Source organism: Ruegeria arenilitoris (genome assembly GCF_013035315.1).
In the GTDB taxonomy this organism is placed as follows: Bacteria; Pseudomonadota; Alphaproteobacteria; order Rhodobacterales; family Rhodobacteraceae; genus Ruegeria; species Ruegeria arenilitoris_D.
On record NZ_WQHP01000006.1, the window covers coordinates 169,463 to 280,697 of the forward strand.

General features: G+C 58.8%; 118 protein-coding genes and 1 pseudogene (2 of these 119 cut by a window edge). 74 read left to right on the plus strand and 45 right to left on the minus strand.

Annotated elements, in window-relative coordinates:
- Both GOV53_RS14640 and GOV53_RS14645 read right to left on the minus strand, forming a co-directional pair.
- Positions 1 to 433, minus strand: the 5' end (the start) of a protein-coding gene (locus tag GOV53_RS14640) for an aldo/keto reductase (RefSeq protein ID WP_170467793.1). 458 nt of this gene lie to the left of the window's left edge; only the first 433 of its 891 coding nucleotides appear in the window; it begins with the start codon at positions 431 to 433; its stop codon lies beyond the left edge, outside the window.
- Positions 433 to 1,587 (minus strand): LLM class flavin-dependent oxidoreductase, encoded by a 1,155-nt coding sequence (locus GOV53_RS14645; RefSeq protein ID WP_170467795.1) that lies wholly within the window; start codon positions 1,585 to 1,587, stop codon positions 433 to 435. The genes GOV53_RS14640 and GOV53_RS14645 overlap by 1 nt, the downstream gene beginning before the upstream one ends.
- A 106-nt stretch (positions 1,588 to 1,693) precedes the next feature.
- Here GOV53_RS14645 and GOV53_RS14650 point away from each other — a divergent pair, with 106 nt between their 5' ends.
- The 5 genes from GOV53_RS14650 (at position 1,694) to GOV53_RS14670 (ending at position 7,335) form a co-directional block, all read left to right on the plus strand.
- Positions 1,694 to 2,404 (plus strand): GntR family transcriptional regulator, encoded by a 711-nt coding sequence (locus GOV53_RS14650; RefSeq protein WP_170468108.1) that lies wholly within the window; start codon positions 1,694 to 1,696, stop codon positions 2,402 to 2,404.
- Positions 2,405 to 2,416: 12 nt separating this feature from the next.
- Positions 2,417 to 3,514, plus strand: a complete 1,098-nt coding sequence (locus GOV53_RS14655; RefSeq protein WP_170467797.1) for a Gfo/Idh/MocA family protein — start codon at positions 2,417 to 2,419, stop codon at positions 3,512 to 3,514.
- 159 nt (positions 3,515 to 3,673) lie between these two features.
- Positions 3,674 to 4,828, plus strand: a complete 1,155-nt coding sequence (locus tag GOV53_RS14660; RefSeq protein WP_170467799.1) for a phosphoserine transaminase — start codon at positions 3,674 to 3,676, stop codon at positions 4,826 to 4,828.
- A gap of 56 nt (positions 4,829 to 4,884) precedes the next feature.
- Positions 4,885 to 6,480, plus strand: a complete 1,596-nt coding sequence (serA, locus tag GOV53_RS14665) for a phosphoglycerate dehydrogenase (protein WP_170467801.1) — start codon at positions 4,885 to 4,887, stop codon at positions 6,478 to 6,480.
- Positions 6,481 to 6,597: 117 nt separating this feature from the next.
- Entirely contained in the window at positions 6,598 to 7,335 is a 738-nt protein-coding gene (locus GOV53_RS14670) for a metallophosphoesterase family protein (RefSeq protein WP_170467802.1), read from the plus strand.
- Here the strand turns inward: GOV53_RS14670 and GOV53_RS14675 are convergent.
- The 3 genes from GOV53_RS14675 to GOV53_RS14685 form a co-directional block, all read right to left on the minus strand.
- Entirely contained in the window at positions 7,322 to 8,839 is a 1,518-nt protein-coding gene (locus GOV53_RS14675) for a malonate--CoA ligase (protein WP_170467804.1), read from the minus strand. The genes GOV53_RS14670 and GOV53_RS14675 overlap by 14 nt on opposite strands.
- A gap of 79 nt (positions 8,840 to 8,918) precedes the next feature.
- Complete coding sequence (locus GOV53_RS14680) at positions 8,919 to 9,623, minus strand: GntR family transcriptional regulator (RefSeq protein WP_170467806.1); 705 nt, start codon at positions 9,621 to 9,623, stop codon at positions 8,919 to 8,921.
- A gap of 27 nt (positions 9,624 to 9,650) precedes the next feature.
- Entirely contained in the window at positions 9,651 to 11,006 is a 1,356-nt protein-coding gene (locus GOV53_RS14685; RefSeq protein WP_170467808.1) for a formimidoylglutamate deiminase, read from the minus strand.
- 81 nt (positions 11,007 to 11,087) lie between these two features.
- On the opposite strand from GOV53_RS14685, the gene hutI reads away from it, so the two are divergent.
- From hutI to GOV53_RS14725, 8 genes are all read left to right on the plus strand, one after another.
- Complete coding sequence (gene hutI, locus GOV53_RS14690) at positions 11,088 to 12,293, plus strand: imidazolonepropionase (protein ID WP_170467810.1); 1,206 nt, start codon at positions 11,088 to 11,090, stop codon at positions 12,291 to 12,293.
- Complete coding sequence (hutH, locus tag GOV53_RS14695; RefSeq protein WP_170467811.1) at positions 12,293 to 13,828, plus strand: histidine ammonia-lyase; 1,536 nt, start codon at positions 12,293 to 12,295, stop codon at positions 13,826 to 13,828. The genes hutI and hutH overlap by 1 nt, the downstream gene beginning before the upstream one ends.
- The gene (hutG, locus tag GOV53_RS14700) at positions 13,828 to 14,646 is read left to right on the plus strand and encodes an N-formylglutamate deformylase (RefSeq protein WP_170467813.1); all 819 of its coding nucleotides are present in this window, start codon (positions 13,828 to 13,830) and stop codon (positions 14,644 to 14,646) included. The genes hutH and hutG overlap by 1 nt, the downstream gene beginning before the upstream one ends.
- Positions 14,643 to 16,325 carry a urocanate hydratase gene (gene hutU, locus GOV53_RS14705; protein ID WP_170467815.1) on the plus strand — a complete coding sequence of 561 codons (1,683 nt, stop codon included), beginning with the start codon at positions 14,643 to 14,645 and terminating at the stop codon, positions 16,323 to 16,325. Before hutG ends, hutU begins: the two co-directional genes overlap by 4 nt.
- 68 nt (positions 16,326 to 16,393) lie before the next feature.
- A complete protein-coding gene (gene serB, locus GOV53_RS14710) occupies positions 16,394 to 17,272 on the plus strand; it encodes a phosphoserine phosphatase SerB (protein ID WP_170467817.1) in 879 nt (292 codons plus the stop codon).
- Positions 17,273 to 17,313: 41 nt separating this feature from the next.
- Entirely contained in the window at positions 17,314 to 17,643 is a 330-nt protein-coding gene (locus tag GOV53_RS14715) for an ArsR/SmtB family transcription factor (protein WP_170467819.1), read from the plus strand.
- The gene (locus tag GOV53_RS14720; protein WP_170467821.1) at positions 17,631 to 18,059 is read left to right on the plus strand and encodes an SRPBCC family protein; all 429 of its coding nucleotides are present in this window, start codon (positions 17,631 to 17,633) and stop codon (positions 18,057 to 18,059) included. The genes GOV53_RS14715 and GOV53_RS14720 overlap by 13 nt, the downstream gene beginning before the upstream one ends.
- Before the next feature lie 22 nt (positions 18,060 to 18,081).
- Positions 18,082 to 18,402: a YciI family protein gene (locus tag GOV53_RS14725; protein WP_170467822.1), complete on the plus strand. Its 321-nt coding sequence runs from the start codon at positions 18,082 to 18,084 to the stop codon at positions 18,400 to 18,402.
- Between the two features lie 3 nt (positions 18,403 to 18,405).
- On the opposite strand, the gene GOV53_RS14730 is transcribed toward GOV53_RS14725, so the two are convergent.
- Complete coding sequence (locus GOV53_RS14730) at positions 18,406 to 19,404, minus strand: asparaginase (RefSeq protein ID WP_170467824.1); 999 nt, start codon at positions 19,402 to 19,404, stop codon at positions 18,406 to 18,408.
- Between the two features lie 178 nt (positions 19,405 to 19,582).
- Here GOV53_RS14730 and GOV53_RS14735 point away from each other — a divergent pair, with 178 nt between their 5' ends.
- The 5 genes from GOV53_RS14735 to GOV53_RS14755 all read left to right on the plus strand — a co-directional run bounded on the left by GOV53_RS14735 (position 19,583) and on the right by GOV53_RS14755 (position 23,067).
- Positions 19,583 to 20,116 carry an invasion associated locus B family protein gene (locus GOV53_RS14735; protein WP_170467826.1) on the plus strand — a complete coding sequence of 178 codons (534 nt, stop codon included), beginning with the start codon at positions 19,583 to 19,585 and terminating at the stop codon, positions 20,114 to 20,116.
- A 13-nt stretch (positions 20,117 to 20,129) separates the two neighbouring features.
- Positions 20,130 to 20,441, plus strand: a complete 312-nt coding sequence (locus tag GOV53_RS14740) for a hypothetical protein (protein WP_170467564.1) — start codon at positions 20,130 to 20,132, stop codon at positions 20,439 to 20,441.
- Positions 20,442 to 20,562: 121 nt separating this feature from the next.
- The gene (locus GOV53_RS14745) at positions 20,563 to 20,940 is read left to right on the plus strand and encodes a lysozyme inhibitor LprI family protein (RefSeq protein WP_170467828.1); all 378 of its coding nucleotides are present in this window, start codon (positions 20,563 to 20,565) and stop codon (positions 20,938 to 20,940) included.
- Between the two features lie 79 nt (positions 20,941 to 21,019).
- Positions 21,020 to 22,207: a 23S rRNA (adenine(2503)-C(2))-methyltransferase RlmN gene (gene rlmN, locus GOV53_RS14750; protein WP_170467830.1), complete on the plus strand. Its 1,188-nt coding sequence runs from the start codon at positions 21,020 to 21,022 to the stop codon at positions 22,205 to 22,207.
- Positions 22,208 to 22,440: 233 nt separating this feature from the next.
- Complete coding sequence (locus tag GOV53_RS14755) at positions 22,441 to 23,067, plus strand: cytochrome P460 family protein (RefSeq protein ID WP_170467833.1); 627 nt, start codon at positions 22,441 to 22,443, stop codon at positions 23,065 to 23,067.
- 7 nt (positions 23,068 to 23,074) lie between these two features.
- Here GOV53_RS14755 and GOV53_RS14760 read toward each other — a convergent pair whose 3' ends face one another.
- Both GOV53_RS14760 and GOV53_RS14765 read right to left on the minus strand, forming a co-directional pair.
- Positions 23,075 to 23,419 carry a hypothetical protein gene (locus tag GOV53_RS14760; protein ID WP_170467835.1) on the minus strand — a complete coding sequence of 115 codons (345 nt, stop codon included), beginning with the start codon at positions 23,417 to 23,419 and terminating at the stop codon, positions 23,075 to 23,077.
- A complete protein-coding gene (locus GOV53_RS14765; RefSeq protein ID WP_170467837.1) occupies positions 23,416 to 24,333 on the minus strand; it encodes a DnaJ C-terminal domain-containing protein in 918 nt (305 codons plus the stop codon). Before GOV53_RS14765 ends, GOV53_RS14760 begins: the two co-directional genes overlap by 4 nt.
- Positions 24,334 to 24,480: 147 nt before the next feature.
- Between GOV53_RS14765 and GOV53_RS14770 the strand changes: the two genes are divergently transcribed.
- Complete coding sequence (locus GOV53_RS14770) at positions 24,481 to 24,864, plus strand: hypothetical protein (protein WP_170427620.1); 384 nt, start codon at positions 24,481 to 24,483, stop codon at positions 24,862 to 24,864.
- On the opposite strand, the gene GOV53_RS14775 is transcribed toward GOV53_RS14770, so the two are convergent.
- Positions 24,865 to 25,965, minus strand: a complete 1,101-nt coding sequence (locus GOV53_RS14775; protein WP_170467839.1) for a cystathionine gamma-lyase — start codon at positions 25,963 to 25,965, stop codon at positions 24,865 to 24,867.
- A 3-nt stretch (positions 25,966 to 25,968) separates the two neighbouring features.
- On the minus strand, positions 25,969 to 26,811 hold the full coding sequence (locus GOV53_RS14780) for a TIGR00730 family Rossman fold protein (RefSeq protein WP_170467841.1): 843 nt from the start codon (positions 26,809 to 26,811) through the stop codon (positions 25,969 to 25,971).
- A gap of 79 nt (positions 26,812 to 26,890) precedes the next feature.
- On the opposite strand from GOV53_RS14780, the gene GOV53_RS14785 reads away from it, so the two are divergent.
- From GOV53_RS14785 to dapD, 3 genes are all read left to right on the plus strand, one after another.
- The gene (locus tag GOV53_RS14785) at positions 26,891 to 27,808 is read left to right on the plus strand and encodes a threonine/serine dehydratase (protein ID WP_170467843.1); all 918 of its coding nucleotides are present in this window, start codon (positions 26,891 to 26,893) and stop codon (positions 27,806 to 27,808) included.
- A gap of 44 nt (positions 27,809 to 27,852) precedes the next feature.
- Positions 27,853 to 28,452, plus strand: a complete 600-nt coding sequence (locus GOV53_RS14790) for a GntR family transcriptional regulator (RefSeq protein WP_170467844.1) — start codon at positions 27,853 to 27,855, stop codon at positions 28,450 to 28,452.
- A 109-nt stretch (positions 28,453 to 28,561) separates the two neighbouring features.
- Positions 28,562 to 29,389 carry a 2,3,4,5-tetrahydropyridine-2,6-dicarboxylate N-succinyltransferase gene (gene dapD / locus GOV53_RS14795; RefSeq protein WP_170467846.1) on the plus strand — a complete coding sequence of 276 codons (828 nt, stop codon included), beginning with the start codon at positions 28,562 to 28,564 and terminating at the stop codon, positions 29,387 to 29,389.
- Positions 29,390 to 29,437: 48 nt separating this feature from the next.
- On the opposite strand, the gene GOV53_RS14800 is transcribed toward dapD, so the two are convergent.
- Positions 29,438 to 29,776, minus strand: a complete 339-nt coding sequence (locus GOV53_RS14800) for a cupin domain-containing protein (protein ID WP_170467848.1) — start codon at positions 29,774 to 29,776, stop codon at positions 29,438 to 29,440.
- A gap of 113 nt (positions 29,777 to 29,889) precedes the next feature.
- Here GOV53_RS14800 and GOV53_RS14805 point away from each other — a divergent pair, with 113 nt between their 5' ends.
- Positions 29,890 to 30,234 (plus strand): hypothetical protein, encoded by a 345-nt coding sequence (locus tag GOV53_RS14805; protein ID WP_170467850.1) that lies wholly within the window; start codon positions 29,890 to 29,892, stop codon positions 30,232 to 30,234.
- On the opposite strand, the gene GOV53_RS14810 is transcribed toward GOV53_RS14805, so the two are convergent.
- Positions 30,231 to 31,289 (minus strand): transporter substrate-binding domain-containing protein, encoded by a 1,059-nt coding sequence (locus GOV53_RS14810; RefSeq protein WP_170467852.1) that lies wholly within the window; start codon positions 31,287 to 31,289, stop codon positions 30,231 to 30,233. The genes GOV53_RS14805 and GOV53_RS14810 overlap by 4 nt on opposite strands.
- 203 nt (positions 31,290 to 31,492) lie before the next feature.
- Here GOV53_RS14810 and dapE point away from each other — a divergent pair, with 203 nt between their 5' ends.
- Genes dapE through rnr form a run of 3 tightly spaced genes read left to right on the plus strand, consistent with a single transcriptional unit; the run spans position 31,493 to position 35,522 of the window.
- Positions 31,493 to 32,638 carry a succinyl-diaminopimelate desuccinylase gene (gene dapE, locus GOV53_RS14815; protein ID WP_170467854.1) on the plus strand — a complete coding sequence of 382 codons (1,146 nt, stop codon included), beginning with the start codon at positions 31,493 to 31,495 and terminating at the stop codon, positions 32,636 to 32,638.
- 3 nt (positions 32,639 to 32,641) lie between these two features.
- Entirely contained in the window at positions 32,642 to 33,217 is a 576-nt protein-coding gene (locus GOV53_RS14820) for a TIGR04282 family arsenosugar biosynthesis glycosyltransferase (protein WP_170467856.1), read from the plus strand.
- A 46-nt stretch (positions 33,218 to 33,263) separates the two neighbouring features.
- Entirely contained in the window at positions 33,264 to 35,522 is a 2,259-nt protein-coding gene (gene rnr, locus GOV53_RS14825) for a ribonuclease R (protein ID WP_170467858.1), read from the plus strand.
- Here rnr and GOV53_RS14830 read toward each other — a convergent pair.
- Together GOV53_RS14830 and GOV53_RS14835 are read right to left on the minus strand one after the other, a co-directional pair.
- Positions 35,513 to 35,899 carry a DUF1801 domain-containing protein gene (locus GOV53_RS14830; protein ID WP_170467860.1) on the minus strand — a complete coding sequence of 129 codons (387 nt, stop codon included), beginning with the start codon at positions 35,897 to 35,899 and terminating at the stop codon, positions 35,513 to 35,515. The two genes, rnr and GOV53_RS14830, sit on opposite strands and share 10 nt — an antisense overlap.
- A complete protein-coding gene (locus GOV53_RS14835) occupies positions 35,896 to 36,594 on the minus strand; it encodes a glutathione S-transferase family protein (RefSeq protein WP_170467862.1) in 699 nt (232 codons plus the stop codon). Before GOV53_RS14835 ends, GOV53_RS14830 begins: the two co-directional genes overlap by 4 nt.
- An 83-nt stretch (positions 36,595 to 36,677) precedes the next feature.
- Between GOV53_RS14835 and GOV53_RS14840 the strand changes: the two genes are divergently transcribed.
- A complete protein-coding gene (locus GOV53_RS14840) occupies positions 36,678 to 37,391 on the plus strand; it encodes a helix-turn-helix transcriptional regulator (RefSeq protein ID WP_170467864.1) in 714 nt (237 codons plus the stop codon).
- A 63-nt stretch (positions 37,392 to 37,454) separates the two neighbouring features.
- Entirely contained in the window at positions 37,455 to 38,753 is a 1,299-nt protein-coding gene (locus tag GOV53_RS14845; RefSeq protein ID WP_254439296.1) for a lytic murein transglycosylase, read from the plus strand.
- A 377-nt stretch (positions 38,754 to 39,130) separates the two neighbouring features.
- Here GOV53_RS14845 and GOV53_RS14850 read toward each other — a convergent pair whose 3' ends face one another.
- Together GOV53_RS14850 and GOV53_RS14855 are read right to left on the minus strand one after the other, a co-directional pair.
- Positions 39,131 to 40,528 carry an aspartate aminotransferase family protein gene (locus GOV53_RS14850; protein WP_170467866.1) on the minus strand — a complete coding sequence of 466 codons (1,398 nt, stop codon included), beginning with the start codon at positions 40,526 to 40,528 and terminating at the stop codon, positions 39,131 to 39,133.
- Positions 40,529 to 40,603: 75 nt separating this feature from the next.
- Complete coding sequence (locus tag GOV53_RS14855; RefSeq protein ID WP_170467868.1) at positions 40,604 to 41,287, minus strand: GntR family transcriptional regulator; 684 nt, start codon at positions 41,285 to 41,287, stop codon at positions 40,604 to 40,606.
- Positions 41,288 to 41,427: 140 nt separating this feature from the next.
- Between GOV53_RS14855 and GOV53_RS14860 the strand changes: the two genes are divergently transcribed.
- The 5 genes from GOV53_RS14860 to GOV53_RS14880 all read left to right on the plus strand — a co-directional run bounded on the left by GOV53_RS14860 (position 41,428) and on the right by GOV53_RS14880 (position 46,722).
- Complete coding sequence (locus tag GOV53_RS14860; RefSeq protein WP_170467870.1) at positions 41,428 to 42,513, plus strand: polyamine ABC transporter substrate-binding protein; 1,086 nt, start codon at positions 41,428 to 41,430, stop codon at positions 42,511 to 42,513.
- Between the two features lie 69 nt (positions 42,514 to 42,582).
- Positions 42,583 to 43,710 carry an ABC transporter ATP-binding protein gene (locus GOV53_RS14865; RefSeq protein WP_170427557.1) on the plus strand — a complete coding sequence of 376 codons (1,128 nt, stop codon included), beginning with the start codon at positions 42,583 to 42,585 and terminating at the stop codon, positions 43,708 to 43,710.
- The gene (locus tag GOV53_RS14870; protein WP_170467872.1) at positions 43,710 to 44,600 is read left to right on the plus strand and encodes an ABC transporter permease subunit; all 891 of its coding nucleotides are present in this window, start codon (positions 43,710 to 43,712) and stop codon (positions 44,598 to 44,600) included. The genes GOV53_RS14865 and GOV53_RS14870 overlap by 1 nt, the downstream gene beginning before the upstream one ends.
- A complete protein-coding gene (locus GOV53_RS14875) occupies positions 44,597 to 45,415 on the plus strand; it encodes an ABC transporter permease (protein WP_170427551.1) in 819 nt (272 codons plus the stop codon). The genes GOV53_RS14870 and GOV53_RS14875 overlap by 4 nt, the downstream gene beginning before the upstream one ends.
- The gene (locus GOV53_RS14880) at positions 45,412 to 46,722 is read left to right on the plus strand and encodes an NAD(P)/FAD-dependent oxidoreductase (RefSeq protein WP_170467874.1); all 1,311 of its coding nucleotides are present in this window, start codon (positions 45,412 to 45,414) and stop codon (positions 46,720 to 46,722) included. The genes GOV53_RS14875 and GOV53_RS14880 overlap by 4 nt, the downstream gene beginning before the upstream one ends.
- On the opposite strand, the gene GOV53_RS14885 is transcribed toward GOV53_RS14880, so the two are convergent.
- From GOV53_RS14885 to GOV53_RS14895, 4 genes are all read right to left on the minus strand, one after another.
- Positions 46,719 to 47,534, minus strand: a complete 816-nt coding sequence (locus tag GOV53_RS14885; protein ID WP_254439297.1) for an aminoglycoside phosphotransferase family protein — start codon at positions 47,532 to 47,534, stop codon at positions 46,719 to 46,721. The two genes, GOV53_RS14880 and GOV53_RS14885, sit on opposite strands and share 4 nt — an antisense overlap.
- Before the next feature lie 111 nt (positions 47,535 to 47,645).
- On the minus strand, positions 47,646 to 48,014 hold the full coding sequence (locus GOV53_RS21340) for a FlgD immunoglobulin-like domain containing protein (RefSeq protein ID WP_367648787.1): 369 nt from the start codon (positions 48,012 to 48,014) through the stop codon (positions 47,646 to 47,648).
- Positions 47,896 to 48,306: a flagellar hook capping FlgD N-terminal domain-containing protein gene (locus GOV53_RS21530; protein ID WP_367648781.1), complete on the minus strand. Its 411-nt coding sequence runs from the start codon at positions 48,304 to 48,306 to the stop codon at positions 47,896 to 47,898. Before GOV53_RS21530 ends, GOV53_RS21340 begins: the two co-directional genes overlap by 119 nt.
- A 2-nt stretch (positions 48,307 to 48,308) precedes the next feature.
- A complete protein-coding gene (locus GOV53_RS14895; protein WP_170467876.1) occupies positions 48,309 to 49,499 on the minus strand; it encodes a flagellar hook-length control protein FliK in 1,191 nt (396 codons plus the stop codon).
- A 111-nt stretch (positions 49,500 to 49,610) separates the two neighbouring features.
- On the opposite strand from GOV53_RS14895, the gene GOV53_RS14900 reads away from it, so the two are divergent.
- From GOV53_RS14900 to GOV53_RS14925, 6 genes and pseudogenes are all read left to right on the plus strand, one after another.
- Positions 49,611 to 49,892, plus strand: coding sequence for a rod-binding protein (locus tag GOV53_RS14900; protein ID WP_170467878.1), 282 nt, complete (start codon positions 49,611 to 49,613; stop codon positions 49,890 to 49,892).
- Positions 49,876 to 50,235 carry a flagellar biosynthesis protein FlgN gene (locus GOV53_RS14905; RefSeq protein WP_170427533.1) on the plus strand — a complete coding sequence of 120 codons (360 nt, stop codon included), beginning with the start codon at positions 49,876 to 49,878 and terminating at the stop codon, positions 50,233 to 50,235. The genes GOV53_RS14900 and GOV53_RS14905 overlap by 17 nt, the downstream gene beginning before the upstream one ends.
- Before the next feature lie 209 nt (positions 50,236 to 50,444).
- Positions 50,445 to 51,656, plus strand: coding sequence for a flagellin (locus GOV53_RS14910; RefSeq protein WP_170427530.1), 1,212 nt, complete (start codon positions 50,445 to 50,447; stop codon positions 51,654 to 51,656).
- A 77-nt stretch (positions 51,657 to 51,733) separates the two neighbouring features.
- Positions 51,734 to 52,108 (plus strand): annotated as a pseudogene (gene flaF, locus GOV53_RS14915) (flagellar biosynthesis regulator FlaF).
- On the plus strand, positions 52,108 to 52,509 hold the full coding sequence (flbT, locus tag GOV53_RS14920) for a flagellar biosynthesis repressor FlbT (protein WP_170467880.1): 402 nt from the start codon (positions 52,108 to 52,110) through the stop codon (positions 52,507 to 52,509). The pseudogene flaF and the gene flbT overlap by 1 nt, the downstream one beginning before the upstream one ends.
- Positions 52,506 to 53,297: a DUF1217 domain-containing protein gene (locus tag GOV53_RS14925; protein ID WP_170467882.1), complete on the plus strand. Its 792-nt coding sequence runs from the start codon at positions 52,506 to 52,508 to the stop codon at positions 53,295 to 53,297. Before flbT ends, GOV53_RS14925 begins: the two co-directional genes overlap by 4 nt.
- A 51-nt stretch (positions 53,298 to 53,348) precedes the next feature.
- On the opposite strand, the gene GOV53_RS14930 is transcribed toward GOV53_RS14925, so the two are convergent.
- The 3 genes from GOV53_RS14930 to GOV53_RS14940 all read right to left on the minus strand — a co-directional run bounded on the left by GOV53_RS14930 (position 53,349) and on the right by GOV53_RS14940 (position 55,983).
- Positions 53,349 to 54,920, minus strand: a complete 1,572-nt coding sequence (locus tag GOV53_RS14930; RefSeq protein ID WP_170467884.1) for a DUF427 domain-containing protein — start codon at positions 54,918 to 54,920, stop codon at positions 53,349 to 53,351.
- 105 nt (positions 54,921 to 55,025) lie between these two features.
- Positions 55,026 to 55,727: a winged helix-turn-helix domain-containing protein gene (locus tag GOV53_RS14935; protein WP_170467886.1), complete on the minus strand. Its 702-nt coding sequence runs from the start codon at positions 55,725 to 55,727 to the stop codon at positions 55,026 to 55,028.
- On the minus strand, positions 55,699 to 55,983 hold the full coding sequence (locus GOV53_RS14940) for a hypothetical protein (RefSeq protein WP_170427518.1): 285 nt from the start codon (positions 55,981 to 55,983) through the stop codon (positions 55,699 to 55,701). The genes GOV53_RS14935 and GOV53_RS14940 overlap by 29 nt, the downstream gene beginning before the upstream one ends.
- Before the next feature lie 177 nt (positions 55,984 to 56,160).
- On the opposite strand from GOV53_RS14940, the gene GOV53_RS14945 reads away from it, so the two are divergent.
- The 4 genes from GOV53_RS14945 to GOV53_RS14960 all read left to right on the plus strand — a co-directional run bounded on the left by GOV53_RS14945 (position 56,161) and on the right by GOV53_RS14960 (position 60,091).
- Entirely contained in the window at positions 56,161 to 56,628 is a 468-nt protein-coding gene (locus GOV53_RS14945; protein ID WP_170467888.1) for a hypothetical protein, read from the plus strand.
- Between the two features lie 110 nt (positions 56,629 to 56,738).
- Complete coding sequence (locus tag GOV53_RS14950) at positions 56,739 to 57,356, plus strand: ribonuclease HII (protein WP_170467890.1); 618 nt, start codon at positions 56,739 to 56,741, stop codon at positions 57,354 to 57,356.
- 107 nt (positions 57,357 to 57,463) lie between these two features.
- Positions 57,464 to 58,564 (plus strand): site-specific DNA-methyltransferase, encoded by a 1,101-nt coding sequence (locus GOV53_RS14955; protein ID WP_170467892.1) that lies wholly within the window; start codon positions 57,464 to 57,466, stop codon positions 58,562 to 58,564.
- A 144-nt stretch (positions 58,565 to 58,708) separates the two neighbouring features.
- A complete protein-coding gene (locus tag GOV53_RS14960; RefSeq protein WP_170467894.1) occupies positions 58,709 to 60,091 on the plus strand; it encodes an adenylate/guanylate cyclase domain-containing protein in 1,383 nt (460 codons plus the stop codon).
- Positions 60,092 to 60,169: 78 nt separating this feature from the next.
- On the opposite strand, the gene GOV53_RS14965 is transcribed toward GOV53_RS14960, so the two are convergent.
- Complete coding sequence (locus tag GOV53_RS14965; RefSeq protein ID WP_170467896.1) at positions 60,170 to 61,306, minus strand: alkane 1-monooxygenase; 1,137 nt, start codon at positions 61,304 to 61,306, stop codon at positions 60,170 to 60,172.
- 58 nt (positions 61,307 to 61,364) lie between these two features.
- Positions 61,365 to 62,420, minus strand: a complete 1,056-nt coding sequence (mutY, locus tag GOV53_RS14970; protein ID WP_170467898.1) for an A/G-specific adenine glycosylase — start codon at positions 62,418 to 62,420, stop codon at positions 61,365 to 61,367.
- Between the two features lie 81 nt (positions 62,421 to 62,501).
- On the opposite strand from mutY, the gene GOV53_RS14975 reads away from it, so the two are divergent.
- Complete coding sequence (locus tag GOV53_RS14975) at positions 62,502 to 63,008, plus strand: DUF721 domain-containing protein (protein WP_170427499.1); 507 nt, start codon at positions 62,502 to 62,504, stop codon at positions 63,006 to 63,008.
- 14 nt (positions 63,009 to 63,022) lie between these two features.
- Positions 63,023 to 63,685, plus strand: coding sequence for a DsbA family protein (locus GOV53_RS14980; protein ID WP_170467900.1), 663 nt, complete (start codon positions 63,023 to 63,025; stop codon positions 63,683 to 63,685).
- Between the two features lie 35 nt (positions 63,686 to 63,720).
- Here GOV53_RS14980 and lpxK read toward each other — a convergent pair whose 3' ends face one another.
- From lpxK to GOV53_RS15000, 4 genes are read right to left on the minus strand one after another with little or no spacing between them, the layout of a single operon-like run.
- On the minus strand, positions 63,721 to 64,722 hold the full coding sequence (lpxK, locus tag GOV53_RS14985) for a tetraacyldisaccharide 4'-kinase (protein ID WP_170467902.1): 1,002 nt from the start codon (positions 64,720 to 64,722) through the stop codon (positions 63,721 to 63,723).
- A complete protein-coding gene (locus GOV53_RS14990; protein ID WP_170467904.1) occupies positions 64,709 to 65,944 on the minus strand; it encodes a 3-deoxy-D-manno-octulosonic acid transferase in 1,236 nt (411 codons plus the stop codon). Before GOV53_RS14990 ends, lpxK begins: the two co-directional genes overlap by 14 nt.
- Positions 65,941 to 66,741, minus strand: coding sequence for an inositol monophosphatase family protein (locus tag GOV53_RS14995; protein ID WP_170467906.1), 801 nt, complete (start codon positions 66,739 to 66,741; stop codon positions 65,941 to 65,943). Before GOV53_RS14995 ends, GOV53_RS14990 begins: the two co-directional genes overlap by 4 nt.
- The gene (locus tag GOV53_RS15000) at positions 66,728 to 68,074 is read right to left on the minus strand and encodes a TldD/PmbA family protein (protein ID WP_170467908.1); all 1,347 of its coding nucleotides are present in this window, start codon (positions 68,072 to 68,074) and stop codon (positions 66,728 to 66,730) included. Before GOV53_RS15000 ends, GOV53_RS14995 begins: the two co-directional genes overlap by 14 nt.
- 211 nt (positions 68,075 to 68,285) lie before the next feature.
- Here GOV53_RS15000 and GOV53_RS15005 point away from each other — a divergent pair, with 211 nt between their 5' ends.
- Positions 68,286 to 68,966, plus strand: a complete 681-nt coding sequence (locus GOV53_RS15005) for an FkbM family methyltransferase (RefSeq protein WP_170467910.1) — start codon at positions 68,286 to 68,288, stop codon at positions 68,964 to 68,966.
- A 38-nt stretch (positions 68,967 to 69,004) separates the two neighbouring features.
- Here the strand turns inward: GOV53_RS15005 and GOV53_RS15010 are convergent, their stop codons facing one another.
- Positions 69,005 to 70,528, minus strand: coding sequence for a DUF2125 domain-containing protein (locus GOV53_RS15010; protein ID WP_170467912.1), 1,524 nt, complete (start codon positions 70,526 to 70,528; stop codon positions 69,005 to 69,007).
- 138 nt (positions 70,529 to 70,666) lie between these two features.
- On the opposite strand from GOV53_RS15010, the gene GOV53_RS15015 reads away from it, so the two are divergent.
- From GOV53_RS15015 to GOV53_RS15025, 3 genes are read left to right on the plus strand one after another with little or no spacing between them, the layout of a single operon-like run.
- Positions 70,667 to 71,410 carry an SDR family oxidoreductase gene (locus tag GOV53_RS15015; protein WP_170467914.1) on the plus strand — a complete coding sequence of 248 codons (744 nt, stop codon included), beginning with the start codon at positions 70,667 to 70,669 and terminating at the stop codon, positions 71,408 to 71,410.
- On the plus strand, positions 71,407 to 72,015 hold the full coding sequence (locus tag GOV53_RS15020; protein ID WP_170467916.1) for an enoyl-CoA hydratase/isomerase family protein: 609 nt from the start codon (positions 71,407 to 71,409) through the stop codon (positions 72,013 to 72,015). Before GOV53_RS15015 ends, GOV53_RS15020 begins: the two co-directional genes overlap by 4 nt.
- 11 nt (positions 72,016 to 72,026) lie before the next feature.
- The gene (locus GOV53_RS15025; protein ID WP_367648783.1) at positions 72,027 to 72,749 is read left to right on the plus strand and encodes a VOC family protein; all 723 of its coding nucleotides are present in this window, start codon (positions 72,027 to 72,029) and stop codon (positions 72,747 to 72,749) included.
- On the opposite strand, the gene GOV53_RS15030 is transcribed toward GOV53_RS15025, so the two are convergent.
- Positions 72,750 to 73,046: an HNH endonuclease gene (locus GOV53_RS15030; protein WP_170467920.1), complete on the minus strand. Its 297-nt coding sequence runs from the start codon at positions 73,044 to 73,046 to the stop codon at positions 72,750 to 72,752.
- Between the two features lie 48 nt (positions 73,047 to 73,094).
- Between GOV53_RS15030 and GOV53_RS15035 the strand changes: the two genes are divergently transcribed.
- Positions 73,095 to 74,264: a TIGR03862 family flavoprotein gene (locus tag GOV53_RS15035; RefSeq protein ID WP_170467922.1), complete on the plus strand. Its 1,170-nt coding sequence runs from the start codon at positions 73,095 to 73,097 to the stop codon at positions 74,262 to 74,264.
- On the opposite strand, the gene holA is transcribed toward GOV53_RS15035, so the two are convergent.
- The 4 genes from holA to GOV53_RS15055 form a co-directional block, all read right to left on the minus strand.
- On the minus strand, positions 74,261 to 75,289 hold the full coding sequence (gene holA, locus GOV53_RS15040; RefSeq protein WP_170467924.1) for a DNA polymerase III subunit delta: 1,029 nt from the start codon (positions 75,287 to 75,289) through the stop codon (positions 74,261 to 74,263). The genes GOV53_RS15035 and holA overlap by 4 nt on opposite strands.
- Positions 75,286 to 75,777, minus strand: coding sequence for an LPS assembly lipoprotein LptE (gene lptE, locus GOV53_RS15045; RefSeq protein ID WP_170467926.1), 492 nt, complete (start codon positions 75,775 to 75,777; stop codon positions 75,286 to 75,288). Before lptE ends, holA begins: the two co-directional genes overlap by 4 nt.
- Positions 75,764 to 78,298 carry a leucine--tRNA ligase gene (gene leuS, locus GOV53_RS15050; RefSeq protein ID WP_170467928.1) on the minus strand — a complete coding sequence of 845 codons (2,535 nt, stop codon included), beginning with the start codon at positions 78,296 to 78,298 and terminating at the stop codon, positions 75,764 to 75,766. The genes lptE and leuS overlap by 14 nt, the downstream gene beginning before the upstream one ends.
- A gap of 72 nt (positions 78,299 to 78,370) precedes the next feature.
- On the minus strand, positions 78,371 to 78,859 hold the full coding sequence (locus GOV53_RS15055; protein ID WP_170427467.1) for a DUF3576 domain-containing protein: 489 nt from the start codon (positions 78,857 to 78,859) through the stop codon (positions 78,371 to 78,373).
- A 281-nt stretch (positions 78,860 to 79,140) separates the two neighbouring features.
- Here GOV53_RS15055 and GOV53_RS15060 point away from each other — a divergent pair, with 281 nt between their 5' ends.
- Positions 79,141 to 80,160: a porin gene (locus GOV53_RS15060; RefSeq protein WP_170467930.1), complete on the plus strand. Its 1,020-nt coding sequence runs from the start codon at positions 79,141 to 79,143 to the stop codon at positions 80,158 to 80,160.
- A 102-nt stretch (positions 80,161 to 80,262) separates the two neighbouring features.
- A complete protein-coding gene (locus GOV53_RS15065) occupies positions 80,263 to 80,922 on the plus strand; it encodes a YggS family pyridoxal phosphate-dependent enzyme (protein WP_170467934.1) in 660 nt (219 codons plus the stop codon).
- Here GOV53_RS15065 and GOV53_RS15070 read toward each other — a convergent pair.
- A complete protein-coding gene (locus GOV53_RS15070) occupies positions 80,906 to 81,406 on the minus strand; it encodes a L,D-transpeptidase family protein (RefSeq protein ID WP_170467936.1) in 501 nt (166 codons plus the stop codon). The two genes, GOV53_RS15065 and GOV53_RS15070, sit on opposite strands and share 17 nt — an antisense overlap.
- Positions 81,403 to 82,497, minus strand: coding sequence for a GTP cyclohydrolase II (gene ribA / locus GOV53_RS15075; protein ID WP_170467938.1), 1,095 nt, complete (start codon positions 82,495 to 82,497; stop codon positions 81,403 to 81,405). The genes GOV53_RS15070 and ribA overlap by 4 nt, the downstream gene beginning before the upstream one ends.
- Positions 82,498 to 82,657: 160 nt before the next feature.
- Between ribA and GOV53_RS15080 the strand changes: the two genes are divergently transcribed.
- From GOV53_RS15080 to GOV53_RS15105, 6 genes are all read left to right on the plus strand, one after another.
- On the plus strand, positions 82,658 to 83,344 hold the full coding sequence (locus tag GOV53_RS15080) for a response regulator transcription factor (RefSeq protein ID WP_058272567.1): 687 nt from the start codon (positions 82,658 to 82,660) through the stop codon (positions 83,342 to 83,344).
- Between the two features lie 430 nt (positions 83,345 to 83,774).
- Positions 83,775 to 84,263, plus strand: a complete 489-nt coding sequence (locus GOV53_RS15085; protein WP_170467940.1) for a CHAP domain-containing protein — start codon at positions 83,775 to 83,777, stop codon at positions 84,261 to 84,263.
- 181 nt (positions 84,264 to 84,444) lie between these two features.
- Positions 84,445 to 85,233, plus strand: a complete 789-nt coding sequence (locus GOV53_RS15090) for an exodeoxyribonuclease III (protein WP_170467942.1) — start codon at positions 84,445 to 84,447, stop codon at positions 85,231 to 85,233.
- Positions 85,234 to 85,309: 76 nt separating this feature from the next.
- A complete protein-coding gene (trxA, locus tag GOV53_RS15095) occupies positions 85,310 to 86,227 on the plus strand; it encodes a thioredoxin (protein ID WP_170467944.1) in 918 nt (305 codons plus the stop codon).
- A gap of 27 nt (positions 86,228 to 86,254) precedes the next feature.
- Complete coding sequence (locus GOV53_RS15100) at positions 86,255 to 86,896, plus strand: LON peptidase substrate-binding domain-containing protein (protein WP_170467953.1); 642 nt, start codon at positions 86,255 to 86,257, stop codon at positions 86,894 to 86,896.
- Positions 86,893 to 87,078: a Trm112 family protein gene (locus tag GOV53_RS15105; protein ID WP_170427449.1), complete on the plus strand. Its 186-nt coding sequence runs from the start codon at positions 86,893 to 86,895 to the stop codon at positions 87,076 to 87,078. The genes GOV53_RS15100 and GOV53_RS15105 overlap by 4 nt, the downstream gene beginning before the upstream one ends.
- On the opposite strand, the gene GOV53_RS15110 is transcribed toward GOV53_RS15105, so the two are convergent.
- Entirely contained in the window at positions 87,075 to 88,337 is a 1,263-nt protein-coding gene (locus GOV53_RS15110) for an FAD-dependent monooxygenase (protein WP_254439298.1), read from the minus strand. The two genes, GOV53_RS15105 and GOV53_RS15110, sit on opposite strands and share 4 nt — an antisense overlap.
- Before the next feature lie 53 nt (positions 88,338 to 88,390).
- Here GOV53_RS15110 and GOV53_RS15115 point away from each other — a divergent pair, with 53 nt between their 5' ends.
- From GOV53_RS15115 to GOV53_RS15130, 4 genes are all read left to right on the plus strand, one after another.
- Positions 88,391 to 89,719, plus strand: coding sequence for an amidase (locus tag GOV53_RS15115; RefSeq protein WP_170467955.1), 1,329 nt, complete (start codon positions 88,391 to 88,393; stop codon positions 89,717 to 89,719).
- A 108-nt stretch (positions 89,720 to 89,827) separates the two neighbouring features.
- On the plus strand, positions 89,828 to 91,009 hold the full coding sequence (locus GOV53_RS15120; RefSeq protein WP_170467957.1) for an aminotransferase class I/II-fold pyridoxal phosphate-dependent enzyme: 1,182 nt from the start codon (positions 89,828 to 89,830) through the stop codon (positions 91,007 to 91,009).
- Between the two features lie 14 nt (positions 91,010 to 91,023).
- Positions 91,024 to 93,912 (plus strand): DNA translocase FtsK, encoded by a 2,889-nt coding sequence (locus GOV53_RS15125; RefSeq protein ID WP_170467958.1) that lies wholly within the window; start codon positions 91,024 to 91,026, stop codon positions 93,910 to 93,912.
- A gap of 40 nt (positions 93,913 to 93,952) precedes the next feature.
- Positions 93,953 to 94,549 carry a LolA family protein gene (locus tag GOV53_RS15130; protein ID WP_170467960.1) on the plus strand — a complete coding sequence of 199 codons (597 nt, stop codon included), beginning with the start codon at positions 93,953 to 93,955 and terminating at the stop codon, positions 94,547 to 94,549.
- A gap of 12 nt (positions 94,550 to 94,561) precedes the next feature.
- Here GOV53_RS15130 and GOV53_RS15135 read toward each other — a convergent pair whose 3' ends face one another.
- Both GOV53_RS15135 and GOV53_RS15140 read right to left on the minus strand, forming a co-directional pair.
- Positions 94,562 to 95,143 (minus strand): lytic transglycosylase, encoded by a 582-nt coding sequence (locus GOV53_RS15135; RefSeq protein ID WP_170427439.1) that lies wholly within the window; start codon positions 95,141 to 95,143, stop codon positions 94,562 to 94,564.
- 60 nt (positions 95,144 to 95,203) lie between these two features.
- Positions 95,204 to 96,085, minus strand: a complete 882-nt coding sequence (locus GOV53_RS15140) for an AEC family transporter (protein WP_170467962.1) — start codon at positions 96,083 to 96,085, stop codon at positions 95,204 to 95,206.
- 80 nt (positions 96,086 to 96,165) lie between these two features.
- Between GOV53_RS15140 and hspQ the strand changes: the two genes are divergently transcribed.
- Positions 96,166 to 96,492 carry a heat shock protein HspQ gene (hspQ, locus tag GOV53_RS15145; RefSeq protein WP_170427435.1) on the plus strand — a complete coding sequence of 109 codons (327 nt, stop codon included), beginning with the start codon at positions 96,166 to 96,168 and terminating at the stop codon, positions 96,490 to 96,492.
- A 34-nt stretch (positions 96,493 to 96,526) separates the two neighbouring features.
- Here the strand turns inward: hspQ and GOV53_RS15150 are convergent, their stop codons facing one another.
- From GOV53_RS15150 to GOV53_RS15160, 3 genes are all read right to left on the minus strand, one after another.
- Positions 96,527 to 98,104: a gamma-glutamyltransferase family protein gene (locus GOV53_RS15150; protein WP_170467964.1), complete on the minus strand. Its 1,578-nt coding sequence runs from the start codon at positions 98,102 to 98,104 to the stop codon at positions 96,527 to 96,529.
- Between the two features lie 210 nt (positions 98,105 to 98,314).
- Positions 98,315 to 98,758, minus strand: coding sequence for an ATP-binding protein (locus GOV53_RS15155; RefSeq protein ID WP_170467966.1), 444 nt, complete (start codon positions 98,756 to 98,758; stop codon positions 98,315 to 98,317).
- 27 nt (positions 98,759 to 98,785) lie between these two features.
- Entirely contained in the window at positions 98,786 to 99,124 is a 339-nt protein-coding gene (locus GOV53_RS15160) for an STAS domain-containing protein (protein ID WP_170427429.1), read from the minus strand.
- A gap of 102 nt (positions 99,125 to 99,226) precedes the next feature.
- Between GOV53_RS15160 and GOV53_RS15165 the strand changes: the two genes are divergently transcribed.
- Both GOV53_RS15165 and GOV53_RS15170 read left to right on the plus strand, forming a co-directional pair.
- Positions 99,227 to 100,399 carry a thiolase family protein gene (locus GOV53_RS15165; RefSeq protein ID WP_170467968.1) on the plus strand — a complete coding sequence of 391 codons (1,173 nt, stop codon included), beginning with the start codon at positions 99,227 to 99,229 and terminating at the stop codon, positions 100,397 to 100,399.
- A 53-nt stretch (positions 100,400 to 100,452) separates the two neighbouring features.
- On the plus strand, positions 100,453 to 100,905 hold the full coding sequence (locus tag GOV53_RS15170; protein ID WP_170467970.1) for a GAF domain-containing protein: 453 nt from the start codon (positions 100,453 to 100,455) through the stop codon (positions 100,903 to 100,905).
- 48 nt (positions 100,906 to 100,953) lie between these two features.
- Here GOV53_RS15170 and GOV53_RS15175 read toward each other — a convergent pair whose 3' ends face one another.
- Positions 100,954 to 101,343 (minus strand): SHOCT domain-containing protein, encoded by a 390-nt coding sequence (locus GOV53_RS15175; RefSeq protein ID WP_170467972.1) that lies wholly within the window; start codon positions 101,341 to 101,343, stop codon positions 100,954 to 100,956.
- A 109-nt stretch (positions 101,344 to 101,452) separates the two neighbouring features.
- Positions 101,453 to 101,839 (minus strand): DUF1294 domain-containing protein, encoded by a 387-nt coding sequence (locus GOV53_RS15180; protein ID WP_367648784.1) that lies wholly within the window; start codon positions 101,837 to 101,839, stop codon positions 101,453 to 101,455.
- Between the two features lie 12 nt (positions 101,840 to 101,851).
- Between GOV53_RS15180 and GOV53_RS15185 the strand changes: the two genes are divergently transcribed.
- The 9 genes from GOV53_RS15185 to GOV53_RS15225 form a co-directional block, all read left to right on the plus strand.
- Entirely contained in the window at positions 101,852 to 102,421 is a 570-nt protein-coding gene (locus tag GOV53_RS15185; protein ID WP_170467974.1) for a helix-turn-helix domain-containing protein, read from the plus strand.
- Positions 102,421 to 103,044 (plus strand): LysE family translocator, encoded by a 624-nt coding sequence (locus tag GOV53_RS15190; protein WP_170467976.1) that lies wholly within the window; start codon positions 102,421 to 102,423, stop codon positions 103,042 to 103,044. Before GOV53_RS15185 ends, GOV53_RS15190 begins: the two co-directional genes overlap by 1 nt.
- A 4-nt stretch (positions 103,045 to 103,048) precedes the next feature.
- Complete coding sequence (locus GOV53_RS15195; RefSeq protein WP_170467979.1) at positions 103,049 to 103,429, plus strand: GFA family protein; 381 nt, start codon at positions 103,049 to 103,051, stop codon at positions 103,427 to 103,429.
- Between the two features lie 15 nt (positions 103,430 to 103,444).
- Positions 103,445 to 105,892, plus strand: coding sequence for a GcvT family protein (locus GOV53_RS15200; RefSeq protein ID WP_170467981.1), 2,448 nt, complete (start codon positions 103,445 to 103,447; stop codon positions 105,890 to 105,892).
- A gap of 18 nt (positions 105,893 to 105,910) precedes the next feature.
- The gene (locus tag GOV53_RS15205) at positions 105,911 to 106,387 is read left to right on the plus strand and encodes a cupin domain-containing protein (RefSeq protein WP_170467983.1); all 477 of its coding nucleotides are present in this window, start codon (positions 105,911 to 105,913) and stop codon (positions 106,385 to 106,387) included.
- 3 nt (positions 106,388 to 106,390) lie between these two features.
- On the plus strand, positions 106,391 to 107,443 hold the full coding sequence (locus GOV53_RS15210) for an alcohol dehydrogenase family protein (RefSeq protein ID WP_170467985.1): 1,053 nt from the start codon (positions 106,391 to 106,393) through the stop codon (positions 107,441 to 107,443).
- A gap of 12 nt (positions 107,444 to 107,455) precedes the next feature.
- Complete coding sequence (locus GOV53_RS15215; protein ID WP_170427420.1) at positions 107,456 to 108,349, plus strand: homocysteine S-methyltransferase family protein; 894 nt, start codon at positions 107,456 to 107,458, stop codon at positions 108,347 to 108,349.
- 10 nt (positions 108,350 to 108,359) lie between these two features.
- Positions 108,360 to 109,334: a GlxA family transcriptional regulator gene (locus tag GOV53_RS15220; protein WP_170427419.1), complete on the plus strand. Its 975-nt coding sequence runs from the start codon at positions 108,360 to 108,362 to the stop codon at positions 109,332 to 109,334.
- A 90-nt stretch (positions 109,335 to 109,424) separates the two neighbouring features.
- A protein-coding gene (locus tag GOV53_RS15225; protein WP_170467987.1) for a GcvT family protein crosses the window boundary here: on the plus strand, positions 109,425 to 111,235 show its 5' portion. It continues 643 nt past the right edge of the window; the window shows 1,811 of its 2,454 coding nt (coding positions 1-1,811); it begins with the start codon at positions 109,425 to 109,427; its stop codon lies off the right edge, out of view.

Here is a 111,235-nt window from a genome sequence, read left to right on the forward strand (position 1 = left end):
CCAGCGCAGCGCCGGTTTCATGGTGGTCCATGAACGGATCAGGGCGGTGGATCAGCAGCAGGTCAATGTGGTCAATGGCCATCTCGGACAGAGAGGTTTCCACCGATTTCAGGATATGCGCCCGCGAGGTATCATAGTATTTGACCTTCGCATGCGAATACCGGCCGCAAGGGGCAACGATATCGCATTTGGTGACGATCTCCATTTTCTGGCGCAGTGCGGGGTTTTCCCGCAATGCGGCGCCCAGAACAGCTTCGGCGTTATAGTCGCCGTAGATATCGGCCTGATCGAAGGTGGTGATACCCTGATCCAGACAGGCCTGAATCTTCGCCTCGACATGGGCCGCCGATGTATCTGTGTCATCGCCTAAGCGCCACATGCCATAGACAAGGCGGCTCATATCCAGCGAGTCAGAAAGTTTCACACGTTGCATCAGCGACGAACTCCATTGCCCAGCGGTGTGGCCGGGGTATTTGCGGGAACCCTTCCGTAAGCTTCCGGAAGAGAGCAGGTTTTTAGGTTTGGCAGAACACGGCTGCCGAAATGGCGGGCCTCGTCCATGTGCGGATAGCCCGAGAAGATGAAGGCGCGGATGCCCATCTTCTGATATTCTTCGATCTTGGACATAACCTGATCGGTCGACCCGACCAGCGCGGCACCACAGCCCGAACGCGCGCGACCAACGCCCGTCCAGAGACCCGGTTCCACATAGCCATATTCATCTGCCAGATCGCGGTTCTTGGCCTGATGCGCGACGCCCAGAGAGGTCGAGTCCAAAGCGCGCTCACGGATGGCGCGGCCATATTCGTCATCCAGCTTCGAGACGATGTAGTCGGCGTATTCCTGAGCCTCGACCTCGGTGTCGCGAACGATCATGTGGACGCGCAGACCATAATCCAGCGTCCGGTTGTAGTTCTCGGCCACCGCGTGCACGGCCTTCATCCGTTCGGCCAGTTGATCCTTGGTCTCTGGCCACATCAGGTAGACGTCGCAATGCTCGCCACACAGGTCCAAAGCGGACGGGGAATAGCCGCCAAAGTAAAGCAGCGGGCCGCCGGTCTGATACGGTTTTGCCGGGTCGGTCGTGAGGCGCGAGAAGTTATAAACCTCGCCCGCATGGTTGATTTCATCCTGGGTCCAGGCCTGTTTCAGAATCTCGACCACTTCGCGCGAGCGCTGATAGCGGAAGGCGCTGTCGGCTTTTTCACCGGGGAAGTCGGATGAGATGATGTTGACCGTCAGCCGCCCTTTCAGCATGTGGTCCAGCGTCGCAATGGTGCGCGCCAGCATGATCGGCTGCATCTCGCCGCAGCGGACGGCGGCAAGCATGTTGATCTTTTCGGTGATCGGCGCGCATCCCGCGACAAAACTCAGCGTGTCCTGACCGACTTGATACGAGGATGGGCACAGGATGTTCCTAAACCCTTGCGCCTCGGCTTCTTTCACGATGCCCGAGCAGTGGTCCCAGCTGGACCGCAGATCGCCGTCAGGCACGCCCAGAAACTGATAATCGTCCGAACACAGCGCCGCGAACCACGAAACCTCAGCCGCGTCCAGATCGGGGGAAGTGATGGGGACGATGGTCATTTGATTCGTTCTCCGGTCGACTGTGACTTTCCTCTTGCGTAGCAATCACATTGATGTAGATCAATGGTGTATCAATTTTTCCTGCGACTGAATGAAGCGCCCAAAGATGTCCTCCGCCAACCGAAACCCAAATGCCTTACCGGTTTACGTTCAGATCGCCGAGTTGCTGATCCGTGACATCGCGGCCGGGCGTCTGATTTCCGGCGAGCGTCTGCCGCCTGAGCGGGAGTTGGCAGCAGATCTGAACGTGTCCGTGGGGACGTTGCGAAAATCGCTCGCCGAGCTTGAGAAAAAGGGGATGCTGGAGCGTATTCAGGGCTCAGGCAACTATGTCCGAGAGACCGGAACGCAGAACAGTGTCTATGGGATGTTCCGACTGGAACTGCCCGAAGGCGGTGGCCTTCCGCGCGCGGATATCCTGTCTGTGGACCACGTAAAAAAGCCAATCGATCTGCCCGATTTTGGAGCGTCAGACAGCGGTTCCCGTGTGCGTCGAATGCGTTATCTGAATGACACAATTATCGCGGTCGAGGAAATCTGGCTTGATGATGCCGCCGGACGGATCGATCAGAGCCTGCTCTCCGACTCACTTTATCGGTACTATCAGCACCAATTGGGGTTCTGGATCACACGCGCCGAAGACAGGGTCGCAATCGGGGCCTTGCCGGACTGGACGCCACCCGAATTCACCAAACCAGCCGGAGAAACGGTCGGCTACATCGAACGGTTCAGTTGGTCGGAACGACCTGAACCTGTTGAGTTTTCAAAAACATGGTTCGACCCGGATCGGGCCACCTATGTCCAACGACTGAAGTAGAAGGAACTGCGCATGACCCGGACCATTCACTACGGGCTGATCGGATGCGGTATGATGGGGCAGGAACATCTGCACAATATTGCCCTGTTGGACGACACGCGCGTGTCAGCGATTTTTGAACCCGACGCCGAGATGGCCAAGGTCGCACAGGAGATCGCACCAGACGCCAAGATGGTATCATCAGTGGCCGAATTGCTGGCGGTGGAAGATTTGGATTGTGTCGTCATTGTTAGCCCCAATCATCTGCATGTGAACCAGATCGAAGAAATCGCCCTGACGCACCCTTTGCCGCTGTTGGTCGAAAAACCTCTGTTCACGGATCCCGCCGATGCGACGCGACTGGAGGCGCTTCAGCGCGACTACCCGCATCCGATCTGGGTCGCGATGGAATACCGCTATATGCCGCCCATCGCCGCGCTGATATCCGAGGCGCAGGCGACAGGCGGGGTCAAGATGCTGTCGATCCGCGAGCATCGGTTCCCATTCTTGGAAAAGGTCGGCAACTGGAATCGGTTCAACCGCAACACCGGGGGCACCTTTGTCGAGAAATGCTGCCATTTCTTCGACCTTATGCGTTTGATCCTGCAATCCGACCCGGTGCGCGTCACCGCCAGTGGCGGGCAGGCGGTGAATCATCTGGATGAGGCCTATGAAGGTGAAACGCCGGACATCCTCGACCATGGTTATGTCATCGTCGATTTCGCTTCAGGCGCGCGGGCGATGCTAGAGCTGTGCATGTTCGCCGAAGGGTCCCGGTACCAAGAGGAGATCTCGGCCGTAGGTCCGGATGCCAAGATCGAAGCGCTGGTACCGGGGCCGGGGCGTTTTTGGCCAGAGCATCTGGGCGAACCACCGGTGCCACAGGTGATCGTCAGCCCGCGTGATCCCAAAGGGCCGATCGCTAAGGATATCCCGGTCGATCCGCGCCTGTTGGCTGCCGGGGATCACAACGGCTCGATCTTCTATCAGCATCAGGGGTTTTTAGCGGTTCTGCGGGGTGAGAAAGCCCGGCCCGAAGTGACTCTGCAAGATGGTCTTTGGGCCGTGAAGATGGGGCTGGCCGCGCAAGAAGCTCTTGAGACCGGAGAGGCCGTTCGCTTCGCTTCTTGAAGCGGATAGGAAACTCACGTTCCAGATACGCACAGGATCGGGTGTCGTTTTTGGCACCCGATGCGTCTTTTCCGCTTGCTGAGCGTATTCCCAGGCAATAGCTCTGTCTGTGGGACACCCCTCCCCAACGAGGGGCGTGTATCTGGAAGGGTAATACAGATGAGTATTCAACAACCGGCAACGCGGCCGGCAAATCCGCGTTTTTCCTCTGGCCCCTGCGCCAAACCCCCCACATTTGATCTGACCAAACTGGCCGATGCTGCGCTGGGCCGGTCGCACCGTGCAGCTGTCGGCAAGGACAAGCTGAAGGCTGCGATCGAGGGCACGCGCGAAGTGCTGGGGATTCCAGCAGACTACAAGATCGGCATCGTTCCCGCCTCGGACACCGGCGCGGTTGAAATGGCTCTGTGGTCGCTGCTGGGCGAACGCAAGGTCGAGATGCTGGCATGGGAGAGCTTTGGTTCCGGCTGGGTGACCGATGTGGTCAAGCAGCTGAAGATCGACGCTGAGGTCAAGACCGCAGATTACGGTCAGATCGTTGATCTGGCATCCATCGATTTCGCCAACGATGTTGTCTTTACATGGAACGGCACCACCTCGGGTGTTCGGGTTCCCAATGGCGACTGGATCGCGGATGACCGTCAGGGTTTGACGATCTGTGACGCGACCTCGGCGGCCTTTGCGATGGACCTGCCGTGGGACAAATTGGATGTGACCACGTTCAGCTGGCAGAAAGTGCTGGGCGGAGAAGCGGCCCATGGCATGCTGATCCTGTCGCCCCGCGCGGTGGAGCGTCTGGAAAGCTACACGCCCGCATGGCCTCTTCCCAAGATTTTCCGCCTGACCAAAGGCGGCAAGCTGATCGAGGGTATTTTCAGTGGTGCAACAATCAACACGCCCTCGATGCTTGCTGTCGAAGATTACCTGTTCGCACTGGATTGGGCGCGTTCGGTCGGTGGTCTGCAGGGCCTGATTGCGCGCGCCGATGCCAATGCCGGGGCGGTGCATGCGTTCTGTGATCAAAACGACTGGATTGCTAATCTGGCTGAAGATGCGGCGACGCAATCGAACACTTCTGTGTGCCTGAAATTCACCGACACGCGTATTCAGGACGGAGCGAGTTTCGCCAAGGCCGTGGCCAAGCGGCTCGAGGCCGAGAACATCGCGCTGGACATCGGTGCCTATCGCGACGCGCCCGCAGGCCTGCGCATTTGGTGCGGCGGCACGGTCGAGACCTCGGATATCGAAGCGATGCTGCCTTGGCTGGCATGGGCTTTTGAGGCCGAGATCGCGGCGCAGTCTGAGGCTGCCTGACTTTTCACCGGGCCGTCCAAGGCCCGGACCTTCCATACAATTCAAGGACCAGAGAAATGTCCCCCAAAGTACTCGTATCTGACAAGCTCAGCGAAACCGCCGTTCAGATCTTTCGTGATCGCGGCATCGACGTGGATTTCATGCCTGATCTGGGCAAGGACAAAGGCAAGCTGGCCGAGGTGATCGGCCAGTATGACGGTCTTGCCATCCGTTCGGCCACCAAGGTCACACCAACCATTCTGGAGAAGGCTGACAAGCTGAAAGTGATAGGTCGTGCCGGGATCGGCACTGACAACATCGACAAGGATGCCGCGTCGAAAAAGGGTGTGATCGTGATGAACACACCCTTCGGCAACATGATCACCACCGCCGAACACGCGATTGCAATGATGTTTGCCGTGGCTCGGCAGATCCCCGAGGCCAGCACCTCGACCCATGCGGGTAAGTGGGAAAAGTCCAAGTTCATGGGGATCGAGCTGACCAACAAGACCCTTGGCGTCATCGGTGCGGGCAACATTGGCGGTATCGTTTGCGAACGCGCGCTGGGCCTGAAGATGAAGGTCATTGCCTACGACCCTTATCTGGGTGAGGAGAAAGCCGCGCAAATGGGCGTGGAAAAGGTCGAACTGGACGAGCTTCTGGCGCGCGCGGATTTCATCACTCTGCACGTGCCGCTGACTGACCAGACCCGCAACATCCTGAGCCGTGAGAATCTGGCCAAAACCAAACCCGGTGTGCGCATCGTCAACTGCGCGCGTGGTGGTCTGGTCGACGAAGAGGCGCTGTCCGAGATGCTACAATCCGGCCACGTGGCCGGTGCGGCCTTTGATGTATTCAGCGTCGAGCCTGCCAAGGACAACCCGCTGTTCAATCTGCCGAACGTGGTCTGCACGCCTCACCTTGGTGCCGCGACCACCGAGGCGCAGGAGAATGTGGCCCTGCAGGTGGCCGAGCAAATCTCGAACTACCTGCTGACCGGCGCGGTCGAGAACGCGCTGAACATGCCCAGCGTTACAGCAGAAGAGGCCAAGGTCATGGGCCCGTGGATCAAGCTGGCAGGTCATCTCGGCAGCTTCATCGGCCAGATGACGGATGAGCCGGTCAAAGCGATCAACATCCTGTATGACGGTGTGGCCGCTGAAATGAACCTTGCCGCCCTGAACTGCGCCGTCGTCGCGGGGATCATGAAAAAGTTCAACCCTGAGGTAAACATGGTATCGGCGCCTGTCGTGGCGAAAGAGCGCGGCATTCAGCTGTCGACGACCAATCAGGACAAATCCGGTGTATTTGACGGCTACATCAAAGTGACCGTGGTGACCGACAAGCGCGAACGTTCGATTGCGGGCACTGTCTTTAGCGACGGCAAGCCGCGCTTTATCCAGATCAAGGGCATCAATATTGATGCCGAAGTCGGCGCGCACATGCTCTATACCACTAACGAGGACGTCCCCGGCATCATCGGCGCGCTTGGCCAGACAATGGGCGAGAACGACGTCAACATCGCGAACTTTACGCTGGGCCGGGCTGAGGCGGGCGGCGAAGCCATCGCTTTGCTCTATGTCGACGAACCGGTGCCCGCCGAGGCGCGCGCAAAACTGGCCGAAACGGGCCTGTTCACGCAGATCAAGCCGCTACAGTTTGACGTGGCCTGATCGGCGGCCCGTAATTTATGATCTGAACGATGCCCGCGCTAGAATGTGCGGGCATTGTCTTTTTTCTGCAATCTAGTTGCTGCACAAAGCGCCTGACGATTTCAAAGAGGCACTGAATTGAGTACTCCCATTTACGCCATCGGCGATGTTCATGGTCAGTTGGGCATGCTGCATGCGGCCTTGGCCCGGATCGAATACGACGGCGGCCCGGATGCACGGGTCGTCTTCTTAGGGGACTATGTGGACCGCGGCCCGAATAGTCGCGAGGTGCTGGATCTATTGATCGAGGGGCAACGCGCTGGGCGGAACTGGGTCATGGTCAAAGGCAACCACGACCGAATGATGGCCCGCTTTGTCGAGCGTTGTGAGATTGCGGACAAACATTTGCCGATCACTCTGAGCTGGCTGCACCCACGGTTGGGTGGGCGTGAAACGCTGGCCTCTTACGGGGTCGACGTCGCAGACACGGACCGCATCTTTCAGGTCCACGAACGCGCGCTGGCGGCCGTTCCACAAGCCCACTTCGAGTTTGTGAATGGCTTGCCTACCTTTCATCAGGAAGGTGAGCTGCTGTTTGTCCATGCGGGGATCAATCCGGGCGTTCAACTGGATCAACAGATCGAAGACGATCTTGTCTGGATACGGCAGGAATTCTTGGGCGATGCCCGCCCGCACCCATGGCTGATCGTGCATGGTCATACCCCTGTGGACCGGGCAGAACATTGCGGCAACCGTGTCAATCTGGACGCAGGTGCGGGCTATGGTCGGCCCCTTGCCACGGCGGTCTTCGAAGGGAGCGATTGTTGGCTGCTAACCGATGCAGGCCGGGTCAGATTAGAGCCTAATCCGAGGTAAACAGCCCTTTGTAGCGGTCCCGCAGGGCGTTTTTCTGCACCTTTCCCATGGTGTTGCGCGGCAGTTCATCCAGCAGGATCAACTCCCGGGGGTGTTTGAATCGGGCCAACTCGGTTTGCACGGTGGACATAATAGCTTCAATATCCGGCGTCTGACCCGGCTCGGCCACCAGAATGCCCAGGACAGTTTCGCCAAAGTCCGGGTGGGGCACGCCGATTACCGCGCTTTCCAGCACGCCGGGCTGGTCATCCAGCACCAGCTCTATCTCTTTGGGATAGATGTTGAACCCACCCGAGATGATCAGGTCTTTGCCTCGCCCGACGATATGGACATAGCCGTCGTCGTCGACGCGCCCCAGATCGCCCGTGATGAAAAACCCGTCTTCTCGCAATTCGGCAGCGGTTTTCTCGGGCATTTGCCAATATCCTTCGAAAACATTTGGTCCGCGCACTTCAATCATGCCGATTTCACCCTGCGGTAGAGTCTCGCCTGTTTCAGGGTCGGTCACCTTCAGTTCGACATCCGGCAAGGGGAACCCCACAGTCCCAGCGCGGCGCTCGCCGTCATAGGGGTTCGAGGTGTTCATGTTGGTTTCCGTCATTCCATAGCGTTCCAGGATGCGGTGGCCGGTCCGGGCTTCGAACTTTTCATGGGTCTCGGCCAACAAGGGGGCGGAGCCTGAAATGAACAGCCGCATATGGTGCGCCAGATCACCCGTGAACCGATCATCCGCCAGCAAACGGGTGTAGAAGGTCGGCACACCCATCATCGAGGTCGCTTGGGGCATCAGGCGCAGGATGTCCTCCAGATCGAACTTTGGCAGAAAGATCATTGCTCCGCCCGAGGCCAGAATGACGTTCGTCGCCACGAACAGCCCATGGGTGTGAAAGATCGGCAGGGCATGAAGCAGCACGTCGTCCTTGGTAAATCGCCATTCCTGCACCAGCGTTTCAGCATTGGACAACAGGTTTGCCTGCGTCAGCATCGCACCCTTGGATCGCCCTGTTGTGCCCGAGGTATAAAGGAACGCAGCCAGATCCTCTTCGGTTCGCCGGGCGGGTTCAAACGCGGGCAGCATTCCCAAAGCCCTGCGCATCAGGCTGCCGGACCCGTCCGCGTTCAGGGTCTCGAGCCGCGCATTCTGCGCTTGTGCGATCGGCGTGAGCTCTGCCGTGCTGGCCTCATCGCAGACAACCAGCGCCGCGCCGCTATTTTCGATGAAGTACTCCAGTTCGGCGGATTTGTACGCGGTGTTGAGCGGCAGAAAGATCAACCCGGCTTGCGCGCAGGCTGCATAAAGTGCCAGCGCTTCAGGTGACTTTTCAACCTGAACTGCGACCCGGTCTCCGGGCTGCAGTTCGAACCCGGTCAGCGCGTTGGCGATCCGCGCAGCCATGTCCAGAAAAGCCGCATGGGTCAGTGTTTGACCGTCGGGCAGATACAGGAACGGAGTGTCCTTGCCTGCGTGGATGCCAAACAGTCGATCATAAAGAGGGTTGCCCATCCCGTCATTCCTTCGCGCCGGTCCAAGTTGGCTAAAACTGGCGCGGATCAGCGGTACCGTAAAGCGAAAAACGCCCGTGTCAGAACTGGGTTGTCATGCGATACCCGGCCGCAAAGTACATCTTGGCAAAGGTAACCGGCTGACCCTCAAGCCATGTGATCCGCTCACCTGTGAAAACCGGTTCTCCCACGGGGAGGTCAAGGAACCCCGCCACAGTCTTATCGGCCCGGCTGGCCAGGAAACTCAGCTCGACATTTGTGAAGGGCACAGTCTGGATCAGCCACTCATTCGGGCCTATTGCGGCAAAATCGGCGTCGGCGACCTGCGGAACCGAGTCGATGACGATCCAGCGATCCTCGTATTGGAACGGTGTATTGCCGTTGAAATGCATGCAGCGCACGTGCATGACGCTTTGGTCCGACGTCAGCGCCAGGCGCGCGCGCAACCAATCGGGGGCGGGTTCCACTCCCGAGGATACCAACGCATAGCGATAGGTGCCGCCCATTGCCTCGACCTCGTCCCGCACCATGGGGATGGTAAAGCGGGCCTGTCGCTGCGGCGCGCTCAGTACACGCGTTCCGGCCTTGCGGCGACGTTCCAGATAGCCCTCATCCGCCAATTCTCGCAGCGCGCGGTTCACGGTTGTTCGGGTGCAGGAAAACTCGACTGCCAGTTCCTGCTCATTAGGCAGCAAAGAGTCCGGCTGCCATTCACCCGACCGAATGCGCGCCAGAACGGTTTCTTTGATATCCCTGTAACTGGTGGTGTCACTCGATTGGGTCATGAGGCCTGTTTCCTTCCAAGTGCCCGTTTAGACATCGGCCAGAAGATCGGCAATCGCAGCCTTGTAGGCAGGGATAACGCGCTCCCGTTCGATGTGGCGGCCTTGCTGCACCATATGCCGCCCCGCCGACCACAGATCGGTCACCAACCCGTCGGGGGCAGCAAAGCACAGCCCGTCCAGCAATTGCTGATCGGTCAAGGCGCAGAGCGTGGGGTGGGTGCGGTCGATTGCAACTAGATCGGCCAGTTTGCCGACCGCGATTTCGCCCGCATTTCGCCCGAGCGCCTGTGCGCCGCCACGGGCGGCTCCGGTATAAAGCGTCTGACCAACCGAGCCTTCGTCTTTGACCAGAACAGTACGCGCGTGATCGCGCAGGCGTTGAGAATATTCCAGCGTCCGCAGCTCTTCGGGTAGAGAAATTCGCACATTAGAGTCTGATCCAACGCCAAAACGACCATCTGCGTCGATATAGACAGACCCGTTAAAGATACCGTCCCCCAGGTTGGACTCGGTGATCGGACACAAGCCCGCAACCGCACCAGATCGCGCAACGGCGCGCGTCTCATCATCCGTCATGTGAGTCGCGTGGATCAGGCACCAGCGGTGATCGACGTCGACATTGCCCATCAGCCACGACACTGGGCGCTGACCCAGCGCGGCCTCGACATCGGCCACCTCTTTGAGTTGTTCAGCGATGTGGATATGGACGGGACCAGCCGGAGAGGCCCGCAGGACCCTTTGCAAGTCCGCGGGAGATGTGGCCCGCAAGGAATGCGGAGCGATTCCAAGGGTCGACTCCGCATGGGGCAGGGCCGAACGGCACTCTTCGACCAGGTTCAGAAACTCATCCACTGAGTTATCAAAGCGCAACTGGCCGCCCGCCAAGGATTGCTGTTCGACCCCGCCATAAGTGTAAAGCACCGGAAGGTGCGTCAGCCCGATCCCAGTTTGTGCAGCAGCGGCGAAGATGCGCTGGCTTAACTCGGACGTCTGCGCATAGCGCGCACCGCCCGGTTGGTGGTGGACATAGTGGAACTCACCGACCGAGGCGTAGCCAGCCTCTTGCATCTCAAGATAGACCAGCGCGGCAATGGCTTCGATGTGCTCTGGCGTCAGCCGGTCGAGGAACCGGTACATCAGCGTTCGCCAGGTCCAAAAGCTCTCGCGTCCAGCCGCGCGCACTTCGGTCATACCCGCCATAGCCCGCTGAAACGCATGGCTGTGCAGGTTTCCCGGCGCGGGCAGCAACGCATCAACCTGTGTGTCAGCGGGCTGGGCTGATGACCCGATATCCAGCGTCTTTATGTGTCCCTGGTCGATTTCCAGCCGCAGGTCACTGACCCAGTTAGAACCTAACAAAGCGGTTTTGGCGTGGATCGTCATCGTATTTCCAATTTGTGTAGACTTTAATTTTTTATACGTATACGAAAAATCCAACGACAAAGGGAGCCCAAAAGATTCGACATGGCAAAAAAATCTGTCCTTTTAGGTAAGCAGGTAGTGACCATGAGTGGTGGGTCGCACCCTTATGGGATGGTTCAGGCCGCGGCGCTGGCCGTTGACGATGACAAGATCGCCTGGGTCGGGCCGCGCAGTGCCTTGCCTGCGGAATACTCCGATTGGCCTGTTGACGATTTCGGCGACCGGCTGATCACACCCGCCTTGATTGATGCGCACACGCATGTCGTCTTCGGAGGAAACCGGGCAGTCGAGTTCGAGATGCGCCTCAACGGAGCATCTTACGAAGAGATAGCGCGAGCAGGGGGCGGAATTCTGTCCACGGTCAAGGCGACCCGTACGGCGAGTGAGGAAGAGTTGATGAAAGATGCTCTGACGCGCGTCGATGCCTTGCTGGCCGAGGGCGTGTCCTGCATCGAGGTCAAGTCGGGCTATGGCTTGGACGCCGAAACCGAACTCAAAATGCTGCGGGCGGCCCGCCGGATCGGGCAATCGCGCCCTGTCCGCGTCAAAACCAGTTTTCTGGGTGCCCATGCGGTGCCGCCCGAATACGCGGACCGCGCGGACGGCTATATCCGCGAAGTATGTATCCCGACCTTGCGGCAGGCGCATCAGGAGGGGCTGGTGGACGCTGTCGACGGGTTCTGCGAAGGCATCGCGTTCAGCCCCGCGCAAATTGCTCAGGTTTTTGATGTCGCGAAAGAGCTGAATCTTCCGGTCAAACTACACGCCGAACAGCTTTCGAACCTTGGAGGGGCAGCCTTGGCGGCCTCATACGGCGCGCTATCCGCGGATCACGTCGAGTATCTGGATGAGGATGGTGTCTCTGCCATGGCGCAGGCCGGTACCGTCGGCGTGCTGTTGCCGGGGGCGTACTACACACTGCGAGAGACACAGGTGCCGCCGGTCGATCTGTTGCGCCAATACGGGGTGCCGATTGCGCTGGCGACGGATTGCAACCCCGGGTCTTCGCCGCTGACCTCATTGTTGCTGACGATGAATATGGCCTGCACCCTGTTCCGCCTCACACCCGAAGAGGCGTTGGCCGGTGTCACCCGCAATGCAGCCCGCGCCCTGGGGTTGGACGACACCGGTGTTTTGACCCCGGGTCAGCGTGCGGATCTGGCCGTTTGGGACGTCTCTCACCCGGCCGAGCTGTCCTATCGCATCGGCTTTAATCCTCTGCACAAACGCGTTTTCGGAGGTGTGTGATGAAAACTCTCTCGCTGGTGCCTGGTCAGGTGACTTTGTCGGACTTGGCCGAGGTGTATTGGTCGGAACCCGCAGTGACACTGGACACCGCGTGCAAACCGCAGGTCGAAGCGGCGGCCAAACGCATTCTGGAGGCCGCGGCGGGCGAGCAGCCGGTTTACGGGGTCAACACAGGGTTTGGCAAACTGGCCAGCCATAAGATCGCGGCCAAGGACACCTCGACTTTGCAGCGCAACCTGATCCTCAGCCATTGTTGTGGTGTCGGACCGGCCGTGCCGCACCGCGTGACGCGCCTGATGATGTCGCTGAAACTGCTCTCGTTCGGGCGCGGAGCCTCTGGCGTTCGGTGGGAGCTGATTGGGCTGCTGCAACAGATGCTGGCCAAAGGCGTCACCCCGGTGATCCCGGCGCAAGGGTCGGTGGGGGCGTCGGGCGACCTTGCACCTCTGGCACATATGACAGCGGTGATCATCGGTGAAGGTGAGGCAGAGGTCGACGGAACCATCCTGCCCGGCGAACAAGCGCTGAAAACCGCCGGATTAGAGCCTATTCAATTAGGTCCCAAAGAGGGACTGGCCTTTATCAACGGCACGCAGTTTTCAACAGCATATGCCCTGGCCGGGTTGTTTGAAGCCTGGCGTGCCGCGCAGAGCGCGCTGGTCATCTCGGCCCTGTCGACGGATGCGATCATGGGGTCAACAGCCCCCTTGCAACCCGATATTCATACGCTGCGAGGCCACCGCGGGCAGACCGAGGCAGCCAGCGCCATGCGCGCCGCGCTGGCCGGGTCCGAGATCCGCGAAAGCCATCGGGATGGCGACACGCGCGTGCAGGACCCGTATTGCATCCGGTGCCAGCCACAGGTCACCGGCGCGGCTATGGACGTGATGCGGCAGGCCGCTGCAACGCTTGAGATTGAGGCGAACGCCGCCACTGATAACCCCCTGGTTCTGACCGAGGCCGGGGCGATTGTGTCCGGCGGCAATTTCCATGCCGAGCCTGTGGGCTTTGCAGCCGATATGATTGCGCTGGCCTTGTCCGAGGTTGGTGCAATTGCACAGCGGCGTATTGCTTTGATGGTGGACCCGGCGCTCAGCTTTGATCTGCCGCCGTTCCTGACGCCGGACCCGGGGCTGAACTCAGGTCTGATGATCGCCGAAGTCACGACGGCTGCGCTGATGAGCGAGAACAAGCATTTGGCCAATCCCTGCGTGACGGACAGTACACCGACATCGGCGAACCAAGAGGACCACGTGTCCATGGCAGCGCACGGTGCGCGACGACTGACTCGGATGGTCGAGAACCTGAATTACATCCTGGGGGTGGAGTTGTTATGCGCGGCGCAGGGTGTCGAGTTCCGTTCGCCATTGGCAACCAGCACCCCGTTGCAGCAGGTCATCGACCGGCTGCGAGCGGACATCCCGACACTGACCGAAGACCGCTATCTTGCCCCCGAGCTTGAGACCGCAAAGCATCTGGTGGCCAAAGGGGATATCCTTTCGGCCGCAGGTACTCAAATGCCGGAGCTTGTCTGATGCAGGTGTTCAGCGTGCAGCGCGGCGACGGTCCTGTAGTGCTGGGACAGCCCCATGGGGGGACGTATGTGCCGGATGAAATTGCGGCGCGCCTGAACGAAACAGGGCATGGTTTGACGGATACCGATTGGCACATAAACAGGCTCTATAAAAGGCTTTTGACCAATGTGACGGTCGTGCAATCGCATGTCCATCGCTACGTCATAGATGCGAACCGGGACCCGGCTGGCGTCTCGCTTTACCCCGGTCAGAACACGACAACGCTTGTCCCTCTGACCGATTTCGACGGGCTACCGATCTGGATCGATGGTCAGGAACCACCTGTCGATGAGGTCGAGGACCGGAGGAACAAGTACCACGCACCCTATCACGATGCGTTGCGCGAGGAGTTGGACCGCGTTCTAAGCAAGCATGGCGTGGCGGTTTTGTTCGATTGCCACTCGATCCGCTCGCTGATCCCGTTCTTGTTTAATGGTGAGCTGCCAGTCTTCAATACCGGAACCAATGACGGTCAGACATGCGCCCCGGCTATTGAACAGGCGGTGCAAGACACGGCTAGCCACGCCGAGGGGTTCACCTCGGTTCTAAATGGCCGGTTTCGTGGTGGCTGGACCACCCGTCACTATGGTCGCCCGGCTGAGGGCATCCACGCAATTCAGATGGAGATCGCGCAACGCGCTTACATGGATGAATCGCCCCCATGGAAGTGGCGTGAGGACCGTGCCGCGAAACTCCGCCCGCATCTGAGAACGATGCTGACCCGTCTCAATGACCTCGCCCTCTCGGGCGCACTGACCGCACAAGGAGCCCAGAAATGAGCGATCCGCGTAAAAACACCCGCGACATCTATCCGCCGACCGGCCCCGAGTTGAACGCCAAAAGCTGGGTGACCGAAGCCCCCCTGCGAATGCTGATGAACAACCTGCACCCGGACGTAGCCGAGAACCCGCATGAGCTGGTGGTCTATGGCGGTATCGGCCGCGCGGCGCGGACGTGGAAGGACTTCGACACTATTGTGGCCGGTTTGAAGGACTTGGAAGAAGACGAAACCCTGATCGTCCAATCCGGCAAGCCTGTCGCGATTATCAAGACGCACAAGGATGCACCGCGGGTGCTGATCGCCAATTCCAACCTCGTGCCCCACTGGGCGACCTGGGACCACTTCAATGAGCTCGATAAGAAGGGTCTGATGATGTACGGCCAGATGACGGCTGGCTCATGGATCTATATCGGTACGCAAGGCATTGTTCAGGGCACCTATGAGACCTTCGCCGAGGCAGGGCGTCAGCACTATGACGGCGATCTGACGGGCAAGTGGATTTTGACCGGTGGGCTGGGCGGCATGGGTGGCGCGCAACCGTTGGCTGCGGTGTTTGCCGGGGCTTGTTGTTTGGCTGTTGAATGCAACCCGGACAGCATCGATTTCCGACTGCGCACGAAGTACCTCGACGAAAAGGCGGAAACGCTGGATGAGGCGCTTGAGATGATCGACCGCTGGACCAAGGCGGGCGAGGCGAAGTCGGTCGGCCTGCTGGGCAATGCGGCAGAGGTCTTCCCCGAGATTTACCGCCGTATGTCCGAGGGTGGAATGCGCCCGGATATCGTCACCGATCAGACCAGCGCCCATGATCCGATCAACGGCTATCTGCCGCTGGACTGGACTATGGCACAATGGCGCGAGAAGCGGGAAACAGACCCTAAATCGGTCGAAAAGGCTGCACGAGTGTCGATGAAGCAGCACGTTGCCGCGATGGTCGATTTCTGGAACGCGGACGTGCCGACGCTTGATTATGGCAACAACATCCGGCAGGTGGCACAGGATGAAGGGCTTGAGAACGCCTTTGCCTTCCCCGGCTTTGTCCCTGCCTATATCCGCCCGCTGTTCTGCAAAGGGATCGGCCCGTTTCGCTGGTGTGCCCTGTCGGGCGACCCCGAGGACATCTACAAGACCGACGCCAAGATGAAGGAGTTGTTTCCCGAAAACGAGCACCTGCATCGCTGGATCGACATGGCACAAGAGCGGATCGCGTTTCAGGGCCTGCCCGCGCGGATTTGCTGGATCGGTCTTGGTGACCGTCACCGCGCTGGGCTGGCCTTCAACGAGATGGTGGCCAATGGTGAGTTGAAAGCGCCAGTTGTGATCGGCCGCGACCATTTGGACTCGGGTTCGGTGGCAAGCCCCAACCGCGAGACCGAAGCGATGTTGGATGGCTCGGATGCGGTTTCGGATTGGCCGTTGCTGAACGCTCTGATCAATACGGCCAGTGGGGCAACGTGGGTATCTTTGCATCACGGGGGCGGGGTCGGAATGGGCTTCAGCCAGCATGCGGGCGTCGTGATCTGCGCTGATGGCACCGAGGATGCTGCGCGGAGGTTGAAGCGGGTTCTCTGGAATGATCCGGCCTCGGGCGTTTGGCGCCACGCGGATGCAGGGTACGACATTGCCAAGGATTGTGCCCGTGAACACGGGCTGCGTCTGCCGGGTATTTTAGGGTAGTCCCAAACTGTCTCTGGCGAAAATGCTGCACCTGCGATATGCGCAGGTGAGCTTGCCGGAGATCGAATATGTACGTTGCCACCCTTTTGACCAACCCAGCTGCGCCAAATCTGGACCCGTATTTGGTCGAGTCGATGCGGAATGCTTGGGGCGGCGGTGAGATCCAGTGGCTCAGCCCGGATGAGGCGGCCGAGTTTACGCTGCCCAATATTCCAAAGAACCTTTGGGACGTTTGGGGCGATCTGCAGCCCATGGGCGTCGATCTGGTTGCCCAACCGGCAGAGGGGCGACGGAAAAAGATGCTGCTGGCCGATATGGACAGCACCATGATCCAGCAGGAATGCATTGACGAACTGGCCGATGAGGCCGGTGTGGGAGATCGGGTCAAGGACATCACTGCACGTGCCATGAATGGCGAGTTGGACTTTGAAGGTGCGCTGACCGAACGGGTCGGCTTGCTGAAAGGTCTGGATGAGGCGGTGATCGGAAAGGTTTTGGACGAACGCATCACCTTGATGCCTGGCGGCAAGGAATTGGTCGCCACGATGCGTGCGAATGGCGGTTATGCCGCCCTCGTTTCCGGCGGGTTCACCGCATTCACGGCCAAGGTCGCCGAGGTGCTTGGTTTTGATGAAAACCGCGCCAACACTCTGTTGGCAGAGGACGGCAAGCTGACCGGAGACGTCCAGCGGCCGATTCTGGGACGTCAGGCCAAGGTTGATGCGCTGGAGCAAATTACTGCGCGTTTGGGTCTGGCAGAGGCGGATGTGCTGGCCGTTGGTGATGGCGCGAACGACCTGGGGATGCTGCATCGAGCGGGAACCGGCGTCGCGCTGCATGCCAAGCCAACGGTGGCCGAGCAGTGCGAGGTTCGTGTGAACCACGGGGACCTGACGGCGTTACTGTATGTGCAGGGCTACAACCGTTCGGAATTCGTGTCCGAATAAACCGGCTAGCCATTATTTAACTTTTGTGTTAAATAATGGCTATGAACACTCTGATAAACACATTTTCTGCTTTGTCCGATTCCACTCGGTTCTCGATTGTCGAGCAACTGATGCAGGACGGCGAGCTGCCCGCCGGAGACCTGATTGAAGGGCGGGGAATGTCTGGTGCCGCAATCTCGCGTCATCTTAAAGTGCTGCGCGAGGCCGGGCTGGTACGACAGCGCGTGCAGGGCACGCAGCGGATGTATTCTATCCAACCTGACGGACTGCGGGCGATCGCGGAATGGACCATTTCCAAACGTGAGTTCTGGGAAAACAGCCTTGATCGCTTGGGTGACCTCATTGAAAGGGAAAATTCATGGCCGACCTGAAACTGGAACGTGAGTTCCCCACCACTCCGGAAAACCTGTTTGCCTGGATCAGCGATGGCGCAAAGCTGTTGCAGTGGTGGGGCCCCGAGGGGCTGCATGTGCCGGAACATGATCTGGATTTCTCGCGCCTTGGGCCATGGTACTCGGTCATGGTGAATGAAGAAGGCCAGCGGTACAAAGTTTCCGGCCAAGTAACCCATGTCGACCCGCCCAATTCAGTCGGTTTCACTTGGGGGTGGCATGATGATCAGGACCAGCGCGGAGCCGAAAGCCATGTGACGTTGACGGTCGAACCTGCGGGGAATGGTGCCCGCCTGATCCTGGATCATCGCGACCTTGGCGATGATGAGATCGCTGCCAACCACAATTCCGGTTGGACCTCGTCGCTGCGGAAACTCGAAGCGCAATTTCAATAGGTTTTATCACGGAGGAAGAGAAATGCCCCAATATTTGTTTGTCTATCACGGTGGAACCACGCCAACCGACCCCGCCGAAGTCGAAGCAACCATGGCCGCCTGGGGCGCGTGGTTCCAGAACATGGGCGAAGCTCTGGACATCCCCGGCAACCCGGTGGGGCAGTCCTATACGGTCAGCTCAAGCGGCGTTGTTGACAATGGCGGGGCCAATCCGGCTTCGGGCTTTACGGTCATCAAGGCCGACAGCATTGACGCCGCGACCGAGATGGCCAAGGGGTGCCCCATGGTCGTCAACGGCTCAGGCTCGGTCGAAGTTGCCGAGGTGCACGAGATCGAGATGTGAGCCTTAGCCGGGAAACCCCGGCGCAGGTCTGATCACGCCGCATTCAATTCCGCGACGGGAATACTGAACCGCGTTCATGAATTTGCGGGTGGCCGGGTGCTCGGCCTCCAGCACTCCCAAGCTGACCAGAATGGCAGCAATCGAGCATTCGCTGGCGCGGGTAGTGCCGTCGGTGATTTTCAGTGCAACGCCCAGCTTTTTCTCGGGAATGATCGCGACGAAAACCGCCTCGGCCCCGGTCTTGATCGCGGCGCGTCCGTTCATCGCTCGCATAAGTTCAGTGCAGGCGCGGCTTTCGCCAGCGACCAGTTCCGGATGTTTGATCATGGCGGCGGTGAGTTGCTGCGCGGCGTGGCTGGCCCGGTCAGACCGGTCAGCAGCTGACGCAAACCACGCCATCGAGCGCGCAAGGCCCACCAGAGAAGTGGCAAAGTTCGGTGCCGAGCACCCGTCGATCCCGTAGCCCGGGCTGGTTTCGCCGGTGGTCTCTTCCAGGGCGGACAGGCAGGCCTGCTGTACCGGGTGGTCGATCTCAAGGTATTCCGGTCCGGCCCCCATATGCTGTGCTACAGTCAGGAACCCGCAGTGTTTGCCTGAACAATTGTTGTGAATCTGGCAGGGCGTATCATCGGCAAGGATCAGCCCATCCCGCGCCGCCATGTCCTGCGGTTCCTGTGGGCCGCAGCGCAGGTCGTGCTCGGCCAGCCCGAGGTGATCCAGCCAGGCGGTTACGCGATCCGTGTGAATATGCGCGCCACTATGAGAGGCGCAGGCTAGAGCAAGATGTTCGCTGTTCAGGCCATACTTCGCAGCAGCGCCGGACGTAATCAACGGCAGTCCCTGGATCATTTTTGCCGAGGATCGGGGATAGATCACGGCGTTGGGATCGCCCCAGCTTTGCACGATCTGACCACTGTCATCACAGATCACTGCGTGGCCCAGATGCAGGCTTTCCAGCAATGGGCCACGCCACAGTTCTGTCATTGGTACCGGCTGCGTCATCTGGCCCCTCCATAATATGCGCAAAATTCTGCCAATCGCCCTTTCGCCTGTGGCGAAACCTGCGTTAGTGTGTGTATGTCGACAATCATCGGAATACGCAACTTACAGACGAACCGGCAGAGTTCGTACGCATCTTCGATGGGTATGAGGTATTAGGTCGAGCTAGGAGGCTGGACAGATGGGATCAAAACTCGTCCGTGTGATCGCGGGCCTGTGCGTGGCAGGAATGGCCACAACCGCAACCGCTCAGCAGGGGACCAGCACAAATCGTGTGGCGGCAAAAACGGATTGGAGCGTTTTCGTCGAAGACGATCCCACCGAGTGCTGGAGCGTGTCTGCCCCCAAGGAAACCGTAAACACCCGCGGTGGTCGCGTGGTCTCGGTGCGCCGTAGTGACATCCTGTTATTCGTGTTCTACCGCCCCAATGCCGAGGTCAAAGGTCAAGTCACCTTCACCGGCGGCTACCCGTTTGCGGCGGGATCGACCGTAAACCTTGAGATCGACGGGACCGAGTTTGAACTGATCACCGAAGGCGAATGGGCCTGGCCGGCAACCGAAGGCGAAGACCTGAAGGTGGTCGCCGCGATGAAGCGCGGCACCGAGGCTGTTCTGACGGCACGTTCGGAACGCGGTACCCAGACCAAGGATACGTTCTCTTTGCTGGGCTTTACGGCCGCAATCGAAGACGCGGAAAAGCGCTGCACCGATTGATCTGGCAAGACCCTTGCAAGCAGCCCCGTCATATGGCGGGGCTTTTGCTTTCTTTAGAAACGACTGCTTCGTCTTTCCCGCATTTATTGATCCGTATCAAGGAAAGCCGACCGAATTTCAGCACAATAAAATCCTAAGTTATGCGGGGAGTTTTCTGATGTTGAAGCAATCACTGACAGTTTTGCTTATGATGGCCGTCGCGTTTCTGAGCGCATGCGAAAAAGATACTAATACCTATCCGATCACTGGTGAACAGTGTGGCCCGGACGATCCGGTCAAAACCCTGGATGCAGAGGACTGCTTTATTCCACCCGCGGGCACCTGAACCTAGTCTCACTAGACGCGCAGAATTGGCTATAGAACCTTTTGGCTAGGTTGCCTTAGTTACGTTTCCCAAAATGTGATAGTCCGGTACTTAGTACGGTTTCGATCAGGAGGAAACGACCATGCGCTGGGCTTTGATTGCTTTTCTTATTCCATTTGCCGCTGTAGCCGATCCGACGCTGGAATGCTCGGACGCTGGCTCGCAGGTCGAGATCGGCGCGTGCGTTTCCGATATGGAAGCGCGCGTGAATCAGGCGGTGGCCGAGAGTTACTCATTTGCCCTTGCCGCAGCGCAAGAGCTGGATGAGGTGACGGATCGCGTTGTTGCCCAGCCCGCGCTCGAGGCCGCACAAGCTGCCTGGGAAGCTTATCGCGATACGCAATGCGAGGCAGTGGGCGCCTGGTTTGGCGGCGGATCAGGTACGGGTATTGGAATTACGTCTTGCCGGGTTGATCTGGGGCGCGAGCGCGTGGACGAATTGCTGCGAATGACAAATTAAGCGTCACGATTTCTTTTGATCTTTGCGCGCGATCCTATATAGAGGCGCATCCCAAGCCAGAATCCGTTGAGATAAGCCAATGTCGCCCAAAGCGCCGATCACTCAAGACGTCATGACCATCCCCCGCAAATTGCCAGAGGGGAAGGTGAACCTTGTGGGTTTGACCCGTGATCAACTGCGCGAGGCGCTCATCGAACACGGCACGCCGGAAAAGCAGGCCAAGATGCGCACCGGCCAGATCTGGCAGTGGATTTACCAATGGGGCGTGCGCGACTTTGCCGAGATGACCAATCTGGCAAAAGCGTATCGTGCGCAGCTGGCCGAGAGATTCGTGATCGAGATCCCCGAGGTCGTGACGCGTCAAGTGTCTGAGGATGGCACGCGCAAATACCTGTGCCGCATCGCGGGCGGGCATGAGGTCGAGGTGGTATATATCCCCGAAGAAGATCGCGGTACGCTGTGTATCTCGTCTCAGGTGGGGTGCACGCTGACCTGTTCCTTCTGCCATACCGGTACGCAGAAACTGGTGCGCAACCTGACGGCGGCCGAGATTGTTGGCCAGGTGATGATGGCTCGCGACGATCTTGAGGAATGGCCGACCCCCGGCGCGCCAAAGGATGAAACCCGCCTGCTGTCGAACATCGTTCTGATGGGCATGGGCGAGCCGCTCTATAATTTTGAAAACGTCCGTGACGCGATGAAGATCGCGATGGACCCGGAAGGGATTTCCCTGTCGCGCCGTCGGATCACGCTGTCGACCTCCGGCGTTGTGCCGGAAATCGCGCGGACGGCTGAGGAAATCGGCTGCCTGCTGGCGATCTCGTTTCACGCCACCACCGATGAAACCCGTGACGTGCTGGTGCCGATCAACAAGCGCTGGAACATCGAAGAGTTGCTGGAAGCTTTGGCCAGCTATCCCAAAGCATCGAACTCGGAACGGATCACCTTTGAATACGTGATGTTGGACGGTGTGAACGACAGCGATGAGGACGCTCATCGACTGATCGACCACATAAAGCGCTATAACATCCCGGCCAAGATCAACCTGATCCCGTTCAACGAATGGCCGGGCGCGCCTTATAAGCGCAGCTCGAACAATCGTATCCGTGCTTTTGCAAACATCATCTATCAGGCGGGCTATGCCTCTCCTATCCGCAAAACACGGGGCGAGGACATCATGGCCGCCTGTGGTCAGCTCAAGTCGGCCACCGAGCGCGCGCGTAAGTCGCGCAAACAGATCGCAGCTGAAGCAGGCTTGCAAAGCTGATCCGCCCAAGATTTGTGCAGTGCGCGGACAGAAATTAATATTCTGTCCGCTGTCATTTGTATGCGCAATTTGATATGTTTTAAGGGCCGAAACCGGGGGCTGCTGCCTCATGTCTGTGCACGAAGCGGTGAGTTTCACCATCCGTTTGTGGCGCGTTTGTTCATGGCCGCTACTTTTTGGGTACGTGTATCGCGGCGTTCAGGCGAACCTTTTGAACCAGGTGGGCCAATTAAATGTTTTACCGATTTGAAAAATTGTTTTCGACATCATTTGCGGTTGTAATCCTTGCGGGCTTAGTCGCGCATGGGGCAGAAGCACAATCCAGTGGTGAGGATGCGCATCTTGCCATCGAGAACCCTGCGGAGCTGTCCAAGGAAGAGGCTCTGCGCATTTACAAGTCCCTGCAGCGGCGGATGGAGCGTGGCTATGCCGCGGCGCAATTGGACCAGCTGATCAACTATCAGGCCTGGCCGTTGTTCAACGATGCGCCCTACATCTCAGCAACCCACGGGCAGCGTTATGTGAACAGTTATGCCAACCGCATGGCGCATAACTATGGTACTTTGGCCGAGGGTGAAAAGCTGCCGATGGGGTCGGTTCTGGCCAAGGACAGCGTTACCGTGACGGATGAGGGCAACGTCCACCCCGGCGCTTTGTTCGTGATGGAAAAACTTGCCGAAGGTGCCAACCCGGACACTGCGGATTGGCGCTATATCATGGTGATGCCGGACGGGTCGCTGTTCGGCGATACGATGGGCGCACGCGCCGCAGCGGTCGCCTATTGCCACGACTGCCACGAAGCGGTGGCTGACCGGGACTACACGTTCTTCGTGCCCGAGGATTACGCGGTCGGCAACTGAGCGTCGGCTATTTGCGGCCGAACCGGGCGGTGCCGATCACTTCGATCAGGGTCTGTCGCACCGGTTCCGGTTGCGCCTCGACCGCGGACAGCACCTCGCGCAGTTCTGCGCGCAAGCCATGCATCTGGTCGATCAGTGAGATCATCATCGACAGCGCGTCAGGCTCCATCTCGTATTGATCGTGCAATTCGCAGGCCAGTTCCAGCCGCGCCACGTCCAGACTGTGATAGACGAGCCCCTGATCGGTTTGTTCAGGGATGACAATCTCGGCGGCCAGATACTCGGTCAAACGGGACGACGTCAGGCGGGTGACGGTCGTAATCAGCTGCTCTTCGGTCAGGGTGCGGGTCATGACGGCATTCCTTTCCGGGGATCATAGCTGTGGGTTTCGCGCCACGTCTCCATGAATTGCTTCAATTCATCATCGATCTCGTCAGGCATTGCGATCGTCAGTTCAATCAGTTGATCCCCACGATCGGAGGAGCCCCGTTTCTTCACCCCCTTGCCACGCAGTCGCAAGGTCTTACCACTGCTGGTACCCGCCGGAACACTGACATTAACGCCACCATCAATGGTGGGGGCAGGCACTTTGCCACCCAGAACAGCCTCGTCGATGGTGATCGGCAGAGTGATGTGGATGTCGTCGCCCTGACGGTCAAAGACCGGGTGCTTGGCGACCGAGACCGTGACCAGAGCATCGCCCGCAGGTCCTTCACCAAATCCCGGATCGCCCTTGCCGCGCAGGCGGATGGTCTGACCGTCGGTGATACCGGCTGGGATTTTCACTTCGATCCGGTCGCCGTCGGGCAAGGTCAGCTTTTGGCTGGCGCCAAACACCGCATCCAGAAAGCTGATCTGCAGGCTGTAGTTGCGGTTGTGTCCCGGCGCATGAAACTCGTGTGTGCGCTGGCCATACCCGCCGCGCCCCCGCATGAATTCGGCGAAGATGTCCGACATGTCGTCCGGGTCTGCAGCCCGTCCACGATAGGGGTTTCCTGCGGCCTCGGCATAGTCGCGGTAATACTGCTGTTGCGGGCGTTCCTGACCCGAGGCATCAATCTCACCCCGGTCGTATTGCCCTCGCTTTTCAGGGTCTTTCAACAGATCGTATGCGGCGGCAGCGGCCTTGAACTTGGCCTCGGCTTCGGCATCGCCCGGTTTCAGGTCGGGGTGGCATACCTTGGCGATGCGCCGATAGGCTTTTTTGATCTCGGCATCGCTGGCATCTTTGGCGACACCAAGGGCGGAATAGGGATCGTCGCTCATCTCACCTCTCGCGGGTCGGGCTGAACAGGATGGTTTTATCATGCGTTTTCAAAGGGCCAAAAGGAAGAGGCTTTTGAAACCGCTCGCAAATTCCTGCAGGTCTGTTAACATATGCATGTTTTTAGGTGAACGCTGACGGAGATCCCCATGACACGCAGACTCAAGTCCATTCTGGCCCTTTTGGCCGGCAATGCCATCGGGTTGTTGCTTGCCGCGATATTGCTGCCGGAGTTTGCGATCCGACCAATCTCGTTCATCGTGGTGGTGATCGTCTTTACGCTGGTCCAGTGGATTGCCGAGCCGTTGATCCTGAAACTGGGCGAGAAACGTGCTCCCGCGATCAAAGGCGGGATTGCCCTGATCGTGACATTTGTTGGTCTGTTGATAACCGATCTGGTCACCAACGGTCTGACGGTCGGTGGAATTTCCAACCTGCTGGCGGCAACGCTTCTGGTCTGGCTGGGCGCATTGATCGCCAGCGTGGTCCTGCCGATCTACGTGTTCAAGGAACTGCGCGAGCCCAAGAAGTAACTATAGCGCGTTTAGACTGGTCTCGAATGCCTGCCACAATTCTTCGACCGGTTCGCATCCGACCGAGAGCCTGACGAAACCCGGATCAACGTCGTCGCCCCAACGGGCGCGACGTTCTGCCGAGCTGTGGACACCACCAAACGAGGTGGCGGGTCGCAGTAACGGACAGGTATTGATAAAGCTCTCGGCTTTTTCTTCCGAGGCCAACGTAATTGACAGCAGGAACCCGAACCGTGTCGTTTGTGCATTGGCCAGCGCGTGTGACGGGTCGCCCGGCAGGCCGGGATAGCGGATCGCCGTGATCGCCGGGTGATTGGCCAGCCGTTCCGCCAGAACCTGCGCCGAGCTGCACATCCGGTCGAACCGTACATCCAGCGTTTCCAAACCACGATGCAGCAGCCATGCCTCGTGCGGGCCGGGGATCGCGCCGGACACGCGCCGCCATTCTTCCACCCGTTCCATGATTTTCTCGTCGCGGCTGGCAACATGCCCCATCAGCAGGTCCGAATGTCCGCCCATCGCCTTGGTGTCCGAGGCAACCACGACATCGATACCCATATCCAGCGGGCGTTGGCCCAACGGGGTCATGGTCGTGTTGTCGGCGATGGTGATCCCTCCGGCCGCACGTACAGCAGAGGCGATGGCGGGCAGGTCCATCATGTCCAACCCGGGGTTCGAAGGGCTTTCCAGAAAGACCACGTCGAACCCTTCGAAGCCGCCTTGATCAAACGCGGTCGTCGGGCGTTCAGTGACCAAGACGCCGAGGTTCGACAGAAACCGGTCGGCCAACAGTCGTGTGACGTAGTATCCGTCCGATGGAATCAGGACGCGGGACCCGGCTTTGACCGTCGCGAACAATGCTGCCGAGATCGCGCCCATGCCCGACGGAAAGGTCAGGCAAGGCGCGTTTTCCAGATGGGCCAGCACGTGTTCCAGATGCACCCAAGTCGGGTTGTCGACGCGACCGTAGGTTGGGTGACCGTCCGGCGCGCCCGGCAGGTGGTACATGCTGCTCTGCGTCAGCGGTAGGGCCACAGGCTCACCTTTGGACAACGCATTGCCGCGCAGGTGCAGCATCTCACCGGTCTTTGGGTTCTTCATGTCTCAGCGTCCCGGAATTTCGTCGCGGGGCGGGGCAGGTTCCCAGTTCTCGATGATGTCGACCGCCTCTTGCGCGGTGTCGACAAAGCGGAACAGGTCCAGGTCTTCGTCCGAGATGGTGCCTGCGTCCGCAAGCGCCTCCCAATTGATGACCTTTTCCCAGAATTCGCGACCGAACAGCAGGAAGGGGACACGCTCCATCCGACCGGTCTGAATCAGGGTCAGGGACTCAAACAATTCATCCATCGTGCCAAAGCCACCGGGGAAGATGGTGATGGCACGGGCGCGCATCAGGAAATGCATCTTGCGGATGGCGAAATAGTGGAAGTTAAAGCTGAGATCGGGCGTGACATAGAGGTTCGGCGCCTGTTCGTGCGGCAGTACGATGTTCAAACCAATGGAACAGCCGCCCGCATCCTGAGCCCCGCGGTTCCCAGCCTCCATCACGCCGGGGCCGCCACCGGTGACGATGACGTTCTCGCGGCAACCGGTTTCGTTGGATTTCTTGGTCATCAGCCGCGCAAACTCACGCGCTTCGTCATAATACTCAGACAGATTGGCCAGCGTTTCGGTTCGCGCGGTGTGTTTCTTGGATGGCTCGGGGATACGTGCGCCGCCGAACATGACGATGGTCGAGGTGATTTCACGCTCGGACATGATCATTTCTGGTTTCAGCAATTCCAGCTGCAGGCGCACGGGACGCAGTTCGTCCCGGCACAGGAAATCGTCATCTGCAAAGGCAAGGCGATAAGCGGATGAGCGCGTCTGCGGCGTGTCCGGTACCTCGCTCGCGGTCGAGCGGTCGGTCTGTGCGTCGCGGAATGGGCTCAGGCGGTCTTCTCTCATCGGTGATGGTTCCCTGGTTGCGTGTTCCTAAAACAGCTATAGGGTTCGCGGGCAGAGTGCCAGTCACGGAAGAACAAGAATGAATTGGAAGACCGAAATTTCCGCAGCCGCCGAACGGATCGATGGATATGCGCAGGTGACGCCCGTGATGGAGTGCCGTGTTCCCGGGCTGGATGACCCGATTGAGATGAAGCTTGAACACATGCAGCACACCGGCAGCTTCAAGGCGCGCGGAGCGTTCAATACCTTGCTGAGCCATGAGGTGCCGGAGGCGGGCGTTGTGGCGGCATCTGGCGGCAACCACGGTGCAGCGGCGGCTTATGCGGCACAAACACTGGGCCATCCGGCCAAAATCTTTGTGCCCGAGCTTGCGGGCCCCTCCAAAATCGCCTTGATCAAACAGACCGGCGCGGACCTGACTGTGGTTCAGGGCGAATACGCCAATGCCCTGAACGCCGCGCAGGAACATGAGGCAGCGAGCGGTGCGATGCAAATCCATGCCTATGATGCCCCCGCAACCGTTGCAGGGCAGGGGACGTGTTTCCGGGAATGGGACGCGCAAGGATTGCAGGCCGACACCGTTCTGGTCGCTGTCGGCGGTGGCGGTCTGATCGCGGGGGCTCTTGCCTGGTTTGACGGCGCAAGAAAGGTCGTCGCGGTCGAGCCCGAAACTTCTTGTGCCTTGAATGCGGCGTTGCAGGCAAGTGAGCCGGTGGACGTTTCGGTGTCAGGGATCGCAGCCAATGCGCTGGGCGCCCGGCGGATCGGCGGCATCTGTTTCGGTCTGGCGCGGGGTATGACCTCGGTTCTGGTGTCGGACGATGCAATTGCAGACGCGCAGCGGTTGTTGTGGCGGAGTCATCGTATTCTGGTTGAGCCCGCAGGTGCGACCGCATTGGCCGCTTTGACTTCGGGCGCGTACAAGCCGCAGCCGGGCGAACGTGTGGCGGTTCTGGTCTGCGGCGGAAATATCTCTCCTGATCCGTTTTTGGAGTGAATTATCGGCTTGTGGAAGCAGGTTAAGAATTTTATCGATAATCTATGACCGCCACGATCGCCGACTCAATCTACCAGAACCTCAGCCAGAAAATCATCACCGGCGAATTGCTGGCCGGTGAAAAGCTGCGCCAGGATCACATTGCGCGCGCCTTTAACACCAGCCACGTTCCGGTGCGCGAGGCTTTGCTGCGGCTTGAGGCGCATGGCCTTGCCCAAAGTGAACCGCGCAGGGGCATGCGTGTTACGGCGCTGGATCCGGCTGAGGTACGCGAAGTGATCGAGATGCGGGTCGCGCTGGAGTCGCTAGCCCTCCAACACTCTGTCCAGAATATGTCGCCCGGCGCGATCAAACTGGCGGACGAGGCGCGCATCGCTTGTGACGCAGCGCAGACTATGCCCGATTGGGAGGCGCGCAACCGCGCCTTTCACCGGGCAATCCTGACGCCCTGCGGGTTGCCGCGCCTGTTGCATGCCATTGATGACCTGCACATCGCTAGTGCGCGCCACCTGTTTGCCCACTGGCGTCCCAAATGGGTGCAGCGCGCGGACAGCGATCATGCGGCCATTGTTCAGGCCCTGAAACGCAAGGATACAACGACTGCCGTTTCGATTTTGACGCGCCATATCCGGCGGGCCAGCTGATCCACCAGCGATCTGGACGCAATTTGGTCGTTCTGCGTCGCATTGCACCACGAGGTGCAGTTGCGTATAGGCCAAACAAACGTGAACAGATTCTGCAGGGAGCTATCTGATGTCCAACGCGCAACTGGAAACCGCTATCGAAGCCGCCTGGGAGGCGCGCGATACTATCACGCCCGCCACCACCGGCGAACAGCGCGAAGCGATCGAGGATACGCTGAACGCGCTGGACAGCGGCTCGCTGCGTGTCGCCGAAAAGCTGGAAAGCGGCGACTGGCACGTGAACCAGTGGGCCAAGAAAGCGGTTTTGTTGGGCTTCCGCATCAAGGACATGGAAATCCAGGCCGGTGGTCCGCAGGGCGGCGGCTGGTGGGACAAGGTGGACAGCAAGTTCGCCGGTTGGGGTGAAAACCAGTGGCGCGCCGCCGGTTTCCGCGCGGTTCCGAACTGTGTGGTTCGCAAATCGGCCTATGTCGCTCCCGGCGTTGTGCTGATGCCGTCCTTCGTGAACCTTGGCGCTTATGTTGACGAAGGCACCATGGTTGATACCTGGGCTACCGTTGGTTCCTGCGCGCAGATCGGCAAAAACGTGCACCTGTCCGGCGGTGTTGGCATCGGCGGCGTTCTGGAACCCATGCAGGCGGGGCCGACCATCATTGAGGACAACTGCTTTATCGGCGCGCGTTCTGAGGTCGTCGAAGGCTGTATCGTTCGCGAAGGCTCGGTTCTGGGGATGGGTGTGTTCATCGGCAAGTCGACCAAGATCGTCGATCGTGAAACCGGTGAAGTCATGTATGGCGAAGTGCCGCCATACTCGGTGGTGGTTGCGGGCTCGATGCCGTCCAAGAACAACGTCAGCCTGTACTGCGCCGTGATCGTAAAGCGTGTTGACGAGAAGACCCGCTCGAAAACCGGTATCAACGAACTGCTGCGCGACTAAGTTTCGAACAACCCGAATACAGGCCGCAGCAACGCGCTGCGGCCTTTTTTATTTGCCTTTTACCGGATAACGATCCGGCTCTTCAAACACGTCGATTACGCGTGTTCCGGCCTTGATCGTTCCGCCGTGCTCGACACCGGACGGGATCGAATAGCTGTCTCCGGGGCGGTAGGTCTTGGTGTCCTCGCCGATGGTCAGTTCGACCTCACCCTCAATCACCGTGCCCCATTGCGCCTTGTGCGAATGCAAGGGCAGTTCGAAGTCCTTGAGAAACGTGAAGAACGCGACCAGACCGGCGTCGGACCGGATCACGGCGGTTTGCACCACGTCCTCGGGGAACGGCACGTCGAGGGCTGGAAAGTCCGTGATGAAATCTGGATAGGCCATAAAAATATCCTTTTCGGTCTGAACTGGGTTTGGGGGCACTATGGACGCGCAGCGGCGGTCCTGCAATTCCCGGCTGCTTGACCGCGCGCGGGCGCGGGGCTATGGCCCCCTGCATGGAAAAGCAAAAGAAACCGTCCCGCCAGCAAGTCTACACATTGCTCGTTCAGATCGGCCGCAAAGACGGTGATGGCCTGCCCGAAGGTGCGACCGGGGCAGCGTTGATGTGCTTTGCCAGCGGTGTTGATGAGGCCGAGGCGGTGCGCGAAACCGTGGCGATCCTAAAGCAGGCCGATACCGCTCCGCTGGATGTCACCGGCTACGGAACTTTGGCCGAGCGCGAAGCACAGGGCCACGACATTGATCCGGACGAACGGGCCCTGATGCAGCGCGCTTTGGACGAAAACGCCGTGATCGTGGCTCAGATGACCCCGTTCTTCGGGGACGAGGAAACGACCTAATTCCGCACCCCGAACCACTTGCGGTAAATCTCGTCATAGGTCCCGTCTTCGCGCAGCGCCAGAAGCGCCTGGTTGACGTCCTCGACCAGGGGTGAGCCGGTCGGGAAGGCAATTCCGTAATTTTCCCGCAGGAAAACGCCACCGGTCATGGTTGCAATCCGGCGGCCTTCATGCGACGCGAAATAGGATAAGATTGGTGCGTCAAAGACGACTGCATCCAGCTCTTTCTCGCGGAAGGCGGTTAGCATGCTGTCCAGATCTTCATAGCCGTTGAATTCGACTTCGCGACGGTTCAGGAAATTGGCCGCCGTCGAGCCCGATATGGTGCCGACTTGTTTGCCATACAGATCATTGACCGAATTCACATTGCCGCTGATGGCCTCGACAGTCATCACCGAGGCAATGCGTGCCGTAAAGACCGACACGATGAATAGCGATGACACCACAAGGATCACGCCCAGCAACCGGCCAAAGGGTGTGCGCGGCATGCGCTCTTCAAAGCCGCCATTCACAACCAGATTGAGCGCCCACCAGAACGAAGGGAACCACGCCTCGTTCAGCTTGCGATCGAAATAGGGTTGGGCACGGCGCTCAAAGCTCCACATCAGCATGCCGCCGCCCAGCAGGATGGCAAAGGCCAGACCGATAGCCAGGAACAACTCGGCCGACAGCAGCGCTTGCAGCAGTGAGGGCGAGCGCGCGGATTCCGAGGGTACCATGATTTGCAACCCGGCCTCAAAGATGGGCTGGCTAAAGTCCATTTGCGTTTCCCGCGCTGCGGTGATCGAGATATTGGCCACGGCCAGATCGGCGCTGCCGTCCTGAACGGCCCCCAACATATCACCAAATGACTCGACACGGTTGACGGCATAGTCCCAATCCAGCGCCTCAGCCAAAGCCTGCAACAGGTCCATCGAAAAACCGGTCTGGGCCTCGTCCTCGACATAGGAAAACGGGGGGCGGGTCACGGTCGTGACCGAAAGTGTCTGTGCCTGGCTTTGCTGTGCGAGAACGGCGAAAGTCAGGCAGAACCATACGAAAAGCGCGCGTAGCATCGTTGAGTCACCTGTTTCGCGGCCCTCTAACGCAAATTTGAAAGGTGCAGCAAGGTGTCCGCTGGGTAAACCTCCAAGTTTTATTGGGGTTTCAATCCGAGAGCAGCGAAAAAAAACGCGCGCATTTCGCTGCTCAGGGGTTGGCAATTGGTGCAATTCGTTGAATCTGTGCGCGAACCCGCGAAGGAACCAATAAAAAGGGCATGCAAATGACAGATCCGGTGAAGTTGACGGCAGACCTGATCCGTTGCCCATCAGTCACACCCGAAGAGGGCGGCGCATTGGTTTTGCTGGAAAACCTGCTTTCTGGCGCTGGGTTCGATTGCACCCGCGTCGACCGGGGCGATGTCAGCAACCTGTTCGCCCGTTGGGGAGACAAAGGGCACGCGCGCAGCTTTGGTTTCAATGGTCACACCGATGTTGTTCCCGTTGGGGACGAAGCCGCCTGGACGTACGCGCCCTTTGGTGCGGAAATCCGTGACGGAGTAATGTATGGCCGCGGAACCTCGGATATGAAATCCGGTGTCGCGGCATTCGCAGCGGCGGCGATGGATTTCGTGCGGGATACGCCTCCGGACGGGGCGATTATTCTTGCGATCACAGGTGACGAAGAGGGCGATGCCATCGACGGCACCACGGCGTTGCTGGACTATATGACTGAGGCCGGAGAGCAGATGTCCGCCTGTCTGGTGGGCGAGCCGACATGCCCCAATACCATGGGTGAGATGATGAAGATCGGGCGACGCGGATCGATGACCGCGTGGTTCACCGTGACCGGGGTACAGGGGCATTCAGCCTATCCGCATCGGGCCAAGAACCCTCTGCCGGCAATGGCACGGCTGATGCATCAACTGGCCAGCCATGAACTGGATCTGGGCACGGATCACTTTGACGCCTCAACCCTGGCCGTTGTGACCATCGACACGGGCAACGCTGCCACCAATGTGATCCCGGCGCAGTGTTCGGGAGCGGTCAATATTCGTTTTAACGATCTGCATTCGGGGGCCAGCCTAAGTGAGTGGCTAAAGGCCGAAGCCGATGCGATTGCCGAAGCCTACGGTGTCGAGATCGACACCCGTATTAAGATTTCAGGCGAAAGCTTCCTGACCCCGCCCGGCCCCTTGTCCGACTTGGTCGCAAAAGCCGTCGAGGCCGAGACCGGCGTGCGCCCCGAAATGTCGACCACCGGAGGTACTTCGGACGCACGGTTCGTAAAAAATCACTGCCCCGTCGTCGAGTTCGGCCTTGTTGGCCGTACGATGCATCAGGTCGACGAATGCGTTGAGGTGGCCCGGATCGAGCAACTCAAGGCGATCTACACCCGAATCCTTAAGGACTACTTCGCCTGATCCATGCAACGCACGCTGGTCATTATGGTGAAAGAGCCGCGTCCGGGTCGGGTTAAGACTCGATTGGGGCGTGATATTGGTATGGTCGGCGCGGCATGGTGGTTCCGTCACCAGACTCGCGCGCTGATCCGACGCTTGCGCGATCCGCGTTGGCAGATCGTGCTGGCCGTTGCGCCGGATCGCGAGGGGCTGACCAGCCGGATATGGCCCGCCGATCTGCCACGTGCCGCGCAAGGGCGTGGGGACTTGGGCGATCGCATGGGGCGGATGCTGCGGGGGATGCCGCCCGGGCCCGTCTGTTTGATCGGTGCGGATATCCCAGGGATCACGCGCGGCCATATTGCGCGGGCATTTTCAGAATTGGGGCAGGCCGAACTCGTCTTTGGCCCGGCACCGGACGGCGGCTATTGGTTGGTTGGCGCTCAGCGATACGGGGCCTTGCCGACAAGCCTGTTCCGAGACGTGCGCTGGTCCACCGAAACCGCTCTGGCCGACACATTGGCCTCGGTGCCCGGATGTCGCGTGGCTTTGCTGGATCATCTGCGCGACGTGGATACGGTCGCTGACTTGAAGCCCTGAACTTTTTGGTCATGACGCGGTCGCATACCCGTGATAGGCCGGAAGTATGACTCGCATCCCCACCAAGCAAGAGGTCCTGGACTGGATCTCGGCGAACCCCACCCTGACCTCGAAACGCGATATCGCCAAGGCCTTTGGTATCAAGGGCGCGGACCGGATCGACCTGAAACGCATCCTCAAAGAGCTTGAGGCCGAAGGTCATCTGGAAAAGCGCAAGCGCAGCTATCGTGACCCGGATCGTCTGCCGCCGGTCAGCGTGTTGCAGGTCAAAGCGCCGAATGACGATGGCGACCTGTTTGCCCGTCCTCTGGAATGGCATGGCGAAGGGGTTGAACCCATCGTTCTGCTGATCATCCGCGCCAGCGACCCTGCGCTGGGCGAAGGCGACCGAATTCTGGCCCGCCTTAACGTGGTGCACGAAGAAGACCACAATTACGAGGCGCGCCTGATCCGCCGCATCGGAACCAACCCGCGCAAGATCGTGGGCATCTTCCGCAAAGGGGCCGAAGGCGGGCGGATCGTACCCATCGACAAGACCGGACAGACCGAGTGGCTGGTCCATGACGGCGCGGTGCTGGGTGCGAAAGACGGCGAATTGGTCGAGGCAGAACAGTCTGGACCCAAGAACCGTATGGGCCTGCCACGCGCGCGGATAGTGGAGCGGTTGGGCGATCCGTCGGCCCCCAAAGCTGTCTCGCTGATTGCGATCCACCAGCACGGTATCCCGGATGATTTTCCCGACAAGGTGATCGCTGAGGCCGATAAGGCCAAACCCGTCGGCCTGAAAGGCCGCGAAGACCTGCGGGATATGCCGCTGCTGACCATCGACCCATCGGATGCGCGGGATCATGATGATGCGTGCTATGCTCATGCGGATGACGATCCGAAGAACCCCGGCGGTCACGTGATCTGGGTCGCCATCGCCGATGTCGCCGCCTATGTGCAGCCCGGCTCTGCTCTGGATCATGAGGCGCGCAAGCGCGGCAATTCCAGCTATTTCCCGGACCGGGTTGTGCCGATGCTGCCGGATCGTCTGTCGGGTGATCTGTGTTCGTTGCACGAAGGCGTCCCGCGGGCCTGTATCGCCGTACGGATGCAGATCGATGCAGACGGAAACAAGATCGGCCACCGGTTCGTGCGGGGGCTGATGCGCTCGGCCGCGTCGCTGCACTATGCTGAGGTGCAGGAGGCCATCGACGGCAATCCCAATGACCGCACAGGGCCTTTGTTAGACCCTGTTTTGAAGCCTTTGTACGCTGCCTATGCTGCGCTGAAAAAAGCCCGTTCCGTGCGCCAACCGCTGGAGCTGGACCTACCAGAACGCAAGATCGTTCTAAGTGATACAGGCGAAGTGACCAGCGTGGCCTTCCGCGAACGTTTGGACGCGCACAAGCTGATCGAGGAGTTCATGATCCTTGCGAACGTGGCGGCTGCTGAGACGTTGTTCGCCAAACGCCGCCCGCTGCTGTTCCGGGTGCATGAAGAACCGGCGCCGGAAAAACTGGAAAGCCTGCGGGAAACGGCGCAGGCGGCAGGGCTGAATTTGGCGAAAGGACAGGTACTGCAAACTCGCCACCTGAACGCGCTGCTAAACGCTGCCGCCGGGACTGAGGACGCCGAACTGATCAACCTCACCACCCTGCGGTCGATGGCACAGGCCTATTATAACCCTGAGAATTTCGGTCATTTCGGGCTGGCCCTGCGGAACTATGCGCATTTCACCTCGCCCATCCGCCGCTATGCGGACCTGATCGTGCACCGGGCACTGATCTCGGCCCATGGCTGGGGCAAGGACGGGTTGACCGAGGATGAAATCATGCGGCTGGATGAGACCGCCACACATATTTCGGATACCGAACGTCGTTCGATGATGGCCGAACGGGATACGACCGACCGGTACTTGGCCGCGTATCTCAGTGAGCGGGTGGGCAATGAGTTTTCGGGCCGCATCAGCGGCATCGCCCGCTTCGGCGCGTTTGTGAAGATGGACGAAACCGGAGCGGACGGATTGGTGCCGGTACGCTCACTTGGGCGCGAGTTCTTCCATTTCGACCGAGAGGCCGGGACATTGATGGGGTCAGATACGGGCCTGATCATTGCTATCGGCCAACGTGTGACTGTACGTCTGACCGAAGCGACGCCGGTCACCGGCGGGCTGGAGCTGGAGTTGCTGTCCATCGATGATCAGGCCCTACCGCGTGGACGTGGCCCTGCCAAACGATCCACCCGGCGCAAGGCCGTCAGCACCAAGCGCAAGAAGGACAAGATCAAGCGCAAGGTCGAACGCAAACGTCGTCAAAGGTGATAGGTCAGCGCCCGCGCAATTAACCAGCCATGGCGGGTGTCATCGATCTGGTCAGGGTCGTCAAACAGGACGGCCCGATTGCCTTCCAGCCGATCCTCGCCTGGAAAGGCGGTGGTGAAATCACCCATCAATCGGCTCTGACAATGGACGAACAGGGCAAAAGACGCGGCTTTGTGCCCTCCCAACCGAATGGTTGAGCCTTTCGGCGCCAGATAGGCGGGCTGTCTCCAGCGCAACGCCTCGGTCAAGGGTTGCGCATCTGGCAAAGCCTGCGCGGTGTCGAACACCAGGTCTCGCAAGGCCAGAGCACCTTTGCGGGTGTCTTCGGGCAAGGCGTCAAAGGCGGCTTCAACCGCGGGATCATCAAAAAGTCTCATGACAGCGGTATCGTTTGTTCCAACCGGTCCACGTAATCGTTCAACAGCCTATCATGTTTGATCCGCCGGGTCAGCGGGGTTTCTGCCGGTGTCGCGCGCATCGCACCCAGGACAGGTCCCACGCTCATATCCGCAGCTGTGGGGGTTTCGCCCAGCAAGAACGGCGATTGCCAGAGGAATGCCGAGATCGCCTCGAGGTCGTGTTCCAACCTGTCGGTCCGCTCGGCGTCCGAGAACCGCGATACACCTTGTCCGTCCAGACGTTTCAACACGGATTTGCGGATCGCGCCTGAGACCGGTTTGCGGATCAGGGAAGGGATTTCATTGAAGAACATCTCACGCAGGATCGGCCAGACAGCATCATTACCCCAGCGGTCCAACACCACATGGTGATAGATATGTTCCTCGGCCATGCGGATCAGCGCGCGGGACTGCGCCTTTTGAATGTCGGTAAGGCCGTGGTCAAAGTCAGCGCCCTGCGCCTCGAGCCACTCGCGGATCAAGTCACTGTCGGGCAGAAGGCGGTCCGGTGTGCGCAGGACTGGCAGCTTGTGATGGGGCATCTTGCCCGGGTTCAGCAGATCGGATCGCTGCCAGCTTTGGCCAGATCGCTGCAACATATAGGCGGACTTGACGCAAAAGGGGCTGGCGCTGAACAGGCCAAAGGCGGCGGGAAATGTCAAAAGAGTCAGCATCGGGGCCTCCGGGTTTGGGGATGCCCGATGGATAGCGTCGCCTGATGACAGATATTGTCATTAGGTTTAGTCTAACCTGCACTATGTCCCGTACCGCCCGCCTTTTCCAATTGATGCAAGCGCTGCGCTCTGGCCCATCGCCCAAAACATCCGGGCAACTGGCACAGGATCTGGGCGTGTCACCCCGCACCGTTCACCGCGATATCGAGTCCCTGCGTGGTCTAGGGGCCGTCATCGACGGAGAGGCTGGGTTTGGGTTCACGCTGATCGAAGACGCAACCCTGCCGCCACTTGGATTCACCGATGATGAGCTGGAGGCGCTGGTACTGGGGCTGCGCGAAGTTCAGGCCATTGGTGACCCCGGTCTGTCTGATGCGGCTGGCAACGTACTGCGCAAACTACAAGGCCGCCTGCCACAACGCCAATCGCATCGCCTGAGCCATGCGGTTCTGACGGCGACGCGATTTGACCGCCCGGCCAAGCCGAGGATCGCGGTCGCCGACCTGCGCCAGGCCACCTGGGACGAACGTACGATCGAGTTCGCCTATACCGACGCCAAGGGCGACGATACGCGGCGCAAGGTAAATCCGCTGAGCATCGTCTATATGGACCGCGCCAGCGTTCTGATTTCCTGGTGCCACCTGCGCCAAGATTTCCGGGTTTTTCGCTTGGACCGAATCCGGGAAATGTCCGTGGTGGATGAGAGCTTTAGGCCAAACCGTATCCCTTTGCTGCGCGAGGCACTGGCTCGCATTCGCGCGGAACATGAGGCAAAAGATCGCGAGGGGGAAAGCTGAACGCTTTGGAAAACGCCGATTCTGCGCTACCATAGGGTTGAGCAGTAATCAGGAAAATTCGGAATGCGTAAATGCATAGGTGGCGTCATGACCGCCGCATTATGGGCATCCATCGTGCAGGCGGAATCAATCAACACGTTGAGCGGGTCTCAGGCCATACAGCTGGCATCAGCTGGTGTAGTCGTGTCGATCCGGCCGGTCATACGGCCCTCAACTAAGGAGTACCGGGTGTCAGTGGAAGGAAATGCGCGGTTCCAGGCATGGCTTGGAGCGTTTCGCGAGCGGGCGGTCGAGCAAGGTATTTCAGCCACAACACTGGATCGGTCGCTGGCGGGGCTGTCGTATGACAAGGACGTCATCCGCCGAGATCGCAATCAGGCTGAGTTCTCGAAACCGATTTGGGAGTATCTAGATTCTGCTGTTTCCAACACGCGTATCCGAAATGGTCGCGCTGGGCTGCAACAGTATTCCGAGGCTTTGACCCGGATCGAAGCGACCTATGGCGTTGAAAAAGAGGTCGTAGCGGCGATCTGGGGTCTTGAGACTTCATTCGGAGCCTATAGGGGCAGCGATCAAACCATCCGTTCGCTGGCGACGCTGGCCTTTGACGCGAGGCGTGCGCAGTTTTTTGAAACTCAGCTAATCGCGGCTTTGCAGATCATCCAGGCTGGCGATGTCAGCCCAAAAAGCATGGTCGGCAGTTGGGCCGGCGCAATGGGTCACACGCAATTCATGCCGACGTCATATCTGGACCATGCGGTCGACTTTGACGGCGACGGGCGGCGAGATATCTGGTCCGAGGACCCGACAGACGCGCTGGCCTCAGCGGCGGCTTATCTGGCGCGCCACGGCTGGACCAAAGGCCAACCATGGGGTGTCGAGGTGCGTTTGCCCGAAGGCTTTGACTTTGCCACCGCACGGCGCGACCACACCCTGCTGCCCTCGGAATGGGCTGCATGCGGGGTGGCGGCTGCAAATGGTGCAGCTATCGCAGATCACGGGCAGGCAGCGATCCTGTTGCCAGCCGGAGGGCAAGGCGTCGCCCTGATGATTTTCGACAATTTCAAAGTGATCGAGAAGTACAACGGCGCAGATGCCTACGTAATCGGCATCGGCCACCTGTCCGACCGTCTGGTCGGACGCGCACCGTTTGATGCCGACTGGCCACGCGGTGACCGTGTGCTGAGCTTCACCGAGAAAAAAGAGCTGCAAACGCGCCTGACCGAAGCCGGTTTCGACACTCAAGGCATCGACGGGCGCACCGGGCCGAACACGACCAAAGCTGTCAGAGCTTATCAGTTGGCGCAAGGATTGTTGCCCGATGGGTATGCCAGCTTGAAGCTGTTGGAGCGGTTGCGGTGAACGGACTCTAAGTCGTTTTGATTGGCCTAGCGATTGCCGCGATTGTAGCCTCCCGACTATCGCCACTCACTTAGATAGACGGGAGGCGGACCCTTCACTAAATCGGGCCGCGGCACTGGCCGAGATAATACAATTGCCGCGCCGCATTCGAATACTTGAATCCAAAATACATCAAATCAAGAAATTTGTCGCGCGTAAACTTATGAAACTCCGCGCACCGAATTACTCTTGTGACCTAAATTGTAAGTCTTTTGAAAGCCACACCATGTTGTGTGACTGCTCTGTGTGTGCAGAGACTGTCTCTTTTGTAGAAGAGTGAAAAAAATGGGGCGCCTTTTTCAAGAGCGCCCCTGCAAAATAAACTTTCTTTGCGTGGCCTATGAAGCGGCTTTCATCAGCCCCTGCGCGATGATCTCAGCCTGTGCTTCGTCAAGCGATTTGCGAATTCGCACGAACATCTCGTCGATTTCCGCTGGGGTCAGGATTAGTGGGGGCGAAATGATCATACGGTCGCCCACATGGCGCATGACCAGATTGTTGGCAAAGCAACGGTCGCGGCAGATGTAACCGATCGTGCCGGGCTCGGACGCGAACTTGGCACGGCTGGCCTTGTCCGGAGTCAGCGCGATTGAGGCCATCATGCCGACGATCTTGGCCTCACCGACCAGCGGGTGATCAACCAGCGCCTCCCATTTCTCTTTCAGATAGGGGGCCGCCACATCGCGGACGTGATCGACGATCCCTTCTTCTTCGAGGATACGCAGGTTTTCCAGTGCGACCGCCGCAGCGACCGGGTGGCCGGAATAGGTGTAGCCGTGGTTGAACTCGGTGCCGCCGATCACCTCGGCGATCTCGTCATTCACGATGGACCCGCCGATGGGCGCATAGCCCGAGCTAAGGCCCTTGGCGATCGTCATGATGTGCGGCTTGATGCCAACCGTTTCGGACCCGAACCAGTTGCCGGTACGACCAAAGCCGCAGATGACCTCATCCGCGATCAGCAGGATGTCGTACTTGTCGCAAATACGCTGAATCTCAGGCCAGTAGGTATCGGGGGCAACGATTACACCGCCCGCACCTTGAACGGGTTCGGCGATAAATGCTGCAACGCGATCCTCGCCCAGTTCCTGAATGGCTTCTTCCAGCTCACGCGCGCGGGCCAGGCCGAACTCCTCGGGGGTCATGTCACCGCCCTCGGCCCACCAGTTCGGCTGATTGATGTGGTGAATGTTCGGGATCGGAATGCCGCCCTGCGCATGCATCCCGGCCATACCACCCAGCGAAGCCGAACCCACGGACGAGCCATGGTATGCGTTCTTGCGGCTGATGATGATGTTCTTGTCCGGATGGCCCTTTTCGGCCCAGTAGGTGCGGACGAGACGGATGTTGGTGTCATTCGCCTCGGACCCGCCCGCGGCAAAGAAGACGTGGTTCAAATCGCCCGGTGCCAGCTCGGCGATTTTAGCCGCCAGAGCGATGGCCGGCACATGGGTCGTTTTGAAAAACGTGTTGTAGTAGGGCAGTTCGCGCATCTGGCGCGCGGCGACCTCGGCCAGCTCGTCCCGGCCATAGCCGATATTGACGCACCACAGACCGGCCATGGCGTCCAGAATCTCTTCGCCTTCGCTGTCCGTCAGGTACACGCCTTTCGCGCGTGTGATGACCCGCGCGCCTTCTTTGCCCAAGGATCCGTTGGCGGAAAACGGGTGCATGTGATGCGCCGCATCCAAAGCCTGCAACTCGGCGGTCGGCATGTGATTGGTGATGGTCGACATCAGAGAATCTCCTGCAAAAGCGGTTGCCCGTCACAATATGATCAAATTTCGGACTGTCAATCGAATCGGACTGAATCAGGCGTCCGTCAACGCGTCCGACATCAGTTCCATTCCTTGTTCAATGTCCTGCGCGGTGGCTTTTGCCACTCTTTCAGCATCTCTGGCGCGCAGGGCCGCGATGATATCCTTGTGCCGATCTGGCAAGCTGTGCGTGCCAAAACGTCCGCACACAACGCGCAAGGAAGGGCCGAATCGCAGCCACAAACGTTCAGCCAAATCATTAAGGATCGGAGCATCCGCATGTGCATAGAGCGTTTCGTGAAACTGATGGTTCAAGCGCAGGTAGCCGCTGACGTCACCATCGGCGATGGTTTGATCCAAGCGCTGATCAAGCTGCTCAAGCTGGTCGATGTCACTGGGTGTCACGATCGCAGTCGCGCGTCTGGAAAGCTCTGATTCTATTGATATTCTCGCAAATATCAACTGTTCAACATCGGTATTCGACAGCAGCGGAACGCTGACCCGACGGTTGCCCTGGAACACAAGCGCACCATCCGAAATCAACCGCCGAATCGCCTCGCGAACGGGGGTCATCCCGACGCCGAGCGAATCAGTCAAACCTTGTATCGTCACAGGCTGTCCGGGGACCAGTTCCCCGTACATGATCTGGGATCTCAGGGTTTGGTACACCTGCTCGTGCGCGGGCTTCTTTCCTTCGCCTGTCTTGGCGTCAGATGCATTATTTTTGATCAAATCCAAGTAGCTTACCCTGTTTCGCTTTGTGTCGACTTGCCAGAAGTCTGACCTCGTGAAACCATACGATGGATCGGGGGAAAACGCAAAACTTGATCAAATCCAAAAAAACGGGAAAATACCCGTACACTTGCAGGGAGAAAAATATGTCACTCAAAACGCTGACGATGACAGCGATCGTCGCGCTGGGGGCTTCGGCGGCTTTCGCCGAAGAGGTGCGCGTCTATAACTGGTCTGACTACATTGATGAGGAACTGCTTCAGAAATTCGAAGAAGAAACCGGTCTGACGCTGATCTACGATGTGTTCGACAGCAACGAGGTCCTGGAGACCAAGATGCTGGCGGGTGGATCAGGTTACGATGTGGTTGTGCCGTCGGGCACTTTCCTTCAACGCCAGATTCAGGCTGGCGCCTTCCAGGAACTGGACGCCTCGAAACTTTCGAACTCGGGGAATCTGTGGGACGTCATTCAGGAACGTACCGCTGGGTATGACCCAAACAATGCGTATTCGATCAACTACATGTGGGGAACGACGGGCATCGGTGTGAACGTTGCCAAGGTCAAAGAGGCACTGGGTGACGATGTTGCGTTGAACAGCATGGACCTTGTTCTGAAACCAGAGAATATGGAAAAGCTGGCCTCTTGCGGTGTCTATTTCCTGGACGCCCCGGCCGAGATTATTCCGATGGTGCTGCAGTACATCGGCGAAGATCCGGATAGCCATGACACGGATGTCATTGCCAAGACCGAGGAAGTTCTTCTGAGCGTTCGGCCGCACATCCAGAAATTCCACAGCTCGGAATATATCAATGCTCTGGCCAATGGTGACATCTGCGTTGCTGTAGGATGGTCGGGCGATATCTTGCAGGCCCGTGACCGCGCGGCCGAGGCTGAAAACGGAGTTGAGATCGAATACCACCCGTTTGCTGAAGGTTCACTGATGTGGTTCGACCAGATGGCGATTCCGGCGGATGCGCCGAACCCTGAGGGTGCGCACAAGTTCCTGGACTTCATTCTCGACGCCAACAACATGGCTGCGGCCTCGAACTACGTCTACTATGCGAATGGCAACAAAGCCTCGCAGGAATTTTTGGTGGAAGATGTGATCGGTGATCCGGCCATCTATCCGGATGAGACGACGATGCAGAACCTCTACATCACCACGCCCTATCCGGCAAAAACCCAGCGGGTCGTGACCCGTCTGTGGACCAAAGTCAAATCGGGCACCTGATCCGAAGTATCTGAGCAAGGCGGCCAGACCGCCTTGCCCTTTCAATCAGATTGTCGAACGGGGGCCGTTTTGAACACTACCGTCTTTGCGCCGTGGGAAGACCCGCAGGCGAAACCCTTGATCCAATTCCAGAATGTCACCAAGCGGTTTGGCGAGTTCACGGCGATTGATAATCTGTCGTTGGATATTTTCGAAAAAGAATTCTTTGCTCTGCTGGGTCCGTCCGGCTGCGGCAAAACCACAATGATGCGGATGCTTGCGGGGTTCGAAACGCCCACCGAGGGCCATATCCTGCTGGGCGGTCAGGATATCGACCCGATCCCGCCAAACAAGCGGGCAGTGAACATGATGTTCCAGTCCTATGCATTGTTCCCGCATCTCAGCATTTGGGAAAACATCGCCTTCGGATTGCGTCGGGACAACATGCCCAAGCGTGATCTGGAAGACCGCGTCGAAGAGATGCTGCGCCTGACCCGGCTGGAGCAATTTGCCCGTCGGAAACCGCATCAGATTTCGGGCGGTCAACGTCAGCGGGTCGCGCTGGCGCGGTCTTTGGCCAAGGCTCCGAAACTGCTTTTGCTCGATGAACCGCTGGGTGCACTGGACAAGAAACTACGGCAGGACACCCAGTTCGAACTGATGGACATTCAGGAAAAGACAGGCACCACCTTTGTGATCGTGACCCATGATCAGGAAGAGGCGATGACTGTCGCCAGCCGCGTCGCTGTGATGGATCAGGGCAAACTGATGCAGGTCGCGACACCTGACAAGATTTATGAGAATCCCAACTCGGTCTACGTGGCCGACTTTATCGGCGATGTGAACATCATCGAAGGCCGCGCGACGGCGAACGGAGACGAAACCTATCAGATCGACTGGGCCGAGGGGCAGGCACCTCTGACCGCGACATCGGCCAAGGGGTTTTCGAATGGGCAGGCTTGCCACATTGCGATCCGACCGGAAAAGGTGACCATCTCGGCCGATCGCCCGGCGGATGCCATCAATGCGGTGCAGGGCAAAGTGCATGACATTGCTTATCTGGGGAACCTGTCCACCTATCACGTCGAACTGCCCAACGGCACGATCATCAAGGCGCAAACGGCCAACACCCGCCGTATCTCGCGCCGGTCCTTTACCTGGGAAGACCCGGTCTGGCTGTCCTGGACAGCTACTGCTGCGGTTCTGCTGGACAACTGATGCGCCGCGCCCTTCTGATCGCTGTCCCTTATGTCTGGCTTCTGGCGCTGTTTTTGGTGCCCTTCTTCATCGTTCTGAAGATTTCGCTCTCGGACGTTGAACTTGCCATCCCGCCTTATACGCCGACACTGGACCTGTCGCAGGGCTGGGGCGGTATCAAGGAATTCTTCAGTCAGTTGGATTTCGAAAACTATGTCTGGTTGACCGAGGATGACTTGTATTGGAAAGCCTACCTCTCAAGCGTCAAGATCGCGGTGATTTCTACCGCTCTGACGCTGCTTGTGGGGTATCCAATTGCCTACGGCATGGCACGCGCTCCGCAGGAATGGCGGCCAACGCTGATGATGCTGGTGATCCTGCCATTCTGGACCTCGTTCCTGATCCGCGTTTACGCATGGATGGGTATTCTGTCGAACGAAGGGTATCTGAACCAGATTCTGCTGTGGCTTGGCATCATCTCGACCCCGCTGACCATTCTGAACACCAACACGGCCGTCTATATTGGTATCGTCTACACCTACCTTCCGTTCATGATCCTTCCGATCTATGCGGCGCTGGAACGTATGGATGAATCCCTGATCGAAGCGGCCGAGGATTTGGGCTGCTCGCGCGTTCAGGCATTCTGGCTGGTGACGATTCCCCTCTCGCGCCCGGGTATCATTGCGGGGTGTTTCCTTGTCATGATCCCGGTGATTGGTGAGTTCGTGATCCCCTCGCTTTTGGGCGGATCGGGCACGCTGATGATCGGTAAGGTTCTGTGGGAAGAGTTCTTCTCGAACCGCGACTGGCCGGTCGCCAGTGCTGTTGCTGTAGTGCTGTTGCTGATCCTCGTGATCCCGATTGTTCTGTTCCAGCGCAACCAGCAAAAACAGACGGAGGCCGATCAATGAACAGGCTTAGCTGGTTCAATGCGGTTTCCCTGACACTTGGGTTCGCGTTTCTTTACATCCCGATGGTCATCCTGATCATATTCAGCTTCAACGAAAGCAAGCTGGTCACCGTTTGGGCTGGGTTTTCGACCAAATGGTATGGCGAACTGGTCCAGAACGAGGCATTTCTGGACGCAGCCTGGGTTACGATCCGCGTGGCCGTCTTTTCCTCGACGCTGGCAACAGTTCTTGGAACGGCCGCCGCCTATGTATTGGTGCGAGGCGGACGGTTTTTTGGCCGGACGCTGTTCTCGGGCATGATCTACGCGCCGCTTGTGATGCCCGAAGTCATCACAGGTTTGTCTCTGCTGCTGCTGTTTATTGGCATCGGGCTGGACCGGGGTATTCTGACGATCGTTTTGGCACATACGACCTTCTCGATGTGCTTTGTGTCGGTCGTCGTATCCTCGCGGCTGGTCACGTTCGACAAATCGCTGGAAGAGGCCGCCCTGGATCTGGGCTGTTCGCCTGCGCAGGCGTTCCGACTGGTGACTCTGCCGATCATCGCACCGGCCGTAATTTCAGGTTGGTTGCTGGCGTTCACCTTGTCGTTGGATGATCTGGTCATCGCGTCGTTCACCTCGGGCCCGTCGGCGACGACCTTGCCGATCAAGATCTTCTCAGCCGTGCGTCTGGGTGTCAGCCCTGAAATCAACGCCTTGTCCACGATCATGATCGCGGTGGTGACTGTCGGGGTGATAACCGCCTCTTTGGTCACGAAACGCGCGATGGTGCGGCAAAAACAAGATGAGCTTGCCGCAGCGCGCACCGAATGAAACGTCTGTTCCCGGACTATACCTATGGCGCTGGACCGCGTCAGAACTGCTGGTGGGACGATACGATCTCGGCGCCGGACTGGCCTGTCCTGAGCGGTGACAAAAGCGTCGATGTCGCCATCATTGGCGGTGGCTTCACCGGGCTGTCGGCAGCGCTGCATCTGGCAGAAGCGGGTACAACCGTCGCAGTTCTAGAGGCCGGAACTCCCGGGTGGGGGGCTTCGGGTCGCAATGGCGGGTTTTGCTGCCTTGGTGGCTCAAAGCTAAGCCAAGCGGCAATGGTCCGTCGCTATGGGGCCGAGGCTGCGGCGTCCTATGAACAAGTAGAGATCGACGCGGTTCAACTTGTTGAAGACCTACTTGAGCAGCATGGGATCGACGCAGACACCCACTCCAAAGGTGAAACCCAGCTTGCGCATTCCGCACGGGCCATGGAGCATCTGCGGCGCAGTGCAGGGACGTCTGGCACCTTGCACGAAGCCCGTGATTTGCCCGGCCTTGGTCTGGGTGGTGCCTTTCACGGGGCCTATACGAACCCAGTTGGATTTGCCCTCAACCCCAGAAAATACCTTTTTGGGCTCGCAAAGGCTGCGCAGTCATTGGGTGCGTCTGTGTACCAAAAGACAACGGCTGAACAGATTGCCAAAACGCAGTCTGGTTTCGAGGTCCGAACCGGATCAGGCCGACTACGCGCCGGGAAAGTGCTGATATGTACAAATGGGTATTCCAGCGAGGATGTACCCCAATGGATGTCGGGGCGCTACATGCCCGCGCAGTCCACGGTTCTGGTGACACGCCCTCTGTCGGATGCAGAATTGCAGGCGCAGGGATGGACGTCAGATCAGATGAGTTATGACACCCGCAACCTGCTGCATTACTTTCGTTTGATGCCTGATCGGCGGTTCCTGTTTGGCATGCGCGGCGGGTTGCGGTCGTCGCCGGGCTCCGAAGCCGCCATCCGAAAAACAGCGCAGCGGGATTTTCATACCATGTTCCCCCAATGGAAAGCCGTCGAGGTGACCCATATGTGGTCGGGCATGGTGTGTATGTCGCGCAAACTCACGCCATATGTCGGCCATGTGCCAAACAATCCGGGCATGTTTGCGGCCTTTGCATATCACGGGAACGGGGTGGCAATGGGAACGTATTGTGGGCGGGCCCTTGCCCAAATGGTCAGGGGTCGCGAGGCTGAGTTGCCTCTACCGATCACGCAAGCTCCGCCACGCTTTCCTCTCGGGGGGTGGCGGCGCGTATTGATGCCGCCCGCTTACGCTGCCATGGCGATCGCGGATCGATTGAGCCTTTAAAGCGCGGCGACTTCCAATTCCAGGGTTCGGGCGTAGTCCGCCGCCCCGTTTTCCATACGCCACAAGCAATAGGCCGCCATTCGCCACGCATACCACGGACGCAATTCATGGAACCGCGCAACCGTTTCAGGGTCGCTATATGCGGACAGAAATTGCTCTTCTTCGGTCGGGCTCAGGGGGCTACCGCGATAAAGGCATTGCATGGCAGGCGACAGGAACATTGCGATGTCCTCGCATGGATCACCCCATGCCGGGCATTGCCAGTCGATCAGCGTCACACCGGATGGTGAGATAAGGATGTTCCCCGCCACGGTGTCGCCGTGGATCAAACAGGTGCGATTGGCCGCAGAGACGTGGCCCTGAGGGCGCATTTTGGCCAGACGGTCCCGAGTTTCCGAAGTGCAGGCGTTCAGAATCCGTTCGGCGTGGTCCGCAAGATCCGCGCTGCCATTGCACCCGCTCGGCGCTTGGACCTGCACGTCCAGTCCGTGCAGTTTGCGCAGCAGGGCGGCGACACTTTCGGGGTTTTCGCGCCATGGCGATCCGGGGGCGTGGTCGTAAAACACCCAATGGCCAGTCTCATGCGTACCGGTTGCGCGCAGGCGCGGCACGAATCCTGTGGGTTCAAGGGCGCGCAGGCAGTCTGCTTCGAGTTCAGGGTCGTTGCGAAACAGCGGATTGCGCGGTGTCGCCCGGTAAAGCTTCAATACCTTGTCACCGCCGCCGCCCAGCACTTTCCAGACCTGATTTGTACGTCCGCCGTACAGCGTGTGAAACGCGGTATCGGTCCCGACAAGGCCCCGGTCACACAAGTCGTCAACCAAATCAGAAGGAGGGCGGGCTGAGGCAGGCAGGAGGGTCACCAATGCAGTTAGCGAGTCGATTTCGCCAAGCTTTGGACTGTCCTGCCCGTCAGATCAAGTTCAGGCTCTGACACCGGTTACAGCCGTTGCGCCAACAACCTGTCCGCTTTCCAGTGTCAGCATCACCTTGTTGTCGACAATTTGCGCTTCAACGACGTTGTTGTAGGCCGAGGCCAGTTCCTGGGACAGCAGCTTGTCGCCGTCAAAGCTCTCCAACATGGCTGAATAGGTCCCGGCTGGGAACGGCTGCCCATCGCTGTCTTTTCCCGACCAGACCATTTTCTGGTCGGTTTCGGACATAGGGACCCGGTCAATGATTGCGCCTTCGCTGTCGCGGATAACCATAACCGCCTTGTCCGCTGCCGCGTCGGGTTTGGCAAACAGGGTCACGGGCGCACCTGCAAGTTTGAACGCTGATGGCGCGCGCACGTCCATTCCGACCCACTTGCCGAGTTTGTCCAGATTTCCACCCCCCCAGAGCCTGACCAAGCGTCGACAACAGATCATTGGTCTGAACCTGCTGCTCCACCATCGAGAATTGCGCCAATTGCGATGCGTATTCCGATGCGTCCAAAGGTTTGAGCGGATCCTGATTTCGCGCCTGAATCGTCAGCATTTTTAGGAACGTCACAAAATCGGACGCCAGACCGGTGGTTTTTGCTGCGTTGAAACTTTTATTTGGGGCGGGTGTTGCGGTGTTGGATTGGGTCGGGGAAATCATTGTCACAACCTCATGTCGATGCGGCCCACAGGGCCGGTTCTAGTAACAGGCACCGCGTTGCCTGAGGGGTCAGCCATTTGTGCGGCGTCGCCGAGCGGCCTGTTTTCTTGATTCGCGCGCTCGTGGCTCTTGTCCGAAGAGGTTCCGAGGTCAAAGGATAAATCACCCAGTCCGAGATTCCTGAACTCCTCCTCCAGAACCAAAAGGTGTCGGCGCATCATGTCCAGCGTTTCGGGGCGTTCGGCCGAAATGGTCAGGTGCACCCCGTCGTCGCTACCATTCAGAACGATGGATACGCGCCCCAGTTCTTCAGGGTTCAAGGCAATTTCAACAGCGCCAGAGTTCGGCTGAGCAGTGATGACCGCCGCCATCTGTCCGGCGACCGCGCGGGCCACTCCAGCGCGGGCTGCAGGTGCCATGTTATGAATCGGAGCCGGGGTCTCTCGACCGGTCGAAACGGGCGCTTCGGTCCTGAGCAGGGCAACCTCCTCGACGATCAAATCAGCGTTTCCATCAACCTGAATATTCGGTTTCCCGGACGCGAACAGCTGCATCTGCGCGATGCTGGGTGCGCGATCTGGTTTTGGCGTCTGTTGCTGTTCAACCTGAGTTGGCTGGGATTGATCTGCGGCTTGCCGATGTTGAGGCAAGCGTCGGGTCAGATCAGCGTCTGCTTTCGTTTGACGCTTGGTCGCCTGGATCACTGGAGCTGCAGTTTCTGGTTTAGCTGCATCCGCAGAGGACCGAAGTGGTTGATGTGTTGGTGGATCATTCGCCAAAACGCGTGAGGATTGGCGAATGTCCTGTATCGCGCCTTGCTCAGATGCCTGCAGTGCCTGATCCCGCCCAACAGGGGCAGTAACCAACAATGGAGTGGGCTCGGGGTCAATCTTCGGCTCTGGTTTTTCTAGATCAATGTGTGGTGGATCTTGGTCCGCCTTTTCAGGATCGACGCGAGCTTCTTCCGTTTCTGGCTTTGGTATACCGTCTGTTTCAACCTCAACCTCAACCTCAACCTCCGGCTCGGCCGGGACCATGCCCAGGCTAACATCCTGATCGCTGTTCTCATCGCTATGCTGATCGAGCATGGCAGCAAACGCCGCGCCGGTATCGTCCCCCGGCTCGGGTGTATTGCCTTGAGATTTGGCGGCGGCGGTTGGCGAGGAAGTCACCACTGAAAGAGGGTTGGGCATTTTGCTCCGGCTCCGATTGTGTGACCGAATACTTGCCCGCAGGAAGTTACGTTTATTTTAACTGCTTTCTTCTTTGATCGTGAAAGTTCGATGCAATTTTCGGAGAAAACGATGAAGGTATCAGCGCCATTACCAGCTCCCCAATCCTCGGCCTGCGCGCAGAAATTGCATGCCGCGGCCGTTGAGCTGGAAGCCGCATTTCTGGGCGAGATGTGGAAGTCCGCGGGGTTGGGACAAGCCCTTCAGTCCTTTGGAGGCGGCGCGGGCGAGGATCAGTTCGCGTCGTTTCTTGTGCAGCATCGGGCCCGCGCGCTGGCCCAGTCCGGCGGGGTCGGCCTGTCCGAGATCCTGTTCCAGTCCATGATGGAGAAAACAAATGTCAACGACACCTGAAACCGATCTTGTGAAGTCCCTTGAAGAGGTTTTGGACCTTGAGCGCAATGCACTGGTCGAGGGCGATCTGGACCGCCTGCATCACACGGCGCCCGAAAAGGAAAAGCTGATCGGTGCGCTCAACGACCTTGAGGTCTTTGACAGTGACGAGTTGATGCGCTTGCAGAAAAAGGTCGAGCGGAACCAGGCGCTGCTCAACAGTGCGGCTGAGGGGATTCGCGCTGTAGCCGATCGCATGGCCGAACTTCGGCGGGTGCGACAGGAATTCAGTACCTATGGCGCCGACGGCCAACGCAGCGGATTCGCCGTCAGACATCATGCCAAGCTGGAAAAGCGGGCCTAGGTACAGGTTTGATTCAAATCCTAAATTTCTGACTTTCACGCTTTAGCACTCCGTTAGGGGATCAAGGTCAAAGGTGTTCGTGCACCTGAAACAGCAGGTGGCGCGAACAGCCCGACGGCGGATCGCACCGATCAGAAAGACGTGAAAGCCCGCACAGGTGGCGGGGTGAGCATGGGCGCAAAAGGCCCGAACGGAAAAGGATGACAGATATGTCCAGCATTCTGACAAACAATGGCGCAATGGTTGCGCTGCAAACACTCAAGTCGGTCAACAAAGATCTTGGCGCGACGCGGAACGCGATCTCGACGGGTAAGGACGTTGCAACTGCCAAAGACAACTCGGCTGTTTGGGCGATTTCCAAGGTCATGGAGTCGGATGTCAAAGGCTTCAACGCAATCAAGGACAGCCTGTCGCTGGGTGAATCCACTGTTGCTGTTGCGCGTAACGCATCTGAGACTGTCACCGACCTGCTGACTCAGATGAAAAGCAAGATTGTCGCGGCACAAGAAGACAACGTTGACCGCGACAAGATCAACGCTGACGTGACCGCGCTGAAGGGGCAGATCAACTCGGTGGTGAAGGCTGCTCAGTTCAATGGTTTGAACCTTGTGGACGGCTCGGCTGGCTCGGCCTCTATCCTGGCCTCGCTGGACCGGGATAACACCGGCAACGTGACTGCTTCTTCGATCAGTGTCGCAGGGCAAAACCTGTCGACTGGCGGCTACGTGACCAAGGCAGTGTTTGATGGCTCGACCGGATCGTCCACTGGCAACGACCGCGTGGGTGCAACCATCGCCAACGCAGCGACCTCGGCCACTGCTTTGGTGACCGATGAATCCAGCGGCACCTTTGCGGCTGGTGACAAAGTGGTCGTCGCCATCGATGATCAGGTCGTGTCCTATACCGTGACTGCCGCAGACGCCGCGGCGACCACCACGGGCGACATCGTCGCCGTTGGTCTGAAAGCCAAGATCGAAGAGATGGGTATCAACGGTCTGACTGTCGGCTATGACTCGGGCACACAAGGCACCCTGGCCGTCACCAACAACACCGGTCGCGACATCTCGTTCTCGGCACAGTTCGTGAACGCAGGTTCGGGCGGTCTCGGCGCAATGGCGGGTCTGGACGTGTCCACCGGTGCCGGGGCGACAGCCGCGCTGGCCACGATCGAAACGCTGATCGACACATCTATCGACGCGTCGGCTGCCTTTGGTTCGGCTCAGGGCCGGATCGAGACCCAGAAAGAGTTCATTTCGAACCTGGCGGATTCGTTCAAATCGGGGATCGGCTCGTTGGTTGATGCGGACATGGAAGAGACCTCAGCGCGCCTGCAGGCCCTTCAGGTTCAGCAGCAGCTGGCGACTCAGTCGCTGTCGATCGCCAACCAGGCACCGCAGTCGATTTTGTCTCTGTTCCGCTAAGTTCAGGAACCCGGTCGGGGCGCGGCAACACGCCCCGATACTGACCGCCAAGTGGCGGATTACTGGAAGGATTTCACGTGACACCGCAAGCTTTTGCCCAGCGTGCCTATGCACAGACCGCCGCACCGACGCGCACCCCGCGCGATACCGAATACGAAGCGATATAAAAGATTACCCACAGGCTCAAAGCCGCCGCTGCCCGGCAAGCGGCCGATTTCGGCGGGTTCGTTCAAGCCCTGCACGAAAACCGCCGGTTATGGACCGTTCTGGCCAGTGGAGTAACGGATTCCGAAAACGGTCTGCCCAACGACTTGCGCGCTCGCATTTTCTATCTGGCCGAGTTTACCGAACAGCACAGCAGCCAGGTTCTTGGCAATAAGGCCTCGGTTGAGCCACTGCTTGAGATCAACATGGTGGTACTGCGTGGTCTGCGGCAGATGAGGGCCACGTAATGGCAGGATTGGTTCTGAAACTGGCCCCGAAAGAGCGTGTTCTGATCAACGGTGTGGTCTTGGAAAACGGGGACCGACGCAGCCGGTTCTCGATCATGACGCCCGAGGCAAATGTTTTGCGTCTGCGGGACGCGATTCATCCCGACGAGGTGAATACCCCGGTTCGACGTGTTTGCTATGCCACGCAGCTCGTCCTGTCGGGCGACACAGAGCCCGATCGGGCCCGCCAACAATTGTTGCGCCGGGTCGAGGAGTTGAGCCAGGTTTTCACAGACGCAGACAGCCGCCGGGTGCTGGCCGAAGCGACCGAAGCCTTGCTGGATGAGCAGTTCTACAAATGCCTCAAGGCTCTGCGTGCATTGCTGCCACGCGAAGAACGCCTGATGGCTTATCAACAATGACCTTCCAGCCGGTTATACCATCGGGCGGGCTGGTTGGCTGGCGGTTCCTGCAACGCACCTATGACGCGCAGCTGGAAAGCTTTTCGGCGTCTGCGGTCAACAAGCGGGACAGTGAGTATTTTCTGGCGAACATTAAAAAGGTTCAGACAGCGGAAGACCTGGTATCAGACCGTCGGTTGTTGCAGGTCGCGCTGGGGGCCTTTGGGTTAGAAGGCGATCTGGATAACCGCTTTTTCATCCAGAAAATCCTGTCTGATGGAACGAAGGCGCAGGACGCTCTGTCGAACCGCTTGTCTGACAAAAGATACCGGCAGTTCTCGGATGCGTTTGGATTCGGGCCGGGTGAAGTGCGCAAAACCGGGCTGATCACCAATATGGAAGAGATTGCGCGTGACAACATGGTGTCTCGGTTCGAGGTTGCGGTGGGCGAGACAGATGAAACGATGCGTATCTCGCTTTACGCCCAACACGCGCCGAGCGATCTTGCCGCGAAGGGGGGCAGCAAGGATACTAAATGGTTCGACCTGATGAGCTTGCCACCGCTTCGTCGCATGATGGAGACTGCGTTGGGTTTGCCCGCGAGTTTCGGTCAGCTGAACATCGACAGGCAGCTTGAGGTGTTCAAGGATCGGTTGTCCGGTTTGACGGGATCCGATGATTTGGCCCAGTTCAAAGACAAAGAGGCCAGAGAGCAGTTGACGGATCAATTCCTGGCCCGAAGCCAGATCGCTCAGCTTGAAAACGTGGTTTCACCCGCGCAAACCGCGCTGATCCTTCTGGGCGGCTAAGTTACACGGGTGAAGCTCTGACAAAAGCCACGCAGCACTAAAATGCGGACCTTATCCGTCCAGAACGGCATCCGCTGAAGTTCTGAGCGCGTAAGACGTCACCGGTTGCGATACGTTGTGCAGCTTGACATCACCAAGCGGCAGAGCGTTTGCGCAGGCTGGTAGAATGTCGGCGGAAACGACAATCCTGTGGTTCTTGGTCTTGCCGTATTCCCCTAAACGCGCGGCGATGTTCGCGGCTTGTCCAATCACAGTAAAGTCCAATCGCTCACGCGAGCCGACATTGCCATAGGTCACCCGACCATAGGCCACGCCGATCGAACAGTCGCAATGCGTGTCCAAGCCCGACTGGTGCAACTCTCCCAGCTTCTCGACGATACTTATGGCGCTGCGCTGGGCATTGCCGCGGGCCGAAATTGAATCCTCACCCGCCGGGAAGACAGCCAGAACCGCGTCGCCGATGAACTTCAGAACCTCGCCGCCATTGTCGTGGACTATGCCCGATACGGTTTCGAAGAAGTCATTCAGAAGGTTGATGTATGCGCTGCGGCCCAGGCGCTCTTCGAGGCTGGTCGAGTTGCGCAGGTCGCAGAACATGATGGCGGCGTCGATCTCATCCCCGTCGCCGCGCCTGATCTCACCGCCCAGCACGCGCGCGCCCGAGCGTTTGCCCACGTAAGTTTCAAGCAGGACCTGAGCGTTCTCACGCTGCATGAACACCTCGTAAAACCGGGCAATGACCTGTGAGCATTCGAATACTAGGCCCAGGTTTTCGGTGGTGAACCCATCCGGGTGATCGCAGGTCAGGGTCAGTACATTGGTACGCCCATCTGAAAAGGGCAGGGGCATGGCCACATAGTCGGTCGCGCCTTTGGCCCGCAGATCCTCCATGATCGGAAAGCTGTTGTGGGGGTTGTCCGCATTCAGCCGCTGGCGCACGCCGCCCAGACCGTTCGACACATGGCGCAAGGGGCTGTTGATATAGGCCGGGTGATCGTGGATTTCATAGGTGGGAACATTGGTCGAAATCTCGGCCTCACCTTTTTCCCAGATATAGTGCTTGCCCGCGATCAGCGGATGCAGGGACCAGGCCAGGATGCTGAGGCGCTGAATGGCGATCCCGTGTTCCAGCATTTTCTCGGCCAGAGCCTGAGTAAAGGCCTCGGGCGTGTCATTTTCCGACGCTCCGCGCATCAGCCAGTCAATCAACGGGCCGCTGATATTGCCATCCTCGGGGTCCCGCAGGGTGTTATCGCCCAAGTCAATCTTGGTATAGGCATTCGGCATGAATCCGATATGGCCCTGAATCACAACGCTTTCAGGCAGGGCTTCTTCGTAGGCCCAGACGGAATTGGCCAACCGCTCGCCGCCGAGGATCACGTCGTGATAGGTCGCAGTGCCCTTGAAGGGACAAAAGGTTTGCAATTCGGTCTCATCGCTGAGAGCAACACGCACGTCTTCGCGCGGGATGTAGATCGTCGGCGGGAGCCGCGTTTCATACATCACCTTGGCATTGCTGCTTTCGGCCAAAAGAACCTGATCCCGGTAAATGGCAATCTTACCGTTCAACCGTTCGACTGAGATCCCATAGCCTTTTGCTCTTGGAGTGGCGTGCACGTTCATCGTCATCCTCCCTGGCGCGGGTCTATATAGGATGGGCCTTGAAGCGCGGTTTTCCAAGAGGTGATCCCGGCATTTTTACTGCACATCAGCTGTGCAATCGTAAGCTCAGACCATCTGGATCACATCTTTTTCGATGGACAGCATATAGCCCTTCTTTGCGATGTTCTTGACCAACAACTCGCTGACCATCTGATTGCCCAAGGCGTCCCGCAGCCGTTTGATCCGGGTCGCGCCAGCGGCCTCGTCGCAATCGGCGGCGCTTTTGCCTGAGATCATCGCTTCGATCTGAGCGCCGGACAGGACCTCGTCATCCAGTCGGGATTCGGCCAGAACCGACAGCGTTTCCATGGCGGCCGGGGTCAGCTTGAAATCCATGTTGTTCAGATAGACGGTGTTTTCCTCGCGGCTGATCAGCAGCGATGTCACCTGAATCCCGGTGCGTTCGATCTGCGCCATCCGGCGGTTCAGCAAGACAAGCATCACCAGAAACACCAATGCTGCCACAAGCATCGCGCTGGCAAAGACCAGCAGCACGTAGATCACCATACGATAGCTCGCCAGTGTATCGGCGAAGGCGGTGCCCGACTGCGCCAGGATCTCAAGCAGGCGAATCTCGGTCTGCGAAGTCAGGTCGCTTTCGACAAACAGCCGCTCTACCCGCGCGTTGAAGGCGTTGGCGTCCGGCAAGGTCCAGAACAGAAAGGCGGCGGCTGTGATCAGGATGAAGACGATGGCCGCGATACCTGCGCCGACCAGCCGTGTGCCAGATCGCCGCGTATCAGTAACGGAGATAGAATTGTCCGGCATTGGCCTTCCTTTTATCCAATCCTTCCGGCCCGAAAACGGACATGACGTTCAGCAAGGTCCAACCCGACGCGCTGAGGCGTTGTGAGACCTCTTGCTGGGCTTGGCCTTTGTCGCAGGCCGACACCTGCATCACGCCGTAGTGCAGCCGCAGCGGATTGTCCTGCTTGGCCTTGTAATCCGCATAGCATTCGGCCGCAGCCGCGGTGCCAAGCGATATCAGGGCCGCAATGGCCAGAGAAGAGAGGATCGGTTTCATAGGCTGCATCCTGCGCATGGGTTCGCCGGATATTCAATAACCCAAGGGGTTTGAGGGGGCTGATATTGGATAACACCGGCCCGTTATTGCTTGTCTGAGGGGGGCAGACCCAATGTTGGTGCATCACGTTTGCGGTCTGTGTCGGATCGCCCCTAAACACCAGGAAGGACACGCATCATGCACCGGAAGTTCATCGCTCTTGTCGTTGCCACCGCAATCACCATCACCGGCGTCTCGGCCTCGCAGGCGCGGGCTGCGGATGCCAAAGACATCCTTGGTGGGCTTGCTGCCATCGCGATCATTGGCGCGGGCGTTCACTACTATAACAAGGAACAGCGCAAGCAGCGGGCGTCGCGCCAACAGACCTATACGCAGCAGCCTTATGTCGCGCAGCCCAGCTATCCGGTGCGGCCGCTGCCGCGAAATGTTGCGCGCTATGACCTGCCGCAGCAATGTCTGCGCAACTACAATGCGTATTCGAACAATCAACCGCTTCTGGCGCCGAATTGCCTCAAAAAGCATTACAAACACGCCAATAGCCTGCCGCAAGAGTGCAAGGTCGGTTTCTGGAATGGCAAAGAGGTGAAGCGGGCATACGAACCTGCATGCCTGCGCCAGCAAGGATACCGCGTCGTTTACAAGTAATCACTTTCGAGCAGGAGCGGTGCCACAGAAGCGCCGCGCGGGAGAGGGCGGCGCAAGCCGTCCTCGCTTTTTGTCTTGCGGTTGGGCGGGAAACGCGGTTTTCGGTAGGTATGACAAACCCGGACTATTCGATTGAGCAGGCTGCAGTGGCGCAGGGGTATCTGCGTGTGGCCGGTGTGGATGAAGTGGGTCGCGGGCCTTTGGCCGGACCCGTGGTTGCGGCGGCCGTGATTCTGAACCCCGAGGACATTCCAGAGGGGCTGAATGACTCCAAGAAACTAACAGCCAAACGGCGCGGCGCATTGGACGTCGCCATTCGCGAACGGGCCGAGTTCGCGATAGCAGAGGCTTCGGTGGCTGAGATCGACGAACACAACATCTTGCGCGCGTCGCATTTGGCGATGGAACGCGCGGTTGCCGCATTGGACCCTCAGCCGGACTATCTGTTGATCGACGGAAACATGATTCCGCGCGGTTTGACGATCCCGGCGCAGGCGGTTGTCAAAGGGGACGCGCATTCAGTGTCGATTGCGGCGGCTTCGATCATCGCAAAAAACTGGCGCGATCAACTGATGGTGGATTTGGCGCAACAGCATCCCGGCTATGGATGGGAGAAGAACGCAGGCTATCCGTCGAAACAACACAGAGAAGCGCTGCAAAATCTCGGTGTAACCCCACATCATAGGCGTTCCTTCAAGCCGGTACACAACATCTTGTATCAAGAGTAAATCGTAAGTCGCTGATTCAAAAAAGAAATTGACGGCGAATCGACTTTGACTCATCCTTGTCTCAACCAAATGAGCGCAAAAGCGCCGTGGATACTTGAGGCAGTACAATGACAACAACCACCAAAAAGGGCGCAAAAGCGCTCCCTTTAAACACGATTCTATCCGGGGACTGCATCGATGTGATGAACAGTCTGCCCGAGGCGTCGGTTGACCTGATTTTCGCGGATCCTCCTTATAATCTGCAACTCAAAGGTCAGTTGCACCGCCCAGATAACAGCCAGGTGGACGCGGTCGATGATCACTGGGACCAGTTCTCAAGCTTTGGGGCCTATGATCAGTTCACCCGTGAATGGCTAAAGGCCGCGCATCGCCTGTTGAAGCCGAATGGCGCAATCTGGGTGATTGGTTCTTACCACAACATCTTCCGTGTGGGTTCGGTCTTGCAGGATGCCGGGTACTGGATTCTGAACGACGTCGTGTGGCGCAAATCCAACCCGATGCCGAACTTCCGCGGCAAGCGCTTTACCAACGCACATGAGACAATGATCTGGGCGTCCAAGCGTGAAGGTGCCAAATATACCTTCAACTACGAAGCTCTGAAGGCGCTGAACGAAGGCGTGCAGATGCGCAGTGACTGGGTGCTGCCGATCTGCACCGGCCATGAGCGCCTCAAGGATGAAAATGGCGACAAGGCGCATCCGACGCAAAAGCCGGAATCGCTGCTACACCGCGTCCTGATCGGCTCGACCAACCCCGGTGACGTGATCCTTGATCCGTTCTTCGGCACAGGCACGACCGGTGCCGTTGCCAAAATGCTGGGACGCGAGTTCATCGGGATTGAGCGCGAGGAAAGCTATCGCAAGGTGGCCGAAAAGCGCATCGCCAAGGTCCGTAAGTTTGATCGCGAAGCGCTGGAAGTCAGCGCCAGCAAACGCGCCGAGCCGCGCGTACCCTTTGGCCAACTGGTCGAACGCGGCATGCTGCGCCCGGGTGAAGAACTTTATTCCATGAACCAGCGCCACAAGGCCAAGGTTCGTGCGGACGGCACGCTGGTTGGCGATAACGTCAAAGGCTCGATCCATCAGGTGGGCGCACATCTGGAAAATGCGCCGTCCTGCAACGGCTGGACCTACTGGTGCTTTAAACGCGATGGCAAGACAGTGCCTATCGACGTTCTGCGCCAGCAAATCCGGGCCGAGATGAACTGAATTCACGAACACCGCCGGTGCCTGTGGCCTGACACAAGGCACTAAGCCTTGCCCCGCCGATCACGGCGGGGTCTTTTGTTTTGTTGCCCTCCCGGTTCCGATATGAGAGTCCTGATCCTGCTGCGCACGGAAGGAGCCTCGGCAATGTCGGAAACCACAGCCAGCGAATCTCGTCTTGAACGGTTCTCAATCACCAAGCCGGATGTGTACGATCTGGATAACAAGTACACAGAGGCCGCGCTGGAACGGCACAAGCGCGAAGGGCTGGAACTGGCCGTCCGCGCACGCTGGATCGCGATGGGCCTGACAGGCATCCTGCTGATCTTCCTGAACCCGCAATGGGAGGTGCTGTGGTATCACTTCATCCTACTGTTGATCTGCGCGAATGGCTGGTTGATCCAGCGCGCCGGTCGGGTGGGACAGTCTCGGATCGAGCTGTTGCTGATCTTCGTGGACCTGCTGATCATGACGCTGGGGATGATCGTACCGAACCCGTTTAGCGATGACGTGCGGCCACTGGCCATGCAATACCGGTTCGATAACTTCCAGTATTTCTTCATCATTCTGGCGGCGGGAACGCTGGCCTATTCCTGGAGCACGGTCGTCGCCATCGGGTCATGGACCGTGATGATGTGGACCGCGGGCTGGGTGATCGCATGGTGGGTGGCAACGCCGATCCCCGGCATCAGCGAGCGTGTGGCAGACGCCTTGGTGGGCTATCCGGATGTCGCGGAATGGCTGAACCCCAACAGTTTCATGCCAGAGCTGCGCATTCAGCAGGTCATAGTCTTTATGATGGTTGCCGTGACGCTTGGCATTTCGATGCGTCGGCTCAACCGGTTGTTGATGACCAATGCGGGGTTGGAGAGAGAGCGGGCGAACCTGTCGCGGTATTTCTCGCCGAATGTTGTGGACGAGCTAAGCCAGAATGACGAACCGCTAAAACAGATACGCAAGGAAAACATAGCTGTTCTGTTCATCGATATCGTGGGTTTCACCAAGTTCGCGGCAGGGCGTGATCCGTATGAAGTGATCGAAGTTTTGCGAGGTTTCCACGCCCGCATGGAGACCGAGGTGTTCCGCCATCATGGCACTTTGGACAAATACCTCGGTGACGGGCTGATGGCCACGTTTGGTACGCCGGTTCCGACGCCGCTGGACGCAAGCAACGCGGTGGCTTGCGCACGCGATATGGTCACGGTGATCGACCGCTGGAACCTTGAGCGGCGGCGGGCGGGTGAGCCCGAGATTCAGGTTGGGATCGGTGTGCACTATGGGCCGGTGGTGCTGGGCGACATTGGGGCGAACCGGTTGGAATTTGCAGTAATCGGCGACGCGGTAAATGTCTCGGCCAAGCTTGAGGCGTTGACGCGCGATCTTGGAGTGCGGGTGGTCCTGAGCGATGCGGTGCGCGTGCAGGTTATCGAGGAAGGCAACAACATTGCCGAGCAGACCGTCGGTTTCGTGAAACACGAAAATCAACCTGTCCGCGGGGTTCAACAACCAATGGATATTTGGGTGCAATAAGGGCTCCCGCCGGTGTGCCGCGCATCAAAAATGCGCGTCCTCCCGTTGGGCCGTGTAGCGCGTTGGCACGCGCTGCGGTCAGGCGCGTGGCAATGGGTTGAGCGATTTGTTGTACGGCTTCCAATCGGTGACTTCGGGGTAGTACTGACGTCGCCATGCCCGAACGCGGGGGTTCATGACGCGCCGCCACAGCGGCGGGATCATCGCCGCGACGGTCATCACCGGGTATCCATAGGGTAACTGAGGTGCCGCGTCCTGAGAATGATGTTGCAGCAGGGGAAAGCGCCGGTTCGGTTTGTAGTGGTGGTCGGAATGGCGTTGCAGGTTGATCAGCAGCCAGTTTGAGGCTTTCTGCGACGCGTTCCACGAATGGCGGGGCTGAACGTGCTCATACTTGCCATCGCCAAGATGTTTGCGGGTCAGGCCATAATGTTCGACGTAGTTGACCAGCTCCAGCTGCCATATGGCGACACCAGCCTGAAGCAGGAACAAAGCGATGCCAGACCATCCTCCGACCATGAAAGCAAGCGCGAGCATGCCCACTTGCAGGAACCAATACCGCCAGAATGGGTTTGTAGGGTCGGTCCAAGGGCGTTGCTTGCGCGCAAGTTTGTCTTTTTCCGCTCGAAACGCGGAAACGAGACATTGCAAGAGCACCCTCGGGTAAAATCTGTGGAACCCTTCGTTGTACCGCGCGGTAACGGGGTCGCGTGGCGTGCCGACATAGCGGTGGTGCACCAACAGGTGTTCCGACCGGAAGTGCGAATACAGCACCATCGCCAGCAGGATGTCACCAAGCCAGCGTTCGAACCGACCTTTTTGGTGCATCAGCTCGTGGCTGTAGTTGATCCCGATTGTGCCCGAGATCACACCCATTCCAAAGAAGAGGCCTATTTTGGCCAGAACAGACAGATGATCAGTATGTGTCGCGTACCAGATCAGCCCGAAAAGCGTGAAAAACTGAACCGGCACCCAAACGTTTGTCAGCAGGATGTACCATTTCAGAACGCCGTCTGGCGTGTCTGGGTCGGCATTTTCAAGGTTCAGGCCCGTCAATCGATCCAAAACCGCAAAAGCCCACCAGGTCGATAACGGCACGAGCAACACCCACCAGCCGCCTGCAAATGCGGTGACCCAAATCAACGGGATCAACAGGAAGGACACCCAGAACGGCGAGGCTTCTTGCCAGCGAGACAGACTGTCTGATGCGATCATTTAGCGCTCCGAACCACTGTGGTCAGATTAGACCCGGCTCGCATTCTGGCACAATGGGTTACGTCACGCGCCAGAGGTCATACGCCTTGCGCATCACTGTGGGAAGGTCACTGGGGCGGAACGCGTGTTTGTCGATGATTACCCAGTTATTATGCTTCTGATCGGCTGGAAGACTGGCCGTCCAGATGCATAGGATCAGATGAAAATGGGTAAAGGTATGACGCACCTCACCTGACAACAGTTGCCAATCCGTTGCGAAGGGCGGGGCTTCGACCGGGGCCTCAGACCACTCGGATCCCGGCCAGCCCAGCATTCCGCCTAGCAGGCCTTTGTCCGGGCGGCGTTCCAGCAGAAAGGCTCCGTCACTGCTTTGGGCAATATAGACATGGCCGTAGCGGGTGGGTTTGGGCTTTTTTGGGGTCTTGCGCGGTAGTTCGGCTTGGGTGCCGTTTACGCGCGCCGCGCAGGGATCGCGGAGCGGGCAGATACCGCAGGCCGGGGATTTCGGCGTGCAGATCGTGGCCCCAAGATCCATCACCGCCTGCGCATAATCTCCGGGGCGAAGACCGGGCGTCAACGCGGCGGCCTTGTCCTTGAGCAGCGGTTTTGAGCCGGGCAGCGGGCCGTGGATGTTGTAAAGACGCGCCATCACCCGTTCGACATTGCCGTCCAACACGGTTTCGGGCCGATCAAAAGCAATGGCCGAAATCGCGGCGGCGGTATAGGGGCCGACCCCCGGCAGTTTCAGCAATTCGTCGTAGGTGTTGGGGAATTGTCCACCGTAGTCTTCGGCCACGACTCGGGCACATTTCAGCAGGTTCCGGGCGCGGGCGTAATAGCCCAGACCGGCCCATTCCCCCATGACCTGATCATCCGGGGCTGCGGCCAGCGCCTCGACCGTGGGCCAGCGTGTGGTGAACCGCATGAAATAGTCCCGCACGGCAGCAACAGTGGTCTGCTGTAGCATGACCTCCGACAGCCAGATTCGATAGGGGTCGGGCGTCACTCCGGCCGCCCGATCTGCCGGGCCAACACGCCAGGGCATCTCGCGGGCGTGGCGGTCGTACCAGTGCAGCAGCGTGCCGCTCACGTCGAATTCAGCAGAGTCACGCAAGTTTTATCTATCTCCCTGTCGGGTTTCGCTGGCGCCCGTTGTCATGCCCTTTACAATAGCGGCGCAGGAGTTGGAAACCAGATGCAGCGCAGACGTTCTTCGACCCGCGGGTTCAAACGCACCGCGACATTGCTGAACGACCAGATCAGGCGCGCCGGTGAAAGCCGGGGTTTCGCCGTGTCGCGCTTGTTGACTCATTGGGCCGAGATTGTGGGGCAGGATATGGCCGCCATCGCGCGACCCGTGAATGTGGGCTATGGCAAGGGCGGAATCGGTGCGACGCTAACCGTGCTGACCACTGGCCCGCAGGCCCCGATGCTGGAAATGCAAAAGGAGCAGCTGCGCGGCAAGGTAAACGCGGTTTATGGCTATAACGCCATCAGCCGGGTGCGCATCACACAGACCGCTCCGACAGGATTTGCCGAGGGGCAGGCCAGTTTCGACCACAAGCCGAAACAAGCAAAACCCAAGATCGAACCAGAGATCGAAGCCGAGGCGAACCGGACGGCGCAAGATGTCACAGATGGTGATTTGCGCGCCGCCCTTGAACGTCTGGGCCGTAACGTTTTATCCAAGCAAAAACGCTGAGAAAGGGCTGAGACATGAGCCGTATTGCAACCGGAATTTGTGCGGCCGTCGCCGTGGCCGCAGGCGGCTATTGGCTGTCGCTGTCGAATTCCAACACGAGCTATCCGCTGATCAGCAGCGCCGAGGCGCAAGAGGCCGATCTGGACACCTCTACCATCGTTGAGATGACGCTAGGCGCCGAAGACGCACCGGTCGAAATCATCGAGTATGCCTCCTATACCTGTCCCCATTGCGCGAACTTCCACAACGGGGCGTTCAAGCAACTGAAAAAAGACTTCATCGACACGGGCAAAGTGAAGTTCGTCTATCGCGAAGTCTATTTTGACCGCTATGGCCTGTGGGCTTCGATGGTGGCGCGGTGCGACGGTCCGGATAAGTTCTTTGGCATCTCGGACCTGATCTATCAGGGGCAATCCGAATGGACCCAGGCCGGTGGCCCGGCCGAGATCGTTGACGAACTGCGCAAGATCGGGCGTCTGGCCGGGATCGACAACGACAAGCTTGAAGCCTGTCTGCAGGACGGTACTCGGGCGCAGACACTGGTGGCGTGGTATCAGGAAAACGCAGAGCGTGATGGCGTTCAGGCAACCCCGTCCTTTGTTGTTAACGGCAAGAAAGTCGAAAATCAGTCCTACGATGACTTCAAGGCGCTGATCGAAAACGAGTTGGGCAGCTAACAGCCTGCGTGACCGGCTCGTGATGGGCCGGTCACCTATTTCGGTGCTGGGGCGACCTGTAGCAGCATCTGCTTGACCTCATCTGCGGCCTCAATTTTCAGACGTACCGGTAGCGTGATGACCTTGCTGCGAAACGCGGCGGGCAAGCGCACGGCATCTTTTTCCGTCGTGACCATCTGCGCGCCTAACAGCCGCGCCTCATTTTCCAGCCGGGTCATCAGAGCTGGAGTAAGGGGCTGGTGATCGTCCAGCGCTTCGGCCCGCAACAAAGTGGCTCCTTGCTGGCGCAGGGTCTGAAAGAATTTCTCAGGATGGCCGATGCCTGCAAAGGCCAGAACGGGCGTATCGCTCCAGTCCATGCCGGTTTGCAAAGGCTCAACCGCGCCGGTCGCGTGAGGGACCGGCAGGTGCTGGCCCCAACGTTCAGCGAATTGGGCCTGCGCGCCGGAATCGCCCAGCGACAAGACCAGATCGGCGCGCTGTAGACCGACATCGACCGGTTCGCGCAGAGGACCCGCAGGCAGGCACAAGCCGTTTCCAAATCCGCGCGCTGCATCCACCACGATGACCGAGAAATCCTTGGCCACCGAAGGGTTCTGGAACCCGTCATCCAATACGATGACCGTCGCTCCGGCCTCGGCTGCTGCCCTTGCGCCGGCAGCGCGGTCCTTGGCCACCCAGACATCGGCAAAAGCGGCCAGCAATAGCGGCTCATCGCCCACCTGCGCGGCAGTGTGTTTGCGCGGGTCCACAAGGACTGGCCCTTCAAGCGAACCGCCGTGGCCGCGGGTCACAACATGCGTATCATGCCAGGCATCGCGCAATTGCTCGATCATCCAGATCACGGTCGGTGTCTTGCCTGTACCGCCCGCGTTCAGATTGCCGATGCAAATAACAGGAACGCCAGGCTTCACGCCTGCCTCGGAAGCGACCCGGCGGGCAGTAGCCCCAGCATAGAGTCGCCCGAGCGGCGACAAAATCCGCGCGCGAAAATCCAGCTTGTCCGGCGCTGTGTTCCAGAAATCAGGTGCTCGCATCGTCGCCGCTCCGCTGATCCAGATAGTCCTGCACCAAATCGATCAGGTGATCCGCTTGCGGGGCACCTTCAGTCACGATCTGCCACCCGGCTAAGGCCATGTTGGCGGCCTGATCCGGTGCCAAAAGCTCGACCACGGCATCACCAAGTTCGGTGGCGGTTCTGACAGAGCGCGCCGCGCCCGCCCTGTCCAGTTGATCGTAAAGCTGTTGTTGGCCGTGTACAAACGGCCCGTGAATTACCGCCGACCCAAGCGCCGTTGCGACCAGTGGGTCCGCCCCCGCGGCGCCGCGCTCCAGAGACGTGCCCATGAAAGTGACAGGGGATACCCGTTGCCACAGCCCCAGATCCTCTGGCGCGGCGGACAGGATCACTTGTGTCATGTCCTCGATCAAACCGCTTACGTCCCAATTGGTGCAGCGCAGGTCCATTGTCTCAAGGCGGCGGTGCAGCGGTTCGGCTTCGGTGATGTCCGCAACGTGCAACACCAACGCCAGCCGCGGCAGCATGCGCATCGCCTGCCTGTGCGCGCTGAGGACCGAGATGAACTCTTTGTCCTGCACCCATGCCGCCAGCCATACGGGTCGGCCAGACAAGGCATGGTTCACTTCGATCAGTTCATCCTCGGGCCAGGGCCGCGGATTGGGGCTGATGTGCAGGGGTGGGGCTTCTTTCACTTTGGTCGAAGCGATGCCCAGCCTGCGTATCTGGCGTGCGCTTTCCGGGGTCGAGCAGACAATCGTGCGGAAACAATCAATCGTGTATCGGGTGATGTCCGGTAGCCAGCGCCCGCCCCGCGCGATGCGGACATCTGCTTCTGCTTCGATCAGGATCAGGGGGATGCCGCGCTCTTCGGCACGTGTGATGACATTCGGCATCAGGCCGCCACCGACCCACATTCCGACATCCGGTCGCCAGTGGTCCAGAAACGCGCGTGCGGCCCCGGTCTGTTCGGTCGGCAGATTGACCAGGGGATACCCACTATTGGCCCAGCGGGACAGGTCTGCGTCAGGTGGCGCTGTCAGAACGATCGACAATGTCGGGCGCGCCTGCTGAAGCCGCTGGCAAAAATCAATAATGGCCCGATGCCGCGCATGGGAGTTGATGTGCAGCCACAGAACCTCGCCCTCGGGTCGCGGTATGTCCCGATAGTTGGCGGCATTCTGCATACCCCAGGACAGCACGCGATAGGCGGCAAGACTTAATGAGCGTGGCTTGCTCATGTGACGATTCCAGGGCTTTCCGGTTCGAGTTGCTCTGACAGTAGCCCAAAAACTTCTGATCCCGCAGCGATCACACCGTTAAGTCGTGGGTGCGGGTTGTTGAACCGCAACGGTTGCCCCATGCGATCCGAGCATAAGCCGCTGGCCTCGCGGATAATCAGATCACCGGCGGCGATGTCCCATTCCCAACTGGGCCGGAGCGTCATCATCCCGTCGAACCGTCCTTGCGCTACCAGCGCCATGCGATAGGCCAGCGAGGGGCGATAATTTCGCTTGAACTCAGGCACTTGCCCCTGACGCCAATGGCGAGGTTGCAAATTCGGTTTCGCGGCCAGAACCTCGGCGGTTTCAAGCGTGTTGATCGCGCTGACCCGGATCGTTTCTCCGTTCAGCGTTGCCCCCTGACCCTTGGCCGCTGCATACAGCAGGTCGCGTCGCGGCAGATAAATGACCGCCGCCGTGACTTCGCCCCGGTCCGCGATGGCCAGAGAATGCGCCCAGGTTCGCGATCCTTCGGCAAAGCTGCGGGTGCCGTCTATCGGATCAATGATGAACACACGATCTCTGGAAAGCCGGTCCGCGGAGTCTTCGGTCTCTTCGCTCAGCCAGCCATAGCCCGGTCGTGCGGCGGACAGCTTTTGCTCCAGCATTGCGTTCACGGCCAGATCAGCCTCGGTCACGGGACCGGCACCGTCGGGTTTGTCCCAACGCTGCGCGGTGCTGCCGGAATACCGTGTGGCGATCTTTCCCGCCTCAACAGCGGCCTCTGTCAGCAGGTGCAGGTCAGTTGCCGGCAAGTGTCATTCCTTCGATCAGGACCGAGGGCACCACGCGGGACAGAAATGTTCGTGCATCATTGGCGGGGATCATACGTTTCAGCATGTCGCGGAGGTTCCCCGCGATGGTGCATTCGTTGACCGGATGCGTGATCTCTCCGTTCTCGACCCAGAACCCCGAAGCGCCGCGCGAGTAGTCGCCGGTATTGGGGTTAATCGTCGATCCGATCATCGAGGTGACCAGCAGTCCTGTGCCCATGTCTCTCAGCAGATCGGCCCGGCTGCTTTCGCCTTGTGTCAGGCTCAGGTTCCAGTTGCTGGGCGACGGCGGCCCGGATACGCCGCGCGCCGCGTTACCGGTCGAAGCCATGTCCAGCTTGCGCCCGCTGGACAGGTCCAACGTCCAGCCGGTCAGTACGCCATTTTCGACGATCGCCCTGCGCTGCGTCGGCAGGCCCTCTGCATCAAACGGGCGCGAGCCCGAAATGCGCGGACGGTGCGGGTCTTCGATCAGTGACAGATTTTCGGGCAGCACCTGCTCGCCCAGACTGTCTTTCAACCAAGAGGCACCGCGGGCAATGGCCGCGCCGTTGCTGGCCGCAAGCAGATGGCCGATCAGCGAGGACGAGATACGTTCGTCAAACAGAACGGGGAAAGTCCCCGTCGCCGGTTTCTGCGCGCCGACCAAAGCAACGGCACGTTCGCCTGCGCTCTGGCCAATTTCGTCTGCGCTGCGCAAGTCGCTTTGGAAGGTACGGCTGTCACCGTCATAATCCCGCTCCATCCCAGTTCCTTCGCCCGAAATGGCAACGCACGAGGTCGAACGGCTGCTGCGGGCATAGCCGCCGGAAAAGCCGTTCGTCGCGGCCAGATGGACCCGGTGTGTGCCATAAGCCGCTGCAGCATCCGAGACTTGTGACACGCCTTGAACAGCCAGAGCCGCAGATTCAGCGGTCAAAGCGTCCTGCATCAAAGCGTGTGCCGAAGGTTCAGGGGTCGGATCAAACTGTTCCAGTGCGTCGATGTCCCAGCCCTTGGCCAGCTGCTCGGGGTCGGCGAGGCCAGTGAAGGGGTCTTCGGGCGCTTCGCTGGCCATGGCAACCGCACGTTGCGCCATCGCCATCAGCGTTTCGGGGCGGCTGTCCGAGCTTGAGACGATTGCCTGACGTTTTCCCAGAAAGACGCGAAGCCCCAGATCGGTGCCCTCGGAACGCTCCGCATGCTCCAGCGCGCCACCGCGCACTTCGACCGAAACCGACGTGCCATCCAAGACGATCGCATCCGCAGCTTCGGCCCCGGCTTTGCGGGCCGCGTCCAGCAATTCATGGCTGATTTCTTCGGGTGTGCGGGTCATGAGGCCTCCGGTATGGTTGCATTTGACCTAGCCTTCCACTTGGCGTCTCGCAAGGGCTACCGGGTAAAGCAATCGCTTTGGTTTTGGCTCAATCTGCAAAATCCCGGCATTTGGCTTCAATACAAGGTTCCTTGATTGAGGTTTTTCGATGCATGTTCAATAAAGTCAGGGTTCCTTGATTTTGAGGCAACGCGAACGAGCAGTGACCAATATGCTAGAAAATCTAAGCCTGCGCGGCGTTGAGATACCCGACGATCCGCAGATCATTACCCAGAAAGTCAAACGATCCATCCTTGCCGAGCGTTACGAAAAGGACGAGGTAAATGGGCTGCCAAAGTTCATCGACCCCAAAGACAGGGTTGTGGAACTTGGGGCAGGGATAGGCTTTGTTTCATCATTTCTTGTCACGCAATTGGGTGTGCGTCACGTCATGTGCGTCGAAGCCAACCCGGTCCTGTGCGACTTTATCGGCCGTGTGCATACGGCCAATGACATCTCTGGTGTGAACGTCCTGAATGCCGTCGCACGGACCGATGGTCACGAAACTGGAACCGCCAAGTTCTATGTGCGTGAACCGTTTTGGTCGTCTTCTTTGGATCAGTCGCCGGACTACGTGAAAGAGATCGGCGTTCCCGAATATCAATTGTCAGATTTGTTGAGCGATTTCGACGCTAATGTTCTGATCGTCGACATTGAAGGGGGCGAGGCGCATCTTTTCGATGGGGCAGACCTTGCGAACGTGCAGAAAGTCTATCTTGAGGTTCATACGCGCAAGATAGGAATGCGCGGGATCAAAAAGTGTTTTGATGATTTGTCGGCGCTTGGATTTGCATATGACCAGCGCGTCAGCTGTGGCGGCTCGGTCTTGTTTCGACGCGTCCGAGGCCGCTAGCGAGGGTTAGGAAGGCAGCAACACGCCTTCCCTTAACGTTACTTGATGCGTTGGCCGTTCGCCTTGATCTGACCGTCCGCGGTGAATTCGATTTCCGACTTCAGCGTGTCTGGCGCGTCACCTGGCACCGCCATCAGGCCCATCATCATCCGGGCGCCCATTGCGTCGCTATCGGATACCAGACCCATACCGATCAGCTTGTCGATCAAAGCGTTGGCTCCGACCAGTGTCAGCTTGGCTACGCCTGTCGGCGTGGGCATGCCATCAAACTCTTCGGTGTTTGTGTTGTCGAAGGTGAAATCGCCTTCACCGGTCAGTTTCGCTCCGACCAAAGAGACGAGCAATTCATTGATCTTGAGCGAGTGCAGTTCGCCTGGTTCCAAGTCCGACGCATCCAGTTCTTCAACTGCGGCCGGGTCAAAGATGTTCATCAACACTTTGGCGGTTCCGGTTGTGTCCAGCGCAATCGTCGCCGGGTCGCGCGGCAGGGCCTCTGCCGGGTCAAACATGCTCCACAGGACATCCGACATGGTGAAATCGGTCAGGTTCATCGCAAACCCAAACGGTTGAATCTCTTCGGATTTCTGCACTGGGATTTCAAATTTGAGCCCTGCGCTTTCCATCGCGATTTCAATCGGGAACGGCAGATCGGCTGTCGTCACAGCGACTTTCGAGCTGTTTTGTTCGATATCATAGGCAAGACGCTGGGCGTCGATGCTGGCACCAAACTTGCCACCTTTGGATTCGCTGCCGACCGAGAATGCCTCGCCTTCGCTGGTACCGGCCATTGCCGTCTGGCCGGAGCCATAGGTGAACAGACCCGAGAATGAGAAACCTGCTTCGTATAAGGCCTCGGGATTCGTGATGTCGAAATCAGAGGGGATAACGTTTGTGCCTTCAAACGCCAGATCGCTCATCGAACCGTCGATCTTTCCAGTATCGTCGCTTTCCGGATCCTGGAAAGCCAGATCGTATGTCATGCCAGCCGCGGTAAAGGTCTGGTCGATGTCACGGTTTTCGCCAATCTTCATGCGAGAACTGCCGGACAGATCGGTCATTCCAACATTTACGGCAAGCGCATCACCGGGCATTTCTTCGCCGTCTACGGTCACGCCGTTTAGTTTGATACCCAGCGTGTCCGCCGAATAATCATAGGTCATGTCCTCTTTCGAGCCGGAAACGACCATAGTCATACCCGTCTGCGAATAGTCGATATTGACCGCGAACTCTTCACCCTCGCCTTCGCCGGATACGGTCATCGGGAAATTCTCGGGGAAGCCGATATTGACCGTACCGTCGCCGTTTTCCGTCAATGTCATTTCAGGAACGACCATGCGGAAGGTTGCGCCCTCTTCCGGGATGTCCATCGAGACGGTCATGTCTGCAATTGTAGTGACATTGCCCGCAACGGTTTCGTTCCCAGAAACGGTGTAACCCATCTGGCCCAGATAGGCTTTCCAGTCATTCCAGACATCCTGTGAGGTCAGATCGGCGAGAGCGCCTTGAGTGATAACGGCATAAGCCAAAACAGCACCGCAGCTGCGGCGAAGGAAAACGGACATTACAGTACCCTTCTAGATAAATTTGCCGGCATCGTCGTGTTTGTGGACCCGGGCGTCAAGGGGCAAGGACTGGACCATTTCCCCATTGACGGGGTAGAGATTCACACAATTTCAAGCCGATGGAGGTAAAGGAACCAAATGCAGGGAAAAACCGTACTGATAACTGGGGCCAGCCGGGGCATCGGAGCTGAGGCCGGGCGCGAATTTGCCGCAGCCGGAGCGAACGTGGCGCTGGTCGCCCGCAGCCAGGATCAGATCGATGCGCTGGCCGCCGCACTGGGTGAAAACGCAATCGCATTGCAATGCGACGTCAGCGATTTTGCGCAGGTGGAACAGGCGGTCGCGGATTGCGTTGACCGCTTTGGCGGGCTGGACGTTCTGATTGGGAATGCTGGTGTCATTGATCCAATCTTTCATCTGTCAAACGCCGATGTCGCGGCCTGGGACAAGGCGATCGACATCAACCTCAAGGGCGTTTTCTACGGAATGCGTGCGGCGCTGCCCGTTATGCGCGCCGCGGGCGGCGGCACGATCCTGACCGTGTCATCCGGCGCGGCGTCGAACCCGGTTGAGGCGTGGAGCCACTATTGCGCTTCGAAAGCCGGGGCGAAGATGCTGACGGAATGTCTGCACCTCGAAGAGGCGATCCACGGCATCCGCGCCATGGGCCTGTCTCCGGGCACCGTGGCGACCGAAATGCAGCGTGTCATCAAGGCCAGCGGCATCAACGCGGTCAGCCAATTGGACTGGAGTGACCATATCCCGGCCGATTGGCCCGCGAAGGCGCTGTTGTGGATGTGCACCGCGGATGCGGACGAGTTTCTGGGCACCGAAATCTCGCTGCGCCGCGAGGACATACGACAAAGGGTTGGACTGACGTGATCGAACTGAACAAAGAAGACGGGTTGTGGATCGTCACACTGAACAATCCCGATAAGGCCAATGCCCTGACCGGCGCGATGTTGACTGAATTGGCTGAGATTGCCGAGTCCGCAACCGAGGCGCGCGCGCTGATCCTAACCGGGGCGGGCAGCGTGTTCAGCGCTGGCGCTGATCTAGCAGAGGCGCGCACTGGGCTAGCGACCTCGGACGTGTGGGAGCGATTGTCCGGCGCGATCGCGGCCTTGCCCTGTCTGACGGTTGCCGCGTTGAATGGAACCCTTGCAGGCGGAGCCAACGGAATGGTGCTGGCCTGCGACCTTCGCATCGCGGTCCCATCGGCCAAGTTCTTCTATCCCGTTATGAAGTTGGGGTTCTTGCCGCAACCCTCTGATCCTGCGCGCATGGCGGCTCTGATCGGTCCGGCCCGTACCAAGATGATCCTAATGGCGGGGCAAAAGATCACGGCGGATGAGGCTTATGCTTTTGGATTGGTAGACCGCGTTGTGGCCCCTGATGAATTGATGCAGACGGCCCGTGATCTGGTCGCCGACAGCATCGTTGCCGATCCCAAGATCGCGGCTGGTATCGCCGGGCTTTGCGCATGAGGCTGTCTGGCTTGCGATTGCGAGTCGCCGATCCCAAAAAACTGGCGTCGTTCTACACGGATGTTCTGAGCATGTCGGTTAGACAACAAGGGGTTAGTCTGCGGGTCGGCTATCCGGGGCAGGATGCCGATTTGCTTTTGATGCCCGGCGACGGGGGCTACACGCATGACACTGGCCAACGCTATTGGAAGATCGGGATCACCGTACCGGATGTCGATCTGGCGGCCGCAGTCCTGCGCGACAAAGGGGTCGAGGGCTCGGAGCCCAGGCAGTTTCTGGACATTGGCTATATGTGCCACCTCAAAGACCCTGAGGGCTTTGTGATCGAATTGCTGCAACACGATTTCGAAGAAAACCGCCCGGAAAATGCGGCGGACCCCGATGCGCCCTTTGCCAAGGCCTGCATCGGCCAGATCACTCTACGCACCGGAGATATTGCAGCGGAGGATGCGTTCTATCAGGCGCAGGGCATGCGTCTGCTTTCAATGCAGGATGTCGAACCATACGGATTCGACCTGCATTTTTACGCTTTCACTGATGATGTGCCACCGAACCCCGATCTTTGGGCCGTAGAGAACCGCGAGTGGCTGTGGAAACGCGCTTACACGGCGCTCGAATTTCAGCACGTCGCTGGTGCCCGGTTTGCCAATGTGCCGGACTACGGCGGATTAGAAGTTGAAGGGCTTGCCGCGCCCGCGCGGGATGCCTTTGGCGATCCGGTGAACCCAGGCTGATCAGCGTCCACGCCGCTTGCCCGGTACTTTCGAGCGAAATCCGGGTGGGCGCTTGCGGACCCAGTTCAGGAATTTCTCAAGCCGGGGATGAGCGCGCAGCGCCTCGACCGTGTTGAAACTGCGGGCCAGTTCCGCTTCGGTCAGGGTCGCGTGCACTTCTTTATGGCAAATCTGATGCAGCAGGACCGTGGGTCCGCCCTTGCCCCCTTTGAGTTTTGGGATCAGATGGTGCAGGCTGCCAGCCCCATCGGGGATCGGGCGGTCGCAAAGCGGGCAGATCGGATCGCTGTTCGTCATGGCATGGATAAAGTTGCGCCGGGTGGTGCGAAAGGCAAGAGGGCGGGGATGGCACAGGCATTGGTGATCGGCGGCGGACCCGCGGGCCTGATGGCGGCTGAGGAATTGGCCAAAGCCGGGCATGCCGTTCTGGTGGCCGAGGCCAAGCCGTCGTTGGCCCGGAAGTTCCTGATGGCTGGGAAATCCGGGCTGAACCTGACCAAGAACGAACCGTTTGAGACTCTGATGTCCTCCTATGCCGAGGCCACGGACTGGTTGCGTCCGATGATTGCAGAATTCGACGCCTCGGATGTGCAAACATGGGCGCAGGGGCTTGGGCAAGAGTTGTTCACCGGTTCGACCGGACGCGTGTTTCCAAAAGTGATGAAAGCCTCGCCGCTTTTGCGAGCATGGCTCGAAAGGTTGGGCGCTGCGGGCGTGCAGGTCAGAACGCGCTGGCGCTGGGTAGGGTGGGACGACAGACGGTCCATTTTTGACACGCCCGACGGCAGGCAAGGAATCAACGCGGATGTGACTGTTCTGGCGCTGGGCGGGGCAAGCTGGGCGCGGTTGGGATCGGACGGAGCATGGGCGCCTATGCTACGAGGCAAAGGTGTCGCGCTTACTCCATTCGCGCCTGCAAACTCGGCCATTTCTGTCGACTGGAGCCCGCATATGCAGCCTCATTTTGGCGCGGCGTTGAAGTCAGTCCGCTGGATGGCCGGAGAATTGGAAAGCCGGGGTGAGGCTGTGATCTCGGCCACAGGTCTGGAGGGCGGGGGGCTTTATTCCCTGACCCCGGCGTTGCGGGCGGGCGCGGGTTTGTTCGTCGATTTGGTCCCGGATGTGACTGAATCCGCCTTGCAGGCGCGGATTGAGGCCAAACGCGCGAAAAAAACGACGTCGCAATGGCTTAAGAAGTCTCTGAAACTGCCGCCGCAGAAAATCGCGCTGTTTCATGAGATGACCCAGCGGGGCGCTGAGCTCACTGCATTGAGACGCCTTCCCATTCTCGGTGCAGGCCTTCGCCCCATGGACGAAGCCATTTCCACCGCTGGTGGTGTGGCGCGGTCCGCGTTGAATGATGGCCTGATGCTGACCGGATGCCCCGGTTTGTTCTGCGCGGGCGAGATGTTGGATTGGGAGGCCCCGACCGGGGGCTATTTGCTGACGGCCTGTCTGGCCACGGGCCGTTGGGCTGGACGCAACGCTGCGGAATGGCTTGATCGGACCGCTTAGCGCGTACGCGCCAGCATCGCCAGACGGATCATTGCCCGTTCAACCAAGGCCATCGCGGGGGCTGTTTGCCCGGCAGAGCGCAGCGACAGGTCCGTATCGGTCAGAACCGTCAAAGCAGTTTGCAATTTCGGCGCGCCCCATCCCTGCGCCTGACGCAGAATGCGGTCGCGACGCTTGCCGTAGACCGGCGGGCGCAGCTTGCCGATCCCCTGAGCTGTCCCGCCGGGATCGGAGGCGCAGGCATAAAGTGTCCGAAAATGTCGGGTGGCGCCGATACACAGGCTGACCGCATTGGTACCTTGCGATTGAAGACGCCGGATCAGCGGCCCGATCTCACCCGCGCGCCCCTCGGCCACCACGTTCAGCACATCGTCCAGAGCCGCCTCGGTCGAGCGGGGCGCGCAGGCTTCGATATCCTCGATCGTCAGTTCCGAACTGTCGCCTCGTTTGTAAAGTGACAACTTCTCAATGGTTTGGGTGAAATCACCGGGGCTGATGCCGGTCGCCAATTCGGTGATCGCAGACATCGAGTCGCGGGGGATATTCTGCAAGCCGGCCTCGGACAGAATCCGTTCGACCTCGGCCCGCGATGGAGGATCGTCATAGATTCCAACCGCATAAGCCGAAGGGTGCGTTTCGAACGCTTTGCGGATTTTTGAGCTGGCTTTGAGCTGCCCTGCTGTCACGATGACTTGGGCGTCTCCGGGAACCCAATCTTCCAAAGCGGCCAAGATTGCCGGTGCGGCTGTGTCGGTTGTGTCTTCGACAAATACCGCGCGCGGTCCGGGAAAGAAGCCAACCGCCTTGACCGCATCCAGCAGCAAAGCGGGATCACCCCGCAAGTCAGCGCCGGGCAGTCGAGTCAGGCGCATTTCCTCTTCGGCACTTGCGCCCAGCAAAGCGGCCAGAACCTGCTGCCGCTTTAACGCGACCCGCATCGCGTCTGCGCCGTAAATCAGCAGCCCGGTCTTGTCCGCATCGGGTTTTGAAAAATACCCATCGGCCTCGCGCGGGCTCAGCTTCATGCGGACAGGCCCGGTGTGGCGTACAGGCGGGTGATGATCTGGTCCGACAACAGCACCATCAGGCGCTCCGTCGCGTCGCGTTCACTGGCCAGTGTCGACACGGTGGAACCCGCAGCTGAGTATCCCACGAAATCGGTGACTGTGCCTGAGGCAAGAATCTGACCGGTTGCGTTCGATCTAAGCGCATAGTTTGCGGTTCCATTAATGGTAAGTCTGTTGGTTTCGTTCGTGGTGGTGATAGCCGCAGCAACGGTCCTTGTCCGTACCGAAACATCCAGTTTGTATTCGCTGCCGGATGTCGCGCTGCGTCCTAGCTTTTGTTCCAAATCCTCGACCAGAAGGTAGCTGGTGACCGTGTTTGGCTCGGACACAGCTACGCGGCCAAAAAGCGCTGAGCCTGCTCCGCCCGGAGCATACACAGGCTCAAACCCGCAAGCGGCAAGCGCCAGCGGCATCAACAACAGGGTTCTGCGATCAAACGACGACATTCACGATACGGCCCGGTACAACGATCACTTTTTTCGGCGCATTACCATCCAGCGCCTTTTGTACAGCTTCGGTGCTGAGCGCGATTTTTTCAACCTCGTCCTTAGCCATATCCTTGGCGACGCTGATTTCCGCGCGGCGTTTGCCGTTGATCTGGATCGGAAGGGTCACGGTGTCGTCGACCAGCATGGCTTCATCGGCGACGGGCCATGCGGCGGTGGCGACCAGTCCTTCTCCGCCCAACAGCTGCCACAGCTCTTCGGACAGGTGCGGGGTCATGGGTGACATCAGCTGTGCCAGCGTTTTGGCTGCTTCGCGCTTGGCCGCGGTTCCGGCCTTGGATTTGGCCAGAGTGTTGGTGAATGCGTAAAGCTTAGCGATCGAGGCGTTGAAGCCAAAGGATTCGACGCCGCCGGTCACGTCATGGATGGCTTTGTGCATCTCGCGCAGCAAGGTTTCGTCTTCAGCGTTGGCCGGAACGTCCGACTCGGCAATCTCCGAGGCGATGCGGTGCACGCGGCTGAGGTGCTTGAATGCGGCTTCGGCCCCGGATGCTGTCCATTCAACGTCCCGCTCAGGCGGCGAATCGGACAGCACGAACCAGCGCGCAGTGTCGGCACCGAAGGCCGAGATGATGCTGACCGGGTCGACCACGTTCTTCTTGGATTTCGACATTTTGGCCGAGGGGATGATCTCGACCTCAGTGCCGTCAGCCAGTTTTCCGTCGGTCACGTCCTCGGGCAGGTGATAGACCGGGCGGCCATTGGCGTCGCGGGTCTGGTAGATCTCATGTGTCACCATGCCTTGGGTGAACAGCGCATCGAAGGGTTCGATGGCTTTTTTCGGCAGGTGGCCAGTGATGTTCATCGCCCGTGCGAAGAAACGGGAATAAAGCAGATGCAGAATCGCGTGCTCAATCCCGCCGATGTACTGGTCGACATTCATCCAGTATTCAGCCTCGGCCAGGTCGGTCGGTGTTTCAGCGCGCGGGGCGGTGAAACGGGCGAAGTACCAGGACGAATCGACGAAGGTGTCCATCGTGTCGGTTTCACGTTTGGCCGGCGCACCGCATTTCGGGCAGGAACAATCGCGCCACGTCGGGTGGCGGTCCAGCGGATTGCCCGGTTTGTCAAAGGTCACATCATCGGGCAGTTGAACCGGCAGGTTCTCTTTCTTCTCAGGCACCACACCGCAGCTGTCGCAATGAACGACGGGAATCGGGCAACCCCAATAGCGTTGGCGGCTGAGGCCCCAGTCGCGAAGCCGGTATTTGGTGACGCCTTCGCCCCAACCAGCCTTTTCGGCGAAATCGACTGTGGTGTTGATTGCCTCGTCACCGGTCGCCTCGGTCAGGCCTGCGAAATGGTTCACCCAACGGACTTTTTCGGTCTTTGGCGGCACAAATGCGATCTTGTCGACCGGAGTGTCGTCATCCAAGGCAAAGAAGGTGTCCACCACGGGCAGGCCGTATTTGCGGCAGAAATCGAGGTCGCGCTGGTCATGGGCCGGGCAAGCAAAGATTGCGCCAGTGCCGTAGTCCATCAGGATGAAGTTCGCGATCCAGACTGGCAGCTCCCAGTTCGGGTCCAGCGGATGCTTGACCTTGATCCCGGTGTCATAACCCAGCTTCTCAGCGGTCTCGATGGCCTCTTCGGTCGTGCCACCCTTGCGGCATTCGGCAACGAACGCGGCAACCTCTGGGTTTTCAGCTTCCAGCTGCTTGGCAATTGGGTGATCCGGCGAGATGCCGACAAAAGATGCGCCGAGCAGCGTATCGGGCCGAGTCGTATAGACGGTGATCGGCTCACCTCCGTCGGTGCGTTCAAACCCGAATTGAAGGCCGCGCGATTTGCCGATCCAGTTCTCCTGCATCAGGCGCACCTTCGCAGGCCAGTTGTCGAGCGTATCAAGTGCGTCCAGCAATTCCTCGGAATAATCGCTGATCTTGAAGAACCACTGCGTCAGCTCCCGGCGTTCCACCAGCGCGCCCGAGCGCCAGCCGCGCCCGTTTTCCACCTGTTCGTTGGCCAGAACGGTCATGTCGACCGGATCCCAGTTCACCACGGCGTTTTTGCGGTAAACCAGTCCGGCTTCGAGCATATCCAGGAACAGCGCCTGCTGCTGGCCGTAATATTCGGGGTCGCAGGTGGCGAACTCGCGGGACCAGTCGATAGACAGGCCCAGAGGCTTCATCTGACCGCGCATGTCGGCAATGTTGCCATAGGTCCAGTCTTTCGGATGGCCGCCAATGGCCATTGCCGCGTTTTCCGCAGGCATTCCGAAAGCGTCCCAGCCCATCGGGTGCAGCACGTTATGGCCGGTCGCCAGTTTGTGCCGCGCGATTACGTCGCCCATCGTATAGTTGCGCACATGCCCCATATGGATCCGGCCAGAGGGGTAGGGGAACATCTCAAGCACGTAGTATTTCGGCTTGTCCACCTTGTGGCTGGCGGTGAAGATTCCGGCCTTGTCCCAGGCTTCCTGCCATTTTGCTTCGATTTCGTTGGCCGAGTAGCGCGACATGGTGCGGTCCTTCGTGAATGAAAACGCCGGGCATGAACCCGGCGTGGTAATATTGTGATTTTCGGCGGGTGGCTAGAGCTTGTTGTCCGCAATACGCAGCTGACGGGCGCGATTCAGGATCGCATCCTCGACCGCTCGCGTCGTTGCGGCGCTGACCGGAGCGCCCCCACTGGATTGCAACGCAACCGACAGAGACCGCGCGGCCAATGCCGGGTCACTTATATGTACGGTTGCCCGGTAAGAGCGCCCGCCACCCGGCGGTGTGCCGTAACCCGTTACAATAACGCCGGTAAATGGATCGACTTCCTGAACAGGCAGAAAGTTCAGTACATCTAGCGAGGCTGCCCAGAGATAGCGATTCACATTAACGATCTGTTCGGCATTGCCGCGGTCGAACACATCCCAGATGGTCGTACGCTCGGGATCGTTAAGCTCTCGTTCAGCAGAGCTGGTGCTGTCTGTATTCAGCAGATCGGGATTCGGTGCAGCACCCCGATTCTGTCCGCAGGCCGACACGGCAGCAGTCATTATGATCAAACCGAAAATCGTCTGCAGGCGCATTGTCGACTGGTCCTGTTTCACTTGGTCTACTTTGTTCAGTGTTACTCCTAGACAAGGTCCAGTTCAGCAACAACCCTATTCTTCTTACATATGCTGGCGCGGTATGCAGATAAGGCTCCAAATGCGACTGTGGCATCCTTGCACCAATTTGTGGCCAATGCGTGCTGCTCGTTTAAGGCAAGCTTGCGTGAAGGGGGCAAAAAAAGCGAAACGGTTCCCGTGCTGAGACATGTGCTGAGGCATGTGTCGAGTAGAAAAACTTTGAAACCGAGGGAAACAAGATGAAAAAAGTTCTCTTCGCATCGACCGCTCTGATCGCAACCGCAAGTGTTGCAGCGGCCGACGTACGCTTCAGCGGCTATGGCCGTTTTGGTATTGGTTACCTGGAAGACCGCACCGGTACCGTAACCAACATCGACACCACAACCACTCCGCCGACCATCGACGAAGCGGTTGTCCCAACTGACGAAACCATTCTGGTCTCGCGCTTCCGTCTGAACATCGATGGCGTTGTCGAAACCGACGGCGGTGTTGAGTTCTCGGCTCGTGTTCGTCTGCAGGCTGACGAAAATGCCGGTAACGGTGAAGCAAACGCAGCTGGCCTGAACGGCGCACGCTTCTCGGTCATCTACGGTGGTCTGCGTGTTGACGCGGGCAACGTTGCTGGCGCATTCGACAACCTGGCAAACTACTACGGTAACGAGCCTGGCCTGGAAAACTTCATCGGTCAGTACTCCGGTGTTGACTATAGCTTCCTGGGTTACTCGTCGACCGGTTCCGGTTCGAACGCTGTGTTCTTCCAGTATGCAGTTGGCGACTTCGCCTTTGGCGCATCGTACGACCAAGCAACTTTCGCAGTTAACGGCCTTCCCGAGGACGGCTCTCGCTGGGACATCAGCGCGACCTACAACTTCGCGAACGTAACTGCTGCTCTGGCTTATGGTCAGACCAAAGCTTCTGTAGACTCGATCACCGAAAAGCAGTCGCTGACCGTTCTGACCCTGGGTGCAGAATTTGGTGACTTCTCGGGTACGATCTTTGTCGCAGACGACGATGTTGTGAACGAAGCACGCAACGGTACCGCATACGGTCTGTCGGCAGCCTACAACCTGGGCGCTGCTACCACCCTGACCTTCGCTTACGGTGACGGTTCGGCTGATGACGACCTGCAGCAGTACGGTATTGGTGCCATCTACGACCTGGGCGGCGGTGCATCGCTGCGCGGTGGTATCGGCAACCAGAAGCGTGGCGACGGCGAGAGCCAGCTGCGCGCTGACTTCGGTGCTCAGTTCAACTTCTAAGTTGATCTAAACCGCAAGGTTTAAGGGCAGGTCTTCGGACCTGCCCTTTTCTTTTGCGCAGACTTGGTGTTTTTCTGCCGTCAAAGCACAGAGAGGAAACCCATGTCGCTGCACGACATTACCGCCCGAATCGCCAAAGCCGAAGCTGCTGCAGGCCGCCCTGCAGGGTCGACCAAACTGATCGCCGTTTCAAAGGTGCAGCCCAACGAACGCGTCGAGGCCGTTCTGGAACAAGGGCATCGCTGTTTCGGTGAAAACCGGGTGCAAGAGGCCGCGGGCAAATGGCCCGAATTCAAAGAGCGGTTTTCGGGCATAGACTTACATCTGATCGGACCGTTGCAAACCAACAAAGCCCGTCAGGCAATCGAGCTGTTCGACGCAATCCATTCGGTCGACCGACCGAAACTGGCCAAATCGCTTGCGCGGCTGGCTCAGGAAGTCGGTCATTGCCCGGACGTGTTCATTCAGGTCAACACCGGAGAAGAAGAGCAGAAAGCGGGTATCATGTCCGTTGATGCCGATGCCTTTATTGCCGAATGCCGCGAACTGGATTTGCCGATCCAAGGGCTGATGGCGATCCCGCCGGTGGACGAAGAACCTTCACTGCATTTTGCTTTGCTGGCCAAGATCGCCGAGCGCAATGGATTGCAGGGATTGTCGATGGGGATGAGCGGCGACTTCGAACAGGCCATCGCATTGGGTGCGACCCATGTGCGCGTGGGCTCGGCCATCTTTGGTGAGCGTGTCAGGCCTGAGGGATAATCAGCCGCGTTCCGGGTAAGAGCTGACCTGCGATCCAGTGCAGATGGTCGCGTCGAAATGCAATGCAGCCCTCGGTCGGATAGCCGGGGCGGCGCCATTGATGCAAAAAGATTGCGGACCCGCGCCCCGGTACGGCGTTCGGCCAGTTCCAGTCGGTGATCAACACAAGGTCATACAATGGATCGGCGCGCCTTAGTTTCTCGTGGCTATGGCCATAGGGCGCGCTGACCATCTGGTTGTACTCGCTGTCTGCGCTGTCATCCGACCACAAATCTTGGGGCCCAATGGGCGTGGCCCATGTGGTTGGGGCTGCAAGCCTGTCAGGTCGGAACAGCATTCCCACGATCCGATGCACACCAATTGGGGTTGCTCCATCGCCTTCGCGTTTGTCTTTGGTCAGGCCGCCCTTGCCGATGGAACAGGGAAACAGGCGGCCAGCAAAGCGGACGCCGCGCGGGGTTAGCACCAGATCATCAGGGGTCACAGCAAATGGCCTGATTTGGCGGCTTTGGTCGCCAGGTATCCTCGGTTATGGGCCGTTTCACCAACTTTCAGCGGTACTCGCTCGGTCACGGCGATGCCGGTCTTTTCCATCATCGCGATCTTTGCCGGGTTGTTGGTTAGCAATCGAACCGAGCTGAACCCCAGTTCTTTCAGGATGTCCGAACCCAAACGGAAATCCCGCTCATCATCTTCAAACCCAAGCCGGTGATTGGCTTCCACCGTGTCGAAACCCTGATCCTGCAGGAAATAGGCGCGCATCTTGTTGGCGAGTCCGATCCCGCGACCTTCCTGATTGAGATACAGCAAGACGCCGGCCCCTTCAGTACCCATCTGGGCAAGTGCTCCGCGTAGCTGTGGACCGCAGTCGCATTTCAGGCTGCCCATCAGGTCGCCGGTGAAGCAGGCGGAATGCAGGCGGGCCAGAACAGGTTTACTGCGGTCGGGGCGTCCGATCTCGACGGCGTAATGCTCCTCCCCGCCATCTTCGGGGCGGAAGACGTGCAGGCGGCCAGCTTCGGATACCTCCATTGGCAAACGCGCGGCAGCGATTGCGTGCAGCGCGCTGCGATCGGCCAAATGTGGTGCGGCGCGCGTGTGGTCGATACAGGTCAGGCCGTGGGTGGCCGCAAAATTGCGACCATCCTCAACGGGAACCACCACGGCGGCGGGCAACAGGCGAGCGGATTTGGTCAATGAAATTGCGATCCGATGCAGGTTGGCGCTGCCCTGACGTTCTGTCATCAGAGGGCCTTTCATCGGCGCATTCAGGTCATCAGACGGATCGGCGACGGCCTGAACCCAGGCGATATCTGCATCGGATGGAATGATCACCCGCGCCAGATCGCCGTCATATGCTCGTGCCTTAAGCGTTTCCGCCCGCCGTACGGTGACTGCGACCACCGGCTGGCCTTCGAGGCTGCGCAGATCCGCAAGTCGCTGTGCGCTCAGCGTTTCTGAAGCGATGGCCAGAACGCTGAACCCTGTGTCATCTGTAAGTACGACAGGAACGCCCATGCGCAGATCAGCCCGGGCGCGGGCCAGCAATTCCGAGATATCCGGGATAAGACTCATCTATGTTACCCTATAACGTGTAGGTGTCGTCTAACCTGATCAGAGGGAAATGTGAAACATTTCCTCTACGTCAGACACATGGGCGTGAGACCATTGCAGTAAAACTTGTTGATTGCGAAATCTGTACGCAAATGGTGGAAAAGGCTTAGGAGGACCGCACATGGCTCAGCTCAAGAAAATCCTGCTGGTGGATGATGACGAAGACCTGCGCGAGGCGCTCAGCGAGCAACTTGTGATGACCGAGGATTTCGACGTGTTCGAAGCCGCAGACGGCCAATCCGCCATGGAACGCGCGCGCGAAGCGATCTATGACCTGGTCATTCTGGATGTGGGCCTGCCGGACACCGATGGGCGCGAGCTGTGCCGTCTGATGCGCAAACAAGGCGTCAAAAGCCCGATTCTGATGCTGACTGGCCATGACAGCGACGCCGATACCATCCTGGGCCTGGACGCCGGCGCCAATGACTATGTTTCCAAGCCGTTCAAATTTCCGGTTCTTCTGGCCCGCATCCGCGCCCAGCTGCGCCAGCATGAACAATCCGAGGACGCGGTCTTTGTTCTGGGGCCGTATACCTTCAAACCGGCCATGAAGATGCTGATCACCGAAGAGGACCGCAAGATTCGCCTGACCGAGAAAGAGACGAACATTCTCAAGTTCCTCTACCGCTCGGCCGATGGGGTGGTTGCACGCGATGTGCTGCTGCACGAGGTCTGGGGCTATAACGCCGGGGTCACCACTCATACGCTGGAAACTCACATTTACCGTCTGCGCCAGAAGATCGAGCCTGACCCTTCGAATGCACGCCTTTTGGTCACAGAATCGGGCGGATATCGCCTGGTCTCGTAACTCCGGGTGGAATGACGTGGATCAAAGTGATACTCTGGATGTGTGATTAGATTACTCCCAACCCGCGCATGTCCGGGTTAAGACATGCACCTCCCTGTTGGACTGCCGGGCCTTTGGCCCGGCTTTTTTTGTGTTGGGGATGTCAACGAATGTCCGTTCAGGGCACCTAGTGACCGATGCTGCGCGATCAACCGATGGCGACTATGCGCCAAAAGCTGACTTTGCAAAGTCGGGCGTTTGGTCCATAGCCGAGGAACATCAACTGGCAAATTCCTGCCGGGGAACAAGCTAGGCTCTTTTCACAACCCGCAAGATCGCCATAAAGCTTATCAACCCATCAAACCGGCAACATAGTTTCTTGCAAAACAGCGACAGCACAACGACTACGAAACGGCCGCGCCTGCCTGGTACCGCTCGCGCGGCGTTTACGATGGGGCTTTTTGCTCTTGTATCTGCCTGCGCTCAGGGCTCAAACGACGCGGGTCTCGATCCAGAACGTCAGGCCATGGCGTTGCGCGAAGTCTCACAAAAACAGGCTCGAGGGCAAAGGGTGTGGTGTGTGCCCTACGCACGTAACCTCAGCGGTATTGAAATTCGCGGAAACGCCAAGGACTGGTGGGGCAAGGCGCGCAGTACTTTTGAACGAGGCAGTGAACCGGTTGTCGGTGCGGTTATGTCATTTCGAGCAACCCGAGGGATGCCCCTTGGTCACGTGGCCGTCGTATCCGATGTTGTGACCAACAGGGAAGTCATCGTGAACCACGCCAACTGGCACCGCAACAAGGTATCATTGAAAATGGGCGTCAAGGATGTATCCAAGAACAATGATTGGACGTTGGTCCGCGTCGAAAGTCATCCGGGCCGGTATGGCAGCTTCTACCCGGTGAACGGGTTCATTTATCCCAAAGTTGACGACTAGCCTAAGTCAGTTATGGATCGCATACGGCGTACATCCGGCGGATGGTTCATAAAGCGGCCCGCCAGCGCAAGCGGGCCAATGACGGAAAAGTCCGCATAGCTGCTCTTCAGCGACCGTTTCCTATGGCACCCCACCCAACACCACGCTAACCTCGCGCCCAACTGCGACAGAGGATTTCCCCATGCCCTTTACCCTTGCTACCTGGAACATCAACTCGGTCCGTCTGCGCGAGCCTATCGTGCTGAAATTGCTGCAAGAAGAGGCACCGGATGTTCTTTGCTTGCAAGAGTGCAAGTCGCCCGTTGAAAAGATCCCGACCGAAGGGTTTGCAGAACTGGGTTACACCCACATGGTTGCGCGCGGGCAAAAGGGCTATAACGGCGTCGCCATCCTGTCGCGCATCCCGATGGAAGAGGCGGGCGACAAGGATTTCGCGGGGCTCGGGCACGCGCGCCACATTGCGGGGCGTCTGGAAAACGGCGTGACAATCCACAATTTCTACGTCCCCGCTGGTGGCGATATTCCGGATCGCGAAAAGAACGAAAAGTTTGGACAAAAGCTCGACTATCTCACCGACATGCGCGACTGGTTCCATGCCGAGAAGCCCGAGAAATCCATTCTTGTTGGCGACCTGAATATTGCCCCGCGAGAAGACGATGTCTGGTCGCACAAACAACTTCTCAAGGTCGTGTCGCACACGCCGATCGAGGTTGAACATCTGGCCGAAACCCAGGACGCGGGGGGATGGGTCGATGTAACTCGGCAGGATATTCCCGAAGGGCAATTGTATAGCTGGTGGTCCTATCGCGCGCGCGACTGGGACGCAGCCGACAAAGGGCGGCGGCTGGATCACGTTTGGGCTACGCCCGATATTTCGAACGCGGGGCATTCCAGCCGCATCCTGCGCGATGCGCGGGGGTGGGAAAAACCCAGTGATCACGCGCCGGTCTTTGCGACATTCGACCTTTGACCCTGCAACTCTACTATTGGTTTCTGCCCCTCGGGGTTGCATATAGAGGCCAAATTCGAATGAAAGAGTGAATGCCATGGACCTTCTGAACCCTGCAGCCGGACCGGATGCCGCCGATCTGATCATAGACGGATCCGAGGCCACCTTTATGGCCGATGTTGTTGAGGCCTCGCAGGAGACCCCTGTGATCGTGGACTTCTGGGCACCCTGGTGTGGTCCTTGCAAGACGCTGGGCCCGTTGCTGGAAGAGGCCGTGACCGCCGCCAAGGGGGCGGTGAAGATGGTCAAGATCAACGTGGATGAGGCGCAGATGATCGCGTCTCAGATGCGCATTCAGTCGATCCCGACCGTTTATGCGTTTTTCAAAGGCCAGCCGGTCGACGGATTTCAAGGCGCGTTGCCGGGGTCCGAGATCAAGGCTTTTGTAGACCGTGTTATCGAAGCTGCGGGCGGCGAAAGCCCCGGCGGACAACTGGACGATGCGGTCCAGGCCGCCGAAGAGATGCTGGCCGAAGGTGCCGCTGTTGATGCGGCCCAGACTTTCGCGGCGATTTTGGGCGAAGACCCGAACCACGCGGCCGCTTATGGCGGTTTGGTGCGCGCGCATATCGCATCGGATGATCTTGAGCAGGCCGAGGCCATCCTGAATGGCGCACCGGCGGAAATCTCATCATCGCCCGAGCTTGAAGCAGCCCACGCTCAGCTTGAGCTGGCGAAACAGGCTGCCGACGCAGGCCCGGTGGGCGAGTTGAAAGTGGCCGTTGAGGCGGACCCGGACAACCATCAGGCCCGTTTCGACCTTGCGCAGGCCCTGCACGCCAATGGCGAAGTTGAAGAAGCGGTTGCGCAATTGCTGGAACTGTTCCGTCGGGATCGCGAATGGAATGACGGCGCGGCCAAGACGCAGCTGTTTACCATTTTCGACGCGCTCAAGCCGAATGACCCGGTTGTTCTGAACGGACGGCGCAAACTCAGCTCGATGATATTTGCCTAAACTCCGATCAGAGCTACACTCGGGTACATGATGCATCCCGCTGATCTGCCGGAGACGGTCTCCGTTTTCCCATTGCCCGGGGCGCTGCTGCTGCCCCGATCCCGCTTGCCGCTGCATATCTTTGAGCCGCGCTACCTGCAAATGCTGGACGACGCGCTGAAAACGCCCGAGCGCTTGATCGGTATGGTGCAGCCGAACCCGACCCTGTCCAACGACAACAAGCTGCATCAGATTGGCTGCGCGGGGCGTGTGACACAGTTTTCTGAAACCGAAGATGGTCGGTACCTGATCACGCTGACCGGTATTTCGCGATTCCGGATCAAGTCCGAGCTGGACGCGTTCACGCCCTATCACCGCTGCGCCGTTTCGTGGGACGGGTTTGAGCGTGATTTGGGTAAGGCCGAGGCGGACGACGCCTTTGATCGGTCTCGGTTTTTGAACCTGCTCGAACGGTTCTTTTCCTCTCGCCAGCTGTCCACGGATTGGGACACCCTGAAGGACGCCGACGATGAGTTGTTGGTGAATTCCCTGTCGATGTTGCTGGATTTTGACCCCGAAGAGAAACAAGCCTTGCTCGAAGCACCTTGCCTTCGCACCCGGCGCGAGACATTGGTGACACTGATTGAATTCGCCATGCGCGGCGGATCGAGCGAGGAAAAACTGCAATGACCGAAGTCGAACACCCTTTTGACCGCCACATGCTTGAGGCGCTGATCTGCCCGCAGACGCACACCACGCTGCATTATGACGCCGAAAAGCAAGAACTGGTGTCTAAAGCTGCTAATCTGGCCTTTCCGATCCGAAACGGCATCCCGGTTATGCTGGTGGACGAGGCGCGGCAGCTGGACTAAATCGCACGCCCCTGAAGCAGTTTTGGCAGGTCCCCGGTCAGCCCGGCGGCCTCGCGCACGAAACCGCGGCGCAGGCCGGGAAATGAACCAACGATCCCCATTCCGATATCGCGACCCATGCGCAGGATCGGATTGTCGTTGGAAAACAGCTTGTTGAACACGTCTGTCGCCATAGCCAGCGATGCCGTGTCGAACCGCCTCCATTCCTGATAGCGTTCCAGTACCAGAACCGAGCCGATATCCTCGCCCCGCCGCCCCGCAAGCGTCAGAACTTCGGCCAGGGCACCGACATCGCGCAGGCCAGCGTTCAAGCCCTGACCTGCGATCGGGTGCATGCCGTGGGCAGCATCGCCGACCAAAGCCATGCGATCCCCGATGAAGGAGTTCGCAATTGTCAGGTTCAGCGGATAGGTAAACCGGTCTCCGGCCAGTCGGATGTCCCCCAGAAAATCGCCGAAGCGCGGGCGCAGGACTTGCAGGTACTCATCCTCTGGCATGGCGTTGATGCGTTGCGCCATGTCGGCCTGTTCGCTCCAGACGATCGAACTGCGGTTGCCGGTCAAGGGCAGAATGGCCAATGGCCCGGGCGGCATGAAGAACTGATGTGCGATGCCGTGGTGGGGCAGGTCGTGCTCGATGGCACAGACCAGCGCGGTTTGACCGTAATCCCAGCCCGTGCGTTTAATCCCCGCACGCGAGGCTGTGCCGCTTCGGCGTCCGTCGCACCCCACCAGCAGCCCGCCTGTCACGGTGCTGCCGTCGGCCAGCGTCAGTGTAACGCCCGTATCGTCCGAGGTCTGCGCAACAACGGATTTGCCGCTGATCTGGGTTATGCCGCTCTGATCTGTCATTGCGTCCAGAAACGCGCGGCGCAGGTGGCGGTCCTCGACCATATAGCCCATCGGGCCTTCTTCGATCTCGGCATGGTCGAAATGCAGGAAGAACGGCGATGGACCGGAACCCGCATGGCCATCGGTCACCTTGATCTCAAGCATTGGCTGGGCGTGGTCAGCCACTCGGTCCCAGACACCGATGGCGTCCAGCAATCGCTGCGAGGCCAGAGCCAGCGCATAGGCGCGCCCGTCAAAGGCTGCGTTTTTGCGGGCTTTTTCGGCCAAGGCGTCAATCACGGTGACGGAATGGCCGGTCTGGGCCAGTGCCAATGCCAGCGCCGGGCCATTCAGGCCGCCGCCAACGATCAGGATATTCGAGTTATGTTCCATGGCCTGCAATATGCGCGACCTTTCGGGATTGTCCATGTGCGGTCCTGTCGCTACCGTCGCCCAGAGTGCTTTTTCAAGAGGGGGCGGGCATGCAGGACTGGCTGACCATGACGGCTTGTGACCTTGGCCGTGGCATCGGCATGGGGCAGATTGATCCGGTTGAACTGACCGAGACCTACCTGTCCGCCATCGACGCACATCCCCATCTTGATCGCATCTATGCGCGGGTTACCCATGACCGTGCCCGGGCCGAGGCCCGAGCCGCAAAAGAAAGGGCCAATTTGGGTCTGCGGCGATCCCTGTTGGATGGTGTACCGATCAGTTGGAAGGATCTTTTCGACACCGCTGGAACAGCGACTGAGGCCGGTTCGGCCTTGCTGAAAGGGCGTGTCCCTGAGGCGGACGCCGTCGTCGTGCGTAATGCGACAGCCATGGGCGCAGTCTGTCTGGGCAAGACGCATATGAGCGAACTGGCGTTCTCGGGTCTGGGCCTGAACCCGATCACCGGAACGCCTCCTTGCGTCGATGATGAAGCCGCAGTCCCTGGAGGGTCCTCTTCCGGCGCGGCGGCGTCGGTGGCTTGGGGCTTGGCTGCTGGTGGTATCGGTTCGGATACGGGTGGGTCGGTGCGCATCCCCTCGGCCTGGAACAATTTGGTCGGCCTGAAAACCACGGCCGGACGCGTTAGCCTTGAGGGAACCGTGCCGCTGTGCCTGCGGTTCGACACCGTTGGCCCGCTGGCCCGCTCGGTCGAGGACGCGGCCCAACTACTGGCTTTGCTGGAAGGCGGTTCTCCACCAGACCTGCGGGGGGCTAACCTTAAAGGGCGCCGCTTTGCCAACCTGCAGACTGTTGCACAGGATGACCTGAGAGAGGCGCCGGGGCAGGCATTTAACGAAGCTATCGACCGTTTGACCGCAGCAGGGGCCGAGATCGTTCCGCTTGAAGTACCCGAGCTGAAAGACGCCATGGCGCTTTCGGGTATTCTGTACACAACCGAGGCTTATGGGCTGTGGCGCGATGTGATCGAAGCCAACCCGGATGCTATGTATCCCGAGATTCTGGCGCGTTTTCGCGCCGGTCAAAACGCGACCGGTGCGGATTACATTGCTGCATGGTCCAGGCTGAAAGCCTGCCGGGCGGTGTGGGACGCTGCGACATCCGGTTTTGATGCGGTGCTTGCGCCCACAGCGCCCATCCTGCCACCGAATCTGGACCGGTTGATGAGTGATCACGACTACTATGTCACCGAAAACCTGCTGGCCCTGCGCAACACGCGGATCGGGAACCTGATGGGGCTGGCGGCGCTGACACTGCCTACCGGCACCCCTGGTTGCGGGCTTATGATGATGGGCTATCCGGGGTCGGAAGAAGCCTTGCTCAGGCTTGGATCAGCGGCCGAGGCAGCGTTGGCCTGAATGCCACAATCCCCTGATTCGCCGTCTCTTTGTCTGGACGAAACCGGGCGTGATCTGTAACCTGCTTGGAAAACGGGGCGAAATGACCCCGACATTGAGGCAGTAGTTATGAATTTCCCCGAGCGGTTTTCGAACCTACCGGAATATGCATTCCCGCGTCTGCGCACTCTGTTGGATCACCATCAGCCGGGTGGTGAAGTGATTCACATGACCATTGGCGCGCCGATGCACGATTTCCCTGCATGGGTCACGGATGTGATCACCAAAAACGCGGCCGGATTTCAGGGCTATCCGCCCAATGAAGGCTCGCCCGAGTTGCGCGCGGCAATCACCGGCTGGATTGACCGCCGTTACGGCGTGTCCATGGACCCCGACACCAATGTGATGGCGCTGAATGGCACGCGCGAAGGGCTGTACAACGCCGCGATGGCGCTGTGCCCCGAACAGAAGAACGGCGAAAAGCCCGTTATTCTCTGCCCGAACCCGTTTTATCAGGTCTACATGGTGGCCTCGCTGTCGGTCCGCGCCGATCCGGTATTTGTGCCCGCAACGGCCGCCACCGATCACCTGCCGGACTATGCCGGACTGCCTAAAGACGTGCTGAACCGCACGGTCGCGGCCTATATCTGTTCTCCTGCAAATCCGCAGGGTGCAGTTGCTTCGCGCGATTACTGGGTCGAGCTGATCCAATTGGCAGAAACCTACGATTTCCGCATTTTCGCGGATGAATGCTATTCAGAGATCTACCGCGATGAGGCCCCGACCGGTGTTCTGACCGTCGCAAAAGAGCTTGGGGCTGACCCGGAGCGGATCACCCTGTTCAACTCGCTCTCCAAGCGTTCCAACCTGGCCGGGCTGCGCTCGGGCCTCATCGCTGGCGGTCCCGAAACCATCAAACGGGTCAAGCAGTTGCGGAACTACGCGGGCGCGCCTCTGCCGCTGCCCTTACAAGCTGCCGCAGCAAAGGTTTGGGCGGACGAGGCGCATGTGGTCGAAAACCGCGCGCTTTATCAGGAAAAATACACAATCGCGGACGAAGTTTTTGCCGGTGTACAGGGCTACATGCCGCCTGAGGCCGGTTTTTTCTTGTGGCTGCCGGTCGAGAATGGCGAAGAGACCACGTTAAAGCTGTGGCAAGAGACCGGCGTTCGGGTCCTGCCAGGCGCATATCTTTCTCAAGGTGATCCGGGGCAAAACCCGGGCGAGCAATTTATCCGGGTCGCAATGGTGGCCCCAAAAACAGAGTTACAGCAGGGGCTAATCACGCTCCGCGACTGCATCTATTCGTGAGGTACGAGGGCAAAATGGCATCATATAACGCGCGCAACCGCGATCCATTGCTGGACAGCACGACTCAGGCCGCCATCGAGCGGCGCAGTAAGGAATTGATCGGGATCGCCCTGATCCTGCTCGGGTTGGCTTCGGCCGCGATGATCTGGTCCTATACACCGGATGATCCGAACTGGATGGTGTCGACCGACGCGCCCGTGCAGAACTGGATGGGGCGGATCGGTGCCTCGATCGCAGCCCCGCTGTTCATGATCGTTGGCTGGGGCAGTTGGAGCATCGCGCTGGTGCTGATCGGTTGGGGTGTTCGCTTTGCCGGACACTTTGGCGAAGAACGCGCCGTTGCCCGTCTGATCTTTGCCCCGATCTGGATTGCCGTTGTGTCCGTTTATGCTGCCACTCTGGTACCCGGCGAAGCCTGGCGCACAACGCACAGCTTTGGTTTGGGTGGCCTGTTTGGCGACACAGTCATGGGCGCATTGCTGACGTTGCTGCCGATTTCGTCGCATTTCATGGTCAAGCTGATGTCTCTGGCAATGGCTGCCGGGATGCTGGCGCTTGGGACATTTGTCCTTGGCTTCACAAAGGCGGATGTGCGCAAAGGCGCACGCGCCTTCCTGCTGGGTCTTGTGATGGCCTACGACCTGCTGATGAACCTGCTGGGGCGGGGTGCTTCGGCTACTGCTCAGGCGGCTCGCGACCGTCGCGCGCTGTGGGAAGAACGCAAGGCTGCCCGCGCCGAGGCGGTGTTTGACGATGATTTGGCCTATGCTGACCCGATTTTCGAAGAGCCGGAACTGGAAGTTGAATCCGAGCCTGCCAAGCCCGGTCTATTGGCGCGGATGCCCAGCCTGATCCGCCGTCCTGAACCAATGCCAGAGCCGGAACTGATCGACCGCGAACCGGTTGCTGGGTTTGATGAGATGCCGGGCGAAGATCGAATTCGTTCAAAGATTTCCGCTGCCGTCCGCAATCGTAAGGTGGCCGTCGGTGAGATGGCACCGGAACATGACCCGAACCTGCCGCTGACCAAAGGGCGCGGTCGGGGGCCGGACCCGTTGATCCTGAATTCTGGGGCAGGGGAATTGCCGCCCGAGCCACCGGTGACCTCGGTCGGTCTGCCGCCCGAGCCGATGCTGACCGCAGATCCAGCGCCGGAATGGCAGCAGGAGCCGCTGCATCAGGATTTTGCGTCTGAACCGGATTTTGAAGACGAGGCCGTGTTCGAGGACGCGCCCGAGCCTGCGCCGCAGCCGCGCCCGGCGATGAAAATCCCCGTGGCCGAACCACGCAAGCCGGTGGTGGCGCAACCCGTGCGCCGTGCGCCGCAGCCCTCGCGCCGCGCGCAGGCCGAGGCGCAACCGGCACTGTCCTTCGAAGATCGGCATTCGGATTTCGAATTGCCGCCGCTGAGCCTGTTGTCCAACCCGGCCAGCATTCAGCGCCATCACCTCAGCGATGAGGCGTTGGAGGAAAACGCGCGGATGCTAGAGAACGTGCTGGATGACTACGGCGTGAAGGGTGAGATCGTCAGCGTTCGCCCCGGTCCGGTTGTCACTATGTATGAACTGGAGCCCGCTCCGGGCCTGAAAGCCAGCCGCGTGATCGGTCTGGCTGACGACATTGCGCGGTCGATGTCTGCGCTGTCGGCACGTGTTTCGACCCTGCCGGGGCGCTCGGTCATCGGTATCGAACTGCCGAATGAGAACCGTGAGATGGTGGTACTGCGTGAAATCCTTGCCAGCCGCGATTTTGGCGATGGCAACCACGCGCTGCCGCTGGCCTTGGGCAAGGATATCGGCGGTGAATCCGTTGTTGCCAACCTGGCCAAGATGCCTCACCTGCTGATCGCGGGTACGACCGGTTCCGGTAAGTCGGTTGCGATCAATACGATGATCCTGTCGCTGCTGTACAAGCTGTCGCCGGACGAATGCCGCCTGATCATGATCGACCCCAAGATGCTGGAACTGTCGGTCTATGACGGCATCCCGCATCTGCTCTCACCCGTTGTGACTGACCCGAAAAAGGCGGTCGTGGCCTTGAAATGGGTCGTGGGCGAGATGGAAGACCGCTATCGCAAGATGTCCAAGATGGGAGTGCGCAATATCGCGGGCTACAATGGGCGTGTGAAGGATGCTCTGGCCAAAGGCGAGATGTTCAGCCGTACGGTCCAAACCGGCTTTGACGACGAAACCGGCGAGCCGACGTTCGAGACGGAAGAGTTCGCACCAGAATCGATGCCCTATATCGTCGTCATCGTCGACGAGATGGCGGACCTGATGATGGTCGCGGGCAAAGAAATCGAAGCTTGCATCCAGCGTCTGGCGCAGATGGCGCGGGCCTCGGGTATTCACCTGATCATGGCGACCCAACGCCCGTCGGTCGACGTGATTACAGGCACAATCAAGGCGAACTTCCCAACCCGGATTTCGTTCCAGGTGACTTCGAAAGTCGATAGCCGTACCATTTTGGGCGAGATGGGTGCCGAACAACTGTTGGGGCAGGGCGACATGCTCTATATGGCGGGCGGTGCCAAGATTACGCGCTGCCATGGTCCATTTGTCTCGGACGAAGAGGTTGAGGAAATCGTCAACCACCTGAAACAGTTCGGCCCGCCGGACTACATGAGCGGCGTCGTCGATGGCCCGGCCGAGGAAAAGGCCGACAATATCGACGCGGTTCTGGGTCTGAACACCGGTGGCAACACCAACGGCGAAGACGCCCTTTACGATCAGGCGGTGGCGATCGTGATCAAGGATCGCAAATGCTCGACCTCATACATCCAGCGGAAACTTGCCATCGGCTATAACAAAGCTGCGCGACTTGTTGAGCAGATGGAGGACGAAGGCGTTGTTTCGTCGGCAAATCACGTCGGTAAGCGGGAAATCCTCGTCCCGGAGCAGTAGGATATTTAATAACAAGAGCAAAGCGCTTATCTGATGTCACATGAAACAGATTGCTTTTGCCCTTGCGCTGACACTGACCGCACCCGCGGCCTGGGCCGCTGACAAGCTGCCATTGTCGCAGATCTCAAACTACCTGAACGGTTTGAAGACCGTTGAGACGACATTCACGCAGGTGAATGATGACGGCTCGCTGAGCACCGGTAAGCTATGGATGGAACGGCCCGGTAAGATGCGGTTCGAATACGATCCGCCCAACAGTGCCGTGGTTCTGGCCCGTGCCGGCACGGTGCAGATTTTCGATCCGAAATCCAATCAACCGCCCGAGCAATACCCGCTGAAACGCACGCCGTTGTCGTTGGTACTGGCGCGGAATGTGAACCTCGGGCAGGCCAATATGGTGGTTGGGCACGACTTTGATGGCACGGCCACGGTCGTTACGGCTCAGGACCCCAAGAACCCTGAATCCGGACGGATTGAATTGATGTTCACCGGAGATCCGATTGAGCTGCGCAAGTGGGTCATTCACGACAATGCGGGCAGTCAGACCACTGTCCTGCTGGGGCAGTTGACCACAGGCAAGAATATCAGGAACGACCTGTTCTCAAGCTCAAAAAGAAGCGGGTCAAGCAATCGCTGACCCGCTCAATTGTCAGTGTCGGCAGCTTGCCAGCTGGGCCTGATATAGCTTGGCCCGCGCATCCACGTCGTTGGCCACGTTCAGCAACCAGGTTTTGCCATAGTGACTGCCACGGGCATAGCCGGTGTGGCCTTCGTGATAGGCGAGATACTGGTTGCGTGTGTCGGTGGGATGGATACCATTCCGCTGGTAGCTTTTGTTCATATACCAACCGATGAAATCCGAAGCGTCCCGGATGCGATCCCGCTTGGCCCGGCGCTTACCGGTTTCCTTGCGGTATTCGTCCCAGGTTCCGTCCAGCGCCTGGCTGAACCCGTAGGCGCTGCTTTGGCGGCCCATGGGGATCACGCCCAGCACATATTGGTGCGGTGTGCGCGCATCGTGCTTATAGCGGCTTTCCTGATAGATCGTCGCCATCTGAACGTGGACAGGGACACCCCATTTCCGTTCGGTGCTTTTGAAGGCCTTGATAAAATCAGGCCGTTCGCGCGCAATGCTGCACGCGTCGTTCAATCTGCTCGGCGGCTGTTTCGACCCGCCGCCACAGGATGCCAAAAGAAGCACCCCTAGGAGTACGAAAAGAATTCTGCTCATGTGCCTCGTGCCTTTTTTCTTTATTCTAGCGCAGATTGAGAGTTTAGGAAATCACAATCGTTACAAAACAATAGCTAGAATGATAGGCAAAGCGCCCACAGACAGCACCGTCGAGACCATAACCATCCCGGCAACAGCATCTGAATCCGCGTCAAACCGCTCGGCCAGCAAATACGCGGTGACGGCAACCGGGGTGCACATTTGCAAAACCATGACGCCAAAGGCAATTGCGTCCAAATCAAAGGCGCGGGCGATGACCCAGCCGAGGGCAAAACAGACCACCAGTTTCAACGCCGACAACCAGATCGCCTGACCCAGTTTGCGCGTCGTCAACCGCGCGATCGCGACCCCAACGGTGATCAGCATCATCGGGACGGCCATCTGCCCCAAAAGCTCGAGAGTGTTAGTCAGAAATAGCGGCGTTTGCCAACCTCGCCACAGAAACAGCGCGCCCAGAAGCGTGGCCCAAACCATCGGCTCGCGGGCGACTTTGCCGAATGCGCCCTTCCCGGCGACAAGATAGATGCCGTAAGTGAATGAAAACAGGGCGGTAATGGCCAGAAAGATGACAGCAAAACCCAATCCCGCCTGCCCAAAGGCAAAGATGCACAGCGGCAGACCCAGATTGCCCGTGTTGCCAAAGATGAGCGGCGCAAGATAGGTCCGGCGGTCCAGACCTGACAGCCGGACAAACACGCCAAACACCACAGCCAGAGCCACATGGCCCGCAATTGCAGCCAGTGTGAAGCGAGTTAGTTCGCCCCCCGGAATCTCGGTTTGCATCAGCGCCACAAAGATCAGGCTCGGCACGGCCAACGTCACGGCAAGGCGTGTTACGAACTCCAAACGGTATTCGAAACCCAGCTTAACCCAGGTGAATCCGATGCCCGCCAGCAGGAAAACCGGAGCCACAATTTCGAACACTGTCAGTAAGAGGTTCACAGACTGTTTCCTTTAATTTCCGATCAATGATTGGCATTTCGGCCCGGAAAGAGGTAGTAACATCCTTGGGGGCTGAGAATATGTTGACTACAAATGCCAAGTACCGCCTGGGACAGGTGGTCCGCCATAAAAAACATCCCTTCCGAGGGGTGATTTTCGACGTGGACCCGGAATTTTCCAACACTGAAGAGTGGTACCAGGCCATTCCCGAGGACAGCCGCCCCATCAAGGATCAGCCGTTTTATCATCTGCTCGCAGAAAACGACCAATCCTTCTATGTGGCTTATGTTTCAGAACAAAATCTGGTTGCAGACCAATCCGGTGAACCGGTGGAGCATCCGGATATTCCTGATATGTTTGGTCCTTTCGAGAATGGCGCGTACCCGCTGCATTTTAATTTGAATTAAGTGAACCGGTGCGCTTTTGCGCGCACCAAGTTGGTCAATAACCCAGTGCACAACCATCTTTTCTGGGGTCGCTTGCGCCCTCCAGAACGCCGTCCGTGCGGATTCGGATTGCCTGAGCGCCACCAAGCGGCGTTTCCGGAACCTGAACGCTGTGCCCTAAGTCCGACAATTGTTGAGACGTGCTGGGCGGAAATCCGCGCTCAAGCTTCAAAACCCCGCCATCGGCAAAGGCACGCGGGGCGTCGAAACTGGCTTGCAGGCCCAGTCCATGATCTGTGAGGTTCGACAGCAGCCGAGCGTGTCCCGTGGGTTGAAACGCACCGCCCATGACGCCGAACGGCATCATCACGTGTCCATCCTGTTTCAGCATGCCCGGGATGATCGTATGCATCGGGCGTTTGCCCGGACCCATCTCATTCGGGTGTCCCGCCTGCAAGTTGAACCCGCTGCCGCGGTTCTGCAGCAGAATCCCATATTTCTCCGAAGCGATGCCAGACCCGAAGCTGTGGAAAATGGAATAGATCAGTGAGACTGCCATGCGATCGCGATCAACCACGGTAATGTAAACCGTATCCTTGTGAATGGACTCGGTCAGGGGTGCGGCTGCGGGCATGGCGCGTTTGGGGTCGATCAGCGCGGCCAGTTTGTCGGCTACTGTCTGATCCAAAAACCGTTCCGCGTGGGTCGTGTGATCCGGATCGGCAATGAACCGATTGCGCGCATCATAAGCGAGTTTTGAGGCTTCGGCCTCAATATGAATGCGCTCGGCGCTGAGCGGATCAAGGCGGCGTAGGTCGAAATTCTTCAGTATATTGAGCAGCACGATCGCTGTTGCGCCCTGACCGTTTGGCGGATGTTCGACCAGTTCGATGCCATTATACGTGCCGCTGACAGGCTGGGTCTCGGTGCACTGGGTGGCCAGAAAATCCTCGGCGGTGTGACCTCCGCCCATCGCGCTTAATGCGTCGATCATGTCCTGCGCGATCTCGCCGGAATAGAACGCGTCGCGGCCATGCCGTGCCACTTGACGCAGAACTTCTGCCTGTCCGGGTGATCGAAAGACCTGGCCGATGTTCGGGACATTGCCGTTAATCAGATAGTGGTCTCGCGCCGCGCCCTGCAGGGTTGGTGCGCCGATCCGCCAGTCGAACGCAACCCGCGGTGCGACCGGAACGCCGGTTTCTGCATAGTGGATTGCGGGCCTTAAAATAGCGTCCAACCCCAGCCGCCCTTCGGTTGCGGCCAGATGGCAAAACGCGTCAATGGCACCAGGGATGGTCACCGCATCTGGTGTGTTCAGGGGTACAGCGTCCAACCCTTGGGCGCGCAACCGATCCGCATCCGCCGCAGCTGGCGCGCGACCAGAGCCGTTCAGAGCACGAACCTGATCTTCGCCCGCGCGATTGAACAAAGTAAAGCAATCACCGCCGATACCCGTCATTTGCGGTTCGCAAATGCCCAGCAGCACGGCACCTGCAATGGCCGCGTCCATCGCGTTTCCACCTACGGCGAGGATGTTCAAGGCAACTTTCGCGGCCAATGGGTGCGACGTGGCGCACATGCCTTCGGTTGCGAATACTTCGGACCGACCCGGAGTGTGAAAATCCCTCATGGCTTTGTCTTCCCCTTTTGAACGCGCCGAAGGTAAAGCGCGGTCCGAAATTGTCTAGTCACATCAAGGAGAAGTTCCTCGGCGCCGGTCACTGGGTGGGGGCTGTGATACATGGCGCCGAGGGAAGCTATCTGAGCTACGGATACTATTTTGCCCTTTGTTTGCGGCGCGGCAATGGTGCGATCAGGGCGTTTATGTGGCCTTTTTTAGTCAGCCCGCGCTGTTGGGGAAGTCGAAACGCAGGGACAGGCGGTTGCACCCGTCGCGGCGTTCATAACGAATATCGCTGGTCAGTTCGTGAATCAGGAACCAGCCAAACCCGCCTTCAGGCAATTCATCTATCGATGTGCCCAACACTGCGGGCGCTCCGTCCGGCACCCGAAATCCGGGCAATGGATTGCCGGTGTCCGAAATCAGGATTTCCAGCCAGTTTTGGTGCAAACGGCAATGCACTTTGACCTTGGCCGGTGTGATGTCCGCGTAGGCATGTTCGACGACGTTATTGATTGCCTCGGCGAGGGCGATCTTCACGTCACCTGCCTTATGCGCAGGCAAGCCCTGCGCCTCAAGACCTTTGCTGAGCTGGGCGATTCCAGCACTGGCTTCGGTTTCGGTTGCAGCAAAGCTGAGGTCCAAGCAGTTCCCGTTACTCATGGCATCGCGCCTACTCAATCCGTGGTTTCACTCAGTCGTCGGTGCCAGAGCATCGTCCAGCGTCGGGTAGAGTTTGAAAACCGTATCCATACGAGTCAGCCGAAACACCTTTTCCACAAACGGGTTCAGCCCGGCCAGATCAAGTCGGCGGTCGCGGCCCAATTGTTTCATAGACGCGACAATGGCCCCAAGGCCACTTGAGTCGATGAATTCGACGCCCGTCAGGTCCAGAACAACGCGCGCCGCCCCGCCTTCGGCTTCGTTACGCATATCTTCCTTGAATTGGATGGCCATAGCCGCGTCAATCCGGTCGGAATGCACAGTGATGATTTGGGTTGTGTCTGTTGTCGTACTGCTCAGGGCCATGCGCGCCGCTTCTCTAAACTGAAAATCGCTCGTAGAAATACGCTAGACGGCAATTCTTACCATTCGGTATCCATCTCTGGGAAAAAGCAGAGGAGCATCCAGATGAAGCAAGTCGTAATTGCCGGTGCGGCGCGCACCCCGATGGGTGGGTTTCAGGGGATGTTCGACTCTGTGATGGCCGCCGATCTTGGCGGTGTGGCGATCAAGGCCGCATTGCAGGGTGCAGGGACCGAAACCGTTGACGAGGTTCTGATGGGCTGCGTTCTGCCCGCCGGGCAGGGGCAGGCCCCCGCGCGACAAGCCGGTTTTGCGGCGGGGCTGGGCGAGGAGGTTCCTGCCACAACGCTGAACAAAATGTGCGGCTCGGGCATGAAGGCTGCGATGATGGCCTTTGACCAGATTGCCTTGGGGCATGCGGACACGATGATTGCCGGCGGGATGGAGAGCATGACGAACGCTCCTTACCTGCTGCCCAAAATGCGCGACGGCGCGCGGTTGGGTCATGCGCAGGCGATGGACCATATGTTCCTGGACGGGCTCGAGGATGCCTATGACAAAGGCCGCCTGATGGGTACTTTCGCCGAAGACTGCGCCGAAGCATTCCAGTTCACGCGCGAAGCGCAGGACGAATACGCGCTTCGTTCACTGTCGAACGCGTTGGCCGCTCAGGAAAACGGTGCTTTCGCGGATGAAATCACTCCGGTGTCGGTCCGCACCCGCAAAGGCGAGGTGACGCAGAGTGCTGATGAACAGCCACTTTCGGCGCGACCCGAGAAGATTCCGACACTCAAACCCGCATTCCGCAAGGACGGGACAGTGACGGCGGCAAATTCGTCGTCGATCTCGGATGGTGCCGCGGCGCTGGTACTGGCGTCCGAGGACGCAGCTGAGGCACAGGGGCTAACCGTTCGTGCCCGAATTGTCGGTCACGCAAGTCACGCACAGGCACCGGGGCTTTTCACCACCGCGCCTGTACCGGCTGCGCAAAAACTGTTGGCCAAGATTGGTTGGTCCAAAGACGATGTCGATCTTTGGGAAGTCAACGAAGCCTTTGCCGTTGTGCCTATGGCCTTCATGCACGAGATGGGATTGTCCCGCGATATCGTCAACGTGAATGGCGGTGCCTGCGCCCTTGGTCACCCGATCGGTGCATCAGGCGCTCGCATCATGGTCACATTGCTGAACGCTTTGGAAAAGCGAAACCTGAAGCGCGGAGTGGCAGCCATCTGTATCGGCGGCGGAGAGGGAACGGCCATTGCCATCGAACGCGTTTGACGCCTGAGCGATTTCCAAATACTCCGGCGCAGACGTTTTCCAAGGGTGTGACCATGATCGCCGACTATGAAACACTTGCCAAAACTATCGCGGCGCTGACCGAGGGCGAAACCGACGACGTGGCCTTGATGGCTACGATCGCCTGCGAGGTGCATCACGCCGATGACCGTTTCGACTGGACGGGATTTTACCGCGTGACCGAGCCGGGTGTGCTGAAGATCGGCCCCTATCAAGGCGGGCACGGTTGCCTTGTTATCCCCTTCGACCGGGGTGTTTGCGGGGCTGCAGCGCGTACGGGTGAAGTTCAGCTGGTCCCGGACGTGGACGCGTTTCCCGGGCATATCGCCTGTGCGTCGTCGACCCGGTCCGAGCTGGTACTGCCGGTGCACAATGCTGTCGGTGAGGTCATTGCCGTGTTCGACATCGACAGCGATCAGCCTGACGCGTTCAATGATCAGGACGCCGACAAACTGGCTGAAATCCTGTCTGACGTATTCGCCAAATAGCATAGGCCGGGGGTGTTCCCCGGCCTTTTCGTTTCAAGCTGCCGTTGGTCAGGCACTGAGGATCTTGGCTTTTTGCGCCTCAAACTCCTCATCCGTCAGCACGCCTTTGTCCTTAAGCGTTGAAAGGCGTTCCAACTCATCCGCCGTGGACACAGTTGCAACTGAGCGAATGTAGTCCTTTTGCGCCTGTTCCATTTGGTTCATGGCTTCGACGTTATGCTGGTGCATCCGTTCGCCACGGATCAGCACATAGGCCAGAACGCCCAGCCACGGGATCAAGATCACAAACGCGATCCACAGTGCCTTGGCACCGCCGCTCAGGTCCTTTGAGCGAAAGACATCGGCCACGACCGAAACCATCACCCAGAACCAGGCTACCATCAGGAACAGCCAGAAGATTGACCAGATTATGTCGAAGAAACCGATACCGTTGTCCATCTCTCATCCAACCCTTTGCTAACAAGTAAGTTTTTTGTCCGGATAACGTGGTATTGTAACAGACAGCTTTCGGATTGGTTAGTCTGATATGCATGGTCACGAATTTGTCTTAGAAGACGTCGGCAAATTTTTGAGTCGACAGTGAGTAGATCAGAACGGCCTGAGCGCCGAGTATTCCAAAAAGATAGTATGAAAACAGCTTCTTGCGTGTTTTGTGTCGGAAAATCCAACGCCCTACCAAGGCACCAGGTCCGCCGCCCAACGCAGCCAGCCACAAGAGTTTTCGTTCAGGTATACGCCTTTTCCGTTTGCCAGCCCTCAGCTTGTCCCAGCCAAAAGCCAGCAGAGTCAGGCCGTTTATGACCCACAGATAAATCACCGCAATCCACATGATGGACGGATAGCGAAACAAAGCTGCGTGCCCAAGTGAAAAAATCCTTGGAATTTTCACAGAATCAAGGCACCGTGAAAAACGAGGATAAAATTTCACAGACACCCGGAGCGTTCAGTGAACAGTCAGGCCCCACAAAGCGCCACGCTCGGCGCAGACATTCGCGCGTTGCGCAAGGCGCGCGGACTGACGCTGAGCGAGATTGCTGCCCGACTGGGTCGCTCTGTCGGGTGGCTCAGCCAAGTCGAACGAGACATGTCGGACCCCTCGATTTCCGATCTGCGCCTAATCGCGAAATGTCTGGGAGTGCCGATGTCGATGCTGTTCGCGCACTCAGCGGCCCCAGCTGAAGAACAAGGCTATGTCGTGCGCGCCGGTACGCGCCGCCCCATGGGATCGGGAGAAGAAGGTCTTATCGAAGAGCTGCTTTCGCCGGATCTGACCGACGATTTCGAGATGGTGCATTCGACATTCAAACCGCACTCGAAAATGCAAACACCGGCCAACCGACCGACGCAGGAGGTTGGCTATATGGTGTCCGGTCGGTTGGATCTGACGATCGGAGATCGTGAGTTTATTGTCGGTCCTGGCGACAGTTTTCGGATCAAGCATCAACCCTATCAGTGGTCGAACCCTTATGATGAGCCTGCCGTGGCCATCTGGGTCATCGCCCCACCGGTGTACTGATGAGTTTCGAGGCTTGGACCATATTCGCGCTATTCTGGGTGGTGTTCGTCACCACTCCGGGGCCGAATGCGGTCAACTGTATCTCAAACGGGATGAGCCTGCCGTTGCCCAAGGCGATGCTGGGGGTTTTGGCGATCCTGACACAGGCCAGCGCGTTTCTGATCCTGTCTGCGCTGGGCGTGACGGCTCTGATCGCGGCCTCGCCGACAGGGTTTTTCATAGCCAAACTGGTGGGAGCAGGCTTCCTGATCTGGCTGGGTGTTCGCGGCTGGATGAACGCCACGCGACCGGCCCCGGCGACAGAACGTCCCGCGCGTCATGTCTATTTGCACGCGCTGGCCGTTGCCACGATCAATCCCAAAAGTGTCGCCGGTTACCTCGCGGCCTTTTCGCAGTTCGTGCAGCCGGGCGTGCCGATTTGGCAGCAGATGGCGGTGATCATGCCGACGGCGCTGATCATTACAACGCTCAGCTACACCGGGTTCACCCTGTTGGGTGCGCTGATGGGCAAAGCCGCACTTGGTGCTGTGTTCAACGTTTGGGTGCGCCGGGTTATGGCCGCCTGTTTCATCCTCTATGGCGTGTTGCTGGGCACCAGCTCTGCGCCCTCGGCAAAGGGGTAGTCTGATGCACAAAGCTTCATGCCTATGCGGCGCGGTCGCGTTCACGATTGACGGAGAGCTGTCGCCGCCTTCGGTGTGTCATTGCGGGCAATGCCGCAAGCAATCGGGGCATGTCTGGGCCTCGACATGGACGCATCAGGACAACCTGAGTTTTAGCGCCAGCGACACACTGGCGTGGTTCCGTGCTTCGGACACGGCCCGCCGCGGCTTCTGCCGAACCTGCGGGTCTTTCCTTTTCTGGCAACACAAGGACGAAGACACGATTTCGATTTCCATGGGGGCGTTCGACACGCCTACCGGACTAAACCTCGCCCGGCACATCTTCGTGGCCGACAAGGGCGATTACTATGTCATCACGGACGATCTGCCCCAACGGGCACAGTAACAGGGATCAAAACCAATGAGTGATTTTCCGATAAAAGCCCGCGTGGTTATCATCGGTGGCGGTGTGGTTGGCACCTCGTCGCTGTATCATCTGGCCAAGAAGGGCTGGACCGACTGCGTTCTGCTGGAAAAGAACGAACTGACAGCCGGGTCGACTTGGCACGCGGCGGGCAACGTGCCGACCTTCTCGACCTCATGGGCGATCATGAACATGCAGCGGTATTCGACCGAACTGTACTCGCGTCTGGGCGAAGAGGTCGACTATCCTATGAACTACCATGTCTCGGGCTCGATCCGTCTGGCGCATAGCAAAGAACGGATGCAGGAGTTTGAGCGCGCCCTGTCGATGGGTCGTTATCAGGGCATTCCTATGGAAATGTGGACCCCCGAGCAGGCCAAAGAGCGGTATCCGTTCCTTGAAACCCATGACCTTGAGGGCGTGCTGTACGACCCGACCGATGGTGACATCGATCCAGCGCAGCTGACGCAGGCACTGGCCAAGGGTGCACGTGATATGGGTCAGAAAATCATCCGCTTCTGCCCTGCAACCGGTGTGACCCAGCATGACGACGGCACTTGGACCGTGCACACGGATAAGGGCGATATCGCCTGTGAATACGTCGTGAACGCCGCCGGTTATTACGCGCAGCGTGTGGGCGAGATGTTCAAGCCCTTTGGCGGTCGCACCGTGCCTGCGATGGTCATGAGCCACCAGTACCTGCTGACCGACGAGGTGCCCGAGGTCGAGGCTTGGTCGAAAGAAAACGGCGGCAAGCTGCCCCTGCTGCGCGATGTGGACGTGTCCTACTACCTGCGGCAGGAGAAGAACGGCTTCAACCTTGGCCCTTATGAGCCCAACTGCAAGGGCCATTGGATGACCGAGGACGATCCAATGCCCGAAGATTTCAGCTTCCAACTTTGGAACGATGATCTGGACCGGATCGAGGATATTGTCACCGACGCGATGGAACGCGTGCCGTTGATGGCAACCTCGGGCGTTGGTCGCGTCATCAATGGGCCGATCCCCTATGCGCCGGATGGGCTGCCTCTGATTGGTCCGATGCCGGGCGTCAAAAACGCGTTCGAGGCACACAGCTTTACCTTCGGCATCGCTCAAGGCGGTGGCGCAGGCAAAGTACTGGCCGAATGGATCGTCGATGGTCACACCGAATGGGACATGTGGGCCGTCGATCCGCGCCGTTACACAGATTACACAGATCAGGATTACTGCAACCAAAAGGGCATGGAGGTCTATGGCAACGAATATGCCATGCACTTCCCCCATCACGAATGGCCCGCCGCACGCGACAAAAAACTGTCGCCGGTGCATGACAAGGTCAAAGCGCTGGGCGGCGTGATGGGTGTCTATAACGGTTGGGAGCGGGCCAATTGGTTCGCAAAGCCGGGCGATGACACATCGCTTGAGGCGACCCATACCTGGGGCCGGTCCGGCCCGTGGGAGCAGCGGATCCAAGAAGAATGCGAGGCCGTGCGAGACCATTGTGGCGTGCTAGATCTGCCAGGCTTCTCGCGCTTCATGGTCAAGGGAGAGGGCGCCGCTGAGGCGCTGCGCGGCCTCGCAACCGGTGGGTTGCCCAAGGTCGGCCGGATGAACCTCATCTACATCTCCGACGACCGTGGCCGCATTCTGACCGAGATGTCCTGCATCCGTCTTGGTGAGGATGAGTTCGTCATGATCACTGCCGCAACTGCGCAGTGGCATGACCGTGACATCCTGATGAACGCGATGCCCGCAAGTGTTTCGATTGAGGATGTCACCACGACACGCGACACGCTGATCGTCACTGGTCCGAAATCGCGTGAGATCCTGTCGGGTATGACGGATGCTGATCTGACCTCGGGATGGCTGACGCACCAGTCGGCCACCGTTGCAGGCCAGCCCGCCTATCTGATCCGCGTCTCCTTTGCGGGTGAGCTGGGATGGGAAGTCCACGCTCTGAACGAGCATATGCCTGCGATCTATGACGCGATCATCGATGCCGGTGCCAAACCGTTCGGGATGTATGCTCTGAACTCGCTGCGCATCGAAAAGGGGTACCGTGCCTGGAAGGGCGACCTGTCGACCGACTACTCGCTACTGGAAGGGGGTCTTGGGCGGTTCGTCAAACTGGACAAGCCGCAGGACTTCCCGGGCAAGGCCGCGATCTTGAATGAGAAACAGCAGGGCGTGAAGAAGTCGTTTGTCACGCTGACCGTGGATGCGGGCGATTGCGACGCGCCGTATATGTCCTGCATCTGGCAAGGCGATCAGATCGTGGGTGAGACCACCTCAGGCGCATGGGGATACCGCGTTGGCAAATCCATCGCGCTGGGCATGATCAAGGCCGAGCTTGCGAACCCCGGCACCGAGCTTGAGGTCGAAATCTACGGCCAAAAGTGCCGCGCTGTGGTAGAGCAGGATCAACCGCTCTGGGATCCCGAGAACGAGCGGTTGCGCGCTTAACCTCTTGCGGAGACCGCCATGAGCAAACGATACGCCAAACAGGGACCCGGTGAGGGTCCCAACTATGACTGGGAAAATGACCATACCTTTGTGAAGGTTTCCGGTCAGGACACGGATGGCGCATATACGCTCATGGAAGACAATCTGAAGGCCAGCTTCGCGCTTGGCCTTCATCGCCATGATACCCACGCCGAGACTTTCTATTTCCTGAAAGGTGAGGTGGATTTCTATGTCGATGGCGACTGGCACCGGTGCACGCCGGGTACAACGATTCATGTTCCGCCCGGAGTACCCCATGCCTCCCGCGTCGCGAACGCAGCGCCTGCCCGAATGCTGATGATCTTTCAGCCCTCGGGGTTTGATGGTTTTCTGGCAGAGCTGGCAACGATGAATGAGGCTGATTTCGCGGACGAGGCGAAAATGGCCGCATTGAATGCGAAATATGACATTGTTCCGATGGGACCCGTGCCAGCGCATCCAGACGACAAAGGTTAAAGCATGACAATTCCAACCACGATGGCAGGCGTTCATCTCACGCGTCACGGTGGTCCCGAAGCGCTGGAATGGCGCGACGATATTCCGGTGCCAACGCCCGGTCCGGGTCAGGTTTTGGTGCGGGTCGCAGCAGCGGGTGTCAACAACACCGACATAAACACGCGGATCGGATGGTATTCTTCGGACGTTACGGGTGCCACGGATGAGGTCGATCAGGACGTTGACGCAGGTGGCTGGGGCGGGGCGCTGACCTTCCCCCGGATTCAGGGCGGGGACCTGTGCGGTATCGTTGAACTCGCTGGCTCAGAGGCCGGGTTTAAGGTCGGGCAACGGGTGACCTGCCCGATTAACCTGCCCCGTCCACGCCCGGGCCACCCGGCGGCGTTTATCGCCTTAGGGTCCGAAACCGACGGAGCGTTCGCACAATATTGCCTTGTTGAGGCAGACGACCTGTACGACGTTACCGCTTCCCCGCTGTCAGATGTCGAAGTCGCTGCAATCCCGTGCGCTTTTGGCACCGCCGAAAACCTTCTGACCCGCGCCGGTGTCACCTCTGGGCAAAAGGTTTTGATCACCGGGGCCTCGGGCGGGGTGGGCCTTGCTGCGGTGCAACTGGCAGCCTTGCGCGGCGCTTCGGTCTGGGGTGTCACCAGCCCGGCCAAGGCCGATGTGGTCAAGTCGCAGGGCGCATCAGGCACCTACGACCGCAATGCACCGCTTCCCAAGGATTTGTTCGACGTAGTGATTGACGTCGTGGGCGGACCGGCGTGGCCTGGCTTGATCCTGGCTCTGAAACCCGGCGGGCACTACGCCGTTTCAGGCGCGATCGCCGGTCCGATCGTCGAGGCCGATCTGCGCGACATTTACCTGCGGGACATCACCATTCACGGCTGCACACATCAGGCCTTTGACGTCTTTGGCCGCCTTGTCGAGATGATGAATACGGGTCGCATCAAACCTTTGGTTTCCAAGACCTATCCGCTAAGAGACATTGCCAAAGCGCAAGAGGATTTTCAGTCCAAAGCGTTGCCGGGAAAACTCGTACTTATTCCGTAAGGAGATTGGCACATGGCGGACATCACACTTCTGGATGGCTCAATCGGGCAGGAACTGGTCAAACGGAGCGGGGACAGGGCGACCCCGCTGTGGTCAACGCGCGTGATGATGGACTATCCGGATCTGGTTGGAGACGTGCACGCGGACTATTTTCGCCGGGGCGCGACCGTTGCGACGACCAACACCTACGCGGTTCACCGGTCGCGACTGGAACGCGTTGGGTTAGAAGATCAACTGGCCGACTTGATTGGCGTGGCAGTGTCGCAGGCCTGCCAGGCTCGGGACGGTGGCAAAGGGCGCGTTGCTGGGGCGCTGGGACCGTTGCTGGCGTCTTACCGACCCGATTTGAAGCCAGACGTGGAACAAGCCGCAGAAAAGTTCGCGGAAATCGTTCAACTCATGGCCAATGACGTCGATCTGTTTCTGATCGAAACAGTCTCTTCCGTGCAGGAAGCCGAAGGTGCCCTGCGCGGTACAGAGAAGGCAGGGAAGCCTGTCTGGCTTGCGCTTACGGTGATGGACGACGATGGCACACGTCTGCGATCTGGCGAGCCGCTCTCGGATGTCGCGCCACTGGTGGAGCGGTACAATCCTGACGCCGTATTGATCAACTGCTCGCGACCCGAGGCTATTCCGGCGGCCTTGGACATTCTGGCTACGATGGGGCGGCCCTTCGGGGCCTATGCCAACGGGTTCACTGAGATATCCGAGGGGTTTTTGAAAGACGCGCCAACCGTTGACGCGTTGGAGCAGCGACAAGATCTGGGACCCAGAGTGTACGCCGATCACGCCATGGCCTGGATTGCCCAAGGCGCCACGATCGTCGGCGGGTGCTGCGAAGTGGGCCCCGACCACATCGAGGCCCTCGCCAACAGCCTGCGCGCCGCCGGGCACCGGATCGTCTGAGAGGAACGCGATGCCCGCAACGCCAAAACCTTCAACCGTCAACCGCCAGCACCACTTCGATATCGTGGTTGCGCCCGGCTACGTGCTGTTGGAGCTGGCGTCATTGGTCGAAGTGCTGCGTCTGGCGAACCGCGTTTGCCCGAACCCGCCTTTCACCTTTACCTACCGCTCGCTGAGGGGGGGACCGATCGCCAGCAGCAGCGACGCGACGGTGCAGACCGAGCGCGTCCCAGCGCAGCCCAACGCAGACTACCTGTTTGTCATTGGCAACTCTGATCCTGACCACCCGGACCTGTCGCTTGGGCGGATCGTGTCGGATTACACCTTCCGCGGCGCACAAGTCTTTCTGTTGGCCGAAGCTGCGAGTCGTTACATCGACGAACACGGCACCGAGGACATGTCGACCCATTGGGAAAACGCGTCTTTCCTGCGCGAGCGCCGAGCGCGATTCGAGGCCAAGCTGTCCATTGCAACAGAACAAGGCGCCGTTGTGACTTGCGCCGGAATGGAGGCCACAACCGATGTGGCCTTGGCCGTGATCGGGCGTCACATATCCGGGCCGACTCGAATGACGGTAGCTGATATCATGTTGCACGAAAACATTCGTGATTTCTCATCTCTGCAGCCGTTCTCTGGTTCAAAGACCACCGCGACCGGCGATGCCAAGCTGGATCAGTGTATCAAACTGATGCAGGCCAATATCGAAGATCCGCTGCCTATTAACGAAATCGTCCAGGCGCTGAACCTGTCGAACCGGTCGCTGGAGCGCAAATTCAAAACCTATTTCGGAACAACGCCCAACGGGTTTTATCGTGAGATGCGGTTGGCCAAGGCGAACAACCTTCTGCTGAACACCACGATGACCGTGCGGGATATCGGTCTTGCCTGCGGTTTCCCCAATGGGTTCTCGTCAGTCTACAAAAGCTTTTTCGGCGTGACGCCCTTTGTTCTGAGGCGCGAAAAACGACAAGTCAAACAGCGGTGATTTTCGCAAAAGAGCTGACGTTTTTCATGCATTCTGCGTCGCTCTTTCATGGCATTTTGGGTGGAAACTCATAATGCGGAGTCATTCACAATGGCTGATCTTCCAAACAAGGCCCGCGTGGTCATCATCGGTGGCGGCGTCATCGGATGTTCGGTGGCGTATCACCTGACCAAGAAGGGCTGGAAAGACGTAGTGCTGCTGGAGCGCAAGCAGCTGACCAGCGGCACGACCTGGCATGCGGCCGGTCTGATCGCGCAGCTGCGCGCGACAGCGAACATGACCAAGCTGGCGAAGTACAGTCAGGAACTTTACGGCTCGCTTGAAGAGGAGACCGGCGTAGCCACAGGGTTCAAGCGCTGCGGATCGATCACTGTTGCCCTCTCCGAAGAGCGTAAAGAAGAGATCTATCGTCAGGCTGCCATGGCGCGCGCCTTTGGTGTTGAGGTCGAAGAGATCTCGAACGAGCGTGTGCAGGAGCTGTATCCCCATATCAACCTCGAAGGCGTCAAAGGCGCGGTGTACCTGCCCTTGGACGGTCAGGGTGATCCGGCCAACATCGCACTAGCGCTGGCCAAGGGCGCGCGTCAGCGCGGCGGTATCGTCAAGGAACGCGTGAAAGTCACCGACATCGTCAAGCAAGGCCGCAAGGTGACCGGCGTTGACTGGGTTGCCGACGACGGCAGCGCATCGGGTCATATCGAATGCGATATGGTGGTGAACTGCGCGGGTATGTGGGGCCACGAAGTGGGCCGCATGGCGGGAACAAACGTTCCGCTGCATGCGTGCGAACATTTCTATATCGTGACCGAGAATATCGACGGCTTGACCCAACTGCCGGTTCTGCGCGTGCCGGATGAGTATGCGTATTATAAGGAAGACGCAGGCAAAATCCTGTTGGGCGCATTTGAACCGGAATCAAAGCCATGGGCGATGGATGGCATTCCGGACTCGTTTGAATTCGATCAGTTGCAGGAAGACTTCGACCATTTTGAGCCAATCCTGGAAAAGGCCGTCGACCGTATGCCGATGTTGGCCGAAGCTGGGATTCATACCTTCTTCAATGGACCCGAGTCGTTTACCCCAGACGACGCCTATTACCTGGGTCTCGCGCCGGAGATGGACAATGTATGGGTTGCAGCGGGCTTCAACTCGATCGGTATCCAATCCGCCGGTGGCGCGGGAATGGCGCTGGCCGAGTGGATGGACAGCGGTGAGAAACCGTTCGATCTGGGTGATGTCGACATCAGCCGGATGCAGCCGTTTCAGGGAAACAAGAAGTACCTGTTCGAACGCTCGAAGGAAACGCTGGGCCTGCTCTATGCAGACCACTTCCCTTATCGCCAAAAAGCCACCGCGCGTGGCGTGCGCCGCACCCCGTTCCATCACCACCTGCTGGAGCAGGGCGCAGTCATGGGCGAGTTAGCAGGTTGGGAACGCGCCAACTGGTTCGCGAATGAAGGGCAAGAACGGGAATACCAGTACAGCTGGAAGCGCCAGAACTGGTTCGAGAATTCGGCCGCTGAACATAAAGCTGTGCGCGAGAACGTGGGCATGTACGACATGTCCTCGTTCGGCAAAATCCGCGTCGACGGTCCCGACGCCGAAGCGTTCATGAACTATGTCGGCGGCGGCGATTACTCGGTGGCCAATGGCAAGATTGTCTACACCCAGTTCCTCAACCGCGCAGGCGGGATCGAGGCGGACGTGACCGTCACGCGCCTGACCGAGACCTCTTATCTGGTGGTGACTCCGGCGGCGACCCGTCTGGCCGACCAGACGTGGATGCAGCGCCATGCGGGCAATTTCAACGTTGTCATCACCGATGTCACGGCGGGCGAAGGCGTTCTGGCGATCATGGGCCCGAATGCGCGTAATCTGTTGGAAAAAGTCTCGCCCAACGA

Coding starts and splice junctions, on each gene's coding strand:
- serB (WP_170467817.1), top strand. CDS start 16,394: ATGTACGTTGCCACCCTTTTGACCAACCCAGCTGCGCCAAATCTGGAC.
- GOV53_RS15035 (WP_170467922.1), top strand. CDS start 73,095: ATGGCACAGGCATTGGTGATCGGCGGCGGACCCGCGGGCCTGATGGCG.
- GOV53_RS15120 (WP_170467957.1), top strand. CDS start 89,828: ATGAATTTCCCCGAGCGGTTTTCGAACCTACCGGAATATGCATTCCCG.
- GOV53_RS15175 (WP_170467972.1), bottom strand. CDS start 101,343: ATGGACAACGGTATCGGTTTCTTCGACATAATCTGGTCAATCTTCTGG.
- hutG (WP_170467813.1), top strand. CDS start 13,828: ATGCAGGTGTTCAGCGTGCAGCGCGGCGACGGTCCTGTAGTGCTGGGA.
- GOV53_RS14830 (WP_170467860.1), bottom strand. CDS start 35,899: ATGAGACTTTTTGATGATCCCGCGGTTGAAGCCGCCTTTGACGCCTTG.
- GOV53_RS14955 (WP_170467892.1), top strand. CDS start 57,464: ATGACAACAACCACCAAAAAGGGCGCAAAAGCGCTCCCTTTAAACACG.
- GOV53_RS14930 (WP_170467884.1), bottom strand. CDS start 54,920: ATGAACGTGCACGCCACTCCAAGAGCAAAAGGCTATGGGATCTCAGTC.
- GOV53_RS14810 (WP_170467852.1), bottom strand. CDS start 31,289: ATGCTACGCGCGCTTTTCGTATGGTTCTGCCTGACTTTCGCCGTTCTC.
- GOV53_RS14735 (WP_170467826.1), top strand. CDS start 19,583: ATGGGATCAAAACTCGTCCGTGTGATCGCGGGCCTGTGCGTGGCAGGA.
- GOV53_RS15190 (WP_170467976.1), top strand. CDS start 102,421: ATGAGTTTCGAGGCTTGGACCATATTCGCGCTATTCTGGGTGGTGTTC.
- GOV53_RS14875 (WP_170427551.1), top strand. CDS start 44,597: ATGAACAGGCTTAGCTGGTTCAATGCGGTTTCCCTGACACTTGGGTTC.
- GOV53_RS14755 (WP_170467833.1), top strand. CDS start 22,441: ATGTTTTACCGATTTGAAAAATTGTTTTCGACATCATTTGCGGTTGTA.
- GOV53_RS15200 (WP_170467981.1), top strand. CDS start 103,445: ATGAGTGATTTTCCGATAAAAGCCCGCGTGGTTATCATCGGTGGCGGT.
- GOV53_RS14935 (WP_170467886.1), bottom strand. CDS start 55,727: ATGCCGGACAATTCTATCTCCGTTACTGATACGCGGCGATCTGGCACA.
- GOV53_RS14950 (WP_170467890.1), top strand. CDS start 56,739: ATGACAAACCCGGACTATTCGATTGAGCAGGCTGCAGTGGCGCAGGGG.
- GOV53_RS14685 (WP_170467808.1), bottom strand. CDS start 11,006: ATGACGATCCACGCCAAAACCGCTTTGTTAGGTTCTAACTGGGTCAGT.
- GOV53_RS14925 (WP_170467882.1), top strand. CDS start 52,506: ATGACCTTCCAGCCGGTTATACCATCGGGCGGGCTGGTTGGCTGGCGG.
- GOV53_RS21530 (WP_367648781.1), bottom strand. CDS start 48,306: ATGATTTCCCCGACCCAATCCAACACCGCAACACCCGCCCCAAATAAA.
- GOV53_RS14720 (WP_170467821.1), top strand. CDS start 17,631: ATGGCCGACCTGAAACTGGAACGTGAGTTCCCCACCACTCCGGAAAAC.
- GOV53_RS15150 (WP_170467964.1), bottom strand. CDS start 98,104: ATGAGGGATTTTCACACTCCGGGTCGGTCCGAAGTATTCGCAACCGAA.
- GOV53_RS15195 (WP_170467979.1), top strand. CDS start 103,049: ATGCACAAAGCTTCATGCCTATGCGGCGCGGTCGCGTTCACGATTGAC.
- GOV53_RS14800 (WP_170467848.1), bottom strand. CDS start 29,776: ATGGCCTATCCAGATTTCATCACGGACTTTCCAGCCCTCGACGTGCCG.
- GOV53_RS15165 (WP_170467968.1), top strand. CDS start 99,227: ATGAAGCAAGTCGTAATTGCCGGTGCGGCGCGCACCCCGATGGGTGGG.
- GOV53_RS14650 (WP_170468108.1), top strand. CDS start 1,694: ATGTCCTCCGCCAACCGAAACCCAAATGCCTTACCGGTTTACGTTCAG.
- GOV53_RS14945 (WP_170467888.1), top strand. CDS start 56,161: ATGCACCGGAAGTTCATCGCTCTTGTCGTTGCCACCGCAATCACCATC.
- GOV53_RS15170 (WP_170467970.1), top strand. CDS start 100,453: ATGATCGCCGACTATGAAACACTTGCCAAAACTATCGCGGCGCTGACC.
- GOV53_RS15060 (WP_170467930.1), top strand. CDS start 79,141: ATGAAAAAAGTTCTCTTCGCATCGACCGCTCTGATCGCAACCGCAAGT.
- GOV53_RS15125 (WP_170467958.1), top strand. CDS start 91,024: ATGGCATCATATAACGCGCGCAACCGCGATCCATTGCTGGACAGCACG.
- dapE (WP_170467854.1), top strand. CDS start 31,493: ATGCAAATGACAGATCCGGTGAAGTTGACGGCAGACCTGATCCGTTGC.
- GOV53_RS14845 (WP_254439296.1), top strand. CDS start 37,455: ATGCGTAAATGCATAGGTGGCGTCATGACCGCCGCATTATGGGCATCC.
- GOV53_RS14775 (WP_170467839.1), bottom strand. CDS start 25,965: ATGAAGAACCCAAAGACCGGTGAGATGCTGCACCTGCGCGGCAATGCG.
- GOV53_RS14770 (WP_170427620.1), top strand. CDS start 24,481: ATGACACGCAGACTCAAGTCCATTCTGGCCCTTTTGGCCGGCAATGCC.
- GOV53_RS14790 (WP_170467844.1), top strand. CDS start 27,853: ATGACCGCCACGATCGCCGACTCAATCTACCAGAACCTCAGCCAGAAA.
- GOV53_RS15090 (WP_170467942.1), top strand. CDS start 84,445: ATGCCCTTTACCCTTGCTACCTGGAACATCAACTCGGTCCGTCTGCGC.
- GOV53_RS14745 (WP_170467828.1), top strand. CDS start 20,563: ATGCGCTGGGCTTTGATTGCTTTTCTTATTCCATTTGCCGCTGTAGCC.
- lpxK (WP_170467902.1), bottom strand. CDS start 64,722: ATGCGAGCACCTGATTTCTGGAACACAGCGCCGGACAAGCTGGATTTT.
- GOV53_RS15100 (WP_170467953.1), top strand. CDS start 86,255: ATGATGCATCCCGCTGATCTGCCGGAGACGGTCTCCGTTTTCCCATTG.
- GOV53_RS15160 (WP_170427429.1), bottom strand. CDS start 99,124: ATGGCCCTGAGCAGTACGACAACAGACACAACCCAAATCATCACTGTG.
- GOV53_RS14940 (WP_170427518.1), bottom strand. CDS start 55,983: ATGAAACCGATCCTCTCTTCTCTGGCCATTGCGGCCCTGATATCGCTT.
- GOV53_RS15205 (WP_170467983.1), top strand. CDS start 105,911: ATGAGCAAACGATACGCCAAACAGGGACCCGGTGAGGGTCCCAACTAT.
- GOV53_RS15155 (WP_170467966.1), bottom strand. CDS start 98,758: ATGAGTAACGGGAACTGCTTGGACCTCAGCTTTGCTGCAACCGAAACC.
- GOV53_RS14905 (WP_170427533.1), top strand. CDS start 49,876: ATGTCAACGACACCTGAAACCGATCTTGTGAAGTCCCTTGAAGAGGTT.
- GOV53_RS14660 (WP_170467799.1), top strand. CDS start 3,674: ATGAGTATTCAACAACCGGCAACGCGGCCGGCAAATCCGCGTTTTTCC.
- GOV53_RS14785 (WP_170467843.1), top strand. CDS start 26,891: ATGAATTGGAAGACCGAAATTTCCGCAGCCGCCGAACGGATCGATGGA.
- trxA (WP_170467944.1), top strand. CDS start 85,310: ATGGACCTTCTGAACCCTGCAGCCGGACCGGATGCCGCCGATCTGATC.
- flbT (WP_170467880.1), top strand. CDS start 52,108: ATGGCAGGATTGGTTCTGAAACTGGCCCCGAAAGAGCGTGTTCTGATC.
- GOV53_RS14765 (WP_170467837.1), bottom strand. CDS start 24,333: ATGAGCGACGATCCCTATTCCGCCCTTGGTGTCGCCAAAGATGCCAGC.
- dapD (WP_170467846.1), top strand. CDS start 28,562: ATGTCCAACGCGCAACTGGAAACCGCTATCGAAGCCGCCTGGGAGGCG.
- GOV53_RS14990 (WP_170467904.1), bottom strand. CDS start 65,944: ATGAGCAAGCCACGCTCATTAAGTCTTGCCGCCTATCGCGTGCTGTCC.
- rlmN (WP_170467830.1), top strand. CDS start 21,020: ATGTCGCCCAAAGCGCCGATCACTCAAGACGTCATGACCATCCCCCGC.
- GOV53_RS15215 (WP_170427420.1), top strand. CDS start 107,456: ATGGCGGACATCACACTTCTGGATGGCTCAATCGGGCAGGAACTGGTC.
- GOV53_RS14975 (WP_170427499.1), top strand. CDS start 62,502: ATGCAGCGCAGACGTTCTTCGACCCGCGGGTTCAAACGCACCGCGACA.
- GOV53_RS15220 (WP_170427419.1), top strand. CDS start 108,360: ATGCCCGCAACGCCAAAACCTTCAACCGTCAACCGCCAGCACCACTTC.
- GOV53_RS15130 (WP_170467960.1), top strand. CDS start 93,953: ATGAAACAGATTGCTTTTGCCCTTGCGCTGACACTGACCGCACCCGCG.
- GOV53_RS15085 (WP_170467940.1), top strand. CDS start 83,775: ATGGGGCTTTTTGCTCTTGTATCTGCCTGCGCTCAGGGCTCAAACGAC.
- GOV53_RS14840 (WP_170467864.1), top strand. CDS start 36,678: ATGTCCCGTACCGCCCGCCTTTTCCAATTGATGCAAGCGCTGCGCTCT.
- GOV53_RS14895 (WP_170467876.1), bottom strand. CDS start 49,499: ATGCCCAACCCTCTTTCAGTGGTGACTTCCTCGCCAACCGCCGCCGCC.
- holA (WP_170467924.1), bottom strand. CDS start 75,289: ATGAAGCTGAGCCCGCGCGAGGCCGATGGGTATTTTTCAAAACCCGAT.
- GOV53_RS14835 (WP_170467862.1), bottom strand. CDS start 36,594: ATGCTGACTCTTTTGACATTTCCCGCCGCCTTTGGCCTGTTCAGCGCC.
- leuS (WP_170467928.1), bottom strand. CDS start 78,298: ATGTCGCGCTACTCGGCCAACGAAATCGAAGCAAAATGGCAGGAAGCC.
- GOV53_RS14675 (WP_170467804.1), bottom strand. CDS start 8,839: ATGGGCAACCCTCTTTATGATCGACTGTTTGGCATCCACGCAGGCAAG.
- ribA (WP_170467938.1), bottom strand. CDS start 82,497: ATGAGTCTTATCCCGGATATCTCGGAATTGCTGGCCCGCGCCCGGGCT.
- GOV53_RS14870 (WP_170467872.1), top strand. CDS start 43,710: ATGCGCCGCGCCCTTCTGATCGCTGTCCCTTATGTCTGGCTTCTGGCG.
- GOV53_RS14965 (WP_170467896.1), bottom strand. CDS start 61,306: ATGATCGCATCAGACAGTCTGTCTCGCTGGCAAGAAGCCTCGCCGTTC.
- GOV53_RS15110 (WP_254439298.1), bottom strand. CDS start 88,337: ATGGACAATCCCGAAAGGTCGCGCATATTGCAGGCCATGGAACATAAC.
- GOV53_RS14655 (WP_170467797.1), top strand. CDS start 2,417: ATGACCCGGACCATTCACTACGGGCTGATCGGATGCGGTATGATGGGG.
- GOV53_RS15080 (WP_058272567.1), top strand. CDS start 82,658: ATGGCTCAGCTCAAGAAAATCCTGCTGGTGGATGATGACGAAGACCTG.
- GOV53_RS15115 (WP_170467955.1), top strand. CDS start 88,391: ATGCAGGACTGGCTGACCATGACGGCTTGTGACCTTGGCCGTGGCATC.
- GOV53_RS14725 (WP_170467822.1), top strand. CDS start 18,082: ATGCCCCAATATTTGTTTGTCTATCACGGTGGAACCACGCCAACCGAC.
- GOV53_RS14680 (WP_170467806.1), bottom strand. CDS start 9,623: ATGACCCAATCGAGTGACACCACCAGTTACAGGGATATCAAAGAAACC.
- GOV53_RS15005 (WP_170467910.1), top strand. CDS start 68,286: ATGCTAGAAAATCTAAGCCTGCGCGGCGTTGAGATACCCGACGATCCG.
- GOV53_RS15030 (WP_170467920.1), bottom strand. CDS start 73,046: ATGACGAACAGCGATCCGATCTGCCCGCTTTGCGACCGCCCGATCCCC.
- hspQ (WP_170427435.1), top strand. CDS start 96,166: ATGTTGACTACAAATGCCAAGTACCGCCTGGGACAGGTGGTCCGCCAT.
- GOV53_RS14805 (WP_170467850.1), top strand. CDS start 29,890: ATGGAAAAGCAAAAGAAACCGTCCCGCCAGCAAGTCTACACATTGCTC.
- GOV53_RS15055 (WP_170427467.1), bottom strand. CDS start 78,859: ATGCGCCTGCAGACGATTTTCGGTTTGATCATAATGACTGCTGCCGTG.
- GOV53_RS14760 (WP_170467835.1), bottom strand. CDS start 23,419: ATGACCCGCACCCTGACCGAAGAGCAGCTGATTACGACCGTCACCCGC.
- GOV53_RS14900 (WP_170467878.1), top strand. CDS start 49,611: ATGAAGGTATCAGCGCCATTACCAGCTCCCCAATCCTCGGCCTGCGCG.
- GOV53_RS15135 (WP_170427439.1), bottom strand. CDS start 95,143: ATGAGCAGAATTCTTTTCGTACTCCTAGGGGTGCTTCTTTTGGCATCC.
- GOV53_RS14980 (WP_170467900.1), top strand. CDS start 63,023: ATGAGCCGTATTGCAACCGGAATTTGTGCGGCCGTCGCCGTGGCCGCA.
- hutI (WP_170467810.1), top strand. CDS start 11,088: ATGGCAAAAAAATCTGTCCTTTTAGGTAAGCAGGTAGTGACCATGAGT.
- GOV53_RS14780 (WP_170467841.1), bottom strand. CDS start 26,811: ATGAGAGAAGACCGCCTGAGCCCATTCCGCGACGCACAGACCGACCGC.
- rnr (WP_170467858.1), top strand. CDS start 33,264: ATGACTCGCATCCCCACCAAGCAAGAGGTCCTGGACTGGATCTCGGCG.
- GOV53_RS14715 (WP_170467819.1), top strand. CDS start 17,314: ATGAACACTCTGATAAACACATTTTCTGCTTTGTCCGATTCCACTCGG.
- GOV53_RS14960 (WP_170467894.1), top strand. CDS start 58,709: ATGTCGGAAACCACAGCCAGCGAATCTCGTCTTGAACGGTTCTCAATC.
- GOV53_RS15010 (WP_170467912.1), bottom strand. CDS start 70,528: ATGTCCGTTTTCCTTCGCCGCAGCTGCGGTGCTGTTTTGGCTTATGCC.
- GOV53_RS14910 (WP_170427530.1), top strand. CDS start 50,445: ATGTCCAGCATTCTGACAAACAATGGCGCAATGGTTGCGCTGCAAACA.
- GOV53_RS14820 (WP_170467856.1), top strand. CDS start 32,642: ATGCAACGCACGCTGGTCATTATGGTGAAAGAGCCGCGTCCGGGTCGG.
- GOV53_RS15015 (WP_170467914.1), top strand. CDS start 70,667: ATGCAGGGAAAAACCGTACTGATAACTGGGGCCAGCCGGGGCATCGGA.
- GOV53_RS15105 (WP_170427449.1), top strand. CDS start 86,893: ATGACCGAAGTCGAACACCCTTTTGACCGCCACATGCTTGAGGCGCTG.
- GOV53_RS14850 (WP_170467866.1), bottom strand. CDS start 40,528: ATGTCGACCATCACCAATCACATGCCGACCGCCGAGTTGCAGGCTTTG.
- hutH (WP_170467811.1), top strand. CDS start 12,293: ATGAAAACTCTCTCGCTGGTGCCTGGTCAGGTGACTTTGTCGGACTTG.
- GOV53_RS15065 (WP_170467934.1), top strand. CDS start 80,263: ATGTCGCTGCACGACATTACCGCCCGAATCGCCAAAGCCGAAGCTGCT.
- serA (WP_170467801.1), top strand. CDS start 4,885: ATGTCCCCCAAAGTACTCGTATCTGACAAGCTCAGCGAAACCGCCGTT.
- GOV53_RS14730 (WP_170467824.1), bottom strand. CDS start 19,404: ATGACGCAGCCGGTACCAATGACAGAACTGTGGCGTGGCCCATTGCTG.
- GOV53_RS14645 (WP_170467795.1), bottom strand. CDS start 1,587: ATGACCATCGTCCCCATCACTTCCCCCGATCTGGACGCGGCTGAGGTT.
- GOV53_RS15000 (WP_170467908.1), bottom strand. CDS start 68,074: ATGACCCGCACACCCGAAGAAATCAGCCATGAATTGCTGGACGCGGCC.
- GOV53_RS15210 (WP_170467985.1), top strand. CDS start 106,391: ATGACAATTCCAACCACGATGGCAGGCGTTCATCTCACGCGTCACGGT.
- lptE (WP_170467926.1), bottom strand. CDS start 75,777: ATGTCGTCGTTTGATCGCAGAACCCTGTTGTTGATGCCGCTGGCGCTT.
- hutU (WP_170467815.1), top strand. CDS start 14,643: ATGAGCGATCCGCGTAAAAACACCCGCGACATCTATCCGCCGACCGGC.
- GOV53_RS14860 (WP_170467870.1), top strand. CDS start 41,428: ATGTCACTCAAAACGCTGACGATGACAGCGATCGTCGCGCTGGGGGCT.
- GOV53_RS14880 (WP_170467874.1), top strand. CDS start 45,412: ATGAAACGTCTGTTCCCGGACTATACCTATGGCGCTGGACCGCGTCAG.